Origin of the sequence: Pedobacter rhodius (assembly GCF_027213645.1) — a bacterium.
GTDB lineage: Bacteria > Bacteroidota > Bacteroidia > Sphingobacteriales > Sphingobacteriaceae > Pedobacter > Pedobacter rhodius.
Genome location: NZ_JAPWGL010000006.1, coordinates 1 through 115,343, shown reverse-complemented (window position 1 = coordinate 115,343; position 115,343 = coordinate 1). Strand labels below are relative to the sequence as shown.

The 115,343-nt window shown below is 37.5% G+C and carries 104 protein-coding genes (1 of these 104 running past the window's edge); 45 read left to right on the top strand and 59 right to left on the bottom strand.

Going from position 1 to position 115,343, the window contains the following annotated elements:
- From O0931_RS18770 to O0931_RS18745, 6 genes are all read right to left on the bottom strand, one after another.
- Nucleotides 1-41, bottom strand: the 5' end (the start) of a protein-coding gene (locus tag O0931_RS18770; RefSeq protein ID WP_269417026.1) for a hypothetical protein. Its footprint begins 367 nt before the window's first position; 41 of the gene's 408 nt are visible here — the first part of the coding sequence; it begins with the start codon at nt 39-41; the stop codon falls past the left edge of the window.
- The gene (locus O0931_RS18765) at nt 38-1,195 is read right to left on the bottom strand and encodes a M56 family metallopeptidase (RefSeq protein WP_269417025.1); all 1,158 of its coding nucleotides are present in this window, start codon (nt 1,193-1,195) and stop codon (nt 38-40) included. Before O0931_RS18765 ends, O0931_RS18770 begins: the two co-directional genes overlap by 4 nt.
- A gap of 86 nt (nt 1,196-1,281) precedes the next feature.
- Nucleotides 1,282-2,841, bottom strand: a complete 1,560-nt coding sequence (locus tag O0931_RS18760) for an N-acetylmuramoyl-L-alanine amidase (protein ID WP_269417024.1) — start codon at nt 2,839-2,841, stop codon at nt 1,282-1,284.
- Entirely contained in the window at nt 2,838-3,206 is a 369-nt protein-coding gene (locus O0931_RS18755) for a BlaI/MecI/CopY family transcriptional regulator (RefSeq protein ID WP_269417023.1), read from the bottom strand. Before O0931_RS18755 ends, O0931_RS18760 begins: the two co-directional genes overlap by 4 nt.
- Nucleotides 3,207-3,575: 369 nt before the next feature.
- Nucleotides 3,576-4,232, bottom strand: coding sequence for a DUF1345 domain-containing protein (locus tag O0931_RS18750; RefSeq protein WP_269417022.1), 657 nt, complete (start codon nt 4,230-4,232; stop codon nt 3,576-3,578).
- Nucleotides 4,233-4,238: 6 nt separating this feature from the next.
- A complete protein-coding gene (locus O0931_RS18745; protein WP_269417021.1) occupies nt 4,239-5,027 on the bottom strand; it encodes an O-methyltransferase in 789 nt (262 codons plus the stop codon).
- A 45-nt stretch (nt 5,028-5,072) separates the two neighbouring features.
- Between O0931_RS18745 and O0931_RS18740 the strand changes: the two genes are divergently transcribed.
- Nucleotides 5,073-5,954 carry a transglutaminase-like domain-containing protein gene (locus O0931_RS18740; protein WP_269417020.1) on the top strand — a complete coding sequence of 294 codons (882 nt, stop codon included), beginning with the start codon at nt 5,073-5,075 and terminating at the stop codon, nt 5,952-5,954.
- Entirely contained in the window at nt 5,954-7,078 is a 1,125-nt protein-coding gene (locus O0931_RS18735) for a glycoside hydrolase family 18 protein (RefSeq protein ID WP_269417019.1), read from the top strand. Before O0931_RS18740 ends, O0931_RS18735 begins: the two co-directional genes overlap by 1 nt.
- Before the next feature lie 16 nt (nt 7,079-7,094).
- Here O0931_RS18735 and O0931_RS18730 read toward each other — a convergent pair whose 3' ends face one another.
- The 3 genes from O0931_RS18730 to O0931_RS18720 all read right to left on the bottom strand — a co-directional run bounded on the left by O0931_RS18730 (nt 7,095) and on the right by O0931_RS18720 (nt 10,600).
- Complete coding sequence (locus tag O0931_RS18730; RefSeq protein ID WP_269417018.1) at nt 7,095-8,006, bottom strand: alpha/beta hydrolase; 912 nt, start codon at nt 8,004-8,006, stop codon at nt 7,095-7,097.
- 20 nt (nt 8,007-8,026) lie between these two features.
- Nucleotides 8,027-9,101, bottom strand: a protein-coding gene (gene prfB, locus O0931_RS18725; protein WP_269417017.1) for a peptide chain release factor 2 whose coding sequence is annotated in 2 segments (ribosomal slippage) — nt 8,027-9,040 and nt 9,042-9,101 — 1,074 coding nt in all. Because the reading frame shifts where the segments join, the coding sequence is not laid out codon by codon here.
- Between the two features lie 194 nt (nt 9,102-9,295).
- Complete coding sequence (locus tag O0931_RS18720) at nt 9,296-10,600, bottom strand: amidohydrolase (protein WP_269417016.1); 1,305 nt, start codon at nt 10,598-10,600, stop codon at nt 9,296-9,298.
- Nucleotides 10,601-10,859: 259 nt separating this feature from the next.
- Here O0931_RS18720 and pgi point away from each other — a divergent pair, with 259 nt between their 5' ends.
- The 9 genes from pgi (at nt 10,860) to O0931_RS18675 (ending at nt 19,706) form a co-directional block, all read left to right on the top strand.
- Entirely contained in the window at nt 10,860-12,506 is a 1,647-nt protein-coding gene (gene pgi / locus O0931_RS18715) for a glucose-6-phosphate isomerase (RefSeq protein ID WP_269417015.1), read from the top strand.
- Between the two features lie 162 nt (nt 12,507-12,668).
- Nucleotides 12,669-13,982 (top strand): M16 family metallopeptidase, encoded by a 1,314-nt coding sequence (locus O0931_RS18710; protein ID WP_269417014.1) that lies wholly within the window; start codon nt 12,669-12,671, stop codon nt 13,980-13,982.
- Between the two features lie 24 nt (nt 13,983-14,006).
- On the top strand, nt 14,007-15,419 hold the full coding sequence (locus O0931_RS18705; protein ID WP_269417013.1) for a M16 family metallopeptidase: 1,413 nt from the start codon (nt 14,007-14,009) through the stop codon (nt 15,417-15,419).
- Nucleotides 15,420-16,000: 581 nt separating this feature from the next.
- Nucleotides 16,001-16,177, top strand: a complete 177-nt coding sequence (locus tag O0931_RS18700; protein ID WP_269417012.1) for a hypothetical protein — start codon at nt 16,001-16,003, stop codon at nt 16,175-16,177.
- A 445-nt stretch (nt 16,178-16,622) separates the two neighbouring features.
- Nucleotides 16,623-16,976 carry a hypothetical protein gene (locus tag O0931_RS18695; protein WP_269417011.1) on the top strand — a complete coding sequence of 118 codons (354 nt, stop codon included), beginning with the start codon at nt 16,623-16,625 and terminating at the stop codon, nt 16,974-16,976.
- 47 nt (nt 16,977-17,023) lie between these two features.
- Nucleotides 17,024-17,566, top strand: coding sequence for a YceI family protein (locus tag O0931_RS18690; RefSeq protein WP_269417010.1), 543 nt, complete (start codon nt 17,024-17,026; stop codon nt 17,564-17,566).
- A gap of 7 nt (nt 17,567-17,573) precedes the next feature.
- Nucleotides 17,574-18,521, top strand: a complete 948-nt coding sequence (locus O0931_RS18685) for a DUF5777 family beta-barrel protein (protein ID WP_269417009.1) — start codon at nt 17,574-17,576, stop codon at nt 18,519-18,521.
- Between the two features lie 41 nt (nt 18,522-18,562).
- The gene (locus tag O0931_RS18680; RefSeq protein ID WP_269417008.1) at nt 18,563-19,015 is read left to right on the top strand and encodes a QcrA and Rieske domain-containing protein; all 453 of its coding nucleotides are present in this window, start codon (nt 18,563-18,565) and stop codon (nt 19,013-19,015) included.
- Between the two features lie 169 nt (nt 19,016-19,184).
- Entirely contained in the window at nt 19,185-19,706 is a 522-nt protein-coding gene (locus O0931_RS18675) for a DUF4251 domain-containing protein (RefSeq protein ID WP_269417007.1), read from the top strand.
- 131 nt (nt 19,707-19,837) lie between these two features.
- On the opposite strand, the gene O0931_RS18670 is transcribed toward O0931_RS18675, so the two are convergent.
- The 5 genes from O0931_RS18670 to O0931_RS18650 form a co-directional block, all read right to left on the bottom strand.
- Nucleotides 19,838-20,920, bottom strand: coding sequence for a glutaminyl-peptide cyclotransferase (locus tag O0931_RS18670; RefSeq protein ID WP_269417006.1), 1,083 nt, complete (start codon nt 20,918-20,920; stop codon nt 19,838-19,840).
- Nucleotides 20,898-21,263: a YraN family protein gene (locus O0931_RS18665; RefSeq protein WP_269417005.1), complete on the bottom strand. Its 366-nt coding sequence runs from the start codon at nt 21,261-21,263 to the stop codon at nt 20,898-20,900. The genes O0931_RS18670 and O0931_RS18665 overlap by 23 nt, the downstream gene beginning before the upstream one ends.
- A 91-nt stretch (nt 21,264-21,354) precedes the next feature.
- Nucleotides 21,355-23,331 carry a DNA primase gene (gene dnaG, locus O0931_RS18660; protein ID WP_269417004.1) on the bottom strand — a complete coding sequence of 659 codons (1,977 nt, stop codon included), beginning with the start codon at nt 23,329-23,331 and terminating at the stop codon, nt 21,355-21,357.
- Nucleotides 23,332-23,450: 119 nt separating this feature from the next.
- Nucleotides 23,451-24,050 carry an SGNH/GDSL hydrolase family protein gene (locus tag O0931_RS18655; protein WP_269417003.1) on the bottom strand — a complete coding sequence of 200 codons (600 nt, stop codon included), beginning with the start codon at nt 24,048-24,050 and terminating at the stop codon, nt 23,451-23,453.
- Nucleotides 24,051-24,115: 65 nt separating this feature from the next.
- Nucleotides 24,116-25,684: a serine hydrolase gene (locus tag O0931_RS18650; RefSeq protein WP_269417002.1), complete on the bottom strand. Its 1,569-nt coding sequence runs from the start codon at nt 25,682-25,684 to the stop codon at nt 24,116-24,118.
- Between the two features lie 126 nt (nt 25,685-25,810).
- Here O0931_RS18650 and O0931_RS18645 point away from each other — a divergent pair, with 126 nt between their 5' ends.
- Nucleotides 25,811-26,815: a PDDEXK nuclease domain-containing protein gene (locus O0931_RS18645; protein ID WP_269417001.1), complete on the top strand. Its 1,005-nt coding sequence runs from the start codon at nt 25,811-25,813 to the stop codon at nt 26,813-26,815.
- A 23-nt stretch (nt 26,816-26,838) separates the two neighbouring features.
- On the opposite strand, the gene O0931_RS18640 is transcribed toward O0931_RS18645, so the two are convergent.
- The 5 genes from O0931_RS18640 to O0931_RS18620 form a co-directional block, all read right to left on the bottom strand.
- The gene (locus tag O0931_RS18640; RefSeq protein WP_269417000.1) at nt 26,839-27,780 is read right to left on the bottom strand and encodes a hypothetical protein; all 942 of its coding nucleotides are present in this window, start codon (nt 27,778-27,780) and stop codon (nt 26,839-26,841) included.
- A gap of 152 nt (nt 27,781-27,932) precedes the next feature.
- Complete coding sequence (locus O0931_RS18635; RefSeq protein ID WP_269416999.1) at nt 27,933-29,117, bottom strand: M20 metallopeptidase family protein; 1,185 nt, start codon at nt 29,115-29,117, stop codon at nt 27,933-27,935.
- On the bottom strand, nt 29,104-29,550 hold the full coding sequence (locus tag O0931_RS18630; protein ID WP_269416998.1) for an SPOR domain-containing protein: 447 nt from the start codon (nt 29,548-29,550) through the stop codon (nt 29,104-29,106). Before O0931_RS18630 ends, O0931_RS18635 begins: the two co-directional genes overlap by 14 nt.
- Before the next feature lie 79 nt (nt 29,551-29,629).
- Nucleotides 29,630-32,932: a preprotein translocase subunit SecA gene (gene secA, locus O0931_RS18625; protein ID WP_269416997.1), complete on the bottom strand. Its 3,303-nt coding sequence runs from the start codon at nt 32,930-32,932 to the stop codon at nt 29,630-29,632.
- A 135-nt stretch (nt 32,933-33,067) separates the two neighbouring features.
- A complete protein-coding gene (locus tag O0931_RS18620; protein ID WP_269416996.1) occupies nt 33,068-33,367 on the bottom strand; it encodes a hypothetical protein in 300 nt (99 codons plus the stop codon).
- A gap of 262 nt (nt 33,368-33,629) precedes the next feature.
- On the opposite strand from O0931_RS18620, the gene O0931_RS18615 reads away from it, so the two are divergent.
- From O0931_RS18615 to O0931_RS18605, 3 genes are all read left to right on the top strand, one after another.
- The gene (locus O0931_RS18615; protein WP_269416995.1) at nt 33,630-34,358 is read left to right on the top strand and encodes a dioxygenase family protein; all 729 of its coding nucleotides are present in this window, start codon (nt 33,630-33,632) and stop codon (nt 34,356-34,358) included.
- Between the two features lie 66 nt (nt 34,359-34,424).
- Complete coding sequence (locus tag O0931_RS18610; RefSeq protein ID WP_269416994.1) at nt 34,425-34,931, top strand: hypothetical protein; 507 nt, start codon at nt 34,425-34,427, stop codon at nt 34,929-34,931.
- Nucleotides 34,931-35,629: a pirin family protein gene (locus tag O0931_RS18605; RefSeq protein WP_269416993.1), complete on the top strand. Its 699-nt coding sequence runs from the start codon at nt 34,931-34,933 to the stop codon at nt 35,627-35,629. Before O0931_RS18610 ends, O0931_RS18605 begins: the two co-directional genes overlap by 1 nt.
- 136 nt (nt 35,630-35,765) lie before the next feature.
- Here O0931_RS18605 and O0931_RS18600 read toward each other — a convergent pair whose 3' ends face one another.
- From O0931_RS18600 to O0931_RS18585, 4 genes are all read right to left on the bottom strand, one after another.
- Nucleotides 35,766-36,719: a Smr/MutS family protein gene (locus O0931_RS18600; RefSeq protein ID WP_269416992.1), complete on the bottom strand. Its 954-nt coding sequence runs from the start codon at nt 36,717-36,719 to the stop codon at nt 35,766-35,768.
- Between the two features lie 67 nt (nt 36,720-36,786).
- On the bottom strand, nt 36,787-38,373 hold the full coding sequence (locus O0931_RS18595; protein WP_269416991.1) for a DUF1501 domain-containing protein: 1,587 nt from the start codon (nt 38,371-38,373) through the stop codon (nt 36,787-36,789).
- Complete coding sequence (locus O0931_RS18590) at nt 38,370-39,938, bottom strand: DUF1800 domain-containing protein (protein ID WP_269416990.1); 1,569 nt, start codon at nt 39,936-39,938, stop codon at nt 38,370-38,372. Before O0931_RS18590 ends, O0931_RS18595 begins: the two co-directional genes overlap by 4 nt.
- 95 nt (nt 39,939-40,033) lie before the next feature.
- Entirely contained in the window at nt 40,034-41,080 is a 1,047-nt protein-coding gene (locus tag O0931_RS18585; RefSeq protein ID WP_269416989.1) for a 3-oxoacyl-ACP synthase III family protein, read from the bottom strand.
- A gap of 172 nt (nt 41,081-41,252) precedes the next feature.
- Between O0931_RS18585 and O0931_RS18580 the strand changes: the two genes are divergently transcribed.
- Both O0931_RS18580 and O0931_RS18575 read left to right on the top strand, forming a co-directional pair.
- Nucleotides 41,253-41,534, top strand: coding sequence for an ATP-dependent Clp protease adaptor ClpS (locus O0931_RS18580; protein ID WP_269416988.1), 282 nt, complete (start codon nt 41,253-41,255; stop codon nt 41,532-41,534).
- Between the two features lie 25 nt (nt 41,535-41,559).
- Entirely contained in the window at nt 41,560-42,573 is a 1,014-nt protein-coding gene (locus O0931_RS18575) for a serine hydrolase domain-containing protein (protein ID WP_269416987.1), read from the top strand.
- Here the strand turns inward: O0931_RS18575 and O0931_RS18570 are convergent.
- Entirely contained in the window at nt 42,562-43,161 is a 600-nt protein-coding gene (locus tag O0931_RS18570) for a thioredoxin family protein (protein ID WP_269416986.1), read from the bottom strand. The genes O0931_RS18575 and O0931_RS18570 overlap by 12 nt on opposite strands.
- Before the next feature lie 176 nt (nt 43,162-43,337).
- On the bottom strand, nt 43,338-44,123 hold the full coding sequence (rsmA, locus tag O0931_RS18565; RefSeq protein ID WP_269416985.1) for a 16S rRNA (adenine(1518)-N(6)/adenine(1519)-N(6))-dimethyltransferase RsmA: 786 nt from the start codon (nt 44,121-44,123) through the stop codon (nt 43,338-43,340).
- Nucleotides 44,124-44,295: 172 nt separating this feature from the next.
- On the opposite strand from rsmA, the gene pdxA reads away from it, so the two are divergent.
- The 15 genes from pdxA to ade all read left to right on the top strand — a co-directional run bounded on the left by pdxA (nt 44,296) and on the right by ade (nt 60,337).
- Complete coding sequence (pdxA, locus tag O0931_RS18560) at nt 44,296-45,375, top strand: 4-hydroxythreonine-4-phosphate dehydrogenase PdxA (RefSeq protein WP_269416984.1); 1,080 nt, start codon at nt 44,296-44,298, stop codon at nt 45,373-45,375.
- Between the two features lie 123 nt (nt 45,376-45,498).
- Nucleotides 45,499-46,338 carry a sulfurtransferase gene (locus tag O0931_RS18555; RefSeq protein ID WP_269416983.1) on the top strand — a complete coding sequence of 280 codons (840 nt, stop codon included), beginning with the start codon at nt 45,499-45,501 and terminating at the stop codon, nt 46,336-46,338.
- A 156-nt stretch (nt 46,339-46,494) separates the two neighbouring features.
- Nucleotides 46,495-46,980 carry a YceD family protein gene (locus O0931_RS18550; RefSeq protein WP_331283637.1) on the top strand — a complete coding sequence of 162 codons (486 nt, stop codon included), beginning with the start codon at nt 46,495-46,497 and terminating at the stop codon, nt 46,978-46,980.
- A 15-nt stretch (nt 46,981-46,995) separates the two neighbouring features.
- Nucleotides 46,996-47,187 (top strand): 50S ribosomal protein L32, encoded by a 192-nt coding sequence (gene rpmF, locus O0931_RS18545; protein WP_025143959.1) that lies wholly within the window; start codon nt 46,996-46,998, stop codon nt 47,185-47,187.
- Between the two features lie 101 nt (nt 47,188-47,288).
- Nucleotides 47,289-48,227: a phosphate acyltransferase PlsX gene (plsX, locus tag O0931_RS18540; RefSeq protein ID WP_269416981.1), complete on the top strand. Its 939-nt coding sequence runs from the start codon at nt 47,289-47,291 to the stop codon at nt 48,225-48,227.
- A gap of 18 nt (nt 48,228-48,245) precedes the next feature.
- Nucleotides 48,246-49,241 (top strand): beta-ketoacyl-ACP synthase III, encoded by a 996-nt coding sequence (locus tag O0931_RS18535; RefSeq protein ID WP_269416980.1) that lies wholly within the window; start codon nt 48,246-48,248, stop codon nt 49,239-49,241.
- 168 nt (nt 49,242-49,409) lie between these two features.
- A complete protein-coding gene (accB, locus tag O0931_RS18530) occupies nt 49,410-49,886 on the top strand; it encodes an acetyl-CoA carboxylase biotin carboxyl carrier protein (RefSeq protein WP_269416979.1) in 477 nt (158 codons plus the stop codon).
- Between the two features lie 108 nt (nt 49,887-49,994).
- A complete protein-coding gene (accC, locus tag O0931_RS18525) occupies nt 49,995-51,335 on the top strand; it encodes an acetyl-CoA carboxylase biotin carboxylase subunit (RefSeq protein WP_269416978.1) in 1,341 nt (446 codons plus the stop codon).
- Between the two features lie 70 nt (nt 51,336-51,405).
- Complete coding sequence (tatC, locus tag O0931_RS18520; protein ID WP_269416977.1) at nt 51,406-52,287, top strand: twin-arginine translocase subunit TatC; 882 nt, start codon at nt 51,406-51,408, stop codon at nt 52,285-52,287.
- Nucleotides 52,288-52,333: 46 nt separating this feature from the next.
- On the top strand, nt 52,334-52,771 hold the full coding sequence (rpiB, locus tag O0931_RS18515; protein WP_269416976.1) for a ribose 5-phosphate isomerase B: 438 nt from the start codon (nt 52,334-52,336) through the stop codon (nt 52,769-52,771).
- Between the two features lie 27 nt (nt 52,772-52,798).
- A complete protein-coding gene (locus tag O0931_RS18510) occupies nt 52,799-54,433 on the top strand; it encodes a M28 family peptidase (protein WP_269416975.1) in 1,635 nt (544 codons plus the stop codon).
- Nucleotides 54,434-54,519: 86 nt separating this feature from the next.
- A complete protein-coding gene (vapB, locus tag O0931_RS18505) occupies nt 54,520-54,732 on the top strand; it encodes a type II toxin-antitoxin system VapB family antitoxin (protein WP_269416974.1) in 213 nt (70 codons plus the stop codon).
- Between the two features lie 475 nt (nt 54,733-55,207).
- On the top strand, nt 55,208-56,596 hold the full coding sequence (locus tag O0931_RS18500; protein WP_269416973.1) for a LutB/LldF family L-lactate oxidation iron-sulfur protein: 1,389 nt from the start codon (nt 55,208-55,210) through the stop codon (nt 56,594-56,596).
- Nucleotides 56,597-56,629: 33 nt separating this feature from the next.
- Complete coding sequence (locus O0931_RS18495) at nt 56,630-58,606, top strand: alpha-ketoacid dehydrogenase subunit alpha/beta (RefSeq protein ID WP_269416972.1); 1,977 nt, start codon at nt 56,630-56,632, stop codon at nt 58,604-58,606.
- Nucleotides 58,607-58,699: 93 nt separating this feature from the next.
- Nucleotides 58,700-60,337, top strand: a complete 1,638-nt coding sequence (ade, locus tag O0931_RS18490) for an adenine deaminase (RefSeq protein ID WP_269416971.1) — start codon at nt 58,700-58,702, stop codon at nt 60,335-60,337.
- A gap of 100 nt (nt 60,338-60,437) precedes the next feature.
- On the opposite strand, the gene O0931_RS18485 is transcribed toward ade, so the two are convergent.
- The 3 genes from O0931_RS18485 to O0931_RS18475 form a co-directional block, all read right to left on the bottom strand.
- Complete coding sequence (locus tag O0931_RS18485; protein WP_269416970.1) at nt 60,438-61,046, bottom strand: SprT-like domain-containing protein; 609 nt, start codon at nt 61,044-61,046, stop codon at nt 60,438-60,440.
- 115 nt (nt 61,047-61,161) lie between these two features.
- Nucleotides 61,162-61,539 carry a GxxExxY protein gene (locus O0931_RS18480; protein ID WP_269416969.1) on the bottom strand — a complete coding sequence of 126 codons (378 nt, stop codon included), beginning with the start codon at nt 61,537-61,539 and terminating at the stop codon, nt 61,162-61,164.
- Between the two features lie 67 nt (nt 61,540-61,606).
- Complete coding sequence (locus O0931_RS18475; RefSeq protein WP_269416968.1) at nt 61,607-63,877, bottom strand: helix-turn-helix domain-containing protein; 2,271 nt, start codon at nt 63,875-63,877, stop codon at nt 61,607-61,609.
- A gap of 107 nt (nt 63,878-63,984) precedes the next feature.
- Between O0931_RS18475 and O0931_RS18470 the strand changes: the two genes are divergently transcribed.
- The gene (locus tag O0931_RS18470; RefSeq protein WP_269416967.1) at nt 63,985-64,902 is read left to right on the top strand and encodes an MBL fold metallo-hydrolase; all 918 of its coding nucleotides are present in this window, start codon (nt 63,985-63,987) and stop codon (nt 64,900-64,902) included.
- A 212-nt stretch (nt 64,903-65,114) separates the two neighbouring features.
- On the top strand, nt 65,115-66,698 hold the full coding sequence (locus O0931_RS18465; RefSeq protein ID WP_269416966.1) for a peptide chain release factor 3: 1,584 nt from the start codon (nt 65,115-65,117) through the stop codon (nt 66,696-66,698).
- 71 nt (nt 66,699-66,769) lie between these two features.
- Here the strand turns inward: O0931_RS18465 and O0931_RS18460 are convergent, their stop codons facing one another.
- The 13 genes from O0931_RS18460 to O0931_RS18400 all read right to left on the bottom strand — a co-directional run bounded on the left by O0931_RS18460 (nt 66,770) and on the right by O0931_RS18400 (nt 79,281).
- Nucleotides 66,770-68,023, bottom strand: coding sequence for a pyridoxal phosphate-dependent aminotransferase (locus O0931_RS18460; protein ID WP_269416965.1), 1,254 nt, complete (start codon nt 68,021-68,023; stop codon nt 66,770-66,772).
- Between the two features lie 114 nt (nt 68,024-68,137).
- Nucleotides 68,138-69,469 (bottom strand): argininosuccinate lyase, encoded by a 1,332-nt coding sequence (argH, locus tag O0931_RS18455; protein WP_269416964.1) that lies wholly within the window; start codon nt 69,467-69,469, stop codon nt 68,138-68,140.
- A gap of 234 nt (nt 69,470-69,703) precedes the next feature.
- Nucleotides 69,704-70,036, bottom strand: coding sequence for a DUF5615 family PIN-like protein (locus O0931_RS18450; protein ID WP_269416963.1), 333 nt, complete (start codon nt 70,034-70,036; stop codon nt 69,704-69,706).
- The gene (locus O0931_RS18445) at nt 70,036-70,257 is read right to left on the bottom strand and encodes a DUF433 domain-containing protein (RefSeq protein ID WP_269416962.1); all 222 of its coding nucleotides are present in this window, start codon (nt 70,255-70,257) and stop codon (nt 70,036-70,038) included. The genes O0931_RS18450 and O0931_RS18445 overlap by 1 nt, the downstream gene beginning before the upstream one ends.
- A gap of 189 nt (nt 70,258-70,446) precedes the next feature.
- Nucleotides 70,447-71,514 carry a M20 family metallo-hydrolase gene (locus O0931_RS18440; protein ID WP_269416961.1) on the bottom strand — a complete coding sequence of 356 codons (1,068 nt, stop codon included), beginning with the start codon at nt 71,512-71,514 and terminating at the stop codon, nt 70,447-70,449.
- Between the two features lie 68 nt (nt 71,515-71,582).
- Entirely contained in the window at nt 71,583-72,395 is an 813-nt protein-coding gene (gene proC / locus O0931_RS18435; RefSeq protein WP_269416960.1) for a pyrroline-5-carboxylate reductase, read from the bottom strand.
- A 260-nt stretch (nt 72,396-72,655) separates the two neighbouring features.
- Nucleotides 72,656-73,444, bottom strand: coding sequence for an acetylglutamate kinase (argB, locus tag O0931_RS18430; protein ID WP_269416959.1), 789 nt, complete (start codon nt 73,442-73,444; stop codon nt 72,656-72,658).
- A 69-nt stretch (nt 73,445-73,513) separates the two neighbouring features.
- Complete coding sequence (locus O0931_RS18425) at nt 73,514-74,491, bottom strand: Rossmann-fold NAD(P)-binding domain-containing protein (protein WP_269416958.1); 978 nt, start codon at nt 74,489-74,491, stop codon at nt 73,514-73,516.
- A 194-nt stretch (nt 74,492-74,685) separates the two neighbouring features.
- Nucleotides 74,686-75,816: an aspartate aminotransferase family protein gene (locus O0931_RS18420; protein WP_269416957.1), complete on the bottom strand. Its 1,131-nt coding sequence runs from the start codon at nt 75,814-75,816 to the stop codon at nt 74,686-74,688.
- An 82-nt stretch (nt 75,817-75,898) separates the two neighbouring features.
- Nucleotides 75,899-76,900 carry an N-acetyl-gamma-glutamyl-phosphate reductase gene (gene argC / locus O0931_RS18415; RefSeq protein ID WP_269416956.1) on the bottom strand — a complete coding sequence of 334 codons (1,002 nt, stop codon included), beginning with the start codon at nt 76,898-76,900 and terminating at the stop codon, nt 75,899-75,901.
- Entirely contained in the window at nt 76,878-77,228 is a 351-nt protein-coding gene (locus O0931_RS18410) for a cupin domain-containing protein (RefSeq protein ID WP_269416955.1), read from the bottom strand. The genes argC and O0931_RS18410 overlap by 23 nt, the downstream gene beginning before the upstream one ends.
- A 77-nt stretch (nt 77,229-77,305) precedes the next feature.
- A complete protein-coding gene (argG, locus tag O0931_RS18405) occupies nt 77,306-78,496 on the bottom strand; it encodes an argininosuccinate synthase (RefSeq protein ID WP_269416953.1) in 1,191 nt (396 codons plus the stop codon).
- 83 nt (nt 78,497-78,579) lie between these two features.
- The gene (locus O0931_RS18400) at nt 78,580-79,281 is read right to left on the bottom strand and encodes a GNAT family N-acetyltransferase (RefSeq protein ID WP_269416952.1); all 702 of its coding nucleotides are present in this window, start codon (nt 79,279-79,281) and stop codon (nt 78,580-78,582) included.
- Between the two features lie 681 nt (nt 79,282-79,962).
- Between O0931_RS18400 and O0931_RS18395 the strand changes: the two genes are divergently transcribed.
- From O0931_RS18395 to O0931_RS18355, 9 genes are all read left to right on the top strand, one after another.
- A complete protein-coding gene (locus O0931_RS18395) occupies nt 79,963-80,673 on the top strand; it encodes a DUF4397 domain-containing protein (RefSeq protein WP_269416951.1) in 711 nt (236 codons plus the stop codon).
- Nucleotides 80,674-80,935: 262 nt separating this feature from the next.
- The gene (locus O0931_RS18390; protein ID WP_269416950.1) at nt 80,936-83,350 is read left to right on the top strand and encodes a TonB-dependent receptor; all 2,415 of its coding nucleotides are present in this window, start codon (nt 80,936-80,938) and stop codon (nt 83,348-83,350) included.
- A gap of 36 nt (nt 83,351-83,386) precedes the next feature.
- Nucleotides 83,387-85,774, top strand: coding sequence for a TonB-dependent receptor (locus tag O0931_RS18385; protein ID WP_269416949.1), 2,388 nt, complete (start codon nt 83,387-83,389; stop codon nt 85,772-85,774).
- Between the two features lie 59 nt (nt 85,775-85,833).
- Complete coding sequence (locus tag O0931_RS18380) at nt 85,834-86,544, top strand: DUF4198 domain-containing protein (protein ID WP_269416948.1); 711 nt, start codon at nt 85,834-85,836, stop codon at nt 86,542-86,544.
- Nucleotides 86,545-86,616: 72 nt separating this feature from the next.
- Nucleotides 86,617-87,822, top strand: a complete 1,206-nt coding sequence (locus O0931_RS18375; protein WP_269416947.1) for a PepSY-associated TM helix domain-containing protein — start codon at nt 86,617-86,619, stop codon at nt 87,820-87,822.
- 74 nt (nt 87,823-87,896) lie between these two features.
- Complete coding sequence (locus tag O0931_RS18370) at nt 87,897-88,814, top strand: DUF6607 family protein (RefSeq protein WP_269416946.1); 918 nt, start codon at nt 87,897-87,899, stop codon at nt 88,812-88,814.
- A gap of 301 nt (nt 88,815-89,115) precedes the next feature.
- Nucleotides 89,116-90,255 (top strand): M28 family metallopeptidase, encoded by a 1,140-nt coding sequence (locus O0931_RS18365; RefSeq protein ID WP_269416945.1) that lies wholly within the window; start codon nt 89,116-89,118, stop codon nt 90,253-90,255.
- Nucleotides 90,256-90,431: 176 nt separating this feature from the next.
- Nucleotides 90,432-91,508 (top strand): DUF5694 domain-containing protein, encoded by a 1,077-nt coding sequence (locus O0931_RS18360; RefSeq protein ID WP_269416944.1) that lies wholly within the window; start codon nt 90,432-90,434, stop codon nt 91,506-91,508.
- A gap of 281 nt (nt 91,509-91,789) precedes the next feature.
- Nucleotides 91,790-94,570 (top strand): outer membrane beta-barrel protein, encoded by a 2,781-nt coding sequence (locus tag O0931_RS18355; RefSeq protein ID WP_269416943.1) that lies wholly within the window; start codon nt 91,790-91,792, stop codon nt 94,568-94,570.
- 78 nt (nt 94,571-94,648) lie between these two features.
- Here the strand turns inward: O0931_RS18355 and O0931_RS18350 are convergent, their stop codons facing one another.
- The 13 genes from O0931_RS18350 to O0931_RS18290 form a co-directional block, all read right to left on the bottom strand.
- A complete protein-coding gene (locus tag O0931_RS18350) occupies nt 94,649-95,017 on the bottom strand; it encodes an iron chaperone (protein ID WP_269416942.1) in 369 nt (122 codons plus the stop codon).
- Nucleotides 95,018-95,052: 35 nt separating this feature from the next.
- Complete coding sequence (locus O0931_RS18345; protein WP_269416941.1) at nt 95,053-95,250, bottom strand: pentapeptide repeat-containing protein; 198 nt, start codon at nt 95,248-95,250, stop codon at nt 95,053-95,055.
- Entirely contained in the window at nt 95,247-95,630 is a 384-nt protein-coding gene (locus O0931_RS18340) for a pentapeptide repeat-containing protein (protein WP_269416940.1), read from the bottom strand. Before O0931_RS18340 ends, O0931_RS18345 begins: the two co-directional genes overlap by 4 nt.
- 291 nt (nt 95,631-95,921) lie before the next feature.
- A complete protein-coding gene (locus O0931_RS18335; protein WP_269416939.1) occupies nt 95,922-96,908 on the bottom strand; it encodes a pyruvate dehydrogenase complex E1 component subunit beta in 987 nt (328 codons plus the stop codon).
- 196 nt (nt 96,909-97,104) lie between these two features.
- A complete protein-coding gene (locus tag O0931_RS18330; protein ID WP_269416938.1) occupies nt 97,105-97,461 on the bottom strand; it encodes a bleomycin resistance protein in 357 nt (118 codons plus the stop codon).
- 287 nt (nt 97,462-97,748) lie between these two features.
- Entirely contained in the window at nt 97,749-98,306 is a 558-nt protein-coding gene (locus tag O0931_RS18325; protein WP_269416937.1) for a GNAT family N-acetyltransferase, read from the bottom strand.
- A 378-nt stretch (nt 98,307-98,684) separates the two neighbouring features.
- Nucleotides 98,685-101,549 carry a PD-(D/E)XK nuclease family protein gene (locus O0931_RS18320; RefSeq protein ID WP_269416936.1) on the bottom strand — a complete coding sequence of 955 codons (2,865 nt, stop codon included), beginning with the start codon at nt 101,547-101,549 and terminating at the stop codon, nt 98,685-98,687.
- A gap of 216 nt (nt 101,550-101,765) precedes the next feature.
- The gene (locus O0931_RS18315) at nt 101,766-103,190 is read right to left on the bottom strand and encodes an ATP-binding protein (protein WP_269416935.1); all 1,425 of its coding nucleotides are present in this window, start codon (nt 103,188-103,190) and stop codon (nt 101,766-101,768) included.
- A 115-nt stretch (nt 103,191-103,305) separates the two neighbouring features.
- Entirely contained in the window at nt 103,306-106,542 is a 3,237-nt protein-coding gene (locus tag O0931_RS18310; protein ID WP_269416934.1) for a UvrD-helicase domain-containing protein, read from the bottom strand.
- 87 nt (nt 106,543-106,629) lie between these two features.
- On the bottom strand, nt 106,630-106,965 hold the full coding sequence (locus O0931_RS18305) for a HepT-like ribonuclease domain-containing protein (protein ID WP_269416933.1): 336 nt from the start codon (nt 106,963-106,965) through the stop codon (nt 106,630-106,632).
- The gene (locus tag O0931_RS18300) at nt 106,958-107,221 is read right to left on the bottom strand and encodes a nucleotidyltransferase family protein (RefSeq protein ID WP_269416932.1); all 264 of its coding nucleotides are present in this window, start codon (nt 107,219-107,221) and stop codon (nt 106,958-106,960) included. Before O0931_RS18300 ends, O0931_RS18305 begins: the two co-directional genes overlap by 8 nt.
- Before the next feature lie 66 nt (nt 107,222-107,287).
- A complete protein-coding gene (locus tag O0931_RS18295; RefSeq protein ID WP_269416931.1) occupies nt 107,288-108,088 on the bottom strand; it encodes a tRNA threonylcarbamoyladenosine dehydratase in 801 nt (266 codons plus the stop codon).
- Nucleotides 108,089-108,172: 84 nt separating this feature from the next.
- Entirely contained in the window at nt 108,173-108,829 is a 657-nt protein-coding gene (locus O0931_RS18290; RefSeq protein ID WP_269416930.1) for a TatD family hydrolase, read from the bottom strand.
- A gap of 107 nt (nt 108,830-108,936) precedes the next feature.
- Here O0931_RS18290 and O0931_RS18285 point away from each other — a divergent pair, with 107 nt between their 5' ends.
- A complete protein-coding gene (locus O0931_RS18285; RefSeq protein ID WP_269416929.1) occupies nt 108,937-109,470 on the top strand; it encodes a thioredoxin family protein in 534 nt (177 codons plus the stop codon).
- A 61-nt stretch (nt 109,471-109,531) separates the two neighbouring features.
- Here O0931_RS18285 and O0931_RS18280 read toward each other — a convergent pair whose 3' ends face one another.
- The 5 genes from O0931_RS18280 to O0931_RS18260 form a co-directional block, all read right to left on the bottom strand.
- Complete coding sequence (locus tag O0931_RS18280; RefSeq protein ID WP_269416928.1) at nt 109,532-109,744, bottom strand: hypothetical protein; 213 nt, start codon at nt 109,742-109,744, stop codon at nt 109,532-109,534.
- A 200-nt stretch (nt 109,745-109,944) separates the two neighbouring features.
- Nucleotides 109,945-111,621, bottom strand: coding sequence for a glycoside hydrolase family 3 protein (locus O0931_RS18275; RefSeq protein ID WP_428982700.1), 1,677 nt, complete (start codon nt 111,619-111,621; stop codon nt 109,945-109,947).
- A 325-nt stretch (nt 111,622-111,946) separates the two neighbouring features.
- Entirely contained in the window at nt 111,947-112,693 is a 747-nt protein-coding gene (locus O0931_RS18270; RefSeq protein WP_331283636.1) for a methyltransferase domain-containing protein, read from the bottom strand.
- Between the two features lie 62 nt (nt 112,694-112,755).
- The gene (locus tag O0931_RS18265; protein WP_269416926.1) at nt 112,756-114,156 is read right to left on the bottom strand and encodes an MBL fold metallo-hydrolase RNA specificity domain-containing protein; all 1,401 of its coding nucleotides are present in this window, start codon (nt 114,154-114,156) and stop codon (nt 112,756-112,758) included.
- Nucleotides 114,157-114,213: 57 nt separating this feature from the next.
- The gene (locus tag O0931_RS18260; protein ID WP_269416925.1) at nt 114,214-114,441 is read right to left on the bottom strand and encodes a YtxH domain-containing protein; all 228 of its coding nucleotides are present in this window, start codon (nt 114,439-114,441) and stop codon (nt 114,214-114,216) included.
- Between the two features lie 78 nt (nt 114,442-114,519).
- On the opposite strand from O0931_RS18260, the gene O0931_RS18255 reads away from it, so the two are divergent.
- On the top strand, nt 114,520-115,152 hold the full coding sequence (locus O0931_RS18255; protein WP_269416924.1) for an HAD family hydrolase: 633 nt from the start codon (nt 114,520-114,522) through the stop codon (nt 115,150-115,152).
- Nucleotides 115,153-115,343 lie beyond the last annotated feature (191 nt).

Here is a 115,343-nt window from a genome sequence, read left to right as displayed (position 1 = left end):
CCATCCAATAAATTGAAAACCGCTTTCTCAGTAAGAATCATACTTCCTCCATAATAATAACCGCATGACTGACTAACAATTCCTTTACATTTTTATTCCATACGGCTGATTTTGCCTTGATTGTAGTCCCTTTAATTTCTATAACCACATCTTCCAAATAGCTAATTTTAGTTTTTAAATTGCCTCTGATTTTTGAAGAAGAAATAATCTTCGGGTCTATCGAACTTTGCAGCCTGGTTGTATCTATAACCTTTAAAATTGTTTTCGAATTTCTATTTACCAATACACCCTTTGCCGTTTTAACAACTTGTTTATATATCGGTTGTTCAATTTTCTTTAACCCTAAAACACTTTTTAATTTTGGCGCAGCGTAAACTAACTGCACTGAAAATAACCATATTAAAGAAATTGTAATTGGCAAAGCGAGTAAATAACTTAATTTTTTCATTTTAGCAGACTTAGCGTTAAATAACATTTTTATTCTTTCCTTGACCGGGCTTTTAACAAAATTGTGGATTAGTGGCATTTCACTCTTCGTAACCGCAAGTTTAAAAAGCAGGTTCGCATAGGCATTGGTTCCAAAGTTTAAAGAGGCTGCTTCATCTGCCTCATATTCATGGGTTTGCTCTAAAGCTTTATCAATTAAATAAACTACCGGATTGAACCATAAAAATGCTTTGCAAAGCATCAGGATTATTTTATCAATGGAATGGTATTGACTCGCATGAACCTTTTCATGAGTCAATAAAACCTGCAGTTCGGTTTCACTCAAAATACTTTTATCAATAAAAACATAATTGAAAAAAGAGCAATTGGTATAGCCTTTTGTTTTTGTTATCAGTTTTAGGCCATCGATACTATTCGTATAATCGCTGGTGTGTTTCAATAAGCCAAATAACCGCCACGCGCAGGCTAATAATAAAATTGAAGCGATACCACCATAAATGTAAAAGCCTAATTCATTCCAATCTATTCTAGGTTGTTCCTGTGGCTGGTATTCAACCACTAAGGGCTTTACAAGTTGAAACGGCTGATTGCTAACCGGTTTTAGTTGGTGAAGATCTGTCAGCTGATTGATTTCTACGGCAGCTAATTCGCGTTTAACCTCAAACTGCAAAGCCGGAATAACAAAGCTAAAAAACAACGCTCCTAACAGGTAAAATCTATTGAGCCTGAAGAAAGTAAGTTTCTTCAAAACCAAAAGGTAAACAGCGAAGAACAAAATTGTGCATGCGCTAACCTTAAGCAAATACATTAACCATTCCATCGTTCAATTCTTAATTAACATCCACGCTTTGAAAAAGCAACAAATCCATCTAAAATCAGGTTGCTGATTTTACGTATATTCTTTTCTTCATTGATGTAGTTCAGCGTTTTTTCTTCTGAGATGTTTCCAAATTCAATTAAAATAGCGGGCACTTTAGATGCGCTCAGCAATAACAGATTTGCATTTTTTAAAGAATTATTTACTTCCATACCGTTTAATTGCTTCAGTTTACCTAAAATACCCGCACCCAAATCTTCAGCTATTTTAATATTGTTATTCAGCTTAGAAACATAAACTTCGATTCCATTGAAAGGTACTGTCGTATTGGTAAGTGTTGCATTATGATGAATCGATATAAATGCAGTTGCTTCTTGCTTAGGCAAACGATCTTTAAGTGACAAAAATTGATCAGTAGTTCTGGTTAATTGTACTTTTATACCTCTTTTTGCAGCTTCTTCTTTCAGGATTTTCACAGCTCTTAAGTTCAAATCTTTTTCCTTTTGCCCATCCAATGCTACTATAGCACCATCTCTGCCGCCATGCCCGGCATCAATAATTAATATGGGTTCTACTTCTTTAAGCGCCGACTTTGTATATGGGTTAAGCATTGCATAACCACCTAAATAATTCATGTCGTAAACATTCTTCGGCTGGTTGGAAACGGAGTGACTGGTATTATCAGCAGGTACTTTCTCTATTATAATTTCCTTTTGATTCACGAAAGCCATACAGCAAATCAATAAAACAGGAATTACTGTTGCATAAGCCAGCTTTTGAAACTTTACATTTGGTTCTTTGTACATCATCATAATTCTATTTTTTAAGGGAAGTTTACTAAAACTATTAATAGCTATTTTGTTTGAAGGCGCAGCCAGGTTTAAGAGTAAAAAAGCATATTCTTTTTTATCTGTCGCTTTTAAGATTTCCCTGTCTGCTAAAAATTCGTGATTATCATCAATTGCATTTCGCCAGAGGTAAATGATTGGGTTAAACCATAGTATTGCAGCGAGCAGATTAACTAAAAGCTTATCGAAAGCATGTAATTGTTCTACATGTATAGATTCATGTTTGATAACAAGCCGCCTTTCTTCCGGCTGTAATGATGAATCAATAACGATTCGGTTAAAAAAAGAGCAATTTTTGATACTTGATTGCTTATTAACCAAAATAATTGCTCCATCTTCATCCACTATATTTTTGCGTAGTTGAAGTTTGATACGCAACAGCATTAAAAGCATTCTGAAAATAAGAATCGCTGAAATTGAATAATAACCATATTCCAATACCTGAATCCAGTTCACAGGCGCATCAGCTGTTTTTCCGTCATCTACAAAATCCCGCTCCATAAAACCACCATTGCTATACGTTATTTTTGCTGCACGCTCCTGAACGGAAGCAATAATTTCCTTCTTATTTTCTACTGTCAATGCCGGTATAGTGAAACTTAAAACCAGCATAAACAAAAGATAAATCCTGTTCAGGTTGAAAAAAGTAAGCTTAGACAGCAGGAAATAATAAACAGCAAAAAATAACGCTGTGCAGGCAGAGACTTTCAACAGATAAATTAAAATCATGATCTGGAATTTTCATTAATGAGCTTTTTGATTTCTTCTATATCTTTTTCACTTAATTTTTCTTCTTTTACCATAAACGATAAAAGATTCGCCGGCGAACTATCGAAATAGCTGTTAAACATTTTTGAAAACGTCGTTTTCGTGTAAACTTCCTTACTAATTGCCGGAAAATACTCATATGTTTTACCATAGGCTTTATAAGCAACATAGCCTTTCTTTTCAAGCAGCCTTACAATAGATGAAATGGTATTATAAGGTGGTTTTGGTTCTTCATCCAATTCATCAATAATATCTTTTACAAATGCCTTTTGCAGTTTCCATAAAACCTGCATAATGCGCTCTTCTGTTTTGGTTAATTCTTCCATACCCAAACATATAACTTATTTTTCAGTTTTACAACTTAAAAATAAGTTATACGACTTAAAAATCAGTTTAAAAAGATAAAAAACTGATTATAAGACGCATTAATTACGTTTAAGACAAATTACTGTATCGCTAAAACAAGCCTCCAGATGAAGTAGTTGCATTAAATACATGTGAAAGCTTTAAGATTCCCGCCTGCGCGGGAATGACGAATTGAGGAAAAAATTTTAGCTAAAAAGATTGCTTTGTCATACTTCCTCGCAATGACGAATCGAGAGGTAAGGTAGCATAACCTCGCTCTTGGCACCTTCCTCTTCAAGGAGGAAGGTGCCGGTAGGCGGATGGAGGTTAAACATAAAGCAAATATTTTATTATTTACTCAAACCCGCTAATGCATTTATGGTTAGTGCAACAATTACGGTATTGAAAATAAAGGAGATGATACTGTGGAGTAACGCAAGTCGCCTGATTTTACGGGAAGATATTTCGACATCAGAGACCTGGAAAGTCATTCCGATAACAAAGGAGAAGTAAGCAAAATCAATAAAATCGGGTTTTTCTTCGCCCGGGAAATCTAAACCGCCATTTTTATTTTCACTATCCCCATAAAATAAATGTGCATAACGCATGGTAAAAGTGGTGTGAACCAATACCCAGGATAGAAACATGCCGGAAATTGCTGTAACCAGATCGAGCGTTTTAACTTCTTTATCAAGGAGCAAAAGCACTACGGCAAGCAGTCCGGCAAAAGTAGAAACAACAACAATTGCGAAAATTTCGCCCCTTGTTTCATCCTGCATTTTTGCCTTTAAATGTGTTTCTGCCGCAGAAGTATGGCAAAACATATACCAGTGAAGCAGGATAAGTGCCAGGCAAAAACCATCCCAACCCGACATCAAATGAGTTAGAATACTGGTATCAATTAATAAAGAACCCAGGTAAATCAACAGACCCGAAAAAAAGCTGAGCAGCAAAATATATAATGCAGATAACTTTTGAATACCTTGTAATTTCGGTTCTATTTTCATTTCGGTTTATTGATTAAATTTCAACTTGAAATGTTCTTTGGCCTGCCCTTTTTTAAAATAAACCAATCCAATCCAAAACAAATCTACCGTAACGGTAACTTCCGGATGATTTTTGATTTCAGCCCAGGCCTCTTTCATTCCTTTACTCCAGTAAATATCATCAAAAATGAGCAAAGAATTTTCAGTAACTTTTGGCAGGCACCATTTGAAATAATTTAATGTAGCCTCTTTGCGGTGGTTGCCATCAATATAAACAAAGTCAAGGGTAGGTTGCTTTGCTATGATATCAGGCAGGATTAAATCAAAATTGCCAACATGCAGTTCAATGTTATCTAATTCCAAATCCCCGAAATTTTTCCTCGCAACTTCAGCTGTTTCAGGACAACCTTCTATGGTAATAATTTCTGCTTCAGGATTTGATTTGGAAAGGTAAGCAGTCGTTATGCCTAAACAGGTACCCAATTCGATTGCAGTTTCAGGCTTTGTATTTTCTGCCAAACGGTAAATAAGTTTTGCCAAACGTGGACTTTTCAATGCATTTTTAGCAATCTCGCTTACTTTTTTTGTACGATTTTTATTTAAGAGCGAGCCTGCTCCGAGATCTGTAACTGTAATTATGGAATCGTCATTAAAAAGTTTTTTTCGCTGCGCTTCTATATTTTTGTATTCAGATTTATCGGTAAAATCGTAAATTACCTCGTCTGCTAGTTTGTAAACGAATGGCGAGTGTGTTCCATGCCTGGTTTTAGCAGTTAAACGGTGTTTAAGGTAATCGGTAATGAATTGAATTATCATATCTATTGCAAAAGTAATTAAACCCCGCAAACGTATGTATGTTTTATGGAAAATAACGCAGAGATAAGTGCTTTAGTAAAATTGCTTGATGATCCTGATGAGGAAGTTTATCAGCATGTTGAACAAAGGCTACTGGAATACGGTGGCGAGGTTATTCATTTTCTGGAGAATGCCTGGGAGCAATCTTTTGACGGACTTTTACAGGAACGTATTGAAAACATTGTTCATCAGATTCAATTTAATACCGTTAAAGAAGATTTAAACCTTTGGTATCTGAGTGGTGCTTTTGATTTGCTGCAAGGGGCCTTAATTGTTAATCGTTATCAATATCCCGATTTAGATGAGCAGAAAGTTATCAACCAGCTGGAGGAAATTAAACGCGAAATCTGGCTGGGCCTGCAGTATGAAATGAGTTCGGTGGAGAAAGTTAAATTGATTAACCATGTTTTATATCAGCAATTTGGTTTTGGAGGCAACACGAAGAACCATCACGATCCGCAAAACTCCTACTTAAATCAGGTACTGGAAAGTAAAAAAGGCAATCAGATTTCACTGGCGATAATTTACTCAACACTTGCGCAAAAGCTGGATATGCCAATTTATGGCATCAATTTACCACAACATTTTATTTTAGGTTTTATTGATGAAAGTAAACAGGAAGGTACCGAATATGGTGTGCTTTTTTATATAAATGCATTTAACAGGGGTAATATTTTTGGCAAACACGATGTAGATCAATTTTTGCGTCAGCTGAATTTAGAGGCGCTGCCCGAATATTACAGGCCTTGCAGCAATACAGATATCATACGTAGGGTAATCAGAAATTTGATTTCTGCCTATGAGAATGCCGGTGCTACGGAGAAAGTCGCAGAACTTAACCAACTACAACAAATTATTTCAGATCAAGATACTTCTCAAGCGAGCTAATGTTTAAACCATCATCCCCAACAACCTACTTGTGCAGCATCACCGCACTAATTATTTTAACAATCTTTTCCGGGTTAGATTTAAAAGCTCAGAAGAAATATAAACCAAATGTTATCGCCTATTACACAGGCGGAGGCGGAACGGTTATCGATAGTTTTCCTGTTGAAAAAATAAGTCACTTAATTTACAGTTTCGGGCATTTAAAGGGCGACAGTATGAAAATACATTCTGCTAAAGATTCGGCCCTGATTTTAAAAATGGTCGCGTTAAAAAAGCGTAATCCGGATTTAAAGGTTATGATGGCAATGGGTGGCTGGAGTGCTTGTGCGAATTGTTCGGAAGTATTTAGCCGGGCGAACGGCCGAAAAACTTTTGCTAAAACGACAAAAGAACTGCTCGATTTTTTTCATGCTGATGGAATTGATATCGATTGGGAATATCCGGCAGTTGCCGGGTTTCCGGGGCACCGCTACACAGAAGATGATAAACACAATTTTACTTTATTGATTAAAGAACTAAGAAATAAGCTGGGTAAAAAAGCCGAAATAAGCTTCGCCGCGGGTGGTACCAAAAACTGCATCGATTCCTGCTTCGAATGGAACAAAGTAATGCCTTTAGTAGACCGGGTAAATTTAATGAGCTACGATTTGGTTGGTGGTTATGCTACGCAGAGTGGTCACCATACACCTTTATATTCTGCCAAAGAATTGCCTTTATCGGGTGATTATGCTGTTACAGAATTAATAAGACTGGGCGTTCCGGCAAACAAAATAGCTTTAGGCGCTGCATTTTACGCAAGAATTTTCGAAAACTCAACAGAAGCAAATCAGGGTTTATATCAACCGACCAAATTTGTAGGCGGTGTTTCCTTTAAAGATTTCAGTACCCAGTTTACGGAAGAAAAAGGCTATAAATATTACTGGGATGATGTCGCAAAAGCGCCCTATTATTATAATGCTGAAGCGAAAAGAATCGCTACTTTGGATGACCCTAAATCAATTTCATTGAAAACAAAATACGTTTTAACTAAAAAGCTTAATGGGATTATGTTTTGGGAATTAACCGATGATGCTTATGTGGACGGCTTGTTAAGTGTAATTGACAAGAATATTAAAGAAAACTAAATACACAGACAGATCATCAAAATTTTTGCTTCTTCATCCAAACAGCGAGTAAATTAAACCAGTCAACATCCGAAGTTTTATTTTTGAGGCCGAAACCATGCCCACCATTTTCATACAGATATATATCTGTTTTAACCTTATTCTTCTTTAATGCTTCATTTAAAAGCATACTGTTTTCTACAGGCACTACTTTATCATCTTGAGCATGAACTAAAAAAGTTGGCGGTGTTTTTGAATTTACATTTTCGTTGGCAGAGAAATAATGTTTCATGCTGTCTGCCGGATTTGGACCGAGCAAATTCTTCATAGTACCGGTATGAACGGATTCTTCAAAACTGATTACCGGATAAATCAGCGCCGCAAAATCAGGCCTTAAACTTATTTTTTCGGCATTAGTAATTTTAATATCGTTATAGTGCACCAACAATGTTGATGCGAAATGCCCACCTGCAGAAAACCCCATAATGCCTATTTTATTTGGTTTGATGTTAAACTTTTTCGCATCTTTCCTGACCAGATAAATTGCCTGTTCTGCATCTTGCAACAGTGCAAAAGTTTTATCAGTCATAGTTTCATCATTAGGCAAGCGGTATTTTAACACAAATGCAGTAACACCGATTTCATTAAAGCGTTTTGCAATATTATAACCCTCATGGTTTATTGCTAAAATGGAGTAACCGCCACCCGGACAGATAATAACAGCTGTTCCGTTCGCTTTATCAACAGGGGCCGGAAAAACCGTTAAGGTAGGATTTGTGACTTTACCTATCCTATCAATGCCATCACTACCCCTTTCCGTAACTTCTATATAAGTTGCCGAAGCTTTTGAACCTGGAACGGCATCTTCATAAAGAGGAATAACTTCTTGTGCATTGGAAAAAAAAGACAACATGGAGAATAAGATTAAAAATAATGATGATTTTACCATAATAATACTTCTTTTAAATTCTAAAATTCCATTAAATAAGCTTTTAAAAACTCATCAATATCACCATCAAGCACGGCCTGAGGATTTGAAGTTTGATAATTTGTCCTGTGATCTTTTACCCGCCTGTCGTCTAATACATAACTCCTGATTTGCGAGCCCCACTCAATTTTCTTTTTCGAACCTTCGATTGCTGCAATTTCCTCGTTTCGCTTACGCTGCTCGATTTCATAAAGCTGAGATTTTAATAAGCGTAAAGCATTTTCTTTATTCTGTAACTGAGATCTTGATTCCTGATTTTTTATGATAATACCCGATGGCTTGTGGTACAAACGAACGGCAGTTTCTACCTTATTTACGTTTTGTCCGCCAGCACCACCGGCCCTGAAGGTCTCAAATTCAACATCGGCCGGGTTAATGTAAATCTCAATGGTTTCGTCGACCAATGGATAAACATACACAGAGGCAAACGATGTATGGCGGCGGGCATTGGAATCGAAGGGCGAAATACGCACCAGGCGATGAACACCATTTTCGCCTTTTAAATAGCCATAAGAAAAATCGCCATCGAACTGAAGTGTAACGGATTTAATTCCGGCAATGTCGCCTTCCTGACTATCTTGTTCCGTGATTTTGTAACCGTTCTTTTCACCCCACATCATATACATACGCATGAGCATATAAGCCCAATCGCAGCTTTCCGTTCCACCAGCTCCTGCGGTAATTTGCATTACGGCTGAAAGCTGATCTTCTTTATTGCGAAGCATATTTTTAAGCTCCAGGTCTGCGACAGCCTGTTTGCTTATATCGAATTGATCTTGTAATTCTTCTTCAGATGCATCACCAGACTGGAAAAAATCGAACATCACGGCAGCATCTTCTACTGCGCTATTTGTTTTTTCAAAACCATCAGTCCATTTTTTTTTTGAACTTATTTCTGCAAGAATTTTTTCTGCTTTTTTTGGATCGTCCCAGAAATCGGGTGCCATTGTTAATTTTTCTTCTTCGCGAATGGCGTAAAGTAGCTCATCGACGTCAAAGATGCCTCCTCAGCGACGTTATTCTGTCCCTTAAATCCTGTATTTGTTCTTTAGTCATAATGGCAAAGATATAAAATCGCCATGAGCATAGCGGAGAGCGTTTAAATTTATCTTTGAATCAGGTATTTAATACCGGTAATTACATTGATAACCATTAAGAAGTTAAGGTAATTAAGATACCGGTTTGCAGTTAATCAGGTGAACGCCCTTAACTTTCTTAATGGTAAAAACTATAAAATTACGCCTTATTCACTATTTTTTCATTGCCATATAATCCAGTGTTAAATTCGACAACAACTTAACGCCTAAAACGAATCCGCTTTCATCCAGATAAAAATCTGGTGTATGGTGTGATGGTGCCTTAACAGGATCTTTACCTTTAGGCATGCCCCCTAAAAACACAAATAATCCCGGAACTTTCTCCTGGAAGAATGAAAAATCTTCTGCTCCGGTAACCGGCGGCCTCAATTTTACATGCGCAGCACCTGCGGTAGCTTGCATACTTGGCAACATTTTTTCGGTTAATGCGATGTTATTAAAAGTAACCGGGTAGTGATTGCTGTAAGGAATTTTAACTTCGGCTTTGCCGCCACCAGCCTCGGCTGTTTTAGTTACAATTGTTTTTATCCTGTCGATGAACATGGCTTCGTCTTCTTTGCTGAAATTACGAACCGTGCCTAACATCTCCACTTTCTCCGGGATGATGTTCGATCGAACGCCACCGTTAACCGCGCCTATAGTTACGACACCAGGATTTTCGGTAACATTTAAATTTCTGCTAACAATGGTTTGAAGGCTATTTACAATCTGCGCTGAAATAACAACCGGGTCGATGCTGCTCCATGGATAAGCGCCGTGTGCCTGCCTACCGGTTACCGTAATCTTCATATCATTTACAGCCGCCATTGTTCCGCCGGGTTTATAAGTAACATCGCCAACTTCTGTTTGTGAATTTATATGCAAGCCAAAAATTACATCAACTTTCGGGTTTTCTAAAACGCCTTCTTTAATCATTAATGCTGCGCCACCTTCTTCACCTGCTGAAACACCTTCTTCAGCGGGCTGGAAGATAAACTTTACCGTGCCGGCAATGTCTTTTTGCATGGATGCCAAAACCTCAGCAACGCCCATTAAAATAGCGACATGACTATCGTGACCGCAGGCATGCATTACCCCTACTTCCTGCCCGTTATATTGTGTTTTCACTTTAGATGCAAAGGGAACATCAACCCTTTCTGTAACCGGTAAGCCGTCCATGTCCGCTCTTAAAGCCACAACGGGACCGGGTTTGCCGCCCTTTAAAATGCCAACCACACCAGTTTTAGCCACTCCGGTTGTTACTTTTATCCCTAATGATTCTAAATGTTTGGCAATGATACCAGCTGTTCTCACCTCGTTATTGCCCAACTCTGGGTGTTCGTGAAAATCGCGACGCCAAGTGATAACTTTTTGTTCTATTGCATCTGCCTTTTTTGAAACTATAGCGTTTAAACCTGATTTTTGAGCGAAAACACTTGATGAAAGTGCAATAAATAATAGGATGTAGATTTTTTTCATAAAAAGAAATTAATTTGATAACATATAAAAAGCGGTTAAATTAAATGCATAATTATCATCTGAGCCTGTCGAAGAAATTATAAGATTAAATTTTAAGCATTGCGATACTCCGACAAATTCATTACAGGCATAGTTTAACAAGACAGAATCTAAGACTAAGTTACCCTGTTTACAATAAATAATGAAATGTTATTTTTTGAACATTAAAAAGACCGTTTTAACTATTTGCTTTATTACTTTTACAGAAAAGAAAAGAATTATGTTACCAAAAATAAATTTTACGGAAACGGCTGCTTACAAATATCTGGCCGATCATTTTATAGATATTAATCAAAAAAGCATTAAAGATTTATTTGCTGAAGATGCTGACCGTTTCATTAAATTCTCTGTTTTTTTTGAAGATATTCTATTGGATTACAGCAAAAACAGAATCAACGATGAAACATTGGCTTTGCTTATTCAATTGGCCCATGAATGTAAGTTAGACGAAGCGATAAAATCGATGTATGCCGGTGAAAAAATTAACGAGACTGAAAATCGTTCTGTACTTCACATTGCACTACGCAATCTAAGCAATACGCCCATTTTAGTTGACGGCAAAGATGTAATGCCTGAAGTAAATGCCGTTTTAGCTAAAATGGAAAAATTCAGCAACAGTATTATCAGTGGCGAATGGAAAGGCTACACCGGCAAAGCAATTACGGATATTGTAAATATTGGTATTGGTGGTTCAGACTTAGGCCCGGTAATGGTCACCGAAGCTTTAAAGCATTACAAAAACCACCTGAATATCCATTTCGTTTCAAACATTGATGGAACACATATTGCGGAGACAGTTGCTGGTTTAAATGCTGAAACCACGCTGTTTTTAGTCGCATCAAAAACATTCACAACTCAGGAAACCATGACGAATGCCCATTCTGCACGTTCATGGTTTTTAGAAAAAGGTGGTAAGGAAGACGATATTGCTAAACATTTCGCAGCGCTGTCTACTAATGCCAAAGATGTAGCTGCCTTTGGCATTGATACCGAAAATATGTTTGAGTTCTGGGATTGGGTTGGTGGTCGTTACTCTTTGTGGAGTGCCATTGGCTTATCTATTTCCTTAAGCATCGGCTTTGATAATTTTAAACAGTTACTGGCCGGGGCACATGCAACCGACAATCACTTTAAAACAGCCGAATTTGAAAACAATCTTCCTGTAATTTTAGGCTTGTTAGGTGTTTGGTACATCAATTTTTATAATGCCGAAACACAGGTAATTTTACCATATGACCAGTATATGCACCGCTTTGCGGCCTATTTCCAGCAAGGTGATATGGAAAGTAATGGCAAGCATGTAGATAGAAATGGAAACGAGGTTGATTACGAAACCGGTCCGATTATCTGGGGCGAGCCAGGTACAAACGGTCAGCACGCTTTTTATCAGCTAATCCACCAGGGAACCAGAATTATTCCCGCTGATTTTATTGCACCTGCACAAAGTTTAAATCCACTCGGCGAGCATCACCCAATTTTATTGTCAAATTTCTTCGCACAAACTGAGGCTTTAATGAATGGTAAAACCGAAGAAGAAGTTTCATCGGAATTAAAAAAAGAAGGAAAAACTGAAGAAGAAATTGCAAAACTTGCGCCTTTCAAAGTGTTTGAAGGCAACAGACCAACAAACTCTATTCTTTTGAAAAAGATTACACCCTATACTTTAGGTAGTTTAGTGGCCATGTATGAGCATAAAATTTTCGTGCAGGGTGTAATATGGAACATCTTCAGTTTCGACCAGTGGGGCGTAGAACTTGGCAAGCAATTGGCCAAAAAGATTTTACCTGAGCTGGAAGGCGACGGGAAAGTTTCGTCTCACGACAGTTCTACCAATGGTTTAATAAACCAATACAAGGCCTGGAGATAATTAAAACATAAAAAAAGCGAGTTAATAACTCGCTTTTTTTGTTTGAAATATATACTTTAGTAAAAACTCCTGCTTGTTTAGTTATAACAAGAAATAAAATTAACTTATTATTAAAGGATTTCGGGCTTAGCGGCCAGATTTCAAAAACAAACAAATTATCTAATGAAAAAAAGAATTCTTTTTGCTCTGGCCATTTCCGGTCTGTGCTTAAGCGCATCTGCTCAAAAAGTACAGTTTACCGAGTTCGACTTGGACAATGGCCTCCACGTTATTCTCCATCAGGACAAAACCGCTCCGGTGGTTGCCGTTTCAGTGATGTACCACGTTGGTTCTAAAGATGAAGACACCACACGAACAGGCTTTGCCCATTTTTTTGAACACCTGTTGTTCGAAGGTTCCAAAAACATTAAAAGAGGTGAATTCATGAAACTGGTTAGCAGTAATGGTGGTCAAAATAATGCGAACACGTCTCAGGATCGTACTTTTTATTATGAGGTTTTCCCTTCAAATCAATTGGAATTAGGATTGTGGTTAGAGAGTGAGCGCATGTTACAGCCGGTTATAAATGAAGTTGGTGTAAAAACTCAAAATGAAGTTGTGAAGGAAGAAAAACGCCTTCGCATTGATAACTCGCCTTATGGCAAATTTACCGAGAAAATATTTGCTCATCTGTTTGATGGACACCCTTACAGATGGCAGCCGATTGGCTCAATGGCACATTTGGATGCTGCAAAGCTGGATGAATTTATTGCCTTTAATAAAAAATATTATGTTCCGAATAATGCGGTTTTAACAATCGCCGGAGATTTAGATATTGAAAAAACAAAAGGATTGGTTAAACAATATTTTGCTGAAGTGCCGAAAGGTGCGCCCGTTGTTCGTAAGGAATATAAACTGCCTGAAATCAAAAAAGAAATTATCGATACCGCTTACGATGCAAACATTCAGATTCCGGCAATTTTTGCAGCTTACCGCGTTCCGGGTATGAAAAGCAGAGAAAGTAAAGTTTTGGGTATGATTAGCTCAATCTTGTCAGGCGGCGGAAGTTCCAGATTAAGCACTAAAATGGTTGATGAAAAGAAAACCGCGCTACAGGTTGCTGCTTTTAACTACTCATTAGAAGATTATGGTGCTTACATTACTTTAGCTTTACCAAATAAAAACACGCCGCTTAACGATTTACTGAAAGATATTGATGAAGAAGTTTTACGCCTTCAAACCGACTTAATCAGTGAAAGTGATTATAAAAAGCTTCAAAATCAATTCGAAAACAGTTATGTAAGTGCAAATAGCAGAATGCTTGGTGTTGCGGAGAATTTGGCTAATGGCTATACATTTCACAATAAGGATACCGACGATATTAACAAAGAGTTAAGCATTATTCAATCCATCACTCGTGAAGAAATCAGAGCTGTTGCAAAACAATACCTGAACAAAAACCAAAGAGTTGTTTTGTATTATTTACCTAAGAAATAACCGCTTTTTATATTATTTAAGATCATGAAAAAAATATTCATAATAGCTGCAATTTCCTTATTGGCTCAAGGCATTTCAGCACAAACAATAGATCGCAGCCAAAAACCAAAACCAGGACCGGCACCGGTAATTACGATTGGCGACCCTGTTATTTATAAATTAGCAAACGGCATTACCGTATTGGTTGTAGAGAATCATAAACTACCGAAAGTATCGGCGAGTTACAGCATTGATGCCGGGCCTATTACAGAAGGTGCTAAGGCAGGTGTTGTAAGTTTAATGGGCAGTATGTTAAACGAAGGAACAACAACTAAAACCAAAGCGCAGTTTGATGAAGCCGTTGATCAATTAGGCGCAGATGTAAATGCAGGTGCATATGGAGGTACAGCTTCTGCATTAACACGTTATTTCGAGCCGGCCTTTATGTTAATGGCAGAAAGTATTCGCCAACCGGCTTTTCCCGCGGCTTCTTTCGAAAAAATTAAATCGCAAACCATTACAGGCTTAAAATCAAATGAAAAAAGCGCAAAAGCAATTTCAGGAAGAGTTGTTAATGCTTTAGTCTATGGAAAAAATCATCCTAACGGAGAATTTCAAACAGAAACATCTATCAATGGGATTACTTTGGATGATGTTAAAAGCGCCTATAAAAAATATGTTACCCCATCGCGCGGTTATTTAACTTTTGTAGGCGACATTAAACCAGAAGCGGCAAAAGCATTAGCAGAAAAAGCTTTCGGCGATTGGAAAGGAGCTGCGTTAACCTTACCTGTCTTGGCGAAGGTTAGTAATCCTACCAAAACTGAAGTAGATGTAGTTAATGTAAGCAATGCTGTTCAATCGGAAATTACAGTTACCAATCTTTTAGATTTACCACTAAGCAGTCCTGATTATTTTGCGGTTTTACTAGCCAATCAAATTTTAGGCGGTGGTTCAGAATCGAGGTTATTTATGAATCTTCGTGAGAAACATGGTTTTACATACGGCGCCTACGCAAGTACGGGTTCCGGGCGTTTTCAATCTAAATTTTCTGCAACAGCGGCTGTTAGAAATGAAAAAGTTGATAGTGCTGTTGTCGAGTTTTTAAAAGAAATCAATACGATCCGTACGGTAAAAGTGTCGGCAGAAGAATTGCAAAATGCTAAAAATCTGTATAATGGTTCTTTTGCATTAGGTTTAGAGAATCCGGCACGTACTGCAGGTTTTGCAAGCAGTATATTGATTAACAATTTGCCTAAAGATTTTTATCGTACTTACCTGCAAAAATTAAATGCAGTAACCATTGATGATGTTTTACGCGTAGCTAAAAAATATTTTAACTATGATAATACCCGCGTTATTGTTGTTGGTAAAACTGAAGCTTTTGTTCCCGGCTTAACTAAAGCCGGTTTTACGGTTAATACTTTTGATAGTTATGCATCACCTATTAAAAAATAATTTGACAATGAATTCTTAAACACCTGATAGTAAAAATAACGTTGAAAAGGCAGAGTTTGGTTCCTCTGCCTTTTTATTTTATTAGTTGTTTCAACTCACATATTTTATTATCTCTTTTTTGAATCTTTTCTTCAAGTTCTCTTATACGTTCCTCTCGTTGAGTTATAATTTCTTTCAGTAATTTTTTCTCGTAGTACTTAGTTTTTGTACATTTCCGAAAAAAGCTTCTATTGGTTTATTAAAGATCCGTGCTAACTGAGATAAACGATCCGTTTAAATTTTTACCTTTCCTGCTTCAATTCTTTGATAAGTACTTTGTTGGATTTCAAGTTGTTGTGCAACGTACTCCTGGCTAAAGCACTTTCGCCTCTGTATTTACGGATATTTTCATAACTGCATACTTTCTTTGACTCCGATTTTGTTAATTTGACACCATTCATATTTGAAGATAATCAATTATCTATTAAGGAATAAGCATAAATTTATGCAGAAAGCACATACTTCTATGCTTAAAATATGATTGGTCATAATAATCTATCTTTAACTTGCTAAGAAAATTAAACATAATAAAAAATTTAAAGATGAAAAATTTAACACCTCTTAACAAAGAAGAAATGAAAAAAATAACCGGGGGAAATTTTCCAACGCTAACTTATGAACAGGTTGAATATCTAAAGTGCTGCGCTCAAGCAGCCAATGAGCCTGATCCAAATGTTCGTGAAATTTGGTGCAACCTGTGTGCTTCAACAAATTGGTAATTACTGTATTTGGTAAATTTATTTTATAGGACGTTTAGAAAATAAATATTTTTAGGAATAAATATTTCTATAATCTATTCAGACCATTTTTATAACCGCTTCATATTAATTTATGCAGCGGTTTTTTTTATATTTTTTTTTCTCAAGGCAACCATTCTTAAAAAGCTTACGTAATTAGTTAAGATTTCCATTGTCTTTCTATTTGTATGAATTGGTAAGGTAACACATCAACATAGACTTGAGAAATAAAACATACATTTTAAAGCTATACGGACATGACTGCAAAAAAACAAGTTATTGCGATTCTGCTTGCTGCATTTCTAATCTTGCTATGCATATCTGTTAAAGCAAAAAATAATTCGCATAAAACTTCAACGGCCAATCGCGACAAAACTATTATAGATAAATCAACTTTTATTCAGCTTCAGTCCCAAACAACTACTTTATGAAAAAACCAAGTTTATTTTTTTTATCAGCCACAGTTATTGCATTAATTTTTGCCTGTTCCAAGAAACAAGCAGCGGAAATAAAACCTGAAGGTCCGACAACGGTAACTACGGCAAACGTAACCTATTCTAATTTTGCCGGTGCACTATTTCAAAACAAATGTGCCAATTGCCATGGGCCTAACGGATCGATACAAATCGTCTGGTTATTTAATGGTTTGGCCTCCATAAAAAATGATGCACGTGTTGCCAATAGCATATTGGTTACTAAAACGATGCCTAAAGGCAGCACCTTAACCGCCAATGAACGCATATTACTACAAGCCTGGTTTGATAGAAATACGCCGGAATAAAAATAATAAACTAAGGTCTTTTCAGGACTTCATATAATAACATACAGATGCAAAAATTATTTTTCACATTAACAGCCTTGTTTTTATGTACAGGTATACAGGCACAGATATGGGTTAGTAAAAGTGTAACTTCCTCATTTTTTTCTTCAACACCAGTGGAAGACATTGATGCCCAGAGTAAATCGGGTGCTTCGGCGATAGATACTAAAACTAATAATATCATTTTCAAGATTAGCAATACTTCTTTTCAATTTAAGAAAAAGTTAATGCAGGAACACTTTAATGAAAATTACATGGAAAGTGACAAATACCCGACTTCAGATTTTAAGGGGAAAATTGCAGAACAGCTAGATTTTTCAAAACCCGGCAGCTACCCCATCACCGTAAAAGGTAACCTGCAGATTCACGGGGTTTCAAAAGAATATCAGGCAAAAGGATTGCTGGTTATTACAAATGGTGAGGCAAAAGCCACCTCAACATTCAATGTAAAACTTTCCGATCATGATATCAAAATTCCAACTATTGTTTTCAAACAAATTGCAGAAACCGTGCAAGTAAAAATAACTGCAGTTTATCAACTTAAAAAATAAAAATCTTATGAAACACCATCTAAAATCTCTTTTATATTTATTTGTAATTTGTTTGCCTTCAATAGCTTTTGCCCAGGATTCGCTCGAAAATGCATTAAATATGCCAACCGAAAAAAAGATTGTGAAGGCCACTTTTAAAGCAACCAAACTGATTAATATACAAACCAATGAAACCATTTATAAAAATGAAATGGATTTCAGGGTCGACCACCGGTTTGGAGATATCGCCGGAAATGCCGGCGGGATTAAAAACTTTTTTGGTTTGGATCAATCAACTGATATACGCATAGGGTTTGATTACGGAATCAGCGATAGGCTTTCGGTAGGGATAGCAAGAGCAAAAGGGGCAGGAATCGTTACACAATTGTATGAAGGAAACTTAAAATACCGCCTGCTGGAACAGACTACTGATGATAAAATACCTTTGGCCCTTACATTATTTGGGAGTACAACCATTGCAGCTGTAAAAGCCTCAACCGACCCGACAGCTGCAACTGCTTACAGTGAATTTCAGGATCGTTTGGTATATGTAGCACAGGCTGTAATTGCCCGGAAATTTAATACAAACCTTTCCATGCTGGTAATGCCATCCTATATACACCGCAATTTTACTGTTTTTGGCGATGAGAATGACCTGTTTGCAGTATCCGTTGGAGGTCGAATAAAAATTACCAAACGCATGGCTTTTGTTGCCGATTATACCATTCCATTTAGAAATACTGCTAAAAAAGCGTACCTGGAAAATACTTCCGGAAATCAATTTTATAATACACTTGGTGCGGGACTGGAATTTGATACCGGAGGACATATTTTCCACCTTAACTTCACCAATGCAACAGCTATACAAGAATCACAATTTATTACAGATACGAATACTTCCTGGTTAAAAGGTCAATACCGATGGGGATTTAGTATCGCCCGAAGATTTTCCTTTGATAGAAAGAAAATAAAGTAAGTCAAATTCAACCATCTTAAAACAGATTAAAAAAATAAATTATGGAACGTAACGATTTTATAAAGTCATTAGGATTAGGGATTGCACTAGTTTGCACCGGTTCATGTTTATCAGGCTGCGGAAGCAAAGGCAGTGATCCTCAACCAAACAATCCCGGCGGAAATGGGCCGGCTCCGGGAACAACAGCAAATGTAGATTTATCTACACAACTATTAACAGTTGGCGCATCATTAACGGTTAACGGAATTTTATTTATTCGTATAGCTGCAGGTAATGCCGTGGGTTCATTTGCAGTTACACAAGCCGTTTGTCCACATCAAGGTGGTGCATTGAGCTGGATACAGGCAAATAATTACATACAGTGTGGTTTACATGCATCGCGATATACTTCTGCAGGAGCCATCTTAGCACAACCTAATGATGGCGGAACTACATCTGCATTAAAAGTTTATACGCCTACGATTTCTGGCAATACACTGTCTGTAAACGTATAGTCAATGTTTCAATTTAGGTTTTAAGCGGTATCCGTATTTGGTGCCGCTTTTTTTTAATACTTATTAATAGGCTATATTTATTCAGGATTTTGAAAATATCGATTTTTGATTTATGGAATTACCTAAACATCAACATCTTTAAATTGTTATACATTCAAAAACACACAAAATGAAGCATTTAAAATTATTAAGTATTTTGTTCTTTGTAACAATTGCTCAAACATTTGCACAAACAAATAAAGAAACTACAAAAAAAATAGTTGCTGATAAAAACTATGTTTTCATGGCAAATACTGCACTTCCGATGTCTAACCAGGATATTAGCCAGGTTTTAAGAAGTATGCAAGGTGTTCAAGGCGGAGGCACCATAAATCTTTCAGGGTCACAATACGATTTAAAGGTTACAGCTGATAGTATTGTAGCGTACTTACCGTATTATGGCAGAGCATATTCTGCACCTTATAACCCAACTGATGGCGGTATAAAATTTACCTCAAAAGATTTTACTTATACGGAATCGAAGAATAAAAAGGGACTGTACATTATAAATATTCGGACCAAAGATTTAAAGAACGATAACTATCAGATTTATTTAAGTATTTCGCAAAATGGTTATGCTTCATTGATGATGAACAGTAATAATAAGCAATCCATTACTTTTAATGGTGTATTGGAAGAGTCAAAGAAATAAGCAGGATTAAACCAGGATTTAAGGATAAGGCAGGATTTTAAACTTTGAAAGTTAAAATGTTAGCCACAGATTCGCAGATTACTTATAAAATTTAAATCTGCAAATCTGTGGTTTTATTTTATTCCAGCGTTTTACTTTTTTACAATCTTAATTTCAAAAATATAAGGCCATTTTTTGCCGGTAACAAAAAGTCGTTTTCCGGCTTTATCATAGGCTATTCCGTTTAAAACGTTATTATCCCGCTCCGTTCCTGCTTTGAAATAGTCAGACGGGAATAAGCCGGTTAAATCTATTTTGCCTTCTATTGTGCCATTTTCAGGGTTAATAATTATGATATCATTTGTTAAATAAACATTCGCATAAATTTTACCATCGATATATTCCAATTCATTTATATTATCTCTGGAGCCTTTATCATCAAAAACCTCAATTGAGCCGATTTTCTGGTAAGTATCTTTATTCATCAGATAAATTGTGTTTGAGCCGTCGGATGTGTAAATTTTCTGCCCGTCGAAAGTTAAGCCCCAACCTTCTCTACCAACTGAATATGGAAACTCGGCAAGTTGTTTAAAAGTATCTTTATCATAAACAAAAGCCTTTTTATCCATCCAGGTTAACTGCAGAATTTTATTTCCAATTAGTGTAATGCCTTCACCAAATAAGGCAGTGTCCAATCTCGCTCTTTGAAGCACCTTTCCGGTTTGAACATTTACTTTGCGCAGATCGGATTTACCCTTTTCACCTGTACCTTCATAAAAAAACCCGTCATGATATTCTAAACCTTCTACATATGCAGAGGTATCATGCGGAAACTTCGTTATCACTTTATAAGTATACAAATCAGGCGCCTTTGCAGCCAGAACAATAATGTTCGAAGTTATGTCATCCGATTTTTCGCCTTCATAAATTTTAGCTGTAATCAGATGATTTCCAAGCTTAAGTCTGTCAGTTTTAATTTTTATGCCCAGCGTATCGCTTGCCGATGCAATCCTGGTCGAATCCAGTAAATAAACTACCGAATCAATTTTTTTCCCTTTTGCAAAATCAATTTTTACATTAATTTCATTTCCTGAGGCTATACTTGTACCTGCGGAAGGTGCGATAAAATTATTATAACCCGCAGCAGGTTCATCTTTGCAGGAACTTGCAAAAATTATAATGGTAACGATAAGAAATAAAAATTCAAAATGGTTAATCTTCTGGCCAAAAAGCATCTTCAATATGGTTTAAAATGTAAGTATTATCTTTTTTAAATGTTATTGCAATAATATCAAAACGGATATCATGCTGATGGTTCATTAGTTCAATATATTCGAGCGAAGCGAGCTCCATTTGTTTCTGCTTTGCTTTTTGCACAAATTCTTCCGGCCGGCCAAAAGCAACTGAAGTTCTGCTTTTAACTTCTACAAAAACCATTATATTGTTTTTGTAGGCAATTAAATCAATTTCGGCCTTTCCATGAACCCAGTTTTCATCAAGAATTTCGTATTCCTTTTCTTCGAGATAGGTTTTTGCTATCAGTTCACCTTTTTTACCTAAGTCGTTATGGCTTGCCATTTTGAAGAATCGAATCCCGATTATTGAATTGATAAGTTAATGAATATAAAAAACATAATACTGAAATCCAATCATCCTGTAAATCCCAATCTTATTTAACAATAACAGAACCTAAAAATTTTGATATTTCTCTTTCCACTCCTTTTATCACACCATAACGCTGCATCAAAATCATTTGATTATCGTTATCCTTTTCATCTTTTATCTCTTTCAGTAGATTAGATAAAATTCTGTCGACTTTACGTTTCTTCAGATGAAATATACCTCCAAGAATCGTTGCTTTTAAATTCATCGTTTCATCCTTTACATAAATCTGATGTTTATTAAGCCAGTTCTCACTTAAAGCATATTCAGATGTAGAAAGCGTAATTGCTAAATCTGCAATAGCTCTGTCTTCATGTTTTACGAAGTGACTTGCGGTCGGCAGTCTTCCATTATCAATCTCCGATTTGTAGTAATCAATTATCTTTTTGCAGATAGGGTTTTCAAACTCAACATCTGCTAAATTTTGCATAACAAAAGAGCCGATAACCATATCATCTATATTATCCCAGTTCACGAATTCATGTCCGTAAGCCAATAGTAACCTGACAATTTCCTTCTCCTGATGTTCATCATTTTCGGCTGTCTGCGTTTGTCCGGGAGAGCCCGCATTATCATCCCATAAATCATCCGGCGGACCAAGTGGCTCTGGTGGGCCTGAAGAATATGGACTATGACTTGTATTATTTGCTCTCTGATTACTTTCGAAAGATTTCTTACTCTTCGCCGAACGCATTTTATTCAGCTCGGTAAGCAGAATACGCTCTTCAATTTCTAATAGACTACTGCTTTCGCGAATGAAAACCGAAGCCTTAATCGGATCGGGGATTTTAGCAATGCTTTCTACAATATCACGAATAATCCCGGCACGTTTAATTGGGTCATTGCCGGCTTCTTTTAATAAGACGTTAGCTTTGTAAAGGATGAAATCTTTACGATTATCTTCTATATAAGTTTTAAAGGCCCCTGCACCAACGTGATGCATGTAAGAGTCCGGGTCATGTCCATCCGGGAAAGAAACAATTTTAACATTTAAACCTTCTTCCAGAATCATATCCAAACCACGTAGGGATGCTTTTATACCTGCCGCATCGCCATCAAAAAGAATGGTTACATTTTGTGTAAAACGCCCGATAAGTTTAATCTGCTCAACGGTTAAAGAAGTACCGGAAGAGGCAACAACATTTTCTATGCCTGCCTGATGAACGGATAAAACATCGGCATAGCCTTCTGCCAGATAGCAATTATCCAGGTCACGAATCGCTTTTTTAGCATGAAACAAGCCATAAAGCACATTCGATTTATGGTAAATTTCACTTTCCGGAGAATTTACATATTTCGGTACGTTTTTGTCGGTTTTTAAAGTCCGACCGCCAAAACCAATTACCCTGCCTGTGAAATTATGAATCGGAAACATGACACGACCGCGAAAGCGATCATAAATTTTACCATTGTCATTTTTAATCGATAAACCGGTTTGCTCCAAAAATTCCAGCTTGTGGCCACTATTTACAGCACTTTGGGTCATTGCATCCCAAACATCTGGTGAATAGCCAACCTCAAATTTTTTTAAAATATCTTCCCTGAATCCACGCTCTTTAAAATAGCTAAGCCCGATTCCACGGCCTTCATCGGTTTCCCAAAGTTGTTTTACGAAGAATGAAGCAGCAAATTGGGAAACGATATATAAACTTTCCTTCGCATTCTGCGCTTCGGTATCCTGAGGTGTCAGCTCTGTTTCTTCAACCTCAATATTGTATTTGTTGGCTAAGAATTTTAATGCTTCAGGATAATTGTACTTTTCATGGTCCATTATAAAGCGAACCGAATCCCCACCTTTCCCGCAACCGAAGCACTTGTAAATACCTTTGGTAACCGACACATGAAATGATGGTGTTTTTTCGCCGTGAAAAGGACAATTACCGATTAAACTTGTTCCGCGTTTTTTTAAGTGCACAAAATCCCCTACTACCTCCTCAATTCGGGCGGCATCCATTATCTTATCTATCGTTTCGCGGTTTATCAAAATAGTATTAAGTATTTAGTATCGAGTAGCTGGTATCAAGTAGTTAGTATCAAGTATCAGGATTGGGTTGCGTAATGTAAGTTAGAAGCATACAAACTTATAACCTATAACTTTTAGCTTTATTTCACCAATGGCAATAACTGATCAGCAACCAGTTTATTGCCGGTTTCGTTTAAGTGAACCCTGTCTACAGTTAAAATTCCTTTTTCTTTATCCTCGGGATTATTTTTTGCTTCATAGTCAGCAAATATTTTTCTCAAGTCACAAACCGGCAAATTATTTTTAGCAGCCAGTTGCCTGATGCCTTCAGCATATTTATTTAAGTCAACATCCAGTTCATTTGTACCGTCTTTTTTCTCGCCAACTACGGAAGGGGTAACCAAAACCACTTTACTGCCAATGCCTTGAATCTTATTAATTAAGGCCTGATAAAACTTCAAATATTTATCGTAATCCGTTCCGGTATGCGATGATTGTTTATGCCAAACATCATTAATGCCAACATAAATCACCACTAAATCGGGTTTCTTATTTAAAACATCATCTTCTAAACGCAAATACAAATCGTAGACTTTATTTCCACCGATTCCGGCACCCAGAACTGTGTATTTGGTTGAATCTAATGCCTTCTTTATTAACGTAACATAGCCGTTTGCCGATACACCTTGTTGTGTAATCGAATCGCCAAAAAAGATAATCCGTTTCGGTTTAAATGTCATTGAGGTTAAAAATAGGATACAAACTGAAAAGATTAAGGTTATTTTTAAAGTGGTTCTCATCGTCATTATTTTATATTGGTTTTCTTGAAATCTAAATCCTGAAAGTCGAAGCTAAAATCGGTTAAGGGTGATATTGACTCCATTTTAAAGCCGTTTGCACTTGCATTATTATCCAGTGTGAAGTTTACAAAAGCATCGGCATCTAAACTTCTATCGTACCATTTTACAATAAAGGTATTGCCTTTATAGAAGGTCATATCACCCCGCAACTTCGGTGCATTTTTAGCTTGAAAATGCATTTTTCCATTTATGTCACTAATGGTAACTTCTCCAAACCAGGCATCATTAAAGGTACCGAAATAGTTTTTCGCATCAGGTTTTACTGTACTGCTTTTTTGTTGCGCCTCTATGTCGGCCCAAACTTTCTTAACCATTTCGTCCGCCTGTTTTTCGTTTCTTAGCCTGTTATCGTTATAGGCTTTAATTCTGTCCTGACCTTTAACACCTAAATAACCATCTTTAATCGAGTTGGTAATGGCATTAAAAGCAGCACCGGATTGCTGATTAGTTAATACGATGATACCGAGTTTCAAATCGGGTAAAATGGTAACCTGCGTAACGATACCCGATAAACCGCCGGTATGGGTAGCCTGAAAATTGCCGTTAACATTACTCAAAAACCATCCTAAACCGTAACTGTTAAAACTGGCAGGGTTTCCACCGGCAATAATGGTTTGCGGGGTCCATAATTCTCTGTGAACCGCCGGACTAAATAATTTATTGCTTAAATTTTCGCCATACTTACCGCCATTTATCATGGCCGTTACCCATTTACTCATATCGGTAACACTCGAATAAATTCCGCCGGCTGCAATGGCCACTTCACCAAAACTTAAACCCACTGGAAGCAACTTACCCTCATATGGTGCATGACCATCTATCACATTTGATTTATCTTTTAAGCGATACCATGATGCAGCGGTTTTAGTCATTCCGAGCGGTTTGAAAAACCTGGTTTCGATAAAATCTTCATATTTTTCTCCAGAAACTCTTGCGACTACATCACCTGCAACAATATACATCAGGTTATCGTAATCGTATTTTGTACGGAAAGAAGAAACAGGTTTTAAATAACGAAGATTATGGATAAGCTGTTTTTTATCAACTGTTGATGAATCCGGCCAAATCATTAAATCGCCGGCGCCTAAACCTAAACCACTACGGTGGGTTAATAAATCACGAATGGTAAATTCTGAAGTTACGTAGGCGTCGTACATTTTAAATTCCTGGATAACATCGGTTACTTTTGTATCCCAGGTAATTTTCTTCTCATCTACCAGCATGCCTAAAGCGGCAGCGGTAAATGCTTTGGTATTCGATGCCACACCGAAAAGCGTGTTCTCATCGACTTTTTTATTGGTTTTTATGGAACGAACACCGTAACCTTTAAGGTGAACTATTTTACCATCCTTTATAACCGAAACGGCAATTCCCGGAACATTGAATGTGCTTAAAGTTTTTTCCACAACGCTATCAATTTGCTTTGAGGTTAAAACCTGAGCTTGTAAAGCGGCTGTAGAGAAAGATATTAAAAAAAGTAATATTTTAAATTTTGATGAAAAGTAAGGCTGCATTTTTATCGGTTATTTTAAAGGTTAAAGATAATAAATCTTTTTATCCGAAAGCAGAAACCCTTTTTAGACACTTTTAATAAATTGGACAACATCTTTTGTAAATTAGCAAAACGGAATTTTGAGGAAATGACCAATATTGACAAGATATACAAAAAACTAATCGACGATATCGGCTCGACACTTCAGCGAACTAGAGAAAATGCTATCAAAGCAGTAAATCGCGAATTGGTAATCGCGAATTGGGAAATTGGAAAACATATTGTTGAGTTTGAACAAAATGGAAAAGAAAAAGCAGAATATGGAAGTTCGCTTTTGACAAACCTATCGAAAGACCTGAAAACCACTTATGGTAAAGGTTTTGGAAAAAGTAACATTTATCTTTGCAGGCAATTTTATCTTAAATATCCAATTTTCCAGACAGTGTCCGGAAAATTGAGTTGGAGCCATTATGCAGAACTTTTAACAGTCTCCGATGATTTGGCAAGAGCCTTTTATGAAAAACAAACTGCATCTGAAAATTGGAGTTTTCGGGAAATGAAACGCCAAATTGATTCTTCTTTATTTGAAAGGTTGGCGTTAAGCAAAGACAAAAGAGAAGTTTTAGCTTTAGCTGAAAATGGTCAAATCGTGACTAAGCCAAAAGACATTATAAAAGACCCTTATATTTTTGAATTTCTTGGATTACCAGAACAAATTATCGTTAAGGAGCGAAACTTAGAACGCAAATTGATTGACAATTTACAGAAATTTTTACTTGAATTGGGAAAAGGCTTTTCATTTGTTGCAAGACAATATAAAATAACAGTTGATAATCAACATTTTTATATTGACTTAGTTTTTTACCATAGAATTTTGAAATGCTTTATCCTAATTGACCTAAAGACACAAAAGGTAAAACATCAAGACATTGGTCAAATGAATCTATATCTTAACTATTTCAAAGAAGAAGAAAATACCGACGGAGACACCGAACCAATCGGAATAATAATAGCAAAAGACAAACATGAATTTCTAGTTAAATATGCGACAGGTGGCATTTCTAACAAAATATTTGTATCAAAATATCAACTCTATTTACCTGACCAAAAACAACTTGAAAATAAAGTGAAACAAATAATTAACAACGAATAATAGATTTCTGTTAATTATACCCGCTACTTACCCTTTTCCAGTTTGTAATCTTTATGAAGTATTAAGAAACTTGCCCGCTCTTCTTTTTTAAAAGGATAATCCCAATTACCCTGGTAAGTTATTTTTGTAGGTAATTTATCATCGCCAAAATAGCCCATTTCAATATTCATCTGAACATCAAAATCGAAAAGCATATTACTATACTTCATATCAACATAACGTCCTAAAATATTGAAGTTTCGTTTATCGAAAATGGTAACCAAATCTTTTATCATAAGGCCGTCTTTCGTCCAGCTGCTTAAATCTGGCTTCACAGAAACCTTGAAACGGTAAACCGGAATTGAATCGAGATAGGTTCCGCTGGTAAAAGCATAATCATAATACTGGCGCATATTTGCTGAAAATATTTCTGTTTTACTTCCGATAAAAGGAACTTTAACCGGACGACCAGGGTTAAAAATTAAGGTTTTCAGTTTATTTTTATAACCCTCATTAGAACCACCTTTACCATCCCCTGCTGGCGCATTCGGCACAAAATCTGTATTGTAAGCATTCATAAAAATGTAATCGAACATTTCTACGGTATATAATTGATATTTACCATTCTTTTTATACATTTTCCCCTCATCCTCTTTAACCAAATATTCCATTTTATAAGGTCCGTGATTGTTGTGTTTTATTTTACGATAAATCTTACCGTCAACCTTATTGTTTTTATCGTAACTATAAATACGGTTTTCTGCGATAAAACTATAACGCTTCATATCACGGAAAGATTGATAGAAACTCGTGTCATTTATAACAGCCCTTATAAAGGTTTCGATATTCAGTTTCTCTGCCTTAATATTTACGGTTGAATCTAACGTAATGGTTTTCACCGTATCGGGATTGAAACGATCAATAACCTGGCCGTATCCCCTGAAGAAAAATAATGATAGCGTTATTAAAAGAAGTACTTTTTTCATGTAGTGCGTGGTGTTCAAAAATGATGCCCCTTTGTGGGGGGGGATGATGTGACATGTAAGATGGAAGAGGTGAAATGTAAAATGGATTTGTAAGCCAATCTATAAACCCAGGGTTTTTTGTCCATCGTACATTATTACATTTTACATCTTAATTAATTTCCCAGTTGTTTAACTGCAATATAGGCCATCAAACCTGTTGATAATTTGAGTGCATCCTCATCTATATCGAATTTTGGCGTGTGTACAGAGTAAGTTGTATCTTTTGCAACATTCCCCGTACCTAAACGATAAAAACAGGCATCTGTTACTTGCGAGTAGAAAGAAAAGTCCTCTGCAGCCATCCAGATGTCTAAATCAACCACATTTTCCCGGCCTAAAAAATCTTCAGCGAAGCTTCTGGCATTAGCCGTTAATTTCTCTTCGTTAATCAGAAATGGATAACCTCTGTGAATATCAAAATCGCAACTTCCACCCATGCTTTCGGCAATGCCTTCAGCCATTTTCTTCATACGCCTGTGTGCCTCATTTCTCCAGTCTTCATCCAGCGTTCTGAAAGTACCTTCAATTTTTACTTCATTCGGAATAATATTGGTTGCGCCATTGGCAATCACTTTACCGAAAGATAAAACAGATGGTAAACGTGGGTCGGCATTACGGCTAACGATTTGTTGAAGCGCGATAATGATGTGTGAAGCAATTAATACCGGATCGATATTCTGATGCGGTTGCGCACCATGGCCACCTTTACCCGTTACCGTAACGTATAATTCATCGGTTGATGCCATATAAATTCCTGAACGAAAGCCAACTTTACCGGCATCAATCAAAGGCATTACATGCTGACCAACGATTGCCTGAGGTTTCGGGTTTTCGAGTACCCCTTCTTTAATCATGATGCTTGCTCCACCCGGTAATAGTTCTTCAGCGGGCTGAAAAATCAGTTTTATTGTGCCGCCGAAATCGTCTTTCAACTGATTTAAGATAAATGCCGTTCCTAAAAGTGAAGAAGTATGTACATCATGTCCGCAGGCATGCATAACACCATGATTTTTAGACGTATATGGCTTATCATTTGCTTCATGTATTGGCAAAGCATCCATATCGGCCCTCAAGGCAATGACATTTTCTGAAGGTAAATTACCTTTAATTAAACCAACAACGCCGGTATTTGCACAGCTGGTAAATTCAATTCCCCATTTTGTAAGCTTATCTTTGATGTAAAGTGAGGTTTCAAATTCTTTAAATGATAGTTCGGGGTTTGCGTGTATATGACGACGATAACCTACAACATCATTAAAAATGTTTTCGGCCAGGTCTTTAATTTTATTTTTGATCATCAGTGGTTGTCTCTAAAGTTGGGGCATTAATTTTTTCCCTGAAAATAAATAGTGTCGGGAAATTTGCTCTGAGTTCGCTCATTAACCGTTGTGCTTCCAGTCTTGTGCGAAAATCCCCAACGCGTAAATAATAATTTGGCTCCTTATAAACGATATAGGTGTTTATTTTTGGATAGCTGCTTTTAAAGCGGGCTTGCTGGTTAAACATTTCGCGCCGGTCTGAACCATAAAAAACCTGTACCCGGTAACCATAATCTGATACAACAGGTTTATTTGTTTTTAACGTAACGTCGCCGCCGGTTCTGTAAACCTCCATCCGTTTGGCGATTAAGCTATCAATTAAAGGATCTTTTACAACTGTTACCTCGCCTCTTTGTGCAAACGAAGATTTCACTAAAATCAGGAAGAAGGCAAAAATGTAAACTATTTTCATGGTTATTAAACGAGATTAGACTAAAAACAAGAATGCCGAACTTCTTGCAAAATTCGGCATTCTTTATGGGTTGTGCAAATTACAAATTCGCTCCGTGGCAGTTTTTGTATTTTTTACCGCTTCCACATGGACAAGGCTCGTTACGGCCAACTGTTGCTTCTTTACGAATCGGTTGCTGGGGAACAGCCTCGCGGGTATCTCCAAATTCAATTCCAGGCTCTTCTCGACCGAACTCTTGTTTAGTGGTTTGTAACTTAGGTTGTTTTTTTGGAGCCGGTGCTTCTTTAACATCTTCAGGCTCTTGCTGAACCGGTATTCCACCTTTATACAAGAAACTCACAACCTCTTTATTAACCGCGGTAAGCATGTTTTTAAATAAGTTAAAAGCCTCCATTTTATAAATTACCAATGGATCTTTTTGCTCATAAACTGCATTTTGAACCGATTGTTTCAAATCGTCCATTTCACGTAAATGCTCTTTCCAGCTGTCATCAATTAAAGCAAGAACAATTGTTTTTTCGAATGAGCGAACAACTTCTTTTCCTTTGTTATCGATTGCCTTTTTCAAATCAACAGCTACCTGAATGCCGCGAATACCGTCGGTAAAAGGAACAACGATTTGTTCAATATGCTGACCGCGTTCTTCGTAAACCTGAGTTAATACCGGTAACGACTGCTGAATTATCGCTTCCGATTTACGGGCATAAAATGCTTCTGCTTCTTCAAATAATCTTTCCGTTAAAGCTGCTGCATTGGTCGAAGAAAACTCTTTTTCTGTAATTGCAGTATCTAAAGAGAAGTTTTTAATTACTTCTAATTTGAAGCCATCATAATTTGCTTCCTGCTTGTATTCGCTAACAATATCTTCAGCAACATCGAAAACCATATTGTTCATATCAACATCCAAACGTTCGCCGAATAGCGCGTTTTTACGTTTAGCGTAAATTACGGTACGTTGTGAGTTCATCACATCATCGTATTCCAATAAACGTTTACGGATACCAAAGTTGTTTTCTTCTACTTTTTTCTGTGCACGTTCGATAGATTTGGTAATCATAGAGTGCTGAATTACCTCGCCATCTTCAATGCCCATACGAACCATAATGCTTGAGATTCTTTCAGAACCAAATAAACGCATTAAGTTATCCTCTAAGGAAACGAAGAACTGAGATGAACCCGGATCACCCTGACGACCGGCACGACCGCGTAACTGCCTGTCGACACGACGGGATTCGTGACGTTCGGTACCCACAATGGCTAAACCACCCGCATCTTTAACGCCTGCACCTAACTTAATATCGGTACCACGACCAGCCATATTGGTTGCAATGGTTACCTGCCCTGCCTGACCAGCTTCAGCCACAATATCTGCCTCTTTCTGGTGCATTTTGGCGTTCAATACATTGTGTTTAATTCCACGAAGTTTAAGCATACGGCTTAATAGCTCTGAAATCTCAACAGATGTTGTACCCACCAAAACCGGTCTTCCCGCTTCGGTTAACTTAACAATTTCATCCGCAACGGCATTGTATTTTTCACGAACGGTACGGTAAACATAATCCTGCTGATCCTGACGTGAAATATTTCTGTTTGTCGGAATTTCAACAACATCTAATTTATAGATAGACCAAAACTCGCCTGCTTCCGTAGTTGCTGTACCCGTCATACCGCAAAGTTTGTGGTACATACGGAAATAATTTTGCAGGGTTACCGTTGCATAGGTTTGTGTTGCATCTTCAACTTTTACATTTTCTTTCGCTTCAATTGCCTGATGTAAACCATCTGAGTAACGACGGCCATCCATAATACGACCGGTTTGCTCATCAACAATTTTAATTTTACCTTCATCGATGATGTATTCCACATCAATTTCGAACAAGGTATAAGCTTTTAACAATTGATTTACAGAGTGAATACGTTCTGCTTTTACAGAATAATCACGCATTAAAGCATCTTTTGTTACTACTTTTTCATCTAAAGGCAAATCAGATTTCTCCAATTCGGCAACTTCGGTACCCACATCAGGTAAGATGAAAAAGTTAGGGTCTTCACCTGATTGCGTAATCAATTCAATACCTTTTTCAGTTAATTCTACCTGGTTATTTTTCTCATCGATATAGAAATACAATTCAGAATCTACCTTAGGCATATTCTTAGATTGATCGGCCATGTAGTGGTTTTCCGTTTTTAACAATAAACCACGAACACCGCTTTCACTTAAGAATTTAATTAAAGCTTTATTTTTTGGTAAACCACGGTAAGCACGTAACAATGCCAAACCGCCTTCACCTTCTTCAGTTCCGGTGTTACCGGCATTGATTAATTTTTTCGCTTCATTTAAAGCCTGAGAAACATAAGCTTTTTGAGCGTTAACTAAACGTTCGATACGTGGTTTTAACTCATAAAATTCGTGTTCATCACCACGGGGAATCGGACCAGAGATAATCAAAGGTGTACGGGCATCATCAATTAAAACTGAATCGACCTCATCAACCATTGCGAAATGCAATTTACGTTGAACCAATTGATCCGGCGTTTGCGACATATTGTCACGCAAATAATCAAACCCAAATTCGTTATTGGTACCATAAGTGATATCCGCAGCGTAAGCTTTTCTTCTCTCCTCAGAGTTTGGCTCATGCTTATCGATACAGTCAACACTAATTCCGTGGAACTCAAATAAAGGACCGTTCCACTCACTATCCCGACGAGCAAGGTAATCGTTTACCGTTACAATATGAACACCCTGACCGGCAAGTGAATTTAAATAGGCAGGGAGCGTACTTACCAGGGTTTTACCCTCACCCGTAGCCATCTCTGCAATTTTACCACTGTGTAAAACAATACCACCGATTAACTGAACATCGTAGTGAACCATGTTCCAAACGACTTCGGTACCGGCAGCATCCCAGCGGTTTGCCCATTGTGCTTTATCGCCAACAATTTTTACATTGCTTTTTCTTGCGGCGTAATCTCTGTCAAATTGAGTGGCGGTAACTTCCAGATAATCGTTTTCACTTAAACGGCGGGAAGTTTCTTTAACTACAGCAAAGGCTTCAGGAAGAATCTCCAAAAGCACTTTTTCTAATTCGGTATCGCGTTCCTTACCTAAAGCATCAACCTGATCGTAAAGAGCTGTTTTTTGATGAAGATCTAAATCCTCGCCTTCAGCATCAGCTTTTAATGCCGAAATCTTTCCATCGATATCAGCTAAAAAAGTAGCTATTCTATCCTTAAATTCTTTCGTTTTTGCACGCAATTCATCATTGCTTATTGAAGATAACTTTGCGTATTCTTCATTTATTTTAACAACCAGTGGCTGGATGCTCTTTATATCTCTTTCTGATTTACTTCCGAAAATCTTCGCTAAAAATCCTAACATTATATTTTAAATCGTGTTTGTTATAAAAAAATTGGTGTGTTGCAACAACCAAGCCATTGTCTGGCTTAAGTCAGTTTGGCAGTTGTTGGTATAAATGGTGTATAAAATCTCGTAATGATTATAAAGAAAGGAAAATTAGGGGCTGTTATTCTTAGGTTTTTTCCTTATGGTTAAATCAGTAATTACCTGATTTGAGCTTACATATTTCTCAACCTTTAATGGGGTTTGCGTTCCGATTAAAGCCAGACTTGTATAGGATAACAAATATGGATTACGGTCTTCGTTAAGTTGTACAGAACTTTTACCTGTGTCGTTAACGCTAATCTTATGCTCACTACAATATTCATTTAATATCCTGAGCCCTTCAACCCGTTCGGCTTTTGCCAAATGCGTTAAGCTAAAAAATACTAGAGATATGGTAACGAGGTGTTTCATTAATAGCGGCAAAGCTAGTTTTAATCTTTTATAAAAAGAAATTACATCATTGCAAAAAGCATACCTCAATTTTCTGATTTCTGTTTTTGCCTTAATTATACCGGCGTATAAGTTTAAGGATATACTTAACTAAATACAAATCAGTTAAAACCATATCCAGATTTCATAATTTAACGATACAAATCTATTGTATATCGTCACATCATATCCACCATTAGCTGCCTTTTTTACCTTCATCACAACAAAGCAAAACATTCTGACCATGGAAAGAAAAAATTTTATCAGGAGTTTAATGATTGGCGCAATCTCTACACCTGTAATCATCGAAGCATGTAAAAAAAGCAGTATTATTGATGGCAACACATCGGGCTCGGGAAGTGCAGGAACAACAGCAAGTACAAATGGAACATGCACGGTTGCGCCAACTGAAACGGAAGGACCATTCCCAACCAAAGTTCCTGCTTCGTATGTAAGAAGCGATATAACCGATGGCAGAACGGGCTATAAAATGACTGCAAAAATTACGATTGGCAATATAAATAATAACTGTGCAGCTTTAGCCGGTGCAATAGTTGACATCTGGCATTGCGACGCAGAAGGAAATTATTCTGAATATGGCGGCACAAATATGCAAAGTACAAATTACCAGTCGGTACATTTTTTACGCGGTCGGCAAACCACCGATGCCAATGGCCTGGTCACATTTACGACAATTTTTCCAGGCTGGTACAGCGGACGGGCTACACATATCCATGTACATGTATTTAGTGCTGCGGGAACTTCGCTAAATGTAACTCAAATCGCTTTTCCTGAAGGTGCGGGAACTGCTTTGGCTTTAGTTAACGGGTATGCAAAAGGCATGACAGGTTATACTTATAATAATGCTGACGGTATTTTTAGTGATGATAAAACCGGCGTTGAAATAGCCACAGTAACAGGAACATTAACCACCGGTTTTGACCTTACCTTCAAAGTAAATGTAAAAGCATAGATCCTATATAATTATATATTTTTTCCAGACGTTAGGATTTCTTAACGTCTTTTTTAATTTTATACCATGCCTCAAAAAATAATCACACTTTGCTACCGAAAAATAATCGATAGCACGAAAACAAATCCATGGGACAAATTTGTGCATGAAGATAGTTTTGCAGAATTTAGAATGCAATCGCAATTTTATAACCAGGAGCAGAAATACAGCACCTTTGCAGAACTGCTCCTGAATGTTCCGGGTGCTGAAAAACTACATTTTCTTGTTGGAGGGTCGATAATTGATTATTTACAACAGCTTAAGAGTGTAATTCCTGATGTGTTAGATAATTTAGGCAGGCGATTTTTAACTTTCGATAATTTTAAATTTGAACTGGTGAACTCAGATATCAATAACATTGAAAAACATAAAATTGCATTAAACTTTTTTTCAAGGCCATTGATTTGGCAGGATACCATTGGAGAACATCTTCTAATCGCTCAATTTAAGGAAACTACGGAAGATGAAGTTTTTACAAACCTGTTTCAACTTCAGCCGTTTGTAAGTATTCATTCAATTAAAACCATCGGATAATGGAATCGCAGGGGAAAATATACCTGGCAGACCAGCGTGGCCTGGTCGAGTCATCGATATTAAGACGATACAGTACCTTTAATTTTGAGAAATATTACAGCGAGCACAGAGTGCCTTTTGGTAATTTATTTCTTTTAAACGATGACTCGATTGCTGGCGGAAAATTAACTTTCTTCCTTTCGAAAGAAGATTCGCTACAAATATTTATACCGATTACGGGTGGAATCGATATTGTTTGTAATGGAAAGGAATATGCTTTAGAAGCCGGACAAATTCAGGTTTTAAATATGGGTAAAGGGGAGGTACTGGAAATCAGTAACCCTTACCAAAATGACCTTATCAATTACATTCAAATCGGCATAAAAACCGATATGTTTTTATTAAGGCACAGTGAAATGCTGTTTAATTTTGATTTTGAGCAGAAACAAAATCAACTCATCGAAATCATTTCAAACCCAAAACTACCTTTTAAATTAAGTGCAGGCATTTTTGCCGGAAGAGAAGAAGTTGTTTACAAAATGAAATCGCCGGAGAACAGTTTTTATGCATTTATAATAGATGGTGCTTTCGAAATTGAAGGCCGGTTAATACATGCCCGTGATGGTTTAGCACTCTGGAAAACGGAAAGTGTTGAACTTGAAGCGCTGAGTGATAACGCGATTTTTTTGGTATTGGAGCTATTTAATTCGAACTTCTGAAGTATTACAATTTTATAACCTCGATCCGATAGCTATCGGATGGAGCGCAGCGAAATGGAGAGATCTTTGAATCTTGTTTTATAACTAATTCCAAGGATTTCTCCACTACGGTTGAAATGACGAGTTCAAGATATCCTTACTTAAAAACTACCTCTGTTGCGCCATAGCCGAACTTTTCTTTCCTAGCATCCATGTACGTTTTTATATGCGGGTTTTTACTAATCAACTTATGAATTTTATCCCTCAGAGTTCCGTTGCCCGAGCCATGTATAAAAACCATTTTATCGAAATGATGAACAATAGCGGCATCTAAGGCATTTTGGAAGTGCGACAACTGAATTTGCAGTATCTCATCGGCTTCCAGAAAATGATGGTCATCGCGAAGTTTTTCAATATGCAAATCGATTTCCTTAGCCGGTGCAGCAACTGTTTTCTTTTCTGCAGGCGATTTAAAAAAGCTTTCCTTTAATTTTTGAGGGTCGATGTTTACAGAAGGCAATTCGTCTAAACGGATTAGCCAGCCCTTGTTTTTTAATTGAGGCAGTTCCCTTTGTTCAATAGAGAAATCTTTTGCTCTGAATTTCTTTTTGATTACCAAAGGTTCGGCTGGTTTTACATCGGCTTTGCTGAACAATACAATCTGAAAAATAAATTCCGGCCATATATCTAAATCGGCAAGCGATGCAGCATAAACCAGTTTCGATTGGTGAGTTTCTAAAATCCCATAAAAAGAACCTGTATATTTTTCTTTTCGTTCAGTAGTTAAACTAACCAAAAGCACATTTGCCGATTGGTTATGCAAATAAAAATGCACCACATTTCCAGCTTTATCATCCGTGGCGACAGCAACATAAATGCCGTTTTCTATTTTACTAATTCCGGGTGCATTAACCTGAATTGGTTTTGGAAGATCTGGTTCCTCTGCAACTACGCCATGTCCGTGAACCGATGTTAAATTACTTACAGCTACAGGAATTTCAAAACCATCTTCATCGGTTACACCCAAAGTTTGCGAGTCGATAACTTTGGTTACATATCCCTCACGTTTTTCATCAACAAAACGCACAAAATCACCCAGCTTAAATTTCATCTTAAAAAATTGAATTGATTCTCTGATGTTTCAGAGCATTCGTTTAAGCAAAGATACCGATTTTAGATTAGGCAACAATGAGCATATTACGCACCTGTTGCAATTCGCCGTTTTGAAGACGGGCGTAATATACACCAGGCCCATAATTTTGGTTTTCAAAATTTATGTTGTATGTGCCTTCATCCTTTACCGCATCAACAACTGTAGTCATTAATTTACCCATCGTATTGAAAACCTGAATTAAAACATGTCCGCCTTTTGACGTATACTTTATGGTTGTGGAAGATGTAAACGGATTTGGATAATTTGAGATTAAACTTTCGCCGCTTAAACGGTTGGCTTGAGTTAAACTGGTCGACATACAATTTGTACTTGCCTGGATTAGGGGTAAAGATTGAAAATCCTTCAGCATTACATTTGATAAAGTTGCTTTATCCACACAAAACCATTTCTCAAGCAACGTAGCGTAAACCGACCTGAAATCGTATTGCATCGGAATATTATCATTTACTGAAGTAGCTGCAGAAATGGTTGGATTTTTACCCAAAACACCACCTTGAATGGCATCGCCAAAGACAATGAGCGGCGCAGCGGCACCATGATCTGTTCCATTACTGGCATTAGATTTTATACGTCGGCCGAATTCGGAAAAAGTCATTCCGGCAACCCTTTTGGCAGCGCCCAAACCTTTTAAGTCATCCATAAAAGCCTTAATGGCATCGCTTACTTTTTGCAATAACACAGCATGTGTACCTGTTTCGTTTGCACCGGTATTCACCTGTGCTGCATGTGTATCAAACGAGCCAATGTTCACCATGTAGAGCCTTGTCTTCAAACCGCCGCCAACTAACCGGGCTACTACTTTTAACTGGTCGGCCAGTGAATTATTGGTTGGATAAGTGCCCTGTTTGGTTACCTTACCGGCAGCCGTTTTTATAACTGAAGCGTATTGCTGGGTTTGTTGTGCAACCTGCCTCACATAGGTTAATTCTTTCCCGGCATTTGTATTTGGTGCCGGCGACTGAATACCATTAATGAGGTTGTAAAAATTTACCGGATCAGAAATTGCCATACCCATATTTACAGATGGCCCCTGAAAAGCAGGCGATATAAATGAACCGATTTGAATGGCCAGAGGATCCGGCATTACTGTATTCGGATAGCCTATCGGGAAGTTGGTATATTCTTCTGATAAATATCTTCCTGCCCAGCCACTGTCGATAACTTTGTCAGAATCTGAAGCGGAAAGCCATATATCGGTGGCCCGGAAATGACTGAAATTTGGCTGTGGATAACCCACCGATTGAATCACCTGAACTTTACCATCGTCATATAAACCTGCTAATCCGGCCATTGCCGGATGAATCCCCGTATTGTAACCGCTTAATTTAATTATCTTATTTTGAGGAAGAATAATATTTGGACGTGCAAGTGTCAGGTTATCGTATTGATCCAACGGCAAAATCATGTTTAAACCATCATTTCCCCCATTTAGCTGAATAATAACCAGAACGTGATCGGTTTCCTGATTTGCAGCAGTTATTGCGGAAAGCAAACTTGATGCGCCAAAAGCCTTTAACGAGAAACCTCCAATCAGCGAAGGAATCACAACGCCTGCAGGCATTGCCTTGCTTAAAAATTCACGCCTTTTCATGATAGCTGATATTCTTCAAGGTTCATAATGTATTTATAAAACTCCTGTAAACGTGTTTGTACAATGGTTGTTTTTGCAGTGGTTGGAGCAGTTTTGTAATCGAGCCAGGCGGTCGTCCAGTAAGCATCATTAACCTGGTTACTCAACAGGATGCTCTTCAAAAATTTCTTTACATCGGCACTGACATCAATGGTATATAAATGTGCAATTGCTTCATCAACAACAACATTCGGATCTTCAGGCTTGCTGAATTTTGCGGTATAAGCAATCGGGTCGATAACTATTTTCTTACTGTTTCTGGTATAACCTGTACTGATAAATCTATCCGTGAAAATATTACGTTTCGGTAAAGTATCAGAGTTAATCCAAAGTTCGTAAAACTGCGGAACCTGGTAATACGCGGGCCAGCCCGAAACATTTGGCGGGTCGGCCAGGTTTTGCTGTAAGTTTGAGGCCGTACTTCTCAAATAATCGCTCATGTAATAAACGTTTACATAATCAGCGGCATCAGGAAAAACAATTTCGAACTCCCTTGCCAAACCAATAACAAAATCGACAGGTGCTTTTATGTTACAGGAACGGTTCTGCGGCAGAAAGAAGTGATTACTGGTAAATAAGCTCTTTAATACAGGCTTTATTTCGTAATTGGCATTTCTGAAAATTTCGGCCAGCGGCGTAATCATGTTTGCCTCCACATCAGGCGTAATCTCGTAATAAACAAAAAACCGGTATAGTCTTCTGCAAATGTATTTACTCAGTTCAACCTGCGCAAAAATCATATCGAGTAAGTCATCTACTTCTTTTGAACCATCTGTACCTGTTCGGCCTTTGATTAATTTATTTCCATAAAATGATGAGAATTGCTTATCAGTTGTATCATGCCTTGAAGTATTGAAAACAGATGTAATATTTACACTATCAAGGGTATAACCCGTGAGTAAGCGGGCGGCGGCTTTTACGTCGGCTTCGGTATATTTAGAATCAGGCCCTTTACCTATCGTAAAAAGTTCCTGTAGCTCCCTGCCATAATTTTCATCAGGAGCAGACTTAGTGCTCGCATACCCGTTTAGGTAGCGTAGCATTGCCGGATCAACAGTTACTTGTTTAACTAAAGTTTTAAAATTACCAAAAGCAAGGCTGCGAAGCAGGTTATTGTGTTTGTAAATGTAACGGGCATCATCAACCGTATCAGCTTCAATAGAAAAATGATTTTGCCAAAAGAGCGTCATCTTTTCTCTTAAAGAAACGGGTTGATTCAGCATTTGAGTAACCCACCATGCTTTAAATGATGCAACCCGGCGGCTGTTGGCTGTGCCATCCGTATAAATGGCATTTACCCAGGTTTGACCTGCAGGTACATTTGCATCCGTATACCCGGTATCATTATAATTGTTCACCGGAGGGTTAGGTAGTGGAAGATCTTTTAAAAGCAAATCAACCACCTGCGATACAGATTGGCCCACGAGCGAATTAATATCACTTCTTTTAGCGCCAAATAGCGTACGTTTTAGTAAATGATTTAGTTCTTTTGCTCCGAAATTTCCTGAGTAAACGTCTATTGCCATAAAATAACTGTAGGGACGATATAAAAATAAGTATTATATACCTGAATTCCAGTTATTTTACACAAAATGTCAAAATTTAGTTACGAAACCGGAAATTACCAACGTATCAGCGCGCTTGCCCATGTGAAACCTGAGCCAAAGGCAGCCAGGCAAACTAAATCGCCGTCTTTAATTTTTCCTGCTTCCCACGCTTCACATAATGCAATAGGTACTGATGCAGCCGTTGTATTTCCATATTTCTGAATGTTATTGAAAACCTGATCGTCTTTTAAACCAAGCAGCTGCTGAACGTATTGGCTTATCCTTAAGTTTGCCTGATGCGGCACCAGCATATCGATATCTTTCTCCGTTAAATTATTTGCCGCAAGTGCTTCTTTAATTACCTCCGGAAATTTAACTACTGCCTTTTTAAAAACCGATGGTCCATCCATGTAAGGCAATGCAGCACCACTTTCTAATATTTCGGGCGTCATAAATAAGCCACCTAATTCCTGATCAGGAAAAGCGGGCTTATCCTTCATCCATTTATTTGCATGAGAACCGGGATAATACATGGCCAGGATTTCAGCATCAGCGCCGTCACTATGTAAATGCGTACTCAATATACCCTTACCGGGTTCATCGGTCGGCTGTAGCACAACCGCTCCGGCACCATCACCAAAAATTACAGATACATTTCTGCTCCTGGTTTCAAAATCCATTGCGAACGAATGTTTTTCGCTTCCAACAACCAACACATTTTTATACATGCCTGTTTTCACAAACTGATCAGCTACCGACAACGCATAAACAAATCCTGAACATTGGTTCCGAATATCAAGCGCACCAACTTCGCCCATGCCCATTTCACGTTGTAGTAAAACCCCGCAACCCGGAAAATAATAATCAGGACTTAAAGTGGCGAAGACAATAAAATCTACATCTTTAGCCGTAATTCCCGCCCGTTCTAAAGCAATTTTAGAAGCCTCAATTCCCATAGTGGTTGTGGTTTCCTCATATCTGTCCGCAAAACGACGTTCCTTAATTCCGGTGCGCTCCTGAATCCACTCATCGCTGGTTTCCATGAAACGACTTAAATCATTATTGGTATATACATTTTTCGGAACATAATAGCCGATACCTGCAATTTTAGATTGATGCATATGCTTATTGTTATTATTTGGTTAACAAATGTATTAAAACTGATGGAAGATGGATGAGGTAAGATGGAAAATGTAATTCAAAATTAAAAACCTTGAATAGGCACCTTGAAAAACCACAATCATCTTCCATTTAACATATTACATCTTCCATAAAAATAGTTATTTTTGCCACATGTCTACAGAAACCAAAGAAGAGACCTTTACGCTCGAAGAAATTTTAACTTCAATAAAAACCGTACATCGCCTTATTTTGTGGAATGATGATGTAAATACTTTCGACCATGTGATTTATTGCATGATGAAATATTTAGATTATAGCGAGTCTCAATCTGAAAAAATTGCCTGGAAGGTTCATAATGAAGGCAAATGCCCAGTTTTAGAAGGTTCCTTTACGGAAATGGAAATCTATCGCAAAATTTTACAACAAGAAGGCTTAACGGTTAGTGTAGATTAAGATGCAAAGGATTATTTGTTTTTTGATGTTCTTTTTATTGATTCAGAAAACAAATGCACAATCGTTTGCCGATAAATTACTGGCAGATTCAAATGTAACCGGCTTACAAATCATTTATGCTAAAAAAGGAAAAATTACGGAAATCAATGCTGGTTTTTCAGATAGTGAGCATAAACAAAAAGTTTCATCAAAAACTATTTTTCAGGCTGCTTCATTAAGTAAGGTTGTACTGGCCTACATCTGTCTGGAATTGGCCGGTAAAAAGCAAATTGATTTAGATAAGCCCCTTATTTCTTATTACGATTATCCGAGATTAAAAAACGATTCTGCAGCTAAAAAGATTACGGCAAGAATGGTTTTAATGCACACCAGCGGATTGCCAAACTGGACAGAAAATCCATTGAAAAAATCATGGGCAACCTCCACCCTGGCTACAACTTTTGAGCCCGGCAATCACTGGAAATATTCTGGCGAAGGTTTTGTTTTTCTTCAATTAGCCATTCAAAATATTTTAAAAAAGGATTTACAGCAAATTGCAAATGAAATGGTATTTAAGCCATTGGCAATGAAAAATTCTTCGTTTATCTGGAAAGATGAATTTGAACCTTTGGCAGCTTTTGGTCACAACGATAAAGCCGAACAAACACAGAGAATGCCTTTCTTTTTACCCAATGCAGCGTTTTCGCTGCTTACAACCGCTATCGACTATCAGCTTTTTTTGAATGCTTTTTATCATAAATATTTGTTAACGACGCTTTCAGACACCGTTTCGGTTTACGATGCAAAAGACCCTAAACCTATGGCAAAATATCTGTTCTGGGGATTAGGCGTTGGTATTCAGGAAAATGATTTAGGAAAAATGCTTTGGCATTGGGGCGATAATGGTGATTTTCAAGGCTTTTTTTTCGTCAATCCAACAACCGATGAAATTTTAGTTTGTTTTACAAACAGTGCCAATGGTTTAAAATTGATGAAACCATTATTATCTCATTTCTTCGGAACAACAAACTGGCCGGCTGCAAGCTGGTTAGGCAATTAAGCCTGTCAAAAGCTCATTCAGCTCTGCCTGTGTACTTTGCGTTTTATCTTTTGCATACCAACCATGTAGCTTTTCTGATAAAATGGTCATTTCGGCAGTTTCTTTTCGCCACTCTTTTAAAAGTTCCTGCAATACTTGTGGCCGTGGCGCCCAGGTTGCCAAAACCTTTTCTGCATTTTCATTAAGCACAATTAAAACCGGAATTGCCCTTCCCCCATTAGTTAAATGCGCATCGATTAATGGCAGGTTCTTATCGCGAAGCACAAATTTCAAATCAATTTTACCTAAAGAAGCTGCTGCAATTTTATTAAATACCGGAACAATTTGTGCAGCATCGCCACACCAGCCCTCAGTAATTACTAAAAACTTATAGTTTTCTTTAAGATGATTAATGGTTGATGCTAATTTGTCGGTTAAGCTAATCGTCTTATCCACACGGCTCATCCTTTGCACATTCATCTTCGTATAGTGCAAATCATAAGTTACATCGCCCGTCGCCTTTCCCTCTAAAAGAAGTCGATCTATCAGAGTACGGTATGTTTGATAATCCATTCCCTGCCCGCTGAAAATTTCGCTGTAATTAACCATGCTGTTTCAAATTATGCCGCAAAGGAAAGGAGAAAATCAATTAAATTAATCACGGATTTGCAAGAAATCGCTTCGCGCATGATTACACAGACTTAGTATTATAACGATTTTCTTATCCTTAATAAATCCTGTTCACTCCAACCAAGATAATGATCCTGTAATCTGCAAATCTGTGGCTAAACCAACATTAGCCTGCTTATATGCTTGGTTAATGCCACAAAATCAGCCACAGTTAATTGTTCTGCCCTCTTTTCAAAATAAATATGATCATCCATTTTATCTTTTGGCATTACGGCAGAAACCGCATTCCTCAATGTTTTTCTACGCTGATTGAAACCGGCTTTAACCACACGCCAGAATAATTTTTCATCACAATCTAAAGTTTCAACTTCATTTCGTGTTAAACGGATAACTGCTGAATGAACCTTTGGCGGCGGATTAAATGTACCTGGTTTAACGGTAAAAAGATAGTCGATTTTATAGTAGGCCTGAAGGAAAACACTTAAAATTCCGTAGTCTTTAGTTCCTGCGGGTGAAGCACAACGCTGCGCTACTTCCTTTTGAAACATGCCAACCATCTCTACAACTTTATGCCGGTTATCCAGTATTTTGAATAGAATCTGTGATGAAATATTGTAAGGAAAGTTTCCGATAATAGCGAACTGACCGGGAAAAATTTCATCAAAATCTAACTTAAGAAAATCGCCGTTAATTAAACGTTCGCCTAGCTGAGGATATTTTTCATTTAGAAAATGAAAGGATTCTGTATCGATATCAATTAAGTAAGTTTGTAAATCTTCGCGTTGCAGCAAAAAATCAGAAAGAATACCCATTCCCGGCCCAACTTCCAAAACCTGATTATATTTATCAGTATTAACCAGGCTTTCTACAATGCGGTTGGCAATGCCTTTGTCGGTTAAAAAATGCTGCCCTAAATGTTTCTTTGCTTTTACTAAACTCATACCTAAAATTTTGTCGAATATCTTAACCGCAAAGGGCGCAAAGATTCGACGCTAAGAATACAAAGATAGGCTTATTATTTCTTTGCGAATCACTTCGTTTGATTTGCGGTTTCATTTTTTTTAAAGTCTTTAAACGAAAATCAGTAATTTGCGCTAAAATTTCCCGGGAATTATGAGCAATAAACTTAAAATTGGTATCAGTATAGGCGATGTAAACGGCATAGGTTTAGAGGTAATTATCAAAACTTTATCAAATGCTGCTATTTTAAATTATTGTACGCCAATTGTTTATGGCCATACTAAGGTTTCCTCATTCCACAGGAAAGCAAATAACCTCGGCGATTTTAGTTTCAATGTAATTAATCATGCCAATCAGGCACAGCTAAAAAAGGCAAACATGATTAACTGCTGGGAAGAAGATGTAAAAATCGAACTTGGCCAGGTTACGGAAACCGGTGGGAAATATGCGCTTTTATCCCTGGAAAGAGCAACGGCAGATTTAGTTGCCGGCGATATCGATGCTTTAGTTACGGCTCCGATTAACAAACACAACATCCAGTCAGAAACATTTTCTTTTCCAGGCCATACCGAATATTTGCAGGAAAAAAGTGGCAGTAAAGATGTACTGATGTTTTTAATCAGCGAAAATTTACGCGTTGGCGTGGTTACCGGTCACATTCCTGTGGCAGCAGTTCCAACTGCTATTACCAAAGAAAAAATCCTTAATAAAATAAAACTGATTAACGAAAGTTTAAAGAAAGATTTCTGGGTTGAAAAACCAAAGATTGCCGTTTTGGGTTTAAATCCACATGCGAGCGATAATGGTTTATTGGGCACCGAAGAAGCGGAAATTATTACGCCTGCAATCCAGGAAGCTTATGATAAAGGCATCATGTGTTTTGGCCCGTACCCTGCCGATGGCTTTTTTGGTAATGGCAGCTACAAGCAATTCGATGCGGTTTTGGCCATGTACCACGATCAGGGTTTAATTCCTTTCAAAACACTGGCCTTCCATAATGGGGTAAATTATACGGCCGGTTTAAATTTCGTTCGCACCTCTCCCGATCATGGTACAGGTTACGACATCGCCGGTAAAGATTTAGCTGATTCCACATCATTTACCGAGGCTTTATTTTCAGCCATCCATATTGTTAAAAACCGCAGAGAGCAGGAAGAAATGCTGAGCAACCAATTACGCACCGGCGGAAAAGTGGTTGAAACACAGTTCGATATTAAAGATGATGCTTCTTAGAGCAGAAAAAAAGACCAAAGCAACTTAAATGTTCGAAGGTTTCTTAAGTAGATTAATAAGAAATTACTATAATTTCAAACCTATCAGGTTTTTAACCTGATAAGTTTACAAAACAGAAATGCCATGCCGAAACTTTCTCCAATTATTAAACCTGAAGAATTAACCTGGTTAAATCTGGATGATGAAATCGTTATTGTTGATGCCAGTGCCGGTTCAAAAGCAAGATATGACGAACAACATCTGGCGGGCGCAATCTTCGTTGATGTAAACGAGGATTTAGCCAACATCGGCGATTTTGCTGCGGGCGGCAGACATCCCCTGCCAACTGCTGAACAATTTTCTGCTGTTTTACAAAAACTGGGCATTACTAAAAATACCCATGTAATTGTTTACGATGATAAAAATGGTGGGAATGCGGCAGCGAGATTGTGGTGGATGCTAAGGGCAATCGGGCATGAAAAAGTTCAGGTTATTGATGGTGGTTTTCAGGCTGCAGTAAAAGCTGGTTTCCCGACAACAAGTAAAGTTGAAACAACAAAATCTGTCGGAGCATACGAAGTACAGGATTGGGCTTTGCCTCTGTCTGATATAAATGAAGTTGAAGCGGCAGGTAAAACAGGAGATTATATTATCATAGATGTTCGTGATGCGAACCGCTATGCCGGTTTAACTGAACCAATTGATTTAATTGCCGGCCACATTCCAGGTGCGACAAATATTCCTTTTACCGAAAATCTTGATGCCGATGGGAACTTTCTAGCGCCGGAAATCCTGAAAGAAAGCTATTCATCAGCCCTGGCTAATGTTAAACCCGAAAATGTAATTGTACATTGCGGCTCAGGCATTACAGCCTGCCACACGCTTTTGGCAATGGACTATGCAAGATTACCAATTCCTAAACTCTATGTGGGTTCGTGGAGCGAATGGAGCAGAAACAACAAAGAAATGGTTTTAAAGAGGTAAACCTATCAGGTTTTGAAAACCCTGCAGGTTTTTTAACGGCAACAATTTTAAAAAACATTTTTTATCTAATTATTTTATCCCTACATTTGCAGGCTAAAATTTTACAGTACTTTGAACCCGCTAAAACAATTTTCAGTACCGTTCACCGGATTAAAATTGGGATCTCATCAGTTTGAATATGAGCTTGATGATGCCTTTTTTAACGCCTTTGAATACTCGTTAATTAAAAGTGGAAATTTAAAAGTGAACCTGGAACTTGAGAAACAAGAGACGATGTTGCTTTTAAAATTCAAAGTAATTGGAACTTTAAATTTAGATTGCGATAAGTGTTTATCTGAATTTCCATTACCAGTTAATTTGTACGAAAGACAAATTGTAAAATTTGCAGGTGATGATTTGGAGAGTGATGATGATGAAATTATCTCCCTTAGCAGAAAAGAAACTGCGATTGATATATCAGGCCCATTATACGAAATGATTAACGTAGCGGTACCTTATATCAAAAACTGTGAGCAGGCCGGTAAAGCGTGCGATCAGGAAATGATTGATAGATTAGAGCAACTTTCTATCGACAAACAAGCTGAAGAAAATGAACAATCAAGCGACCCGCGTTGGGAAGCACTTAATAAGTTAAAAAAATAATTAGATTATACACCAATGGCACATCCAAAACGGAAAATCTCGAAACAGAGAAAAAATAAAAGAAGAACGCACTATAAAGCTGTGACGCCTTCTTTAGCAACATGCTCAGCAACAGGTGCTATCCACGTACCTCACCGTGCTTACAACGTTGATGGTAACCTATACTATAACGGTAAATTGGTTATCGAAAATACTCAAATCGGGTAATTTTCTTAAAAAATTGTTTGTGTTTTCAGCGGCTTTAGTCATACCTTAGTCAACTGAAATTTTTAGGATTAACCTAAAACAAACACAGACAGATTTTTTCTATGAAAATAGGCCTCGACATAATGGGCGGAGACTATGCTCCTAAAGCAAACGTTTTAGGAGCAATAGCAGCTCATCAATCGCTAAACGCCGGAGAACACCTCGTTCTTATTGGCGATACCGAACAGATTAAACCAATTCTAGCAGAAGAAGGTTTTAATCCGGATCATTTTGAATACGTTCATACTGATGAGGTTATTGGTATGGGCGAACATCCCACAAAAGCAATTGTTCAGAAACCTAAATCGAGCATAGCCGTTGGTTTTAATCTTTTAAAAGAAGGTAAAATCGATTCGTTTGCCAGCGCAGGAAATTCAGGAGCAATGTTGGTTGGCGCAGTTTTTAGCGTTAAAACGATTCCGGGCATTATCCGCCCATGTTTATGTACAATTCTTCCGAAAATTAAAGGCGGCACGGGCTTACTGCTCGATGTTGGCGCAAATGCAGATTGTAAACCGGATATTCTTTTGCAATTTGGTGTTTTAGGTAGTTTATATGCAGAAAATTTATGGCAAATAAATTCCCCTAAAGTTGCGTTATTGAATATAGGCGAGGAAGATGAAAAAGGAAACATGCTTAGTATGGCAACCTTTCCCCTGATGAAGGATACGAATTTATTCAATTTCGTAGGCAATGTAGAAGGAAGGGATTTATTTAACGAAAAAGCTGATGTTATTGTTTGTGATGGTTTTACCGGAAATGTTGTGCTAAAATTAGCCGAATCATTTTATGTACTTACCGTTAAAAAAGGCATGAAAGATGAATTTTTCGATCGTTTCAATTACGAGCAATACGGCGGTAGTCCGGTGTTGGGTGTTAACGCGCCCGTTGTTATCGGACATGGAATTTCGAGTCCGTTGGCAGTTAAAAATATGGTTCTTCAATCCCGCGAAATGATAACTACCGGATTGGTAGAAAAGATTAGAATGGCATTTAAATAATTTATTAAAATTTTTAAAATGAGTAAAATTCACGCTGCTATTACAGCAGTAAATGGTTACGTTCCTGACTATGTGCTTACAAACACCGAGTTAGAAACCATGGTTGATACTTCGGATGAATGGATTACCAGCAGAACGGGCATTAAAGAGCGCAGAATTTTAAAGGGAGAAGGTTTAGGTACATCAGATATGGCCGTTCATGCGGTAAATGGATTGCTTAAAAAGAGAGGTATCGATGCAAAGGAAATCGAATTGATTATCTTTTGCACCACTACACCTGATTTTACTTTTCCCGCAACGGCTAACGTGTTAGCTGATAAAATTGGTGCTACAAATGCCTGGGGTTACGATTTACAAGCCGCTTGTTCAGGCTTTATTTTTGGCCTGGCTACGGGTGCTTCTTTTGTTGAATCGGGAAGACACAAAAAAGTTTTAGTTGTTGGGGGCGATAAAATGTCGTCGATTATCAATTATGAAGACCGTACCACTTGTATCATTTTTGGCGATGGTTGCGGTTGCGCTTTGCTTGAACCTAATGAGGAAGGTTTAGGAATTCAGGATTCGATTTTGAGAACAGATGGTTCGGGAAGAGATTTCTTAGGTATGAAAGCCGGTGGTTCGGTTAAACCGGCAACACACGAAACAATTGATGCGAGAGAACATTTTGCACACCAGGAAGGCCCTACGGTTTTTAAATTCGCCGTAACCAACATGGCAGATGTTGCTGCAGAAATTATGGAACGCAACAGTCTAACTGCTGATGATGTGGCCTGGTTAGTGCCTCACCAAGCCAATAAACGCATTATTGATGCTACTGCAAACCGTATGGGCGTAACAACTGATAAGGTAATGATTAATATTGAACGTTATGGCAATACCACAAACGGAACAATTCCATTATGCTTATGGGAATGGGAAAGCAAGTTGAAAAAAGGCGATAACATTGTATTGGCCGCTTTTGGCGGTGGTTTCACCTGGGGTTCTATATACCTTAAATGGGCCTATAATAGTTAGTTGGTTGTTTTGTTTTTTAGTTTGTTAGCAGGTATAAATTTAAATATCGGACATTGTCGAACTAAACTACAAAATATCCAAAAAACTAACCAACTAGAAAAATAAAACAAAAAAAGTATAACTTAGTTAATTCAATAAACACTATTTTTTACATAACAAGCTTAAAAAATGGATATCAAACAAATACAGGAACTGATTAAATTTGTTTCTCGTTCTGGTGTAAATGAAGTTGCAATCGAGCAGGAGAATTTTAAAATCACCATCAAAACAAACCAGACACCAACAGTTGTACATGCTACTGTACCGCAAGCGCCGCTTTTACAAGCAGCAGCACCGGTTGCAACAGCGCCTACAGCACCAGCTGCCTCAACGCCAGCTGTACCTGTTGCAGAAGATACATCTAAATACATTACCATCAAATCTCCAATGATTGGTACTTTTTATCGTTCATCAAGCCCTGATAAACCTATGTTTGTAAATGTTGGTGATGAAGTTGCAACAGGAAAAGTAATCTGTATTATCGAAGCGATGAAACTTTTCAATGAAATTGAAAGTGAAGTTTCTGGCCGTATCGTTAAGATTTTGGTCGACAATGCATCGCCAGTTGAATATGACCAACCGTTATTTTTAGTAGAACCTATTTAGAAATTGATTTCACAGATTTAAGATGATTCCATTGATTAAATTATTTTAGGATAATAATCCAAAATCGGTGTAATCCTTTTCATCGGTGTAATCATCAATTAAAAAATTATGTTTAAAAAAATACTAATTGCCAACAGGGGCGAAATCGCTTTGCGTATTATCCGTACCTGCAAGGAAATGGGCATCAAAACGGTTGCTGTTTACTCTACTGCAGATAGAGAGAGTTTACATGTACGTTTTGCTGATGAGGCGGTGTGTATTGGCCCTCCACCAAGTAAAGATTCTTATTTAAATATCCCTAATATTATATCAGCTGCAGAATTAACAAATGCTGATGCAATTCACCCGGGTTACGGATTCCTTTCTGAAAATGCAAAGTTTTCAAATATCTGCCGTGAGTACGGCATCAAGTTTATTGGTGCAACACCTGAGCAGATTAACGGCATGGGCGATAAGGCTTCGGCTAAAGAAACCATGAAAACTGCCGGTGTTCCAACAATCCCGGGTTCTGAAGGGTTGCTAACCAGCGTTAAAGAGGGTATAACAATTGCTAATGAAATGGGCTATCCGGTTATCCTTAAAGCTACCGCCGGGGGTGGTGGCCGTGGTATGCGTGTGGTTTGGAAAGATGAAGACTTTGAAAATGCGTGGGACAGTGCCCGCCAGGAATCTGGTGCCGCTTTTGGGAACGATGGCTTATATTTAGAAAAATATATTGAAGATCCCCGCCATATTGAAATCCAGGTGATCGGCGATCAGTTTGGTAAAGCCTGCCATTTATCAGAACGCGATTGCTCTATTCAACGTCGCCACCAGAAATTGGTTGAAGAATCTCCTTCCCCTTTTATGACCGAAGAACTTCGTTTGAGAATGGGTGAAGCTGCAATTAAAGGCGCAATGGCTGTAAACTATGAAGGAGCCGGTACCATCGAATTTTTGGTTGATAAACACCGTAACTTCTATTTTATGGAAATGAACACCCGTATCCAGGTAGAACATCCGGTTACGGAAGAAGTTATTGAGTTTGATTTAATCAAAGAACAGATTAAAGTTGCGGCGGGTATACCAATCTCGGGCAAAAATTATTTTCCAAGGTTACATGCAATAGAATGCCGCATCAATGCGGAAGATCCTGCAAATAATTTCCGCCCTTCGCCAGGTAAAATTACTAATTTCCACTCCCCGGGAGGACACGGCGTACGTGTAGATACACACGTTTATGCCGGTTACCAGATTCCGTCAAACTACGATTCGATGATTGCAAAACTGATTTGCGTGGCTCAAACCCGCGAAGAAGCAATTTGTACCATGGAACGTGCTTTAGGTGAATTTGTAATTGAAGGTGTTAAAACAACCATTCCTTTCCATTTACAATTGATGAAAGATCCGAACTTCAGAGCGGGGAATTTCACAACCAAGTTTATGGAAACATTCGAATTTTCAGAATAATATAAACTATTTCTATATTTAACACGTAAATACCATTCTATCCATTTAGAATGGTATTTTTGTTTTCAACATGAGCGACACTAGAAAATCACTACTTACAAAAGCTATCGGACAAAAGAGTACAACGTTAGAAGCAGAAATGTCTTTCTTTGACCATCTCGATGTACTTCGTAAACATTTAATCAGAGCCGTAATTGCAATTGGCGTTTTCACGGGAATTGCTTTTTATTTCAACGAAGAAATTCTGGATAAGATAATTTTCGGCCCCAAAAAACCTGATTTCTGGACTTACCGGATGATGTGTAAGCTCGTTGAGCATTTTCCATCACTCGGTAAGGATATGTGTATCACTAAAATTAACGGTGAAATTATCAATACAGAAATGGCCGGCCAATTTAACCTGCAATTGAATGTCTGTGTAATGTGCGGTATAATCCTTGGTTTTCCTTATTTGCTTTGGGAGATATGGCGTTTTGTTAAACCTGCATTACATGAAAAGGAAAGAAAATCAGCAAGCGGTTTCGTTTTTTTTGCTTCGGTACTTTTCATAATTGGTATCATATTCGGCTATTTCATAATCTGTGCTTTATCTATTAATTTCTTAACTGGCTATACGGTTAGTTCTGAAATCAAAAACACTTTCACAATAGATTCTTATGTTTCTTCAATCGCAACTTTAACATTAGGAACCGGAATTATCTTCGAACTCCCGATAATCATTTTTATATTATCAAAACTTGGCTTGATGACCCCGAAGTTGATGAGATCAAGCAGAAGATATGCAGCGGTAATTATCCTGATTATTGCGGCTATTGTTACGCCAACGCCGGATATATTAACAATGCTTACTGTTGCAGCACCTTTGTTTTTATTGTATGAGGCTAGTATTTTTGTTTCGGCCTATATTGAAAAAAAGAAGAAAAAAGCTGAAGCTGATTTCTATGCTAACTAACAAAAACATTACGAACAGATTTCATAATTCTCTATAAATTTGGCAGATGGCGAACACCAAAATAAAAATTGCAATTGGTTCAGATCATGCAGGTTTTGAATATAAGGAAGTACTTAAAGATTTTCTTTCTGATTACGAAATTGAAGATTTTGGAACACATAGCCTTGATTCAGTAGACTATCCTGATTTTGCGCATCCTGTTGCTTCAGCAGTAGAAGGCGGTGATTTTAAATATGGGATTTTGCTTTGCGGTTCGGCAAACGGCGTTGCGATAACTGCCAATAAACATCAGCACATCAGAGCAGGATTATGCTGGGAAAATGAAATTGCATCATTAGTCAGAAAGCACAATGATGCGAATGTTTTATGTATTCCGGCAAGGTTTGTATCTGAAGAACTTGCTAAAGAAATAACAACAACCTTTTTAAATACCGAATTTGAAGGTGGCAGGCACCAACACAGGGTAGAAAAAATATCCTGCTAATTTTAAGAAACTAACTTTTACTATATAATGAATAAAAAATTTCTAACTCTAGGCTTAGCTTCAGCACTTAGTATCAGCTGCTTCGCACAGGTTAAACCACTTGTACCAAATAAGGATGCAATGAAGTTTAGCAAAGCCATAAACCCGGCTGACGGACTTAAACATCTTTCAGTGTTAGCTTCCGACGAATATGAAGGTCGCGAAACAGGTACAAAAGGTGCCTGGATGGCAGCAGATTATATTCGCAACTATTTCAAGTCAATCGGGTTAAAAGGCCCTGTTAATGGCGAGTATTTTCAAAAAATCGATCTGGTTAACGTTACTTTAAAACAAAGCCAGGTAACGATAAACGGCCAGCCAAAGGAATATCAAAAAGACTATGTTGTTTCTCCAAGTTTAATCAGCAATAATGGTTTTACCTTTTCTACTGATCAAATCGTTTTTGTTGGTTATGCAATAAATAAAGGAAGTTATAACGATTTCGCCGGGACTGACATTAAAGGAAAAGTTGTTATGATGTTCAGTGCAGGAGATCCTACATTAAAACCGGGAACCAGAATCGACCGGGCAGCTTATCGTGCAATGCTTGAAGCAAGAGCAAAATATTTTGCGGAAAATCAGGTAAAGGCAATTATTCTTATCGATCCAATGGTGGATAGAATTACCGAAAACACAAAGAAAACTCAAAACAGCGGCAGGGTAATGATTAAAACCAATGCGGCTATTGAGGCTCAAAAACAAAATGATCTTCCACGTATTTCGATATCAACCGCTGTTGCTAACGAATTATTAAAAGCATCCAATACAACCGTTGCTGATCTTCAAAAGAAGATTGTTGATAGTCAGGCACCTGCTTCGCAGGTATTAAATGTTCCTTTTTCTGCAAGCGCAGCTAAAACAGAAACACCGGTTAGATGTGAAAACGTGTTGGGTTACCTGGAAGGTTCTGACCCTGTACTTAAAAAAGAAGTATTGGTGTTAACGGGTCACTATGACCATATTGGATTAGTTAATGACCCTAATGCAACAGACAAAGTTAACAACGGCGCAGATGATGATGGCTCCGGAACCACTGGTGTTTTATTAATGGCGAAAGCTTTTATGGATGCTAAAAAAGCGGGTAAAGGTCCGAAACGCAGTATTTTATTTATGACTGTAGTTGGTGAAGAAAAAGGACTTTGGGGTTCTGAATGGTATTCTGAACATCCGGTATTCCCTGTAGAAAACACAATTGCTGATTTAAATACTGATATGATTGGCCGTATTGGTGAAGAATATTTAGGCAAACCTGATTCAGCAAACTACATTTATTCAGTAGGTTCGAAAATGTTAAGCAGTGATTTAGCTAACTTACAGGATAGAGTTAATGCAACCTATACCAAAATGAAACTGGATTTTAAATATGATGATCCTAAAGACCCTGAGCAAATTTATTACCGTTCAGACCACTATAACTTTGCGAAATTGGGTATTCCGATTATTTTCTTCTACGATGGTATGTTGCAACAGGATTACCACAGACCTGGCGATGAAGTAAGCAAAATTAACTTCGAATTGTTGGCGAAACGAGCGCACTTAACCTATTACATTGCCTGGGAATTGGCTAATCAGGCTAAGCGACCGGTTGTTGATATGGATGGCAAAGGTAATCCAAAGAAATAATAAAGTAAAAATATTAGGCCCCGACCATTTAGTCGGGGCTTTTTTGTGGTTGATATACTTATATTATTTTGATAAAATTCAAAACGATGAGTCAAGCACATATTTTTGATAAAATAAAAATGTTGCCACCCAATTATCAGCAGGAAGTGGAAGATTTTATCGATTTTATTTCAGAAAAAAGCGCAAGAAATAAAGCCAAGCAAGGGAACAAAAGAACATTGGGTTTATTAAAAGGAAAAATGAAAGTTAGTAAAGATTTTGATGAACCTTTAACCGACTTTCAGAACTATATGCAGTGAAACAATATCTTTTAGATACACATACATTATTATGGATGCAAGACGACAATCGGATGTTATCCTCAACGGCACGCGAGGTAATCGAAGGTATAACTTACAGCCTGTATTTAAGTATTGCCAGCTTTTAGAAAATTTCAATTAAACAATCACTTGGAAAGCTGGAGCTGCAATATAACCTAACCGAACTTGAAGAATCTTGTTTGCAGGGTAACAGTTTATTTTGCCTATACAGGTAAGCGCATTAAATACACTTAAAATTTACCTTTCTTACATCGGGATCCTTTCGACAGGATTATCGTCTCAACGGCAATCGATATGGGTTTTAATCTCATAAGCAAGGATGCTAACTTAAGCAAATACGAGGTCAGCTTAATCTGGTAATTTTAATCAGTAAAATTTTCTTAAGACATCATCTTCACACTTAAATATTCAAATTTTCAGGGGCTAAGCGACCGATGTTTCCTATCTTTGAGATATGATGAAAACTGCCGAGGAATTTTTAGAGAAATCTGATGAGAAAGCGTTCGATTTACCGCATCGTAAAACCATAAATTACAACATTGGCAAATACAATACGGCAGTAGAACGGGGCTTATCAAAGTTCGAAAACCTGGAGGCATCGAAAAAGAAAGCGCATGTTGTAAAATGGCGTGTGATGGAAAATCTCGATAAGTTCTTGCCTGAGTTTGAGTCTAACTTTCAACGCAGGGGTGGAAAAGTTATATGGGCTAATGACGCCGAAGAAGCGCAGCAGGAAATCTTAAAAATTATTAAAAGAAATAACGGTAAGGCGGTTATCAAATCTAAATCGATGACCACCGAAGAGATTCACTTGAATGATTTTCTCGAAAGTAACCAAATCGAATCTTTAGAAAGTGATTTAGGCGAATACATTGTCCAATTGCTGGGGCAGGCCCCCTATCATATTGTTACACCTGCTATGCACTTAAGTGCAACTGATATTGCTCAGTTATTTCACGATAAATTTGGAACCCCGATTGATGCAACGCCGCCTCAACTGGTTCAAAAAGCCAGGGAATTACTTCGCGATAAATATTTAAACGCTGATATCGGTATCAGTGGCGGGAACTTCTTGATTGCTGATACAGGAAGTATTGCCATCACAGAAAATGAGGGAAATGCCCGCTTAAGCACCACATTTCCAAAAATACATATTGCTATTGTGGGCATCGAAAAGGTAATTCCATCAATGGCTGACTTAGATTTATTCTGGCCTTTGCTTGCCTCGCATGGTACCGGACAAAATTTAACGGTTTACAACACCATTTTAAGCGGCCCTCGCCAACCAAATGAAACCGATGGCCCGGAGGAAATGTATGTCATCCTTTTAGATAACGGACGAACAAATTTACTGGCGCAAAAAGATCAGCGACAAGGCTTGTACTGCATTCGTTGCGGCGCCTGCTTAAATGCCTGCCCGGTTTATAAAAATATTGGTGGCCATACTTACAATACCACTTACAGCGGGCCAATTGGTTCGGTAATTACACCGCATTTAAAGGGTATGGAAGAATTTAAGCATTTAAGTTACGCATCCAGCCTTTGCGGAAAATGTTCGGAAGTTTGTCCGGTTAAAATCGACATCCATAAAATGTTATTGCTAAATCGCAGAGATGCCGCAGCGACACATGAGAACGGTAAAGTTGAGGAACTTGGCTGGGGCATGTTTAACCGAATGATGCAAAAACGTAAGTGGATGGACTTCTTCGGTGGAAAATTCAAGAACTTTATGCTGAATACTTTCTTCAAAAAAAGTTGGGGTAAATATCGCGAGATGCCAAAAGTTGCCGTTAAATCTTTCGCAAAGCAATGGGAAGAATTGAAGAAGAATAAGGAAGATTAGCTGAATTGAACCTAAGAAAATCTGAGAACTAAAATGCATTTCAACCGCCGCGATAAAGACGACCAATTCTTACTGAATTTATACAAGAGATTGCTTTATCCTCGAATGGTTGAGGAGAAAATGTTAAAACTTCTTCGTCAGGGAAGAATTGGGAAATGGTTCTCTGGTATCGGGCAGGAAGCTATTGCGGTAGGCTCTACCTTAGCCATGCAAAGCGATGAATATATTTTGCCCATGCACCGTAACCTAGGGGTTTTTACCTCGCGAGATATTCCTTTAAAAAAATTAATGGCGCAATGGCAAGGCAAGTTTTCCGGATTTACCAAAGGCCGCGATCGTTCCTTCCATTTCGGTACGCAAGACTTTAAAATCATTGGGATGATTTCCCACCTCGGTCCGCAAATGGCGCTAGCCGATGGCATTGCATTGGCCGATGTTTTAGCCCAAAAACAAAAAGCAACACTCGTTTACACCGGCGAGGGCGCAACAAGCGAGGGCGACTTCCACGAAGCTGTTAATGTTGCGGCGGTATGGAATCTGCCTGTTATTTTTCTTATCGAAAATAACGGCTACGGCTTATCAACGCCAAAATCAGAACAGTTTAGATGCAAGCACTTAGTAGACAAAGCGATTGGTTACGGAATTGAAGGCGTTCAAATCGACGGTAATAATATTCTGGAAGTTTATGATACCATTAATCAATTGGCAAACGAAATCAGAAAAGACCCGCGTCCTATTTTGTTGGAGTGCTTAACATTCCGGATGCGTGGGCATGAAGAAGCATCGGGCACCAAATATGTTCCGCAGGAATTGTTTGATGAATGGGAAAAGAAAGACCCTTTAAGCAATTACGAATCTTATCTGATTGAACAAGGCATTTTAACTACTGATGTTATTACTGATATTAAAATTCAAATTAAAAGGGATATTGAATTCGAAGTTGAGACCGCATTTGATGAACCTGAACCAGAGGCGAATGCTTTTCGGGAAGAAGCAGATATGTATTTTCCGTATGCGCAGAAAGTAATTGAACCAAGCCAATCATCAACAGAAAAAAGATATTTAGATGCGATAACCGATGGTTTAGATTTAGCCATGCAGAAATATCCGAACCTGGTTTTAATGGGACAGGATATTGCCGATTATGGCGGTGCATTCAAAATTACGGATGGATTTACAGCCAAATACGGCAAAGGCAGGGTTAGGAACACGCCTATTTGCGAGTCGGCAATAGTTGGTGCAGGTTTGGGATTATCTATAAACGGTTACAAAGCCGTTGTAGAAATGCAGTTTGCCGATTTTGTAACGGTTGGCTTCAACCAGATTGTAAATAATTTAGCTAAAACACATTATCGCTGGGGCGAAAAAGCAGATGTTGTTGTTCGGATGCCTACAGGTGCCGGTACTGGTGCAGGTCCATTTCATTCACAAAGCAACGAAGCCTGGTTTACCAAAACGCCGGGACTGAAGGTTGTCTATCCGGCTTTTCCGGAAGATGCCAAAGGTTTATTGTTGGCCGCAATTGAAGATCCAAATCCGGTGCTCTATTTCGAACACAAATATTTATATAGAAGTTTAACCACAGCTGTTCCGGATGGCTATTACACCACAGAAATTGGAAAAGCAGTTACACTAAAAACAGGAAGTAAATTCGCCATCATCACTTATGGTTTAGGCGTTCATTGGGCTTTGGATTACCTGAATAACAATCCCGAAAGTGAGGCTACACTAATCGATTTAAGAACATTACAGCCCTGGGATAAGGAAACCGTTAGAACAGCAGTAAAAGCCACAGGCAGGATTTTAATTTTGCATGAAGATACACTAACCAATGGCTTTGGTGCTGAAATTTCGGCCTGGATTGGTGAAAATTGTTTTCAATATTTAGATGCGCCTGTATTGCGTTGCGCCAGTTTAGATACGGCAATCCCAATGAATAAAGCTTTAGAAGATGAGTTTTTGGCGAAGGCAAGATTGGCAGAAACGATAGAAAAATTATTGAAATATTAGGCGAGGTTAATTGTTGAAATTGTCTGAATCGGTTAATTGTTTAGCACGATTTCGCAATTAATCGGTTAACCAATTTAACAGTTAAACAACAACATGAGCAATTTTAAAATCCAAGGTAATATAGCGGATATCACAAAGCGAAATATTTTCTTTGGAGAAGTTGAAGTAGAAAGTGGAAAAATTAAATCCATCAATAAAATTTCTGAAGCTAAAAATGGAGCTCATTTTATCCTTCCGGGATTTATAGATAGCCATGTTCATATAGAAAGCAGCATGCTTATTCCAAGTGAATTTGCAAGATTAGCGGTAGTTCATGGAACGGTTTCTACCATTAGCGACCCGCACGAAATTGCTAATGTTTGCGGCATGGATGGTGTCGAATTTATGATAGAGAATGGAAAAACTGTTCCTTTTAAGTTCAACTTCGGCGCACCAAGCTGTGTTCCGGCCACCATTTTTGAAACAGCAGGCGCCGAATTAAACCACGATGATGTTAAGTCGCTTTTAGAACGTCCGGAAATAAAATACCTGAGTGAAATGATGAATTTCCCTGGCGTACTTTATAAAGATGAAGAGGTTTTAAAAAAGATTGCCGCAGCACATGAATTGGGAAAACCAGTTGATGGTCATGCGCCGGGTCTGCGTGGCGATGCTGTTCAGCGATACATTAATGCAGGGATTTCTACCGACCATGAATGTTTTACTGCTGAAGAAGCTTTAGATAAATTACAGCGAGGGATGAAAATCCTCATCCGCGAAGGAAGCGCTGCTAAAAATTTCGAGGCATTGATTGATTTGCTAAACGACTGGCCGGAAAGGATGATGTTTTGCAGTGACGACAAACATCCTGATGGCCTGGTCGAGAGTCATATAAATGCACTTTGTGCCAGAGCTGTTGCAAAGGGAATCGATGTTTTTAATGTGCTTCAGGCAGCCTGCATCAATCCGATTCTTCATTATAAATTAGATGTTGGTCAGTTGCAAACTGGCGATTTTGCTGATTTTATTGTAGCTGAAGATTTAATAAGTTTCAAAATTAAGCAAACCTATATCGATGGCGTTTTACTGGCAGAGAACGGCCAAACCGTTGGCGATTGGGTTAAGCATTTAGAAGACAGGGAATCGGTTAATCATTTCGATTGCAGCTTTAAAAAGGAAAAAGATTTTGTGTATGCTTTTGCCGGACAGTCAGAAATTCCAGTTATCGAGGCGTTAGACGGTCAGTTAATTACCAACAGACTTTCCGCAAAACCTGAAGTTTCAAACGGAAATATCATTAGTGATTTAGAAAACGATGTTCTGAAAATGGTCGTTGTAAATCGTTATCACGATGCGCCAATTGCAGTTTCTTTCGTTAAAAATTTCGGCTTAAAACAGGGCGCCATTGCATCCAGTGTGGCGCATGATAGTCACAACATTATTGCGGTTGGCGTTGATGACAAAAGTATTTGCGATGCAGTTAATTTGGTTATTAAAGAAACCGGTGGCGTAGTTGCTTTGGGCAATGGGAAAGAAGAAATTCTGGCTTTGCCTGTGGCCGGTTTAATGAGTAATGAAAACGGATATAAAGTTGCCGAAAGCTATACTTCCATTGATAAATTTGCAAAAGAACTGGGTTCTACCTTGGTTGCTCCTTTTATGACGCTTTCCTTTATGGCCTTATTGGTTATTCCACATTTAAAGCTAAGCGACAAAGGTTTATTTAATGGCGATACGTTTGAGTTTGTTTAACAAAATTGCGTCATTGCGAGGCACGAAGCAATTTTATGCTTTGGGTGTTATAGCGAACGTTGTAGGATTGTTTCGTTCCTCGCAATGACGACCGTTTTAGCTACTCCACCACAAAAACCTCTGCCAAAGGATTAAAAAGATAAATCCTTTTATCATCTAAACAAACACAACGATAACGTTTTCTAATGCGTTCGCCTTTGTTAAATCGGCGTCCATCTTTTATTTTGAAAATGGTGTTTATTGGCAGTTGTTCCAGGTGCAAAGTTTCTACTTTATGAGAATCGTACTTTTTTAACGCTCTGGATAAATGTAAATCAGAACAGCTCGATGCTGCAGGATTTGACATGTAATTATCAATTGCCTTATGAATATCGGCAGGAAAAATATTCATATCGAAAAATGGAACCATCATCCTTTGGAAGTTTTTTTTCCACTCCGAACCATGCGGTTTTACTTTGTTTTTGAAATCGTTCCAGGTTAAAAGATGCGCAAATTCATGAACGGTTGTAACCAGAAAAGCGTAATTATTTAAATTAAAATTCACTGAAATCCGATGTCCTTTATCGCGGTATGGATGGCGGTAATCGCCAAGTTTTGTAGAACGGGTTTTAGCGATTTTAAACTCGCACTGAAAATAATCTATCCACTTTGCAATAAGCGGCGCTGCCTCGGCAGGCATATATTGCGCTAGTAAATCAACTTTATTCATTTAACCGCAAAGTTCGCAAAGTTTTTCCGCAAAGAAACAAAGAAAATTAAAAGCTAATGGCTTAAAAAATTTAACCATACAATTCCCAAAGTTTTTTGTAAATGAATAAAAAAATTTATAGGCCATTAGCGACCCGTTTTAGTCCATCCTTTAACAAGCTAACATTGAAATTCATTAATAAACCTAATTTATAATTTCCTAATTTCATATAAGTTAAAGTCTGAGCTAAATGAACATCATTTAAAACTTCAACGCTCTTTAACTCCAACACCAATTTTTGCTCTACCAAAATATCAATTCTATAACCGCATTCTAACTTAACTTCTTCAAAAATTAAAGGCATAATTTTTTCCTTTTCAACAAATAATCCAACTTTAGCGATTTTATAAAACAAACATTCTTTGTAAGCACTTTCCAACAAACCAGGGCCCAACGCATTATGAACTTCGATAGCTAATCCGATTACAATTCTTGATAATTCATTTTCATTCATAGTTTGAAATTTCACTCTGCGTTCTTTGCGTATTTTTCTTTGCTTTCTTTGCGGTTAATCTTAATTGCTATTCCTCCGATGGAAACAACGATGCCAGCACCATTTTAATCTCCCCAAATGAATAATCCTTACCTAGAAACTCCCGAATCGTAGCCATCGACTTAGTTTTCTGGCTTTCAACTGCATCACTAATATTTCTAATTTTATTAGGCTTTACCAATTTCGAAACATCAATTTGCTGCGTTGAAACATAATAAGCCAAATGCCCTTCAATGGTGCCAACAGAAAAACCACGTTCTTTTGCTATCTCTTCTAAAGATTTTCCTTGATTATAAAGGTCGAAACTCACCGATTTTGTATCTATTTTCGGTTCTTTCTTTTTCTTCTCTGCGGCTGATCTAACTTTTACAGCCATACCTTTTAAATTGATTGCTTTTTGCAATTGTGCTTCCCTCGCAGCTGTATTTAAAAGTTTATCTGTATCCGCTTTACTAAATTCCTTACCATCAATAATTGCCTGCAGTAAGGCTTTACTTTTAATTATTTTCTTTAACTGTTCATAAATCACGATTTCCAGTTCAAGCAATTCGGTTAAATAAGTTTTAATCTGCTTCTCTTCCTTTATAACTTCAACGTGTTGCAAAAATTTATCAGAAACTTCTTTTATCAGCGGACTAAAATATTTCACGGCTGCCTCTACCCTTTTTGAAACATTAAATAAGGTATGTTCGGTTTGCTGTGCAAAAAGGTTTTTCAGTTGATTCACAAATGTATCTGCCGTCGCCGTAATTTTCTGAAAATCTTTATACAGGTCCATTGTCCACCCATCGTAACGCTGCTTGGTTGATTTTGCCTCACTCTTATCGAAAGTTTCGACGTGCTCTTTCATGTAGTACCGAACGAGATTCAAATCAAAAGCCGACAATAAATAAGTTCTGATGAAATCGTAACTCTCTACGCTGATTTGCTGGGTTAAAACATCTGCAGCTTGTTTTGTGCTAGAGAAATAATGGATGTTTTGATCTTGCTGCAAACCGCTTTCGCGCAGGTGCGAGGTTAAAACCAAACCTTTTAAAGATCGCAAACGCGATAGTGCGACATAGGCTTGTCCAGGCGCAAAGGCATCGCCAATATCAATAATCGCTTTATCGAAAGTTAAACCCTGACTTTTATGAACAGTGATTGCCCAAGCCAATTTTATCGGATATTGAACAAACGAGCCTGCAACATTTTCTGCAATCTCGTTAGTTGCCTCATTCAATTTATATTTTACGTTTTCCCAGGTATAAGGCGCAACTTCAATTACTGTTTTTTCTTCAGGAAGTTCTATTTCAATAACATCTTTTTCAATATGATGAACAATACCGATTTTACCGTTATAATAACGCTTTTCGGAGGTCATATCATTTTTAATAAACATGACCTGCGCACCAACTTTTAGCTCCAGACTTTTTTCATTCGGATAGGCATACTCATTAAACTCGCCGGTAATTTTTGCATCAAAAAAGTAAGACTTCGTTTTCAATTGTGTTAACCTTTCCCGATTGATCGCATCAGCTTTATTATTGTGCGTTGTTAAAGTAATGTAATTCTCATCAGCCGAGGGCTTGAAATCTTGCTTAAAATGTTGTCTGAGCAAAGCAGTATCTTCAAGTGTGATTTGATTGTTTCTTAAATTATTAAGCAGGCCAATAAATACGGCATCATCCTGCCGATAAATTTTATCCAATTCGATGTACACCGGCGGATTATTCTGCAAAGCCAGGGCATCGAAAAAATAAATACTTTTATAAAAACCAGCCATCACCCGCCATTCATCGTTTTTGACAACGGGCGGTAACTGGTGCAAGTCGCCGATAAATAACAATTGTACACCGCCAAAAGGTATGTTTCGATTTCTGCGTATGTAACGTAAAGCAAAATCAATTGCATCCAGCATATCAGCACGGAGCATACTTACCTCATCAATTACCAACAATTCCAACTCTTGTAACATCCTCCGTTTATTGCCCTGCATATTCATATGCTTTACAATTGTACGTGGTGTATTGAAGTTGAAAGTGATGTTCTGATTGTTGAGGTTTCCTGCCGCATCAGGAAAGAAAGCACCAAATGGCAACTGAAACAGCGAATGGATGGTTACACCTGAGGCATTTATGGCTGCAATACCTGTTGGCGCACAAATCACTGCTTTTTTATGCGTTAACTTTATCAGTTTATGTAAAAAAGTAGTCTTTCCTGTTCCTGCTTTTCCCGTTAAAAAAACATGCTTCGACGTGTAATTAATAAACTTAGCAGCTATTTCTGCTGCTACAGAAGTTTCTTCCAACTTTGGCATTAGTAATAAAATTTTTGATTAAGTAAATGGCGGGATGACTAAAATTAGCCAATTTTTAACAAAAAAACGTATTAATTTCTAAATTCGTAAGCATTTAGTTTTAATATATGTTTTTAAAATATAAACTGTCATTCATTGCACTACTCGTATTTTATTTTTCAGGCTTTGCCCAAACGACTAACCGGCCTTATGTGCTGGTTTTGGGTGTAGCTCAGGATGGCGGTTATCCGCACATGGGCTGTACTAACATATGCTGCATTTCAGCGTGGAAAAATCCGGCCTTACAAAAAACCGTTGCTTCACTCGCGCTGGTTAATCCCATTACAAAAAAATGGTATTTATTTGATGCAAGTCCCGACATAAAAAAACAGTTAAACGATTTTGGTAAACAAACAAAAAACGCATTTCCTTATTTACCGGAAGGTATTTTTATTACACATGCTCATATTGGCCATTATACCGGGTTAATGGAATTTGGCCGGGAAGTGATGAATACTAAAAAACTTAATGTTTATGTACTGCCAAAGCTTAAATCTTTTCTAGAAGAAAACGGACCGTGGAGCCAATTGGTGAAATTGCAAAATATTAATATTACTGCACTTCAAGCTGATAAACCTTTTGAAACAGACGAAATTAAAATTATCGCTTTTACCGTTCCGCATCGCGACGAATATTCTGAAACAGCAGGTTTTGAAATTTTTACCAATGCAAAAAAATACCTCTTTATTCCTGATATTGATAAATGGAATCGCAATATCATTGAAATGGTTAAAAAAGTTGATTTTGCCTTTTTAGATGCTACTTTTTACTCAACAGGAGAACTTGGCAACAGGCCGATAAGTGAAGTTCCGCATCCATTGGTAACTGAAACAATTAAATTATTCGAAAATGAACCTGCAGGTAATAAATCGAAAATTCAATTTATCCATTTAAACCATACCAATAAGTTACTATGGGATAAGAAAGCACAAAAATCTTTTTTATCAACCGGTTTTCACCTGGCAAAACAAGGCGGAATATATTAGCTGCATTAACACCTTTATAGCCAGGTTACCACAAAATTATCACCGCATAAAAACTCTGATTTATAGATCGGCAATCGGTTTTCCATTAAGCGGTTCAAACAGTTAAGCAATTTTCTTATCTTTGCAGCCTGATGAAACAAAAATATTCAAATCTTATCGCAGTTAAATTTCTTTAACCAGGTTTCATCGCCCTTTATTTACCCAGATTTATTATGCTTAACCCCGAAATAGAAAAACGTAAAACCTTTGCCATTATTAGTCACCCCGATGCGGGCAAGACCACTTTGACAGAAAAATTCCTGCTTTTTGGAGGCGCCATAAATACGGCTGGTGCAGTGAAACGTAACAAAGCGAACCAAAGCAATACTTCCGATTTTATGGAAATCGAGAAACAACGTGGTATCTCAGTTGCAACTTCGGTAATGGGTTTTGAATACAGCGGCAAGCGAATTAATATTCTGGATACGCCTGGTCACAAGGATTTCGCCGAAGATACTTACCGAACTTTATCAGCTGTAGATAGCGTAATTTTGGTGGTCGACTGTGTGAAAGGTGTAGAGGAACAAACTGAAAAACTGATGTCGGTTTGCCGCATGCGTAATACACCCGTGATTATTTTTGTCAATAAGATGGACCGTGAAGGTAAAGAGGCATATGATTTATTGGATGAGATTGAGGAAAAGCTGAACATCAGTTTATGTCCGCTTTCCTGGCCTATCGGACAAGGTCATACTTTTAAAGGCGTTTATAGCATTTATAACAAACACTTGAATCTGTTCAATTCTGATAAAACCAAAGTTACTGATTCAGTTGTTGCTGCAAATGATTTGAATGACCCATCGCTTTTGAATTATTTAAAGGAAAATGAAATCAACACCTTAAAAGACGATGTTGAACTGGTGGATGGCATTTATGGCAAAATAGATAAAGATTTATATACCGATGGCTTAGTGGCACCCGTGTTTTTTGGTAGTGCGATTAATAATTTCGGTATTAAAGAACTTTTGGATACGTTTATTGATATCGCACCTAGTCCGCGACATAGAGAAGCTGAAGAGCGTGATGTTCTGGTTGAAGAGAAAAATTTCAGTGGATTCGTATTTAAAATCCACGCCAACTTAGACCCTAAACACCGTGATAGAATTGCTTTCCTGCGAATCTGTTCAGGTAAATTTGAGCGTAATAAATTTTACTACCATACCCGTCAGGATAAAAAACTGAAATTCTCGAACCCGATGGATTTTATGGCTAATGAAAAAAGCATTGTTGAAGAGGCCTGGCCAGGTGACGTTGTTGGCTTATATGATAGTGGTAACTTCAAAATTGGCGATACGTTAACCGAAGGCGAAAAATTGCAATTCAAAGGTATCCCAAGTTTTTCTCCATCTATTTTTAAAGAGGTAGAAAACATGGACCCAATGCGTACCAAACAACTGGAAAAAGGCATAGAGCAATTAACCGATGAGGGCGTAGCACAATTGTTTGTAATGCAACCCGGAAACAGGAAAGTAATCGGTGCCGTTGGTGAACTCCAGTTCGAGGTAATCAATTTCAGGTTAGAACATGAATATGGCGCTAAATGTCGTTTCCGTACATTGAGTTACACCCGTTCGAGTTGGGTAACTTCTACAGATAGAAAAAAACTGGATGAATTTGTAAAGCGTAAGCAACAACACATCGGTTTTGATAAAGAGGCTAATCCTGTTTACTTATCTGACAGTGAATACATGATTAACTTAACAAAACAGGATTATCCGGATATTGATTTCCATAAAACGAGCGAGTTTAAGAGTTAGTATTCTAGCACTTCCCAAAATAAAAAAACCTCTTCAATTTTTTTGAAGAGGTTTTTTTTCGAAATGAAATATTACTTTAACTTACTCAAAGCAGTTTTTATTCTCGGTAACATATCTTTGATGTCCTGTAAAGTACAGGCGCCAACTGAAGCCCTGAACCATGGCATATTGTGCTCGTTTCCGAAAGCAGAAAACGGAACTAACGCGGCTCCAGCTTCCTTAATCAGGTAGAAATTTACATCTGCGCTGTCTTTTAAAAGCTGACCATCTTCAGTAGTTTTACCAATATAATCGATTTTAATGGTTAAATAAATGGCGCCCATTGGCTCCACCGCATCAACATTAAAACCTTCTGCTTTTAGCTCGTTAAAACCATTGTAAAGTGCATTCAAACTATCCTGAATCTGCGCTTTAAAGCTGGTTAAAAAAGCATCAACCTGTGCTTTATCATTAAAATAGTTAGACATGGCAACCTGCTCGGCTTTTGGTGCCCATGCGCCCATGTGACCAACCAAAGCCTTCATCCTGTTCACAATATCTTCAGGACCAAAACCCCATCCCACACGTACGCCTGTTGCAGCCAAGCATTTCGAACTTCCATCTACAAAAATGGTAAATTCACGCATTGCCGGGCGTAATGAAACCGGATTTACATGCGCTTTACCGAAAGTTAAAAGCGAATAAATCTGGTCGTACATTAAATACAATGGTTTTTCATTAACCCCACGATTTGCGTTTTCTTCTAAAATAACATCGCAAATTTCAGCTAAAGAATCCGCATCGAACATGGTTCCCGTTGGGTTCAATGGAGAGCACAAAGCCAGCAAAGTTGCACCTTTTAAATGTGGCTTCAGTTGCGCTGCCGTTGGCATGAAGTTATGCGCTGCATCGGTTTCTACCGCAATCGCTTTTGCAGAAGTTAAGTGGCAATAGTGGTTATTGTTCCAGGAAGGAGCAGGGAAAACAACAGTATCTCCCGGGTCGATTAAGGCCAGATAGGTAGCGTAAATTAGCGGACGGGAACCGCCGGAAACCAGAATGCTATTGGTGTTATATTCTAAACCGAATCTATCTTTCAATAATTCAGAAACAGTTTCTCTTAATTGCAAAACACCATCAGCAGGCGGATAATTGGTTTGATTGGCATTGTAGGCATCTACAATTCCAGCTTTTAATTCTGTCGGAATTGGATAGATATTCGAATCAAAATCGCCGATAGTTAAGTTAGCGATTGATGCGCCTTTGCGTTTCATTTCGTTAACCTCGTTACCAATTTTTATTATTTCCGAGCCAATCAGAGCACTGGCTAATATTGAAACTTTCATATATTACTTTTTTGTCGCTTTAAACGTCATTGCGAGGTACGAAGCAATCCTATGACTTAAAACAATTGGAAAAAATCACAGCTTTAAGATTGCTTCGTACCTCGCAATGACGACCTAACGAATTAAATCTTCTATTGCTTTATTTACTTTATCAAAACCAAATTGAGATAAAACTGCTTGCATTGATGCAGCAATTTGTTCGTTACAAAGGTTGCCGATGCTTCCCTCGTGTGTATGATGTATTTGGCTCGATGGTGCAAAAGTACTATTTTCTATCTGTTCGCCAACTATTTTATAAGCCTCTCTAAACGGAACCCCTTGCAACGCCAAATCGTTTACTACTTCAACGCTAAACAGGTAATCATATTTTTTATCTTTCAAAATATCATCTTTAATGGTAATGTTCTGGAACATGAAAGTGGCGATTTCCAAACATTCGTTTAACGAAGTGATTGCAGGGAAAAGATTTTCTTTTAGTAATTGTAAATCACGGTGGTACCCTGAAGGCAAATTGGTAATCATCATCGCAATTTCATTAGGCAAAGCCTGAATTTTATTGCAACGAGAACGAATCAACTCAAAAACATCAGGATTCTTTTTGTGCGGCATAATGCTCGAACCAGTTGTTAATTCCGGCGGAAAACTGATAAAGCCAAAGTTTTGGTTAATGAACAAGCATACATCCATCGCCATTTTGGCTAACGTTGCTGCTACTGCACTCATGGCCTGTGCTAAAACCCTTTCTGTTTTCCCGCGACCCATTTGCGCATAAACCACGTTATAGTTTAAGCTTTCGAAACCTAACAATTTAGTAGTTAAAGTTCTGTTCAATGGAAATGAAGAGCCGTAACCTGCAGCAGAACCCAATGGATTTTTATTCGTGATTTTCCATGCCGCCAACATCAGTTCCATATCATCGGCAAGGCTTTCGGCATAAGCGCCAAACCATAAACCAAATGATGAGGGCATTGCAATTTGCAAATGCGTATAACCCGGCATCAATTTAGCTGCGTGCGTATTGCTCAACTCAATCAAAAGGTTAAACAAAGTTGATGTTTGGTTAACCATATCTCCGATACAAGCTCTGAAAAATAGTTTCAAATCAACCAAAACCTGATCGTTGCGAGAACGGCCGCTGTGAATTTTCTTACCAGCTTCACCAATACGTTGGGTAAGTAACCATTCTACCTGCGAGTGTACATCTTCTACCGTATCTTCGATGGTGAAATTTCCAGCTTCAATTTCATTGTAAATGTTTTTCAGTTCTTGCTGAACCGTTTTCAATTCATCAGCGGTAAGCAGGTTAATGGTTTCTAACATTTGGGTATGCGCTAAAGAACCCAAAACATCAAATTTTGCCATTTGTAAATCCAGTTCGCGGTCTTTACCAACGGTGAAAGTTTCTACGAATTTATTTACATCTATATTTTTTTGCCAAATCTTCATTTTACTTTAGTTAACCGCAAAGAGCGCTAAGTTTTTTTGCAAAGGGCGCTAAGCTATTGTATAAATTTCCTACAGAGTTCACCAAGTTATCAAAGATCACACTATAGCGCTTTTTGGTCATCTCCATCATTGTGAGGCACAATTTATCCCGACTGTTAGGGAAAGCAATCCTCTATTTATTTTGATTTCAAAGCGTCACACTTGACAATAGATTGCTTCGTGCCTCGCAATTGATTATTGTATTTCTAAACAAGAAAATTCATCTTGCTTAATAAAATCATTTATTAATTGTTTTTTTTCTACTAGAGCATTGGCGATTCCTAAAGTTGTATTGTTTCCAAAACGTAACCAGATTATTTTCGGTGGATGCCCATATAGATTTGAGAACTCGTAGAAATCTGCATCAAAAGTAACTACCGTAAAATTATTTTGACCTGCAAAAGTCCAGATTTCCTTATCTGATTTATTTTCTAGTTTTAGCTGTCTAATTTGATTGCAGCCAGAAAATTCAGCCTCCAAAAGTTTTATAATTCTATAAGAAATATTTTGGTCGAATAATAATTTCACTAGGCTACTCTTATTTTATGCTCTCTATCAGCCGAATAAGCCAGACAAGACAAAACTTCTTCTTCGTTTATTTCAGGAAAATCTTCAAGAATATCCTGAATAGTCATACCGTTAGCTAACCAACCCAAAACATCATAAACCGCAATTCTTGTACCTTTTATGCAAGGTTTTCCAAATCGTTTGCTGGCATCAATTTCTATAAACTCAGAATAAGTTTTCATAAAGTAAAGATAAACAATATTATAAGAATTTTGATTTAACCGCAAAGAGCGCTAAGTTTTTCGCAAAGCACACAAAGCTATTATACTATTTTACCAAAGCGCTCACTGATTTTTCACAGAGAACACAAGGCTATTTTTACCACAAAGACACTAAGTACACAAGGTTTTATGCCCTCAACCTTAAAACCTTTAACCTACAATCACCGGCTTCAACATATTCACATAGCCTTGAACACCTTCAGCTACCTCCCTAACATATAAAAACTCATCAGCCATGTGTGAGCGGCCTGAAAAACCCGGCCCACATTTTACGGATGGAATATCCAATAAAGCCTGGTCGGATGTGGTTGGCGAACCATAAGTAGTTTTGCCCAATGCTACACCAGCCTGAACAACCGGATGATTTTTATCAATCGATGATGGTTTTAAACGAATAGAACGTGGGGTAACATCACAATCTACATTTGCACGGATGATTTCTAAAACTTCTTCGTTTGTGTAAGCGTCTGTAACCCGAACATCAACTGTAAAGGTACAATTAGCCGGAACCACATTATGTTGCGAACCTGCATTTATAATCGTAACCGTCATCTTCAGCGGACCAAAAACTTCCGATACTTTAGGAAACTGATAATTTCTGAACCAATCGATATCTTTTAATGCTTTATAAATGGCATTTTCGCCCTCTTCGCGCGCCGCATGACCGGCTTTACCGTGAGATACACAATCCAACACCAGCAAACCCCGTTCGGCAATAGCCAGGTTCATTTCTGTTGGCTCCCCAACAATTCCGAATTCGAGTTCACCCAAGTCTGGCAAAACAAGTTCTAAGCCATTATTTCCAGAAATTTCTTCTTCCGCCGTTGCGGCCAAACAGATGTTATATTTTAAATTTTCCTGTTCGTAGTAATATAAAAATGTACCGATTAACGAAACCAGGCAACCACCAGCATCATTACTGCCTAAGCCAAATAATTTGTCGCCTTCGATTGCCGCGTCGTATGGGTCGCGGGTGTAACCAGAATTTGGTTTAACCGTATCGTGATGAGAATTTAAAAGCAATGTTGGTTTATTTGCATCGAAATGCTTGTTATAAGCCCAAACATTGTTCATTTTCCGCTGCGTCTTAATTCCTTTCTCCTCCAAAAACTGAGCGATTAGGTTCGCCGTTCGGTCTTCTTCCTTACTAAAAGACTGGATGCGAATCAGCTGTCGCAGTAAATCCAGACTTTCCTTTTGTATATTTTCTAATAACATAGTATCGAGTAGTTAGTATAAAGTATCAAGATATCGAGCCAAAACCCTCCACCATCAACCTTATACCTTTAACCTTCTTTTGTATATAAATTCCCTGCTTTTAAAGCCGAAAGTTTAATCCCTTTTATCAATGATGAACTAAAACCGTTATGCTCCATTTCATTTAAACCGGCAATGGTACAACCTTTTGGCGAAGTTACTTTATCTATCTCTGATTCCGGGTGAGTGCCGTGTAATAAAAGTAAATCAGCTGCGCCCTTTGCCGTTTGAACTGCCATTTTCAGCGCCTCATCTGCATGGAAACCAATTTCGACACCTCCCTGAGATGCTGCCCTGATCGCCCTCAAAAAGAACGCAATACCACAAGCACAAAGCGCCGTAGCGGAAGTCATTAAATCTTCATTTATTTTCACGACTGAACCAACCGTTTCAAACATTTTGGTCACCTCGGTAATATTTTCAGCAGATGCATTATCGCTGGCCATGCAAGTCATCGACTGGCCAATCGCAATAGCCGTATTTGGCATTACACGAATCACCTCCACATCACTTCCCAGTTTCTCGCGAACCGCAGCACAACTCACACCCGAAATTACAGAAATAACCAAATGTTTAGCTGCGTTTATCGAGGAATTAATTTCATCTAAAACGGTATTTAACTGCTGTGGTAAAACAGCAAGAATTACAACATCTGCATCGGTAACCGCATGTTTATTATCATTGCTCACTACAAACCCGGCTTGCGCAAAAGATGTTAAATGGTCGGTATTTCTACGGGTTAGCGTGATATCGCCTGCTTTAGCGAAATCGGCTTTTACCAAACCTTTTGCTAAAGATAAACCGATATTTCCACTACCAATTATGGCTATTTTTTTTGTCATGATTAATATTTTTTCCTTCGGATTGATTTCACAGATTATTTGATTTCACAGATTTATTTGAAAAGCAATTTCAGCAATTCTATTAATGTTCAGTCCTGCTATTCAATTCAATCTTTTTTCAAACTCATTTGTCATGCTTCGTACCTCAGCATGACAGTTTATTCAATGTTGCTGCTAAAAAAGTATTTCCATTGCTATCAGGTTTATTCAAAACCGTCATTGCGATACATCCTCAATCTTCTTCCTTTTAATCCTCTACCTTATTTCAGCATCTTCGTTCCAAAAGTACCACCTGCAAGTTCGGCCAATTCATCAGCTTTACCGATATATACAGCCGAAACGCCTTTTTTAATCGCTTCAAAAGCATTGTGTAACTTTGGTATCATTCCACCCTGCACGGTTCCGTTAGCTTTCAAACCATCAAATTCATTGGCTTTGATTTCTCTAACCACTGAATCATCATTATTTACATCGCTCAAAACACCTTTTTTTTCAAAGCAATATACCAAACGCGTTTCATATAATGATGACATTGCCACCGCAACTGATGACGCAATGGTATCGGCATTGGTGTTTAACAATTGTGTTTCGCCATCATGCGTAATTGCACATAATACCGGTACCAATCCTGCTTTAAGTAGGCTATCTAAAGTTTCCGAAGAAACAGAGTATTCATCCAAATCGCCAACAAATCCGTAATCGATTTCTTTTACAGGACGTTTTCTAGCTTTAATGATATTTCCATCCGCACCCGTTAAACCAATTGCATTGCTGCCTTTCGCTTGTAATTGGGCAACCATATTTTTGTTAATCAATCCGGCATAAACCATCGTAACAATACGCAAAGTTTCTATATCCGTAATCCGGCGGCCTTCGACCATTTTGGCTTCAATACCTAAACTTTCACCAAGTTCAGTTGCGATTTTACCACCACCATGAACCAGAATTTTGTCGCCTGGCAAAGCTGTAAAATCCAATAAAAACTGATGTAAGTTTTCAGAGTTATCGATTACGTTTCCACCGATTTTTATGATTGTAAGTTGTTTCATTTTATTGAGCTTAAAGCTTAAAGCAAAATGCTGAAAGCTTTGGTCTTTTAGCTTTAGTCTTTCTGCTTTTTACAATTCTTCCAACATTGATTTAATCACTGCTTGTGCTGCCCATAAACGATTGCCGGCTTCATGAATAACCAATGAATTGGGCCCATCAAGAATTTCAGAAGATAATTCCAAATCGCGACGAACCGGCAAACAGTGCATCACTTTCGCATCATTAGTAAATTTAAGCTTTTCATTGTTCATCATCCAGCCATCGGGGTAAGTCAGAACTTTACCGTATTCTTTATAGCTGCTCCAGTTTTTAACATACACATAATCAGCGCCGGCCAAAGCTTCTTCAATGTTGTATTGAATATCGGCGCCTGGTGTAAATTCTTCGGCAAGTTCATAACCCTCGGGTTGCGCAATTGTAAAATCAATCATTCCCTCATTTTGCGCTTTACACATCCATTCTGCAAAAGAATTCGGAACCGCCTGCGGTAAAGCTTTTACATGAGGTGCCCAGGCTAAAACAACCTTAGGCTTTAAGTTAGCGCCAACCCTCAAAGGATTCCAGGTTTCATGAATGGTAATAATATCGGCAAAGCTTTGCAGCGGATGCCGTGTAGCGCTCTCTAAACTCACAACCGGAACAGCGCAGTATTTCACGAATTTGTTAAAGAAATCTTCATTATAATCTTCCTCCCGATTATTTAATTTCGGGAAAGAACGCAATCCTAAAATATCGCAATACTGACCCATTACCGCAGCAGCTTCCCGGATGTGCTCCACGGTTGAGCCATTCATTACTACGCCATCCTGCGTTTCTAAGGCCCAGCCTTCTTTATCCAGATTCATCACCATCACATTCATACCCAAATTTAGCGCCGCTTTTTGAGTGCTTAAACGGGTACGTAAACTCGGGTTCATAAAAACCAATCCCAGGGTTTTGTTTTTACCCAAACTTTGATGCGCATAAGGATTCGCCTTTAATTCAAGCGCATCCTTTACAAATTGTTTGATGCTTGGAACATCGTGTACGGAAGTGAAAAGTTTCATACTAAGATATAAGGTTTGAGGTTTAGGGTTTAAGGTTTTCCCCTCCACCGGCTCTTAAAAATTTCAAAAAAGAAATTAGCTTGCACTAACTTCGTATTTTATCGTCATTGCGAGGTACGAAGCAATCTTACAACTATGGGTGGGTTTTCTACCGCATTAAGATTGCTTCGTACCTCGCAATGACGAGTATATAATTACTTCACCAACTTACCAAATGCCACCAAAAACTCATCAGCGTGTGCTTTGGTTAAATTTAAGGCTGGCAATAAACGAATAACATTTGGTTTAGCTTCGCCGGTGAAAATATGGTATGTGAATAATAATTCTTTTTTGACATGAGCAAGCTCTTCAGGGAGTTCAATACCAATCATTAACCCACGACCACGAACTTCGACAACTTGCTTAAATTTCTTCAATTCTGTGATTAAATAATTACCGATTTCTTCAGCATTTTTCATTAAGTTATCTTTTTCCATAACTTCTAAAACAGCTAAAGCTGCCGCACAGGCCAAATGGTTACCGCCGAAAGTGGTACCTAATTCGCCATGCCAAGGTTTGAATTTTGGTGCAATAGAAATTCCGGCTACCGGAAATCCGTTACCCATTCCTTTTGCCATGGTATAGACATCTGCTTCAACACCCGAATAATCGTGTGAATAAAACAAACCTGTTCTGCCATAACCACACTGAACCGAATCGGCAATGTAAACCGAATTGTATTCATCACAAAGTGAACGGATTTTTTGCAAGAAACTTTTTGAGGCTTCCTTAATTCCGCCAACACCCTGGATACCCTCAATAATTACCGCTGAAATTTCATTGCCCTGCGCTTTGAAAGTCTCTTCAAGAGCTACTTCATTGTTGAACGGCAGGAAGATTACATTTTCGGTTTGGTTAACCGGCGCAACAATTTTCGGATTATCCGTCACTGCAACAGCCAAAGATGTTCGTCCGTGGAAAGCGCCTGTAAAAGCAATTACTTTTTTTCTGCCATTGTAAAATGAAGCCAGTTTTAAAGCATTTTCATTTGCTTCTGCACCAGAGTTTACCAGGAACAATTGAAAATCTTTCTTCCCAGAAACCTGTCCTAATTTCTCTGCCAATTGAACCTGCAAAGGAATTTTAACAGAGTTGGAATAAAAACCAACTTTATTTAACTGCTCGGTTAAGCGACTTACATAATGCGGATTGGTATGGCCAATCGAAATCACTGCGTGACCGCCATATAAGTCTAAATATTTTTGTTCGTTAGCATCCCAAACATTGCTGCCTTTTGCAGATACTACCGTGATATCGTTTAAAGGGTATACATCAAATAATTCCATATTTTATAGATTTTGTCATTCTGAGGAACGAAGAATCTTTTTCATCGTTTGCAGATGCTTCGTGCCTCAGCATAACAGATTATTAAAAGTTCGCTGCTTTTAAACGCAGCCCTGCTGTTTCTTCCAAACCAAACATTAAGTTCATATTCTGAACGGCTTGTCCGCTGGCGCCTTTTAACAGGTTGTCAATAATGCTGGTGATAAATAATTTATTGCCGTGTTTTTCAACATGAACCAGCGCCTTGTTTGTATTTACAACCTGTTTTAAATCGATGTTTTTCCGACTTACATGTGTAAAAGGATGTGCACGATAATAGTCTTCGAAAATTTTCTGTGCTTCGTCTAAAGTCAAATCACTTTCTAAATACATCGCCGCTAAAATACCGCGAGTAAAAGCTCCGCGTTGCGGGATGAAGCTCAAGGCCTCTGTTAGCGAGGGCTGCAACTGCACCAAACTTTCGCCAATTTCATTCAGATGTTGATGCTCAAAAGCTTTGTAAATAGACAGATTATTGTTTCTCCAGCTAAAGTGAGACGTTGTTGATAAACTTTGTCCGGCACCTGTTGAACCAGTCGTTGCATTGATGTGAAGTTCGCTTTTAATTAAACCTTTTGCAGCCAGTGGTAATAAACCCAATTGGATACAAGTCGCAAAACAACCAGGATTAGCGATATTTTTTGCAGACTTTATTTTATCGTGATTTAATTCCGGCAAGCCATAAACAAATTCACGTTTTTCGAATTCAGCATTAGCTGCCAATCTAAAATCCTGGGATAAATCAATGATTTTAATGTTTTCGTTGATTGGGTTAGCGGCTAAAAATTTCTTCGCATCGCCGTGACCAACGCAAAGAAAAAGTATGTCAATATCCTGAGGAATATCACTTACAAATTTTAAATCCGTATCGCCGATTAAATCAGTATGCACATCAGAAATTAAGTTTCCTGCATTACTGGTGCTATTTACGAAAGTAATTTCAACATTTGGATGATTAACCAGGATACGGAGCATTTCGCCACCAGTATATCCTGCTCCACCAATTATTCCCGCTTTAATTTTATTATTCACAATCTGTTCTATCATTTTCTGTAGATGGATAGGAAAAAAGTATAAATTCTAAATCATCAATACCGTTATTCATGATTTTATGCTTGTCGCCTGCTTTAACCTGCAAGCCTTTACTGGCATCAACTGTAAAGTTTTTTTCTTCAACTAAAAATGTTGCCTGTCCTTTCAAGATGTAAAAAAACTGTTCTGCATAAGTATGAAAATGCAATTTTTCGGCTGTTTGGGCGGGCATTAATTCTTGCTTAACAACAGCCTCGGGTTTGCTAATAAAATTCCATCCATCACAATTATCACCCCATTTATAGTGGCTTAAACAATTATCTTTTGATCGGATTTCGTCCATTTTAGTATCAGATATTTAGTATCGAGTAGCAAGATGAGGTTTCAATTTCCATAAAACCTCTTCCATCTTACATCAAATTAAGCCTCTTCGCCATTTACTTTATGCCAAATCATCACCTGGTTACCAAAGATTTTAGAGAAACCTTTAACATCTTCACCGCTCCAGGCATTATTCATTTCGCCATAGCTGCCAAATTTATTGCTCATTAAATCGTGGTTCGATTCGATACCGATAATCTGGAAACGATAAGGTAATAATTCAACAAATACTTTACCGCTTACCACCTTTTGCGTATCGGCAAGAAAAGCCTCAATATTCCGCATAATCGGGTCGTGGAATTGCCCTTCGTGCAGCCAGTTACCATAGAAAGACGACAATTGTTCTTTCCAGCTCAATTGCCATTTAGTTAAAGTATGTTTTTCTAACGTATGGTGCGCTTTGATAATAATAATCGGACCGGCAGCTTCGAAGCCCACACGACCTTTAATACCGATAATGGTATCCCCAACATGAATATCGCGACCGATACCAAAAGGTTGAGCTATTGCTTGTAATTTTTGGATTGCTCTAACTGGTTCAAAGGTTTCGCCATCAATAGCAACCAACTCTCCTTTTTCGAAAGTTAATTCCAATTTACGGGATTCAGTTTCTGTAACCTGGGTTGGCCATGCGCTTTCCGGTAAGGTTTCGTTAGAAGTTAAGGTTTCCTTTCCGCCTACTGATGTTCCCCACAAACCTTTATTAATCGAATATTGTGCTTTTGCCGCACTGTATTCAACACCGTGTTCTGCTAAATATTGTATTTCCGCTTCGCGGGATAATTTTAAATCTCTTATCGGTGTAATGATTTCAACTTCAGGAATCAGGATATTGAAAATCATATCGAAACGCACCTGGTCATTACCGGCACCTGTACTTCCGTGCGCCACATAATCAGCACCAATTTTTTTAACGTAGTTCGCTATTGCGGTAGCCTGACTAACACGTTCGGCACTCACCGAAAGCGGATAGGTGGCATTTTTCAATACGTTTCCGAAAATTAAATATTTGATGCAATCCTCATAATAGCTTTCAGTTTCATCTACCACAGCATGAGATTTCACACCTAAGGCATAAGCTCTTTTCTCTATTTCCTGTAATTCTTCATCAGAAAAACCACCCGTATTAACAATTACGGAGTGAACCTCCAGACCACGATCTTGAGCAAGATAAATACAACAAAATGAGGTGTCGAGACCTCCGCTAAAAGCTAAAACTACTTTGTTCATATTGGGATAATTATATTTTAATTGTCATATGGATTACCTGTGAATGGATTATTTTTTTTTATTGATTCACAAGCAATTCATCACTATTTGTTAAATAACAGGGTAAATAAAAACATCAATACTTTTAAGCCGGACTTTGGCTTAGGTTTAACAACTAAACGCTGTTTAATGCGCATAAACCGCTCATATAATTTGGGTTTTTTTTGTAATTCTTCGGCGAATTTTTTGGCTGCATCGTGTTTTTGAGTGGCAGGGTCGTAAAGCATTGCGGTACACATACAGTTTTTACGTTCTTTCATTTTCAAAATCTCGAAATTTACGCAGCTCTGGCAACCTTTCCAGAATTCCTCATCCTGGGTTAACTCAGAATAGGTAACGGGTTCGTAACCTAAATCAGAATTGATTTTCATTACAGCTAAACCGGTTGTTAAACCGAAAATCTTGGCCTTAGGATATAATGCCCTGGAAAGCTCAAAAACTTTTTCTTTAATGGCATGAGCCAAACCTGCTTTTCTAAATTCAGGTGAAACAATTAAGCCAGAATTGGCCACAAACTGACCATGGCTCCAGGTTTCGATGTAGCAAAAGCCCGCCCATCGCCCGTCTTTATGAAACGCAATAACAGCTTTGCCCTCTTGCATTTTATTTGCGACATAGTCGGGAGAACGTTTCGCAATACCCGTGCCGCGAGCTTTCGCAGATTCGGCCATCTCGGTTACGATTTGTTCTGCAAATACACGATGCTCAGGAAGTGCCACCTGCACGATAAATTCGTTAATATCCATTCGTTTTCTAACGAAAAATTATAAGTATTCTTGTTAATTGGGTTTTTAGAGAGGATCAATTCCTCGTTACGTTTAGTTGAGTACTAAATACGTGGCGTAAAATTTTGCCGGCTGTTGGGGTAATAGAATACAGGTTGAAAACGATTAATAAATAAACTTTCCGCAGACACTAAATGTGCTGTGCTACTCGAAAGTTTATGTAAAAAATTTTTAATCATTTTCTGCGTATTAAAACGGCTTTAACTCTATTGAGGTGCAAAGGTTTAAATAATAATTGAGTTACACAATATTTTTTAACTTTTTTACATTTTTTAATTTTCATCCACAGCTAAATTCTGAATATTTCGGGGTACCAGGCCCTCTGGTCTGAGTACTTACAGTTCGAAATTTAAAGATCAGTTTAATGGGATGACCAATTGATTGCATGTTTTCCGAACTGTCGGCAGGAAGTTAAACGCCCAGCACCTTCCAATTGGGTTTTAGGGCCGGGCCCTCTACTCCCCTGATTTTACATTCCGGTAATTGCGCTTCCAAATTCTGAACTGTTTTATTAAATTTTAACATCTGATTAACAACATTTAACATACTTAATTAATATTTAAACGCCATATTTGTATGGTTGTAGCGAATTTGAATTCCCAATCGTTTTAATTAGAACTAAATCTTTATCCTGAGAAATTTATGAATACTTCTACTATCAGTTATTTTAAAAAAGTTAAATTACATTCATTTTTATTACTTATCACGGCCATAATATTTAGTTCTTGTGCTAAAACAGAAACAGCTGATTCGACGATATCTTATTTAAGAGTAATTAATGCTTCACCGTCGCTGGCTACATACAACGTTTATTTAAGCGGCAGCTTAATTAATTCTGCTGCATTACCATTTGCAGGTTCAATTTCTTACACGTCCAGAACTGCCGGCACATACAACTTGAAATTTACCAGCGGAAGTTCAGTCGAGAGTTTGTATACAAAAGACATTACTATGAATGCCGAAGCTAGTTATTCTTATTATCTGGTAAATAAACCTGGTCAGTTAGATGGCTTACTTGTTAGTGAAGATTTAAGTACTGGATCTACTGATAAGGCATATGTTAGATTTATAAATTTATCCCCTGATGCACCTGCACTTGATTTGGTTAAAACAGGCACAACAACTTCTTACGGAACAAACAAGGCTTATAAAACTGCTGGTGGTTTTGTCGAAATAGCTGCAGGAACATATTCGCTTGATGCAAAAGAAACAACTTCCGGAACAGTCAGAACCACTAAAACAGATGCAGTATTTGCTGCAGGCTATCATTATGATGTGATTTGTGGCGGATTAGTAAGTCCGGCAAATGATACAGAACGCCCCATCACCCTGCAAGTCTTAACAATCAAGTAATACTTTCATCCAATAATTGTAAATAAAAAGACCACTTTAATTAAAGGGGTCTTTTTTATTTACAGATTTTTCCCGATTTAGAATTAAAAATGTTAAAATTTCAGCATGGAGACTCATTTCCAACGCTGTTATTCAGCGCCTTAACACTTTACTTATTGTACAATCCACACCTTCTTATTTAGAATTAATCAAAATAATTTGGATAATAAATTTTTCTGCCGTTATTTTGCGACTGTTTAGAATTAATCCAAATAAATTTAACATGTATAAAATCAGACTCTTTTTATTTACTATTTTGCTCTCACTTTCAGGAATTAACTCCTTTGCGCAACAATCTTCAACACTTAAAGGTAAGATTATAACTTCTGATGGCGCGCCTGCCGCTTTCATCTCTATAGGATTAAAGGGCAAAGGCTTAGGCACTACAACTGATGAAAATGGAAATTACACCATCCCGAAAGTTAAACCGGGTACATATATTATCAGGGTTTCGGCTGTGGGCTTGAAGTCTGAAGAAAAAACCATTAACATAACTGCAGGCGAAACTTCAATCGTGGATTTCTCTTTAGTTGAAAATGCCGATCAATTGAAGGAGGTAAATATCAGCAGCAGTAAAAGAAATAAATTCGCCACTAAAAAAAGTGAATATGTTGCCAAGCTACCCTTGAAAAATCTTGAAAATCCGCAGGTTTATACCACAATTTCCAGAGAATTGATGGAGGAACAAATGGTTACCAATTTTAGTGACGCATTAAAAAATACACCAGGATTAGATAAATTATGGACGTCTACAGGACGTGGGGGCGACGGCGCATCTTATTACAATTTACGTGGGTTTACTACTCAGGTTTCTGTAATCGATGGTATAGCAGGGTTAACTAACGGTGATCTTGATCCATCTAATATTGAAACAATTGAAGTAATTAAAGGCCCATCTGGTACATTATATGGTGGTGCGATTACCAATTTTGGTGGTTTAGTAAACATTGTGACTAAAAAACCTTTAGATACCATGGGTGGTTCAATCAATTATAACACCGGTAGTTTCGGACTTAACAGGTTAACAGCCGATGTTTATGCACCGGTTAACAAAGATAAAAACTTACTTTTTAGAGTTAATGCTGCTTATAATAAGCAGAATAGCTGGCAAGATGCCGGCTTCAGCAATTCAACATTTATTGCCCCGGCTTTAGAATACAGAATTAACGAAAAACTTAAATTAAATTTAGGTGCAGAATTTTACAACTACGAAGGCACAAATCCGCTAATGGTTTTCTTAAACAGAAGCCGCCAGTTAATTGCACGTACACCTGATGAACTGAACTTCGACTTCGGAAGATCTTTTACCAGCAATGACTTAACCATTAAAACGCCGACAAGAAATGTTCATGGTCAGTTAACTTATAAAATTTCTGATAACTGGATTTCTCAGACAAACTTTTCTCAAAGCATTCGTAAATCTGAAGGGTACTATCAATATGTAATGTATCTTGGAGCAACTGATGATCTTTTATCAAGATACATCAACATCCAAAATTCAGCAAGTACATCTGCTGATGTTCAACAAAACTTTATAGGCGATTTTAAAATTGCCGGGCTAAGAAACAGGATGATTATTGGCTTGGATTATTTAAACCAAAAAACAGACAACAGTAACTCTCCTTATATTTTATTTGATAATATAAATTCTGTTAATGTACCTGCAAGCTATGCTAACATTTCTAAAGCCGCGGTTGACGCAAAAATTGGAGCAGCTGCTTCCGGCTATGCTAAAAACAGCACCATTTCAAAAGTTTACAGTGCATATGCCTCTGATGTTTTAAATGTTACAGATGCATTATCTGCAATGTTTAGTCTACGGGTTGATCGTTTCGACAACAAGGGAACTTACGACCAGGCCACCAACAGAACTACCGGTGATTATAAGCAAACTGCTATTTCACCAAAATTCGGTTTGGTTTATGAAGTTATCAAAGATCAGGTTTCAATATTTGGAAACTACATGAATGGTTTCAGGAACGTGGCTACAGTGACGCAACCGCTTTCAGATATTTCAGGCGTGTTTAAACCTCAACAGGCAAATCAAATTGAAGGCGGTATAAAAGCTGATTTATTTCACAATAAATTAAACTTAACTGCAAGCTATTACAATATTGATGTTAAAAACATGACCAGAAGCGAATCAATAGTTAGAAATGGAACGACTTATAATATTACGGTTCAGGATGGCACACAATTAAGCAAAGGAATAGAAATTAGCTTAAATGCTAACCCGGTAGACGGTTTAAACTTTGTTGCAGGTTATAGCCATAACGATAGCAAAATGGTTAAAGCGGCACCAAGTGTAGAAGGCAGAAGACCAGTAAGTGCAGGACCAGAAGACATGGTAAATGCCTGGTTAAGTTATACACTCACAAAAGGTAAACTACAAGGCTTAGGGCTTGGCTTCGGTGGAAATTACAACAGCGAAAATATCATTACAAACAGTTTGGCAACAGGTGTTTTCACACTCCCATCGTATACCGTACTAAATGCAACTGCATTTTATTCGAAGAACCGCTATCGTCTTGGATTAAAAGTAGACAACCTTGCTGATGTAAAATATTATAAAGGATGGACAACTGTAGAACAGCAAATGCCAAGAAGTTTAGTGGCAAACATCAGTTTTAAATTCTAGTCGTTCATAAAAAATAATCTCTTCAAAAATTTTATAATGAATAAAATAAGACTCTTTTCTTTAACAGCAGGGATGTTGATAATGAATTTGATGGCTTTTGCGCAACAATTTGCAACAATAAAAGGTACGATTACAACGTCTAACGGCAAACCGGCGGCTTACATTTCAGTGGGGCTAAAAGGTAATGCCCATGGAACCCTAACAGATGATAATGGTAAATTTATCATTAACCGTGTTAAACCTGGAACATATACAATTAAAGCTTCGGCGGTAGGGATTAATGCTTCAGAAAAATCAATAACAGTTGTAGCCGGCGAAATTAAAATGATAGATTTCGTTTTATCGGAAAATGATCAGGCACTCGAAGAAGTAACTGTTGCAGGTAAAAACAACAGATATAAAATAAGTCTCCCGTCGGCCTCGTTAAGATTAAACGAGCCGCTTTTAGAAGCGCCGCAAAATATTCAGACCGTTACAGGTCAGGCCATCAAAGACCAGCAAATTATTAGTATGAGTGATGGTTTAATCAGAAATGTGAGTGGTGCCGTAAGGGTAGAACATTGGGGTGATATGTATACAAACATTACCATGCGTGGTTCTCAAATCCAGGCCATGCGTAATGGATTTAATGTCGTTTCATCCTATTGGGGGCCGTTAACAGAAGACATGAGTTTTGTTGATCACATTGAATTTGTAAAAGGTCCGGCCGGTTTTATGTTAGGCAATGGCGATCCAAGCGGCATGTACAACGTCGTAACTAAAAAGCCTACAGGCTTTAACAGAGGTGAAGTTTCCTTTACCCTCGGCAGTTTCGACTTATATAGAACAACAGTAGATTTCGACCATAAATTAACCAGTGATGGTAAATTGTTATTAAGGTTAAATGCCGCTGTGCAGAACAAAGGCTCATTCCGTCCTTACGAACAAAATGACCGTTATAGCTTTGCGCCGGTATTAAGTTATCAAATTACAAATAAAACTAAATTAACGGCAGAATATACTTTCCAGAATGCTAAAATGACGGAGGTTGGTTCTTATTATATTTTCTCTCCTAAGGGATATGCCGCTTTTCCAAGAGAACTTACTTTAACACAGCCCGGATTACCGGCAACACGCATTAACGATCAAAGTTTATTTTTAAACCTGCAACATAACTTTGATGATAACTGGAAACTAACTGCTCAGGCCGCTTATTTCAAATACAATCAGGTTGGCACAAGTTCCTGGCCATCTGCAGTAAATGCAAATAATACTGTTATCAGAAGTGTTAGCATATGGGATGCCGAAAGCAGTATGAAACTTGCGCAGTTATTTATTAACGGACAGTTGAAAACAGGCGGCATTAATCACCGTATTTTAGCGGGATTTGATGGTGGAAAGAAAAATTATATCGCAGACTGGGGCCAATCTCATAATCTGGATCTGCCGACTTCACCTTTCGATTTAAATAATCCTGATTATGGTTTTCCTTCAAACGGCTATCCAAATTTCGACCGGATTACACCGTTGGCACAACGGGCAATTAATGCAGGTGGTTTAATGGATTCAAAATACCTTAGTGCCTATGCCCAGGATGAATTAGGGTTTTTTAATAACAAAGTTCGTTTAACACTGGCAGGCCGCTACACTTACGTAAGCCAATCGGCTTGGGGCGGTTCGCCTGATAAGGCAAAACACGTTACACCCAGGGTTGGCTTAAGCGTATCAATCGATAAAAATACAGCAATTTATGCGGTTTATGATGAAGCCTTTACCCCACAAAGCGGCTTAATCAGAAATGGTGGAAAAGTTGAACCGATTACGGGAACTAATAATGAGATTGGAATTAAAAAGGACTGGTTTGACGGAAAATGGAACACGACCCTTTCGGCTTACAGAATATTTAAACAAAATGAGTTAACAGCAGATCCAACAAATACACCCGGTCAGAATTTTAGCGTTGTATTAGGCGAAAAAAGAGCGCAGGGTATTGAGTTTGATTTAAGAGGCAAAATTACAGATGGTTTAACATTAATTGCAAATTATGCCTATACAGATGCTAAAGTAACTGAAGTGACACCAGGCGTTGCCGGCATTAATGTTGGCGATGTCATTCCGGGTTTCGCCAGGCATGTATCAAATGCGTGGTTAACCTACACCTTGCAACAAGGGCCACTTAAAGGTTCGGGAATCTCCGGAGGCTTTACTTATCTGGCCGGTCGTGCAACCGATACCTGGAGCGTTGGTTTACAAAAGTTACCAAACTATTTTAAACTGGATGGCGGTTTATTTTACGAACGTCAAAAATTCAAAATTACCGGGAATGCCTTTAACATCCTTAATAAATATTTATTCAGTGGCTCTTATTATCAATGGTTAAATGCCTATTACTATCAGGCAGAAGCACCGAGAAATTACAGACTAAGCGTAGCGTATAAATTTTAATCATATACCTGCAGGCCTTGTCAGACAGACCTGCAGGTTTTTACCTGAACCGAAATATTATGAAAATTAAATTATCACTAACACTCTTTCTTTTAGCATTTAGCATTACGAGTTCTTTTGCACATGCATTATGGATAGAAACATCAGTAAATGGAAAGAAAGGACAAGCCCAGGAAGTAAAAATCTTTTTTGGAGAGTATGAGCATAATGAACCAGATTCTACAGCTAAATGGTTTAGTAATTTAAAGGAATTTAAGTTGATTTTAACTGCCCCGAATGGCACAACTAAAATTTTAACGGCTTCGCCTGACATACTTTTTTATAAAGCCAGTTTTACACCCGACCAAAATGGCACTTACAAAGTATCTGTTGTACATGAAATTGCCGCAGTGTATGAAAAAGCTAAGATAGAATATTATGCATTTGCAGATGTAAGGGTTGGAAACTCAAAAGTAAATTCAGTTTTTCCTAACGGTGCCGCTTTAACCATCAGGCCTGACAAACACATTTCAAAAGTAGGCGAATCATCAACACATCAGGTCATATATAATAACGCCCCTTTTGCAAAACAAAAGTTAACGCTTGTAAACCCTGAAAGAAAAACAGAACCAACCGAAACCGATGCAGAAGGAAAGTTTACTTTCAAGCCTGAGCAAAAAGGAAATTACTTTTTTGAAGCCTTTACAGAAAATAAAACATCAGGAAAACTGAATGGCCAAGACTATGAAAAAGTCTGGCACCTAGTAACCTACACTACTGAAATCAAGTAGTCATTTTTAATGTATTCTTATTGCCAATTGGTTGCTAAAACGGCCAATTGGTTCTTTTATTAAATAAGCTTAATGGCACCAATAAAACCTGTTCAGAAAAAACAAAAAAAATCGCGGTTAAGAAGAATCAGCGACTGGTTACACCTATGGCTTGGCATTGCATCGGGCCTTGTTGTTTTCCACTTGGGTATAACCGGCTGTATTTATGCCTTTCAGCATGAGATCACCGAGTTCATCCATAAAAAAGAATTCTTTGTTGAGGTTCCGGCGAAACAACAAACGCTGCCATTAAGTACGCTAAAGGCTAATGCGGAAAAGCTTTTAGGGGGCACAAAAAAAATCACATTTATAACTACTTATAAGGCACCGGACAGGGCTTGGGAATTTGGCTCATACAAAGCCGGCGACCAAACAGCATTCTGGTATCTTGATGCTGTAGAACATTATGATATCGTTCACATCAATCCTTATACAGGTAGGGCCACTATGGTTTCTGATTATAAGTATGAATTCTTTTCAATAATTAAAATGCTGCACTGGAGTTTCCTGATTAATCATCCAATCGGGCAACAAATTACTGGCTGGGCTACTTTTATCTTCGTTTTCCTGCTCATTTCGGGCATAATAATGTGGTGGCCTAAAAATCTTAAGAAATCCAATTTTGATAAAAGTTTTAAGGTAAAATGGAAAGCAAAATTTAAGCGTGTTAATTATGATTTACATAATGTTTTAGGATTTTACGTGATGACCATTTGTTTAATGCTGGCTTTAACCGGGATGGTTTGGGCATTTAAATGGTTTCAAACAACTGTTTATGTTGTGGCCTCAAGAAGTATTACGCCACCAAAACGCGATGTAGCAAAATCAGATTCTACTAAAACCATTTCCGCTGTTCCTTTTGATGTTGCTTTTGAACAGGCAAAACAAAAATTTAAAGACAAAGCACGAATCGGCATGTCGCCGGCTTCCGGTAAAGGCGATGGGGTAATATATGCAACCGGCTATCCTGGTGATGAAACCTACTGGAATTTTGATGTAATACAATTTGATCAATATTCAGGCAAATTTTTAAGTCGCAAGAATCAGGCAGATAAAAATGCCGGTGAAGCCGTAATAGGAATGAATTACGATATCCACGTTGGCGCGATATTAGGTTTACCAGGAAAAATAATGGCCTTCTTTGCCAGTTTTATTGCTGCGAGCCTACCCATTACCGGTTTTATTATCTGGTGGGGTAAAAAGAAAAAGAAGAAAAATCGTGCAGTCGCTGAAAGCTAAAATTATGGAATGAAAGTAAATCGAATAATATGAAACCATGGTAGCTCCATCACCATAAAAACAATTTTAAACAGATGAAAATTTTAAACTTAATCCTGGTATTAAGCGGCCTTTTTACGATTAGTACCAATGCTCAGGATAAATTAGAGCAAGATAGAAAAGCAATTAAATCGCTTGCCGATTTCTATAAAGTAAATTTCAATTACGCCGAAATCACATCTCCAAATCCCGATTATCAGTTTAGCAAACCTTACAGAAGCCATGGTAATGAATGGGCAGAAATTGTTGTCGATGAGCCCAGGAGAATTGTTATTCAACATATGTTAGCCATTGATGATTCAACAGTAATTAAGCATTGGCGCCAGGATTGGACATACGAAGACACGAACATTATACTTTACACACAAGATAACGCCTGGAAAAAAGGTAATTTAACTGCTGCAGATGTCAAAGGCAAATGGACTCAAAAAGTTTACCAGGTTGATGATAGCCCACGTTACCAGGGTTATGGCACCTGGAGCCATGTAGGCGGTCACGATGCATGGTCGAGCGAAACAGATTCGCCACTTCCGAGAAGAGAGTCTACTGTTCGCAAAGATTATAATGTTTTAAATCGTGGCAGCAGAATTACCATTACGCCAAACGGCTGGATGTTAGAGCAGGACAATAAAAAAATACTTCGTACACCTGCAGGTGATAAATTAATTGCTGTAGAAAAAGGTTATGAAGAATTTACAAAGACAGACTCTACAAAGTTTACTTATGCCCAAAAATGGTGGACTATTCAGAATACGTATTGGGCAGATGTCCGTGATGTTTGGGCAGAGGTTATGAACGCTGGCGACACTTTCAAAATAAAAACCACGGCCAAGGGCAAATTGCTTTATGAAACACTCTTTGCGCTCGGGGATCAATCGATTAAAGAAAAATGGTCTGCATCTGAAAACAAAGAAAAAGTTAAGGCAGCCATACAACCTTATCTGATAAAATAGAGCATTATTTTATCGTTAATGGTTGATATTTAATAGCTGTAATTGCTATTCATCGAGCATTTTGTGGATTATTATTTTCAGTTAATCCTGTCTTTCTATCAGATGACAACCTCCTGTTATTATCATTAATTTTATAAAGCTTGCACTCGTTTTTAACGGGTGCATAAATAGTCAAACGATTCAATCGTTTATTGCAAAATCTGCCCTCATAGATCTTTTATCTCACGGCCTGTGTCCCCATAGTCCAGGGATTAGAATTAAAAATCTATAAAAATCAATTCAACATTTTTAAATTACAGCCATGAAAAATTTGTTGATGTTATATATTGTTTTCTCCAGCTCTTTTTGCTTCGCACAAGACTCAACTTACGTTCGAAAAATGGTAAATACCTTAACCTCCAAAACATTTTGGGGAAGAGGCTATACAAAAGAGGGTATGGCGAAAGCTGCTGATTTTATATCTTCTGAATACAAGAGATTGGGTTTGTCACCTGTTGGCGAAAACTATAAACAAACATTTAATTACCCTGTAAATACCTTTCCTGGTAAAATGCTGGTAGAAATTAACAGAAAGAAACTGGTTCCGGGTAAAGATTTTATCGTCAACAACGAAAGTCCATCGTTAAAAAAGAATGTAAAACTCGACAAAATAGATTCTGCTAACTATACAGGCGGTCAAGACCTTCAGTTAATTTTAAAAGATAAATTAACCTGGTCGGTTGCTTCCGAAGTTTCCGGCGTAACGAAAATTGAAATAAATAAAAAGACCTTTACCGAAATACCCAAAACAATTAATGTTGCTATTGAAAGTAAATTTATTAACAGTTTCAAAGCATCAAACATTTGTGGCATCGTAAAAGGGACTAAATATCCTGATTCTATATTAATGATAACCGCTCACTATGATCATCTAGGCGGTATGGGTGCCGATACCTACTTTCCGGGTGCAAATGATAATGCCGCAGGTGTTGCAACGTTATTAAGCCTGGCGCAGTACTATGCGGCCAATCCGCAGCCCTGTTCAGTCGGTTTTATTTGTTTTGCAGGTGAAGAGGCCGGTTTGATTGGTTCTAAATATTTTGTAGAAAATCCGTTGGTTTCGTTGAGCAAAATTAAATTACTGATCAATCTCGATTTGGTAGGTACCGGTGAAAGCGGAATGACCGTTGTTAACGCCAGTGTTTACCCGAAAGCATTTGCCGTCCTAAATAAAATTAATGCAGAACAAAAATTGATTTCAAAAATCAATTCAAGGGGAAAAGCTGCAAACAGCGATCATTATTTCTTCACGGAAAAAGGCGTTCCGGCATTCTTCATGTACACTCAGGGCGGAATTACTGCCTATCATGACACTTTTGATAAGCCTGATACACTTCCACTTACAGCATATCAGAATTTGTTTAAACTCATAGTTTCTTTTAATAAAAAAATAATGGAATAGGCAATTTCAGGATGAAAACCTCAAAATTGTATGCAAACACCTCGGTTTACCTGATGAAGGCAATTATTCCTTAATAAATCAGTTGGGATAATATTTTAACCCTTTCGGATAATTAAATATAGCCATTTACATCGTCTCAGCATCTTTGAATCAACAAATCAAAAACAAGATTCATTATGAAAGCCATACAAAAACTAAGCCTCGCATTTTTTATTTTAATCGCCCTTGCGGTAAAAACTAATGCTCAAAATCAAATCGAAATTGTAATCGTTGCCTCGAGCCACGACAATTCGAAATCAAAACAAAATTTTCAGGCAGTTATCGACAAGCTAAAAAACTTTAAGCCCGATATGGTCTTCGGCGAATATTTACCTGCAGAAGATTACGCCAGGCTGGAAGATGATAACTGGGCAAAAAAAGCCTTTAAAAACAAGGTCGATTACATTAACAGGCTAAATCCGGAAACCCATAAAAACAGCTCAGCTCTAATCAGGAAGAACCAAAAGGCTTTAGCATCATTTCCATATTACCACAAAACCAGAATGAATTTAGCAGTAGAATACGCTAAAAAATGGGATCGGGGAAATTTTGATTATCAAATGTTCGTACTGGAAAATTACATGAAAGATAAATTTGGTCAGGAAGAAAAAGCGGAATACGCCAAAATGTTTGGAAGTTCAGATTCATTAAAGAAAATAGGTGTTATCAGACCAGGAAGCGAATACAATAAGATATATTTTCCCTTAATTTATCAGCTTGGTCAAAATCAAATCTATAATATGGATTGTCAGACTTATGATAAGCCCTGGAGCATTGCCTGGGCTAAAACAGATTCTTTATTTAACATTTTAGCAGCTAAAGGCAAAGCAGATTCCCTGTCTGCAGAAGGGCAGACAATGGCAGCAATTCGTAAATATTGGAAGTATGATCCGGAAGAAGCCAAACAATTTAATACAGATGAATATGCAGGAATGAATACGGCCAAATACGGAGCCTTAATTGAAGCATGGAATTTTTATGGCGGCCGTAAATTTTATGGATATGCCGGTTTCCCAACTGAAGCCGTAAAACAAATGGTAGCACAGTGGATGCTGAGAAATGAAGGCATGTGCAAAAATATCGTGGAGCAGGCAAATGCAAGAAAAGCAAAGCGGGTTATTGTTGGTGTTGGCGCAGCACACGCCGTTTGGATGGAAGAAATTTTAGCAAAAAATCCGGATGTTAAAATTGTAAACTATAACGATTTGCACTAGTTGTAATCTTTTAAAACATTAACTCCTCTTCAGCGGGCTGAAGAGGAGTTTTTTAGTTCCAATTGTAATTTTCTTGTTTTGTACTTGCAAATACATTTCCGACAAGCTATTTTCACCTAAAAATTTAGTTGATTTCTGACTGATGCAACATTTTAAATTAAAGTTTGTCTTGAAAGTAATTAGGGATTGTTTTTAACCTATCACATTTTTTAAAGCTTTCGTCACTTTTTTAAAAAAATAACTAAACCAAATAATACAATTGCAGGCCTAACAAACTTAATATGAAGAGACTATTATTATCCCTATCTTTTTTACTGATTTCAATTGTAATATTCGCTCAGAAAAGCGGCAGTATTACGGGTATATTAGCCGATAGCGCCAATCATAAAACCACCTTAAATTACTCAACTGTTTCAGTGTATAAAGCTGGCGATAGCGTATTAATAACCTATAAATTATCGGATGATAAAGGCATTTTCAAAATCAATAACCTGCAAACAGGCATAAAATACAGATTGGTTATTACAGCCTGGCAATATGCAACCCACCGTAAAGAAGTGGAATTAACGGCAGCAAATCCTTCAATAAATTTAGGTTCCATATATCTCTCTACCAGGGCCAATGATTTAAATGAAGTTAACATTGTAGCTGAACGGCCTCCGGTTATTGTTCGGAAAGATACGATAGAATTTAACGCCGAATCTTTTAAAACCCTGCCATCGGCCGTGGTAGAAGATTTATTGAAAAAATTACCGGGAGTAGCCATTGCTGCCGACGGTTCGATTCAGGTTAACGGCAAAACGGTAAGCAAAATATTGGTCGATGGAAAAGAATTCTTTGGCGGCGACCAACAAATAGCGACGAAGAATTTGCCTGCCAATATTATTGATAAAATACAGGTGATGGATGATAAAGAAGCAAAACGCGCCGATCCTGATTTACTTGCCGTTAACACGCCTCAGGTAATTAACCTGAAACTAAAAAAAGCCATTAAGCAAGGTGCTTTTGGCAAACTATACGGTGGCGGTGGAATTCCAAATGGCCGCTTTGAGGCCGGTGGAATTATGAATTTCTTTAGAGATACTACTCAGGTAAGCATTTTGGGTTATGGAAATAATGTAAACAAACCTGGATTCTCGATAAGCGATATTATGAGGATCGGCGGTATGCAAAGAACCGGCGTGAATTCGATGATGGTTAATAGTGATGGTGGTTACGCACTTAATGGCATCAGTTTCGGTGGCGCCGCTAGCGGCATTCAGAAATCGGCCGGCGGAGGTTTAAATTTTAATACTTTAACCAAAAAAGGTGCTAAACTAAACTTAAAGTATTTCTTTGGTTTAAGCGACCAGGAAAACATTACGCTTAGCGATAGCAGACAAAGTCTTGGAACCGGAGATTTACTGTCATCTACAAATCAAAATCAACTAAATAAAATATATAGTCATAATTTGGGTGGCCGGGGAAATTTTAAGTTAGATAGTCTGAATGAACTTACTATCTCACCTTCGGTAACCATTAACAGCACAAGAAATAATGGTTTACTGCTTACCAGAACACGCAATGTAAATGAAATTGAATTAAATAATGGCTATAATCAATCAAGAACCATTGGAGATAACTTCGAATACCAGCTTTCTACAAATTATTGGAGAGATTTCAGAAAAAATAGAGGCAGTTTAAATACGACCTTAAACTTAACCAAAAAGGATAATTTTGTCGACTACTATAACAATACAATTAGTAATTTTTATAATCCTAATTCGACTCAGATATTAGACCAGTTAAGAGACAATAACATTAAAAATCAGGGTGTTTACCTAAGCGTAAACTTCACCCGGACACTTTCAAAAAAACTGAGTTTAACCGTCGCAACAAATGCAAATTACCTGGATAACGAGAATGCTCTGGCAACCTTTTATAAAGACCCCACAAATCAGGCCTATGATATTGCAGTGTCAACACTTTCCCAAACGGTAAATCAGGAAGGCTATAAAACCAATAACCGTGCATCGCTAAAATGGAAGGCAAATAAGTTTCTTACCATACAGCCAGGATTGGTTTTTAACACAATAAATTTAGAAAACAGCTTTACAAGCTTTCCATCATTTGGTCAGAATTTTACCTTCTTCGCGCCATCTGCGAACATTCGTTATAAAGATTTCAGCATTGATTATACGCCGAGCTTCCGGGAGCCTGATTTAAGTTATATTCAGCCTGTAGCCAATAATACCAATCCTTTATATGTTCAAAATGGAAACCCGAATTTGTTGCCTACCAAAACGCATCAGGTTTATTTAAACCTTTATAAGTACGATGTAGAACATACCTTAAACTATAATGCTTACGGTAATGCCAGTATTGATAACAACGCGGTGATAATGTCAAGAATAATTTCATCAAATGGATTACAAACATCAACACCGATAAATGTGGATGGAATTATAAGATTGAACGCCGGGTTAAATTTCAGCAAGGATATAAAAAAGGATAAAAGGCAAATAACTTTAGGTACAGGTTTCTATACAAATTTTACCCGTAATCTTGTTCAGGTAAATGATGTTCGCAGTTATGCAAAGATTTTAAACTTTAGTCCGAGTGTTAGTGGTAAAATTAACCTTAACGACAAGCTGGAAATATCAACCCGCTATAATTTGGGAATAAATAATAGTCGGTATGACGATAGTTATTTCACTAACATAAATTATTTTACCCATTTAAGCGATAGTGAGCTTATTTTACGTTTACCGAAAAAACTGGTTTGGGAAACAACTTATCGTATCAATTACAACACACAAACCGTTGCTGGATTTAATAACAAAATCCAAATCTGGAATGCCAGTCTTACGTATCTTTTCATGAAAAATGACAGGGCACAACTCAAATTTTCTGTAAATGATATACTCAATACAAATATAAGACGATATGTATCCATTACCGAGAACTCAATACGCGATACTCGATATAATAATTTGGGCCGGTATGCACTATTAACTTTCACTTATAACATTCAAAATTTTGGCGGAAAAGTGGGTGGGAAAGACACTTTCTTTAGATTTTAAAATGGCAGGGAAAATTTTTAAAGCTTTAACAACCCATTCAATTTAGAAGGCTACATAAGCATTTAAGCGAAAATGCTTTTATTTCTTCGTAATTTTTTCCAAATCTATACCGGCTTTAAACTTGGTAATTCTGGTTATTAAATCCAGCGGCATTGGATGGTTTATGGGAAATTGAACAGCACCCTTACTCCATTTATAATCAGTGAATTCATGTCGAAAAGCTTCAATGCCTGAACTGGTCGGATAAAAACCAATATGTTTTTCATAAGCAGCGAAATAAACCAGCACACCATTTTGTTTAAATGCAGGCATTTTATAGCTAATCACTTCTATTGCGTTTGGTACGGCTTCATGAATAGTTTCACGAACCTGCTGTAAAATTTTCTGTGTTTTTGCAGGAAATAGCGCAATATATTCGTCGATAGTTTTAGGTTCTGTTTTTTCCATAGCGTCAAATATTGATATGAAAATAAAAAAGCAAATTATTGTTCGCTGATTTGAATGTCGTATTTGTGTAGCAAACCAGCTAAACCAGCTTTGGAGAATCTTGCTTTTTTGATGCGGTTATTATCCGGATCAATGGAATAATTGTATGCTGTTCTGAAATCGGTTTTTTCTAAAATCGTTCCATCGAAGGTTGCGCTTAGTAAATCACAGTTATCAAATACCGAATTGGTCAAATCACTTCCGAAAAATCAACTTCGTGCAGCTGCACGTTTTTAAAACTGATTTTTTTAAGCTTCAACTTATAAAATGAGGAATGATCTAATTTGCAGTTGTCGAAATTGAAAGACAGGCCGAAGTCATTACAGTTTTCAAAACGAAGGCCAAGCATTTTGCAGCCGATAAAATTGATGTCATTAAACGATGTTTTAGTTAATGTTGCTAAACTTAAATTATATGAAACAAATATACAACCGAGAAATTTTAAGCCACTTAAATCGGAGTTTAAAAAATTACAGTTAATGAATTTACAGTTTTCATATTCTGCTTTTGCAAGTGCGCTTAAGGTGTAATCTTCTTTATCGAATGTTTTTTTGGCTAGGTAGTTTTCTGACATAAAACACAATTTTGTGGAAGATAAAAATTATCATTCGATTTTAAGGTTTGAGCAGAAAACTAATTGGAGTTTTTTACACAGGTTTTCAGTGAAATAAACCAGACAGAAATGAAGATAATTTTTTAAAATAAAAAAATACTGAATATTGATTTTAATTATTTTACCATATAAGAGCATTTAAGCCTTCTAAGGTGTCCTAGGTGGTAAAAATCAGGCAAAAAAAATCCCCCAAATGGCTTTGGAGGATTTGTATCTAATGAGATTCTTCGCTACGCTCAGAATGACAATTTTTTATTTTTTAACATACATTACTTCTTTAACCGCTTTAATTACTTTTTCAGCATTTGGTAAGCTGGCCGCAATTAAAGTTGGCGAATATGGAAGCGGAACATCGGCACAGGTAATACGCAGAACCGGAGCATCTAAATAATCGAAAGCCTGTTTTTGAACCATAAAAGCAATTTCACCTGAAAGTGATGCCAATGGCCATGCTTCTTCAACAACGACTAAACGGTTTGTTTTCTTAACCGACTCGATAATTGTTGCATAATCGATAGGACGAACCGTACGTAAATCAATAACCTCCACATTAATCCCTTCTTTGGTTAATTCTTCTACAGCAGGGTTTACCACACGGGTTAACATTTTACCGAAAGTTACAATGGTTACATCAGTACCTTCTTTGGTTACCTTTGCTTTACCTATTTCGATGTAATATTCTTCTGCAGGAACATCGCCTTTATCACCATACATCACTTCAGATTCCATGAAAATAACCGGATCCGGATCCAGGATAGATTGTTTTAATAAACCTTTTGCATCATAAGGTGTTGCTGGAACAACGACTTTTAAACCCGGCGTATTTGCATACCAGTTTTCGAAGTTTTGAGAGTGTTGCGCACCTAACTGGCCAGCATTACCGGTTGGCCCGCGGAAAACCATAGGGCAAGAGAACTGACCACCGCTCATTGATAAAATTTTAGCAGCACCATTAATAATCTGGTCGATGGCTACCAATGAGAAGTTGAAAGTCATGAATTCCACAATTGGAATAAGGCCTGCTGTTGCAGCACCGGTTGCAATACCTGCGAAACCTAACTCTGCAATCGGCGTATCGATAATGCGTTTAGCTCCAAATTCTTCAAGCATACCTTGACTCACTTTGTAAGCTCCGTTATATTCTGCTACTTCTTCACCTAATAAAAAAACGCGGTCATCTTTACGCATTTCTTCTTGCATAGCTTCGCGTAGTGCTTCTCTAAATTGGATTTCTCTCATTGTAAATTTTAATAACGGTGGCAAATATAATTATTAATCGCTTTGAAACCAAAGGGAATAAGGCCTGTATTTTGTAATAATTATGGTTAATTATGCAGGATTTTACAGACTTTTATCCATTATTTTCAAACTTATCTGTAATGGGTTAAAATAATATTTCGCAATGCACGAATTGAGGTTGTTTTTGTACTACAGTTTATGAAGTTTCCGAAATATCTTCTCCAAAATGGATAATATTTCCATTGTTGTAAAAAATTGAAAACTGCCGCATTTCCCATGGCATATCTTTCAATGCGCCTTCAGGATGGATGATGTTATGTACTTTATATTCTGCATAAAGTTTATCAACCTCGGTAACTTTAATGTAGCAACCTGTATTTTTCGGGTAATCAGGATTGTCAGTAGTCCAGAAATGTAAATCCATTCCATCTCTGCTGAAAATCAGATAGCCATCCCAATCCGAATGAAAGGTGAAACCTAGTTTTTCAGTATAGAATTTTACAGTTTCTTCTGTATTTAAGGAGGCTAAAATTGGAACTGCAGTTTTGAACATGTTAATAGTTTCAAGATTTTAGTATCAAGTATCAAGATTGCTAATCAAAAAACGAACCTACTTTCTGCTTCAAACTGAAAATACAGAGTTATCCATTTTTGGTGGATTAGCTTCAGGGTAATTGTATGCGATACTGTTTAAATAGTCTGCAATGCGTAATCTTTCTTACCAGGTTAATGTACGATAATATTCTGCGTGAGATTTTGAAGCCTCTTCTGCTGTTTGGGCCTTAAATACTGTTCTATCTAAACGGTACATAGTCAAATATAAAAAAATTATGGATTGGTTTAATGATTTGGGTTCAGTAATCCGTAAATCTCGCTGTCTAAAAATTGTCCTCTGAAATAATAATCCTGTCTGAAATGTGCTTCTTTAACAAAACCATGTTTAATAAGCATTTGCCGTGATGCATCATTTTCGACATTAATATTTGCCTTAATGGTATGCAGGTTCATATCTTCAAAACCAAAATCTATTGTTCTTTTTAAAGCTTCGGAAATAATGCCTTTACGCCAATAATCGGGATGTAACATGTAACCGATTTCTGCCCTGTGGTTTGCATAATCAGTCCGCCAGTAACCTACGGAGCCAATCATATGTGCGGGGTTTTCTTTCAGGGCAATTACCCAGGCCAGGTTGTCGCCATTTTCAAATCCCTCGTTAAATGTGGTAACGAATGTTTTAACGTCTGCTAAATCTTTTGGTCGTTCACGGTTTATATATTTCATGACCATTTCGTTGGTGCGCAGCGCATATATATTTTCGGCGTCTGAAAGGGCGTGTTCACGAAGTATCAGGCGTTCGGTTTCTAAAACAGGAAATTTGGTGAAATTGAGGATTAGCATTTTTAAATTTAAAAGATTAACCGCAAAGCGCACAAAGTTTTTTGCAAAGAAGGCAATTTTTTATTTACCACGGAGAACACTAAGATTTTCACAGAGAAAACAGAGATTGTTGATTTATTTACCTGCATATGCGCTGCAACTCACTTTCCAAAAAGATTAACCGCAAAGCGCGCAAAGTTCTTCGCAAAGAAGGAAAAGTTTTTATTTCACCACGGATAACAATAAGATTTTCACAAAGCGAAAAGAGAGATTTTATATTTCGGACAACAACGCGATGTTCCCGGTGCATTTCTTTATGCGCTCTGTGGTTAATATAGCATCGAAGCTTAGCGTTCTTTGCGCCTTTCTTCAATTCTTTGCGGTTAGAACAGCGACAAGCTACTTCCCAAACAGCGTTTTATAAATCGAATATTTGTAATTATCCGGAATTTCGCTGGCTTTAAAATATGGTGCACCAAAAAGTTCTGCTAGTTTTTCTTTAAGCCTGGTTAAAAACAAAGGTTTAATTTCTTCAAGGAAATCGCCTCTTAAAACCTGCCGGTTGGATTTAAACCATACGCCACCCAAAGTTGCATCGTTCATGGTTTTAACGATATACAAATTTGGTTCCACACAAGTTTTACCCGAAAATTGTTCGTAAGCATACGTATAGAGCAAGGTTTGAATCAGGGCTTTATTAATATGTTTCCCATCTGAATTGAAGAGTTCATCAATGTCTTTAAAAGCTAACTTATCACTTCCAGTCTTATAATCAATAATTTTTGTAATACCGTCTTTAACATCAACCCTGTCGATAAAGCCGAAGATTTTAATACTTTCTTCTTTCCCGTTAAGCGGGAAACTAATTTCAGCTTCTACTTTTTGTTCCAGACTAATAATCGTAAAAGGTGTTTGCGAAATATCCTGGTTGAGAATGATATTTACATAAGCATCCACAATGGCGAGAATCACTTTTTGCATGCCTTTATACTCCATCACCAAATCAGGATGTTTGAACATGACCGTATTAAAAGCTTTCTGAATCATTTGAGGAACTTTCTTTCGTTGCGCTGTAATGCGTTCTTCGGTAATTTCTGCTTTTTTTAAATCTGTATAGAAATATTCCATTACTTTATGCAAAATTGAACCGATTTCATTGGCCTCTACAACTGCACTGATTTCTTTTGGCTCTTTAATTCCGGCAATATAATTGAAGAAAAAATCAATCGGGTTGGAGATGTATTGCGTTAAAGCGGAAGGAGACAAAATTTTCTTTTTATCCAGGTACTTCTGCAAGGTTTCCTGAATAAATGCATTATCTGTTTTTTCGATTTGAACTTCTTTGAATGGCTCTGTTTTGACATCCGGGTTTAGCTCATTGTACGTAAAATTGAAACCGCTTTCATATTCCAGTTGCTTTAAAATCCTGCTGGCTTCGCCCGATGTAGACTCATCTGTTAAACTATTGTAAACCAAATTGATGTTTTCCGCCCGTTGCATTAAACGGTAAACCATGTAAGATGAAATGGCATCAAGATTTTCCAGAACAGGTAAACCGTAAACCCTGCGTATTGAATCGGGAATAAAACTGTTTCCGATGGATGATTTCGGAATAATACCCTCATTGAAGCCGAGGATAACAACCTTATCGAAATTGAGGTTTCTGGTTTCGAGTAAACCCATTACCTGAATACCATTTAACGGATCGCCGGAAAGCGGAACTGCAATGGATTGTAAAGATTTCTGGACCAGGTAAATTATAAATGGAATTTCCTCTTTGCTGATGTGATTGCTAAAAGTATCGTGTAATCGGTTTAATTCCTGAATGGTTTTTACAAAAAGTTCTGCATCTATTTTCTTAAGCGTTTTTGCATTCGATAACCTTGTTAAAACAAAGTCTAAAACCGCCAGCAGGTTAGTGACTACCGATTTAGGGCTTTCAATTTTTTCATAAAAAACTTCGAACAAACCACTTTGCCTTATCAGGCGGTTATGGTCAATTTCAACCTGGTTCTCTTCAAGCAAGGCCGTCAGAATTTTATCACGCATTCTTTGTGTTAATCCTGTTAGCGGGTGTGTAAGAAAAGCCTCAACATTTTTATAAGTTACTTTATCAGCTTGTAAAATCTCCAGTTGGCTGGTCAGCCACAAATCCACCAACCCGAAAATAGCGGAGGTGGATAAGGCATAACCCATTGTTACATTAAGGTCTATTGCGTTGCCGTTGAAAGTTGTCGGGATGGTTTGTAAAGTTGGGATCAGTAAACTTTCATCGGCTAAAACCACAACCGTTTTGCCGACAGCTTCAGCATTTATGTAATCCTCTTCTAAAATGTTATTCAGGATTTTTGCCTGTGCAGATTGCCCCTGAACCTTAAAAACATTAACATCGTGCTTACCGGTTTTCATTAAACTCACCTGTTCGGCGAATTCATTTTTAAGGCCAAGCACATCTAAGTTTTTTCTTAGAAACAGTCCGGCTTCCTGCGAAGCATCATCTAAATAGTAACTGTCTGCATCAAAGTAGAACAACGCTTTACCCGTTTCCTGTAACTGCGTAAATATTTTGGCCTCGGCACTGCTCAACGCATTAAAACCTACAAAAATAATTTTCCCTTTATCAAAATTGGAGATGAATTCCTGATGACTTGTTATATCATCTGCCAAATGGCGGTAAACTGAACCATTGGTTAAATAACCTTGTTCTTTCAGCGTTGAGTGAAATTTATGATACAGCTTGGGCATCCTTCGCCACATTTTGATAAATAATTCCTGCTGCTTTTTATGTTTTCCTTCTGAATAGGAAGTCCAGAATTGAGCAAGAAACTGATATTGCTCCGGGCTTAAATAATCAAAATCCTGGTTGATAACGGAGATGTCTTCCAAATCTCGATACAGCCTTTCAGCGTCAACTAAATCAGCATCTACCTGGTTAAAATCACTCAAAATAATTTTAGCCAAAGGAAAAAACTTATGACTGGAAATTGTTTCCAGTTTTTCTTCTGCCAATAGTTGATTATATATTCGGTGCAAAGTGAAAAACTGCAAATAAAAATCGGCAATTTTATAACTTGTAGAGCAGGCAAAGAACTCCTGAATGGTAAAAAACGACGGACTGAAAAAAGGCTTACCAATAATATCTGCAAAATGCTTTTGTAAATACGCAGCCGGTCTTTTATTATTGAACACAATAGCGCAATTTTCCAGCTGATTTCCAAATCTGGCAACTAAATCTTCGGCAACTTCCTGTAAAAATGGTTTCATATCAGATCTTGAGTATTCAGATTGTTATCAATTTATATCATGTCGTTTTTATAACGAAGCAAAAACACCATGATTATCAACAAGTTAACTTAAATTCTGTTTCTATAGCGAAGCAAGATTTATTTTATATTATTAATATGTCGTTTTTCTAACGAAGCAAAAACAGCTTGAATATCAAATAGTTATGTTTTTTGTTGTTTTTGTAATGAAGCAGAACTATCCCCAATAAGGAATGTATTCTACAAATTTTGTAGAGTTATTATCAGGATCTTTAAGTCTAATTTTACCAGCTTCTAAAGTATTTTTTATTACTAAAGAGACTTGTGACCTTTGACGCTCGCTCATCTTAAATCTTTCTCTAAGCGAAGTATTATTCATACTACCGCTGCTGAGGTATTGAATAATAGCATGCTGATAACAAGCTTCTATTCTTTCAACTTCTGATAATTTAGCAAATGGTTTTGGGATATATAAAGTAGCTCTAAAAGCAGTCTCCAGCTCTTCAATTTTTAAAGGTGGTAGTCCGTATAATTCTATACCTGCAATAGTTTTTGTAAAGCCAGAGCCTCTTTCTTCACAGATTTTCAATCTTCTAAACGAAGATGCCAATTTTTCATTTCTACTTAAAGGTGTTGTCCCAATAATCCTGTCAAGCTTTTTAGATGGGAGAAGTCTTCCAGGGTTAGTTATAGATATTCTATCATCAAATATTTCAATAACAGGACCTGTTCCCCTAATATTAAAATCTTGATGTATAAGTGCATTTGCAAATAATTCTCTTAAGGCAATTTCAGGAAAAATGGTTTGTTCACTTCTAAATGCTGATTTAATAATTTCACTAGACGGTAGCATTTGTTTTACGAAATTGATAAGCCCTTCAAAACCTATTGCATATCCTTTAGATCCTGGATATTCTCTCTCCGTTTCCACTTTATTAAGTCCCTTATATTTTATAACTCTAATAGATTTTCTAGATAGACCATCAAAATCATTAAGATTTACAGCACAGGTTAGCGCACCTAAGTTTGTTATATAATATCCGTTATTTTCTTCAATTATTATTCCCTCATCTTTTAGCAGATAAATGATTTCTGATGAAGTTGCCGGAATAGGTTTGCTAAGCAAATTGAACAATTCCCTATAATCTAATAAAGACAAAACTTGCATTTCGGTTAATAACTTTGTAGAATGCAATTCTTCATAATTTGGGGTTTTACTATTTAAAAGTAAACCACCCACCTCCTGCCTAGAAGCTTTTTGTGTACAACCACCTGTTCTCACAAAAGTATCTTCTATCGTTTTGCTCTTTAAATACACAGGTTTAACAGCACTTTCTTTAATAAATACTATTAATATTTCTTTTTCTTTAAATACTTCTATACTATGATCTAAACTAACATTAGGTTCTAAACTATCTCTACCAATAGAACTTAAACGCTCAACGATTAGATTTGCTTGTTGATGTAAGATACCCACCACTTCAGCTGTTTTATCATTGATGCCAAAAACAATGAAGCCACCGCCTGGATAATTTGAAAGGGCAGATATATGTTGAGCAAGTTTGTTTGTATTTGCAGATAAACTTTCTTTCCAATCTAAATCATTTAGCTCTAATGGAACATTCCCTAAAGTATGATCCAATAAACTGAACGCCCTGTTTATCCAATGTTTACTCATATAACTTAATGAAATTATCTTTTATTCCAAAGATAAGATTTATGTAGGTTAAGACAAGTTATATAATTCAACATAGATGTCAAACCAATTTCAATTTCCCTTTAACCGCATAGAAAAGATAGGTCTTAATATTCTTATAACCCATTTCCAAAAGCAAATTCCTGTATTTATTTACCTGTTGAATGTGCATGTCGCTTTCTTCCAAAGTAAATTTATAATCCAGAATAATCACTTCATCTTCATTAATTAAAACTCTATCAGGCCGATGAAGTTTACCACTTGCATCAATGATGTTTTTCTCGGTGATGCTTTCTGTTGCCTTATTTAAAATTTCTTTCAGTTCAGGATGATTTAATACCTCTAAGGCCGAATCAATCAATTTTTGCCTTTCTTCTTCTTTAATAATGCCTTGTAAAACCAGATTTTCGGTGTAATCATCCACGCCTTTTTCACTGCTGGCGCTCGCCAGGATATCGTGAAGCAAGGAACCTTTTCTCCCCGATTTTTCAATGTTAACCAAGTGCTTTAAATGCTTTTCTGCCGATGGTATGTAGAGTTCAGACAAGCGGCTGCTGGTTGGGTAACTTTGTAAATTAATGAAATTTGAATACTCGGTTTTAATTTCATTCGGTACATAATCTACAATTTCATAAACACCATTTTCATCAAATTGCGCATCGAAAGTGAGGTTAATTACATCGCCCATATTGGACAAATTAATTTCTTTATTCCCTTTCGGTTCTGCCTTGCCCATTGTTGAAATATAAAGATAATCCTTTGAGCGTGTTGTAGCCACATACAGCATATTCAATGCATCCATGTTATTGTAAAGCAATTCTTCGTAATATGCTTTCGCAATGGAAGAATCGGCTAAGTCCTTGCTGTATTTCAACGGAATGCCGCGAAGTTCCTTATAAACAGTATCTTCTGAGGAGACCCAGAAAGTTGAATTTGTTTTGCCTTTCACTTCCCAGTTACAGAACGGAACAAAAACAGCTCTAAACGCCAGTCCTTTAGATTTATGAATTGTAATGATTTGTATCGCATCTGCACCTTCAGGCGATGGAAGCGACTTTTTAACGCCGTCTTCATCCCACCAGGTTAAAAATGAAATTATACCTTTTTCACCCAGCTTTCCTGCATTAGCGGTTAAATCTCTGAATGCTAAAAGGTAAGGCAAATGTTGAATTAAGTTTTTCAGGTTATAAGCCTCAATTAAAATTTCTACCAATTCTGGCAATGGAAGCTGCAGCCACGACTGCCAGTTTTCACAAAGCGATCTTGGTAAAACATTGCTTAACGTGCTTAAGGAAACGTTGTTGAGGTTAAGATAATGGTTCGCATTTGCCTCTTTATTATGTAATGAGTGGTATAGCGCAATGCAGTTTGCTTTGTATAGTGCTGTCTGCGAATCTAAACCAATCAATATTTTTAAGGTATTGATGATGAGTTTAACGACGGAGTTGTTTGAAATCATCAAGGCATCTCCGGAAAGAACAGGCAGTTCTTGCTCCATTAATTTCTGTACAGTTAGCAATGCCTCGCTATTTGACCGAACCAAAATCGCAATATCTTTTAAAGCGTAATTCTGCTCATTTTTTAAATAAAAAATCTCATCAACAATATCACTTAAAGCAATATCGCGAAAAACCGTTTCCGTAAAACGGGCCTCATCCGGCGCATGGTCTTTACCAAATTTTTTAATTTTTATAGTACCGCCTTTAAGTGTATTTGTGGCAAAATTTTGTGTAGAACCGGCATAGATATCCCTTATAATGGAGTTATAATTTTGTGTATTCCACCAGGCCGAAATGCTATCAGGCTTGCTTTCTAAGTTTTGGTTTAACTCGTTCTGCAAGGTTAAAGGAATTGAATGGTAAAGGAAATTGTTAAACGTAATAATGTTCTCCGCACTTCGATAATTTTCTTCCAAACTTTCTTCAACAACGTTGTGTGCGCCAACATCCAATTTGGCATGCTTATGCAAGATGTTCCAGTCGCCATTTCGCCAGCGATAAATAGATTGTTTGGTATCCCCAACAATTAAATGGTCGGTTAAATCCAGACTCGGCGTCGCAATGGCATTCGTTAGCAGTGATTTAAAGCTTCTCCACTGACTGGTCGAAGTATCCTGAAATTCATCAAACAGGAAATTGCGGTATCTATTGCCAACTTTCTCCCAGATAAAAGACGGATTGTCGCCTGCATCTTCGGTAATTCCGGAAATCAATTTTTGTGCATCGCTGATTAAAAGATTATCATTTTCTGCCCGATATTCTTTAAGCAATACAGCAATTTCCTGCATCAGCCGCAAATAATAAAGGTTTTTATTGAAAGCAATCGCAAGTTGATAGTTTGGCAAATGCGTTAAATAATGCATTTTTATCTTTTGCAAAATAGGGTTCACCGCATCGTATGCTTCAGTTCTGCCTGCATTTTTTTGAAACCATTCATCAGGCTCATCAATGAGGTTGAAAATAGCTTCTATTTTAGAGAAATCGCCGCGGGCAATTAAAATCAATTTGGTAAGCGGACTTCGGGATTTACCTTTTAGCTGGTCGTTTTCTACCCCTAAAACTTCAAGAACCTCATGCGCATCGGTTGCCAGCTGAATGATTTCACCTTCAAAATTATTGATTTCATCTTTGGTTAAGATGATGTATTTCTTGAAAAGTTCGTCAATGTTTTCAAGACCTAGTTCCTCAACGGCGGATTCAAAAATCTGAAAGCGTTCTGAGAAAATTTCCCCGATGAGGTTATAAAGTTCGATTTTATAATTCCAGCTTTTGTTATCGCTGATGCGTTCGATGGCCAAATCGATAATCCACTGCAAAAGTTGTTTGTTATCATTTAAGGCCTCATCGAGTTTGTTTACCAAATCATTTTTTACCTTATCATAATTCATTTCTAAATTATAATCGGCGTTTAAGCCTAACTCAAAAGCAAAGCCCCGGATTACTTTTTGTACGAAGCCATCAATGGTACTCACCGAAAAGCGGCTGTAGTCGTGCAGAATTTTACGATAGATTTTATCGGCTTTTAGCTTTAGGCTTTCCGCATTAAGCTCAGGGTAGGCAATCAAAATCAGTTTGCGGTAATCATCAATTTTCTTCGATGGATTTCCCTGTGCCAGGCCAACCAGAACCTCCAAAATCCTCGATTTCATCTCTTCAGTAGCCTTATTGGTAAACGTTACCGCTAATATTTCACGGTATTTGTTTTCACCGCTAAAAAGCAATGTAAGGTAATGCGCCGTTAAACTAAAGGTTTTACCGGAACCGGCTGAAGCTTGAAGAATTTTTAGGGGTTGAGGCATATTATGATTCCCTGCTGAGGGGTGAATTAGGTTGTTATTTTTTTAGTACCCCGCCCTACTGGCATTCCGCTAAAAATTACTGGTGTTTTACTTTTTTAGTAAATCTGTAATATCCAGTTTTAATTTGGGTAGATGATTAATGATGATTGCCCAAATCTGCGAATCATCGATATCATCGTAGCCATGAGTAAGTCTGTTTCGGGTGTCAACTATTTTACGGGCATTGCCAATTTGTATAGATGCCTCGACTTTTAATAAATTATTTACAGCCTCACCAATAGTAATTAAATTTCGTTCCACGGCATCTTTCAATAAGTTATTTACCTGATAATCATTGTAAATTTTTTGATCACCAATATATGCTTCAATCGTCTCGATAGCAATCAAAATATCCAACAAAAATTTCTTTATAGAATTATCCATAAATAGCAACTTTGGTTTCTGATAATTCTTGAATGAAATATGGGTTTTTTAAAGACCGTTCTGTAAGTAAATCAACTTCACGGTTTAATAAATCTCTGAGCTCATCTTGCAAATCCCATAAATGTTCGCCTGCATCCAAAGGCTCCAAATCTTCTTTTAAATTTATTAAAAAATCTACATCGCTCCCTTCATTAAACCTATCAGAAACTGCAGAGCCAAATAAAAATGCACTTGTTACCTCATGCTTCTTTAACAAGGTGATAATTTGGGGCATATGTTTTTGCAAACTCGGATGTACCATACACAAATATACATTTTTGATTTAATCCTTCTTATTCTTTAATTTCTTCCTCGCCAATGTTTTATGACTAATCCTCGCTGGCCTTTCTGCCATTTCAATTGGTAAGCCTAACAAATCTCTAATCACCACCGATGCACAAGCACCACCAAAAGCAGCGGGCAGATAAGAAACCGTCCCATAAGCCGAGCGTTTGAAGTTACTTCCATCCGTCATAATCATAGATTTTTTATCCATCTCTTCAGTAGAAAAAACAGCTTTGATTTTATCGGCATTTACCAGTTTATTCAGCCGTTTTCGTACATAGCTTGCAAGAACACATTGGTAAGTATTTGGAAGCAGCGTAATTCTGAGTTTCGTCGGGTCCATTTTACCCCCTGCGCCCATCGAACTTACAATCGGGATATTCCGCTCTAATGCAGTAGAAAGCAAAGTGATTTTTGGCATTACACTGTCGATGCAATCCATGATATAATCGAATTTCGATTCTAAAATTTCACGGCACTTTTCAGGTGTAAGAAAAGAATTTACAACATGGAGTTTCAATTCAGGATTTATTGCCAATAAACGCTCTTGCATAATTCCGGCTTTGCTCACCCCATGATTTGTTGCCAATGCCGGCAATTGTCTGTTACGGTTGGTTGGATCAACAACATCACCATCTACAATAGTCATTTCGCCAATACCCGAGCGGCATATAAATTCAGCAGCAAAAGAACCTACACCGCCCAAACCAATAACCAAAACGTGTTTCGATTGCAATTTATCAATTCCATCATTGCCCACTAATAGGGCAGAGCGTGAAAGCCATGTAATATCAGCCATATTGCTTAGGTTTTGCCACGGAAGCACGGATTAACACAGAATAAGTTTTCTTTCCGTAAATTCTGTGTTTCTGTGGCAATTTATTTATAGTAAATTCAACTTTTTCCAGTTCGCAAAAATAAGTGCTTTCAACTCATCAACCGAACATTTTTTTAAACTGGCTGCAGCCTGATAAATTTCTTCAATCGAAGTTTTGGAATCATCCGTTTCCAGAAAAAAGATTTCACTTTCCTGAAGCAACTTTACTGCGCCAGAATCTGCCTTTAAAACCGCCGCTCCAAATGAAAGCAGAAATCCCTTAGCCATTAACTGTTTACCCAATTCCTCATTTTTATTAAAACCATGAATTATCATCGGTACTTTGACTTTCAGGCGTTCTTTAACTTCAATTAATGCCGAAAAGGCTTTAACACAATGCAAAATTAATGGTTTATTTAATGCTTCAGCGAGGGCAATTTGATGTTCTAAAATGACAGTCTGATTTTCTAAATTTTCGCCTTTTAATTTATCTAACCCACATTCTCCAATCAATTTGACATTTGGTTGTTTCGCTAAAACGACCAGATATCTGAGTTGTATTTCCAGTTTGTCTGAAGTTGCATACCAGGGATGCAGGCCTATCGAAATGGGTTTTGTTTTAGGCATAGCAAGAAATATATCGCTGAATAACGACAAACTTTGGATACTTGTTACACCTTTTTGTTGCGCTGTTTTATGCGTATGTATGTCTAAAAAATCCATTAACCTACAAATATAAACTTGTAATATGCATTTCTTCTGTAAATAATTCACTAATAATCTATTGATTCAGTAGACTTTGTTATTTTTGATTTATTCATTAAAAAATCATGAAAAAAGCATTAATCTTATTGGCTGCTGTTTTTATTTCAACGGCAGCATTCAGTCAGGCTAAAACCGAAGGTGTTCACATCTACAATCCGGAAGCAAATGCCATGGCAGATTTAAAAGCAGCGACGGCAAAAGCGGCAAAAGCAAACAAACATGTTTTGGTTCAGGTTGGTGGAAACTGGTGTTCATGGTGTATTGCTTTCCATAATCTGGTTGATACAACTGCAGTTTTAAAGCAGACTATAGATGACAATTATGAATATGTTCTGGTAAATTGGGATAAAGATCACCATAATGATGAAGCCATGAAATATTTAGGTTTCCCTAACCGCTTTGGTTACCCTGTTTTTGTGGTTTTAGATGGAAAGGGGAAAGTGCTGCACATCGAAAATTCTGCTTATTTAGAAACCGATGAAATTGGCGCTAATGGCAAAAAGAAAGTTGGGCATGACGTTAAAAAAATCATTTCATTCTTAAAAGGCTGGACAGTTACTGCTGTTAACCCTGAAATCTATAAGCCGAAAGCGAAATAAGCTGAAAAGATAAAAGCAAAAAAGCCGCAAATTTTAGCTATTAAAATCTGCGGCTTTCTTTCTAATCCTCTACATTTTTTTCCTCATCTTTTAGGTCATCCAGATTTAACTCATAAGATGGTCTCGATGCTTGATCGGCTTGTTCCAACAAATCTTTGTCATGTTCTATGTTCGTATCATCGCCGTCCAATTCATTGATATTTTCTGTATCATCTTCTCTGCGTAAAGCATCATTCGGGTCGTTCGAATAATCTTCGTCTTTTGGGTCTATCATAACTTTATCTTTTATAAATAGATAATCGTTCAGACCCATGAATTGTTTTAAGTTTTTATCAAGCTAAAAGACCCAAGACTTGGTTGGTAAAACTGTTCCGTGAATTTTGTATTTCCGCAGCAAATTTTTAAACAAAAAATGCTAGATAGATTTACCTGACATTTCCTTTCTATTCTTCTTGTCTTTGTGGTAAGCTATCCTTATAATCCATCCCCAAACTTAAAATTCGGCAAAATACTTACAGGTAGCTTTCCTGTTGGAACCAATCTGTTATTAATTACTGCTGCAGCAGAAATCTGCATATAGTCTTCTTTTTGATAACCAATAACCAAGCCCTTGCTATTTTCCAATCCAGGTAATCCTGCCAGGTTATATGGATTTGCAAATAATGCGAAAACAGCATTTTTGCCTGCCAACTCTTTAATAAAATTTTTAACTCCTGCATTTAACGGAATATTATTCCCAGGTCTTGCACGGCTATCGTGAATACCTACAATAACCTGATCGAAAGCGCCAATTTCACGTGCGATATTCGAAATTTGAATAGCGGATGCGTCCTTATCCAAAACATAATAAACAGAATTGTAAAAACCTTTCGAAATTTCTTTCTGGAACTTCGTTACCGACGGAACACCAACGCTGATAATCGCTGTCCTTCTTATCGGAATTAAATTTTTAATGTAATCTTTTCCTTTCAAAAGGGTAACTGATGCATTTGCTAATTCCTGAACTAAAGCATTACTCGAATTGCGATTAACACCAGCAACAATACCCTGTGTTAAAATTGTATCCCTTTTATTTAATCCCGCCCAATATTTTGCGGTAAGGATTTTCCGAACACTTTCATCAATAGTTTTCATTTCAATTTTACCTTGGCGAACAGATCTACGCACCAAATGTATCGCCCTGTCGCTATTCTCCGAAAGTTCTAAAATGTCATTTCCTGCAATAATGCCCATTAAATCGGCCTGGCCATCTTTAAAATATTTTATAACGCCTTTCATATCCATTGCATCAGATATAATCAAACCTTTAAAGCCCAGTTTTTCTTTCAAAATGCCGGTTACAATTGGTTTTGACAAGGTAGAAGGTAAATTTGGCGTATTATCTAAAGCAGGGATATTCATGTGTGCAATCATAATGCCTGATGCACCTTGCCTAATCAGTTCTTTAAAGGGATACATTTCCAAACTATCTAAACGGGCGGCGCTAAAGGTAAGCTGAGGCAAGTCGTAATGAGAATCTACATCCGTATCGCCATGTCCGGGAAAGTGTTTAAGCGTGGTTAACAAACCACCATCTTGCATCCCTTTCATATAAGCAGCCGTTTTTGAAGCTACATTATATTTATTTTCCCCAAATGAGCGATAGTTAATTACCGGGTTTTTAGCATTATTATTGATATCTGCATCCGGCGCCAGATTCATCTGCATCCCCATTCGCTTAAAATCTTTGGCCACTTCCTGCCCCATTTTGTAAATCAAATCCTTATTTTGGATGGCACCTAAAGTCATTTGGTATGGGAAAGAGATTGTACTATCTAAACGCATGCCCAAACCCCATTCTCCATCGTTTGCTACGATTAAGGGCACGCGACTTACTTTTTGATAAGCATTAGTTGCAATTGCCTGCCTGACTGGACCGCCCTGAAAAAATATAACACCGCCAAGCTGTTCCTTTTTAATGACCAATCCAACCGAATCCGTATATTTTTGCCCTAAATTAGTATGTGCCCTAACAAAAAACATCTGGGCAATTTTTTCCCTGCGACTTAATTTTTTGAAAACCGAATCAACCCACTTAGGCTGATTAGCTAACATTTCTAAATAAGATTGTTTTTGTGCGCTTGCCGTAAATGCGGCAATGCAGAATAGCATAAGGAAGAGTATATTTTTTTTCACGTTGTTTTGTTGTAACGGCTAAATTAATAAGTTAAAACCTATTTAAACAAAAACTAATCCAAGTAATCGATTTAATACAAATAGTTGTCAAATACCGAATGTATACGCACATGCATAATTTCTACATGTAGAAGAAAAATATCAATTTTGACGTAATATGAAGCTGTATTATAAATACGAAATGTTATCTAAACTTGTCGAAGGGCATTTAAAAAACTACTTTTTCGCACTTTTCGACAAGCTCAACGTGACAAAATCAGAGATAAGTTAGACTGATGAGACAGCTTTTTCCTTATATCACTCAAACCAAAGTTAACTTCACCAGGTATTGGTCTTCTTCATCGTCAAAAATGATTTCACTATTCCAGCCGGTTTCTTTAGCCATTATTTTTATGGTTTCCGGGTCAACGTATAACCAGTTAAACCAGTTTCCTTTTTTTCCCTTGTATTCGTATTGATAAGAAACCTCACCATAATATTGATTCTGAGGTTTTGGAAAGTCTTTGTATAAATAAGCGATATCCGATGTATCGAAAAGTACCCGTCCGCCGGGATTAATTAAATTTTTTAAGTTGATAAGAAAACTTTTAAAACCTGGTAACGTACCGGTTAATCCGATTCCGTTCATCAACATTAAGATGGTATCAAATTTTTCCCGGAAAGTAAAAATATCCTGTAGCAATGCCTTTTTAACACCTCTGTCTTTCATGATATTAACCGCAGCTTCAGATACATCAATTGCCGTAACATCGACATTAAATGCTTGCAAAACCAATGCATGACTTCCAACGCCGGCACCAATATCCAGAACCTTTCCTTCGCACATATGCAGGGCTTGAAGCTCCAGAGCGGGCATTTCTTCCTCATCGCGAAAGAAAAAATCTACTGGCATTTCTTCCGGGTCGTCGTAAGAATTATGCAGTAAAACCACATCTGCTACCCCGGTTTTATAGAAATCAGTTAGCGCATCACCAAAAACATCCATAGGGGCAAAGATAGGAAATTGGAAGATGTATCTGCTTTCCGTCATCCATTTTCCATCGCCCATTTTCCATCAGGTTAAAGCATTTAAAATGCCCTCTCCTTTGTAGATGAGTTGGGCGAGGCTTTTTACCCTAAATCAAACTCCTGATGATATTCAGGAATGGCTACATGTCTGAAACCATGTTCCTTTAACCTGGTCGCAAAATTTTGTTGTACTTCATATTCGCCATGTACCAGGAATAACTGCTTAACTTTCGCCGGATCTTGCCCTGACAAAAATTTCAGTAAATCTTCATAGTCACCATGGGCGCTCATCGACTTTATGGAACGAACCTCCGCTTTTACTTCATAATCATCGTGAAAAATATTAACAACCTTTTGTCCGGCAATTAAGCGCCCGCCCAAAGAGGATGGCTCGCAATAACCAACCATTAAAATTGTATTCTTTTCGTTGCCGATGTTATTTCTAATGTGGTGTTTTACCCTGCCGGCTTCGGCCATTCCGGATGCAGAAATAATAACACACGGCCTCGGATCCTGATTTAAGGCTTTAGATTCTTCTACCGTTTCGATAAAGCGTAATCCTTTAAAACCAAAAATATCATGATCTACTTTTAAAGTTTCTTTTACACCATTGTTATAAACTTCAGGATGATTTTTCAGAATTTCTGTCGCCTTTGATGATAACGGGCTATCTACGAAATAGCGTACATCCGGTAACCGCCCTTTTAATTCCAGCCCGTTTAATGCGTATAAAAGTTCCTGTGTACGGCCTACACTAAATGCAGGAATAATAACTTTTCCTTTTTTAATATTGCAGGTATTGTTTATCACTTCATAGAGCATATTTTCAATCGGCTCCAAATCTTTATGTAAAGAATCGCCATAGGTAGATTCCATTAAAATATATTCTGCCTGATCAAATTGCTGAGGACTTTTCAATAACAAATCTCCATAGCGCCCAACATCGCCACTAAAAGTAATGCGCGTTGGTTTGCCATCTTCTGTGATGTTTAAATGTACTGCTGCACTACCTAAAATATGCCCTGCATCTGTAAATTTTAACCGAATACCCGGTTCAATTTCAAAATCTTGATTGTATTCCACAATCTTCATATTGCCAACTGCTTTTACAACGTCATCTTCAGTATAAAGAGGCGCTTCTTTTTTTTGTCCCGGCTTTAAATGGCGGTTATTGAATTCTGCATCCTGCATTTGTATTTTAGCAGAATCCATCATTAAAATTCTCGCCAAATCCATTGTTGCAGAGGTGCAAAAAATTTTTCCTTCAAAGCCTTCGCCAACTAAGCGAGGTAAAAGACCGCAATGGTCTATGTGCGCGTGAGACAGCACAAGATATTTAATTTTTCCAGGGTCGAAACCAAAGTAACCATTTAGCTTATCGGTAACCTCTCCCATGCCTTGAAAAAGGCCGCAATCTAATAATATCTGCGTTTCGTTTTTTAGTGTAATCAGATGTTTGCTACCCGTAACTGTACGTGCAGCGCCATGAAAGGTTATTCTCATTCTTGATGGTTAGAAATTATAATTGAAAATGCCGGAATTATCCGGCATATCCAATTATTACGCTTTTATATCGGCTAATTTATCTTTAACCTTATCGGCAACACCCGATGCTTTATCAGCAAGACCTGCCAGTTTATCTTTTGAGGAATCTAAAAGGTCGCAAAACCAATCAGATACTTTTCCTTTTAAATCATCCGACGAATCAGAAGATAATGCCAATGCAATTGTTGCGCCTAATGCCGCTCCGGCTAATACACCTACTATAATTTTTGTTTCCTTTGTCATAATCTTAATTTTTAAATATTAAACATAAATTAGCGCCTGCTGTTTTTATTTTTTTTAGAACACAAAAACCAAACCACAATGAAAAGTATTTTTTTTATTGATTTAGACAATACCATTTATTTTACCAAACCCAACGAAGAGCAACTAATGAGGGGTTTATATAATGTTTTGGATAAGCAGGATTTAGGGGTTTCTGATGAGCAGTATCAATTATCAAAAAAGGAAATGCTGCGAACACCTTTTCAAAAAGTTGCAAATAAGTATGGATTTAAGCAGGAAGCCATTGATAACGCAATAAAATACCTGGTTACAGGGGAAGTAACATCACCGTTAACACCCGGTGATGATTATCATTACATAAAATCACTTAAAGGAAGAAAGTTTATTGTTACAGCGGGCTTTTTAAGGAAGCAGACAACCAAAGTTAAAATGCTGGGTATAGCCGACGATTTTGAAGAAGTATATATTGTAGACGTTACGACATCTAACGAAAACAAAAAAAATGCTTTTGAAGCCCTGATTAAAAAACATAACTTAAATCCCGATGATATTCTGGTAATCGGCGATGATGCAGAATCCGAAATTAAATTCGGTTTGGAATTAGGTTTGACAACGTTTTTGTTAGACCCGGAAAATCTTCATCCTGATGCAGAAACAACATTCAGAGGAAAAGACTTAACACATCTGCACGAAGCGGCAGGACAGTTATAATAACGATTAAATGATATTAGTTTTTAGCATTCAATTACTAATTATATTGAATAAAAGTCGTCATTTCGATCCGATAGATTCTGTGTTAATTTCCAAATAAAATATTTTATTTTTGTTTCATGGGCAGTCAAGAACTAGCCAGTGTAGCGTGCTGATGCTTTAGGCTCAGCTCGCTACTTTCTTTTAAAACT

What these genes read in the sequence shown, in the direction of transcription:
- O0931_RS18760 (WP_269417024.1), bottom strand. Translation starts at nt 2,841, where the DNA reads ATGATTTTAATTTATCTGTTGAAAGTCTCTGCCTGCACAGCGTTATTT.
- O0931_RS18755 (WP_269417023.1), bottom strand. Translation starts at nt 3,206, where the DNA reads ATGGAAGAATTAACCAAAACAGAAGAGCGCATTATGCAGGTTTTATGG.
- O0931_RS18750 (WP_269417022.1), bottom strand. Translation starts at nt 4,232, where the DNA reads ATGAAAATAGAACCGAAATTACAAGGTATTCAAAAGTTATCTGCATTA.
- O0931_RS18745 (WP_269417021.1), bottom strand. Translation starts at nt 5,027, where the DNA reads ATGATAATTCAATTCATTACCGATTACCTTAAACACCGTTTAACTGCT.
- O0931_RS18740 (WP_269417020.1), top strand. Translation starts at nt 5,073, where the DNA reads ATGGAAAATAACGCAGAGATAAGTGCTTTAGTAAAATTGCTTGATGAT.
- O0931_RS18735 (WP_269417019.1), top strand. Translation starts at nt 5,954, where the DNA reads ATGTTTAAACCATCATCCCCAACAACCTACTTGTGCAGCATCACCGCA.
- O0931_RS18730 (WP_269417018.1), bottom strand. Translation starts at nt 8,006, where the DNA reads ATGGTAAAATCATCATTATTTTTAATCTTATTCTCCATGTTGTCTTTT.
- O0931_RS18720 (WP_269417016.1), bottom strand. Translation starts at nt 10,600, where the DNA reads ATGAAAAAAATCTACATCCTATTATTTATTGCACTTTCATCAAGTGTT.
- pgi (WP_269417015.1), top strand. Translation starts at nt 10,860, where the DNA reads ATGTTACCAAAAATAAATTTTACGGAAACGGCTGCTTACAAATATCTG.
- O0931_RS18710 (WP_269417014.1), top strand. Translation starts at nt 12,669, where the DNA reads ATGAAAAAAAGAATTCTTTTTGCTCTGGCCATTTCCGGTCTGTGCTTA.
- O0931_RS18705 (WP_269417013.1), top strand. Translation starts at nt 14,007, where the DNA reads ATGAAAAAAATATTCATAATAGCTGCAATTTCCTTATTGGCTCAAGGC.
- O0931_RS18700 (WP_269417012.1), top strand. Translation starts at nt 16,001, where the DNA reads ATGAAAAATTTAACACCTCTTAACAAAGAAGAAATGAAAAAAATAACC.
- O0931_RS18695 (WP_269417011.1), top strand. Translation starts at nt 16,623, where the DNA reads ATGAAAAAACCAAGTTTATTTTTTTTATCAGCCACAGTTATTGCATTA.
- O0931_RS18690 (WP_269417010.1), top strand. Translation starts at nt 17,024, where the DNA reads ATGCAAAAATTATTTTTCACATTAACAGCCTTGTTTTTATGTACAGGT.
- O0931_RS18685 (WP_269417009.1), top strand. Translation starts at nt 17,574, where the DNA reads ATGAAACACCATCTAAAATCTCTTTTATATTTATTTGTAATTTGTTTG.
- O0931_RS18680 (WP_269417008.1), top strand. Translation starts at nt 18,563, where the DNA reads ATGGAACGTAACGATTTTATAAAGTCATTAGGATTAGGGATTGCACTA.
- O0931_RS18675 (WP_269417007.1), top strand. Translation starts at nt 19,185, where the DNA reads ATGAAGCATTTAAAATTATTAAGTATTTTGTTCTTTGTAACAATTGCT.
- O0931_RS18670 (WP_269417006.1), bottom strand. Translation starts at nt 20,920, where the DNA reads ATGCTTTTTGGCCAGAAGATTAACCATTTTGAATTTTTATTTCTTATC.
- O0931_RS18665 (WP_269417005.1), bottom strand. Translation starts at nt 21,263, where the DNA reads ATGGCAAGCCATAACGACTTAGGTAAAAAAGGTGAACTGATAGCAAAA.
- O0931_RS18655 (WP_269417003.1), bottom strand. Translation starts at nt 24,050, where the DNA reads ATGACATTTAAACCGAAACGGATTATCTTTTTTGGCGATTCGATTACA.
- O0931_RS18650 (WP_269417002.1), bottom strand. Translation starts at nt 25,684, where the DNA reads ATGCAGCCTTACTTTTCATCAAAATTTAAAATATTACTTTTTTTAATA.
- O0931_RS18645 (WP_269417001.1), top strand. Translation starts at nt 25,811, where the DNA reads ATGACCAATATTGACAAGATATACAAAAAACTAATCGACGATATCGGC.
- O0931_RS18640 (WP_269417000.1), bottom strand. Translation starts at nt 27,780, where the DNA reads ATGAAAAAAGTACTTCTTTTAATAACGCTATCATTATTTTTCTTCAGG.
- O0931_RS18635 (WP_269416999.1), bottom strand. Translation starts at nt 29,117, where the DNA reads ATGATCAAAAATAAAATTAAAGACCTGGCCGAAAACATTTTTAATGAT.
- O0931_RS18630 (WP_269416998.1), bottom strand. Translation starts at nt 29,550, where the DNA reads ATGAAAATAGTTTACATTTTTGCCTTCTTCCTGATTTTAGTGAAATCT.
- secA (WP_269416997.1), bottom strand. Translation starts at nt 32,932, where the DNA reads ATGTTAGGATTTTTAGCGAAGATTTTCGGAAGTAAATCAGAAAGAGAT.
- O0931_RS18620 (WP_269416996.1), bottom strand. Translation starts at nt 33,367, where the DNA reads ATGAAACACCTCGTTACCATATCTCTAGTATTTTTTAGCTTAACGCAT.
- O0931_RS18615 (WP_269416995.1), top strand. Translation starts at nt 33,630, where the DNA reads ATGGAAAGAAAAAATTTTATCAGGAGTTTAATGATTGGCGCAATCTCT.
- O0931_RS18610 (WP_269416994.1), top strand. Translation starts at nt 34,425, where the DNA reads ATGCCTCAAAAAATAATCACACTTTGCTACCGAAAAATAATCGATAGC.
- O0931_RS18605 (WP_269416993.1), top strand. Translation starts at nt 34,931, where the DNA reads ATGGAATCGCAGGGGAAAATATACCTGGCAGACCAGCGTGGCCTGGTC.
- O0931_RS18600 (WP_269416992.1), bottom strand. Translation starts at nt 36,719, where the DNA reads ATGAAATTTAAGCTGGGTGATTTTGTGCGTTTTGTTGATGAAAAACGT.
- O0931_RS18595 (WP_269416991.1), bottom strand. Translation starts at nt 38,373, where the DNA reads ATGAAAAGGCGTGAATTTTTAAGCAAGGCAATGCCTGCAGGCGTTGTG.
- O0931_RS18590 (WP_269416990.1), bottom strand. Translation starts at nt 39,938, where the DNA reads ATGGCAATAGACGTTTACTCAGGAAATTTCGGAGCAAAAGAACTAAAT.
- O0931_RS18585 (WP_269416989.1), bottom strand. Translation starts at nt 41,080, where the DNA reads ATGCATCAATCTAAAATTGCAGGTATCGGCTATTATGTTCCGAAAAAT.
- O0931_RS18580 (WP_269416988.1), top strand. Translation starts at nt 41,253, where the DNA reads ATGTCTACAGAAACCAAAGAAGAGACCTTTACGCTCGAAGAAATTTTA.
- O0931_RS18575 (WP_269416987.1), top strand. Translation starts at nt 41,560, where the DNA reads ATGTTCTTTTTATTGATTCAGAAAACAAATGCACAATCGTTTGCCGAT.
- O0931_RS18570 (WP_269416986.1), bottom strand. Translation starts at nt 43,161, where the DNA reads ATGGTTAATTACAGCGAAATTTTCAGCGGGCAGGGAATGGATTATCAA.
- rsmA (WP_269416985.1), bottom strand. Translation starts at nt 44,123, where the DNA reads ATGAGTTTAGTAAAAGCAAAGAAACATTTAGGGCAGCATTTTTTAACC.
- pdxA (WP_269416984.1), top strand. Translation starts at nt 44,296, where the DNA reads ATGAGCAATAAACTTAAAATTGGTATCAGTATAGGCGATGTAAACGGC.
- O0931_RS18555 (WP_269416983.1), top strand. Translation starts at nt 45,499, where the DNA reads ATGCCGAAACTTTCTCCAATTATTAAACCTGAAGAATTAACCTGGTTA.
- rpmF (WP_025143959.1), top strand. Translation starts at nt 46,996, where the DNA reads ATGGCACATCCAAAACGGAAAATCTCGAAACAGAGAAAAAATAAAAGA.
- plsX (WP_269416981.1), top strand. Translation starts at nt 47,289, where the DNA reads ATGAAAATAGGCCTCGACATAATGGGCGGAGACTATGCTCCTAAAGCA.
- O0931_RS18535 (WP_269416980.1), top strand. Translation starts at nt 48,246, where the DNA reads ATGAGTAAAATTCACGCTGCTATTACAGCAGTAAATGGTTACGTTCCT.
- accB (WP_269416979.1), top strand. Translation starts at nt 49,410, where the DNA reads ATGGATATCAAACAAATACAGGAACTGATTAAATTTGTTTCTCGTTCT.
- accC (WP_269416978.1), top strand. Translation starts at nt 49,995, where the DNA reads ATGTTTAAAAAAATACTAATTGCCAACAGGGGCGAAATCGCTTTGCGT.
- tatC (WP_269416977.1), top strand. Translation starts at nt 51,406, where the DNA reads ATGAGCGACACTAGAAAATCACTACTTACAAAAGCTATCGGACAAAAG.
- rpiB (WP_269416976.1), top strand. Translation starts at nt 52,334, where the DNA reads ATGGCGAACACCAAAATAAAAATTGCAATTGGTTCAGATCATGCAGGT.
- O0931_RS18510 (WP_269416975.1), top strand. Translation starts at nt 52,799, where the DNA reads ATGAATAAAAAATTTCTAACTCTAGGCTTAGCTTCAGCACTTAGTATC.
- vapB (WP_269416974.1), top strand. Translation starts at nt 54,520, where the DNA reads ATGAGTCAAGCACATATTTTTGATAAAATAAAAATGTTGCCACCCAAT.
- O0931_RS18500 (WP_269416973.1), top strand. Translation starts at nt 55,208, where the DNA reads ATGATGAAAACTGCCGAGGAATTTTTAGAGAAATCTGATGAGAAAGCG.
- O0931_RS18495 (WP_269416972.1), top strand. Translation starts at nt 56,630, where the DNA reads ATGCATTTCAACCGCCGCGATAAAGACGACCAATTCTTACTGAATTTA.
- ade (WP_269416971.1), top strand. Translation starts at nt 58,700, where the DNA reads ATGAGCAATTTTAAAATCCAAGGTAATATAGCGGATATCACAAAGCGA.
- O0931_RS18485 (WP_269416970.1), bottom strand. Translation starts at nt 61,046, where the DNA reads ATGAATAAAGTTGATTTACTAGCGCAATATATGCCTGCCGAGGCAGCG.
- O0931_RS18480 (WP_269416969.1), bottom strand. Translation starts at nt 61,539, where the DNA reads ATGAATGAAAATGAATTATCAAGAATTGTAATCGGATTAGCTATCGAA.
- O0931_RS18475 (WP_269416968.1), bottom strand. Translation starts at nt 63,877, where the DNA reads ATGCCAAAGTTGGAAGAAACTTCTGTAGCAGCAGAAATAGCTGCTAAG.
- O0931_RS18470 (WP_269416967.1), top strand. Translation starts at nt 63,985, where the DNA reads ATGTTTTTAAAATATAAACTGTCATTCATTGCACTACTCGTATTTTAT.
- O0931_RS18465 (WP_269416966.1), top strand. Translation starts at nt 65,115, where the DNA reads ATGCTTAACCCCGAAATAGAAAAACGTAAAACCTTTGCCATTATTAGT.
- O0931_RS18460 (WP_269416965.1), bottom strand. Translation starts at nt 68,023, where the DNA reads ATGAAAGTTTCAATATTAGCCAGTGCTCTGATTGGCTCGGAAATAATA.
- argH (WP_269416964.1), bottom strand. Translation starts at nt 69,469, where the DNA reads ATGAAGATTTGGCAAAAAAATATAGATGTAAATAAATTCGTAGAAACT.
- O0931_RS18445 (WP_269416962.1), bottom strand. Translation starts at nt 70,257, where the DNA reads ATGAAAACTTATTCTGAGTTTATAGAAATTGATGCCAGCAAACGATTT.
- O0931_RS18440 (WP_269416961.1), bottom strand. Translation starts at nt 71,514, where the DNA reads ATGTTATTAGAAAATATACAAAAGGAAAGTCTGGATTTACTGCGACAG.
- proC (WP_269416960.1), bottom strand. Translation starts at nt 72,395, where the DNA reads ATGACAAAAAAAATAGCCATAATTGGTAGTGGAAATATCGGTTTATCT.
- argB (WP_269416959.1), bottom strand. Translation starts at nt 73,444, where the DNA reads ATGAAACAACTTACAATCATAAAAATCGGTGGAAACGTAATCGATAAC.
- O0931_RS18425 (WP_269416958.1), bottom strand. Translation starts at nt 74,491, where the DNA reads ATGAAACTTTTCACTTCCGTACACGATGTTCCAAGCATCAAACAATTT.
- O0931_RS18420 (WP_269416957.1), bottom strand. Translation starts at nt 75,816, where the DNA reads ATGGAATTATTTGATGTATACCCTTTAAACGATATCACGGTAGTATCT.
- argC (WP_269416956.1), bottom strand. Translation starts at nt 76,900, where the DNA reads ATGATAGAACAGATTGTGAATAATAAAATTAAAGCGGGAATAATTGGT.
- O0931_RS18410 (WP_269416955.1), bottom strand. Translation starts at nt 77,228, where the DNA reads ATGGACGAAATCCGATCAAAAGATAATTGTTTAAGCCACTATAAATGG.
- argG (WP_269416953.1), bottom strand. Translation starts at nt 78,496, where the DNA reads ATGAACAAAGTAGTTTTAGCTTTTAGCGGAGGTCTCGACACCTCATTT.
- O0931_RS18400 (WP_269416952.1), bottom strand. Translation starts at nt 79,281, where the DNA reads ATGGATATTAACGAATTTATCGTGCAGGTGGCACTTCCTGAGCATCGT.
- O0931_RS18395 (WP_269416951.1), top strand. Translation starts at nt 79,963, where the DNA reads ATGAATACTTCTACTATCAGTTATTTTAAAAAAGTTAAATTACATTCA.
- O0931_RS18390 (WP_269416950.1), top strand. Translation starts at nt 80,936, where the DNA reads ATGTATAAAATCAGACTCTTTTTATTTACTATTTTGCTCTCACTTTCA.
- O0931_RS18385 (WP_269416949.1), top strand. Translation starts at nt 83,387, where the DNA reads ATGAATAAAATAAGACTCTTTTCTTTAACAGCAGGGATGTTGATAATG.
- O0931_RS18380 (WP_269416948.1), top strand. Translation starts at nt 85,834, where the DNA reads ATGAAAATTAAATTATCACTAACACTCTTTCTTTTAGCATTTAGCATT.
- O0931_RS18375 (WP_269416947.1), top strand. Translation starts at nt 86,617, where the DNA reads ATGGCACCAATAAAACCTGTTCAGAAAAAACAAAAAAAATCGCGGTTA.
- O0931_RS18370 (WP_269416946.1), top strand. Translation starts at nt 87,897, where the DNA reads ATGAAAATTTTAAACTTAATCCTGGTATTAAGCGGCCTTTTTACGATT.
- O0931_RS18365 (WP_269416945.1), top strand. Translation starts at nt 89,116, where the DNA reads ATGAAAAATTTGTTGATGTTATATATTGTTTTCTCCAGCTCTTTTTGC.
- O0931_RS18360 (WP_269416944.1), top strand. Translation starts at nt 90,432, where the DNA reads ATGAAAGCCATACAAAAACTAAGCCTCGCATTTTTTATTTTAATCGCC.
- O0931_RS18355 (WP_269416943.1), top strand. Translation starts at nt 91,790, where the DNA reads ATGAAGAGACTATTATTATCCCTATCTTTTTTACTGATTTCAATTGTA.
- O0931_RS18350 (WP_269416942.1), bottom strand. Translation starts at nt 95,017, where the DNA reads ATGGAAAAAACAGAACCTAAAACTATCGACGAATATATTGCGCTATTT.
- O0931_RS18340 (WP_269416940.1), bottom strand. Translation starts at nt 95,630, where the DNA reads ATGTCAGAAAACTACCTAGCCAAAAAAACATTCGATAAAGAAGATTAC.
- O0931_RS18335 (WP_269416939.1), bottom strand. Translation starts at nt 96,908, where the DNA reads ATGAGAGAAATCCAATTTAGAGAAGCACTACGCGAAGCTATGCAAGAA.
- O0931_RS18330 (WP_269416938.1), bottom strand. Translation starts at nt 97,461, where the DNA reads ATGTTCAAAACTGCAGTTCCAATTTTAGCCTCCTTAAATACAGAAGAA.
- O0931_RS18325 (WP_269416937.1), bottom strand. Translation starts at nt 98,306, where the DNA reads ATGCTAATCCTCAATTTCACCAAATTTCCTGTTTTAGAAACCGAACGC.
- O0931_RS18320 (WP_269416936.1), bottom strand. Translation starts at nt 101,549, where the DNA reads ATGAAACCATTTTTACAGGAAGTTGCCGAAGATTTAGTTGCCAGATTT.
- O0931_RS18310 (WP_269416934.1), bottom strand. Translation starts at nt 106,542, where the DNA reads ATGCCTCAACCCCTAAAAATTCTTCAAGCTTCAGCCGGTTCCGGTAAA.
- O0931_RS18305 (WP_269416933.1), bottom strand. Translation starts at nt 106,965, where the DNA reads ATGGATAATTCTATAAAGAAATTTTTGTTGGATATTTTGATTGCTATC.
- O0931_RS18295 (WP_269416931.1), bottom strand. Translation starts at nt 108,088, where the DNA reads ATGGCTGATATTACATGGCTTTCACGCTCTGCCCTATTAGTGGGCAAT.
- O0931_RS18290 (WP_269416930.1), bottom strand. Translation starts at nt 108,829, where the DNA reads ATGGATTTTTTAGACATACATACGCATAAAACAGCGCAACAAAAAGGT.
- O0931_RS18285 (WP_269416929.1), top strand. Translation starts at nt 108,937, where the DNA reads ATGAAAAAAGCATTAATCTTATTGGCTGCTGTTTTTATTTCAACGGCA.
- O0931_RS18280 (WP_269416928.1), bottom strand. Translation starts at nt 109,744, where the DNA reads ATGATAGACCCAAAAGACGAAGATTATTCGAACGACCCGAATGATGCT.
- O0931_RS18275 (WP_428982700.1), bottom strand. Translation starts at nt 111,621, where the DNA reads ATGCTATTCTGCATTGCCGCATTTACGGCAAGCGCACAAAAACAATCT.
- O0931_RS18270 (WP_331283636.1), bottom strand. Translation starts at nt 112,693, where the DNA reads ATGGGCGATGGAAAATGGATGACGGAAAGCAGATACATCTTCCAATTT.
- O0931_RS18265 (WP_269416926.1), bottom strand. Translation starts at nt 114,156, where the DNA reads ATGAGAATAACCTTTCATGGCGCTGCACGTACAGTTACGGGTAGCAAA.
- O0931_RS18260 (WP_269416925.1), bottom strand. Translation starts at nt 114,441, where the DNA reads ATGACAAAGGAAACAAAAATTATAGTAGGTGTATTAGCCGGAGCGGCA.
- O0931_RS18255 (WP_269416924.1), top strand. Translation starts at nt 114,520, where the DNA reads ATGAAAAGTATTTTTTTTATTGATTTAGACAATACCATTTATTTTACC.